At 66.9% G+C, this 115,343-nt stretch carries 84 protein-coding genes, 1 tRNA gene and 1 pseudogene (1 of these 86 running past the window's edge); 57 read left to right on the top strand and 29 right to left on the bottom strand.

Features of this window, described 5'->3' with window-relative positions:
- From ACIQF4_RS06750 to ACIQF4_RS06730, 5 genes are all read left to right on the top strand, one after another.
- A protein-coding gene (locus ACIQF4_RS06750; protein ID WP_400515375.1) for a TatD family hydrolase crosses the window boundary here: on the top strand, positions 1-587 show its 3' portion. It extends 319 nt beyond the left edge of the window; 587 of the gene's 906 nt are visible here — the last part of the coding sequence; its start codon lies off the left edge, out of view; its stop codon occupies positions 585-587.
- Positions 588-865: 278 nt separating this feature from the next.
- The gene (locus tag ACIQF4_RS06745) at positions 866-2,053 is read left to right on the top strand and encodes a transglycosylase family protein (RefSeq protein WP_400515377.1); all 1,188 of its coding nucleotides are present in this window, start codon (positions 866-868) and stop codon (positions 2,051-2,053) included.
- A gap of 241 nt (positions 2,054-2,294) precedes the next feature.
- Positions 2,295-3,164: a 16S rRNA (adenine(1518)-N(6)/adenine(1519)-N(6))-dimethyltransferase RsmA gene (gene rsmA / locus ACIQF4_RS06740; RefSeq protein WP_400515379.1), complete on the top strand. Its 870-nt coding sequence runs from the start codon at positions 2,295-2,297 to the stop codon at positions 3,162-3,164.
- A complete protein-coding gene (locus ACIQF4_RS06735; RefSeq protein WP_350003784.1) occupies positions 3,161-4,123 on the top strand; it encodes a 4-(cytidine 5'-diphospho)-2-C-methyl-D-erythritol kinase in 963 nt (320 codons plus the stop codon). The genes rsmA and ACIQF4_RS06735 overlap by 4 nt, the downstream gene beginning before the upstream one ends.
- 39 nt (positions 4,124-4,162) lie before the next feature.
- Positions 4,163-5,992 (top strand): ABC-F family ATP-binding cassette domain-containing protein, encoded by a 1,830-nt coding sequence (locus tag ACIQF4_RS06730; protein ID WP_350003783.1) that lies wholly within the window; start codon positions 4,163-4,165, stop codon positions 5,990-5,992.
- A gap of 609 nt (positions 5,993-6,601) precedes the next feature.
- On the opposite strand, the gene ACIQF4_RS06725 is transcribed toward ACIQF4_RS06730, so the two are convergent.
- The gene (locus ACIQF4_RS06725) at positions 6,602-7,228 is read right to left on the bottom strand and encodes a TetR/AcrR family transcriptional regulator (RefSeq protein WP_400515381.1); all 627 of its coding nucleotides are present in this window, start codon (positions 7,226-7,228) and stop codon (positions 6,602-6,604) included.
- 167 nt (positions 7,229-7,395) lie between these two features.
- Here ACIQF4_RS06725 and ACIQF4_RS06720 point away from each other — a divergent pair.
- The 9 genes from ACIQF4_RS06720 to sufU all read left to right on the top strand — a co-directional run bounded on the left by ACIQF4_RS06720 (position 7,396) and on the right by sufU (position 19,392).
- Positions 7,396-7,467 (top strand) — tRNA-Gln (locus tag ACIQF4_RS06720).
- Between the two features lie 100 nt (positions 7,468-7,567).
- Positions 7,568-9,052: a bifunctional UDP-N-acetylglucosamine diphosphorylase/glucosamine-1-phosphate N-acetyltransferase GlmU gene (gene glmU, locus ACIQF4_RS06715; protein ID WP_400515384.1), complete on the top strand. Its 1,485-nt coding sequence runs from the start codon at positions 7,568-7,570 to the stop codon at positions 9,050-9,052.
- The gene (locus ACIQF4_RS06710) at positions 9,049-10,029 is read left to right on the top strand and encodes a ribose-phosphate diphosphokinase (protein WP_104185336.1); all 981 of its coding nucleotides are present in this window, start codon (positions 9,049-9,051) and stop codon (positions 10,027-10,029) included. Before glmU ends, ACIQF4_RS06710 begins: the two co-directional genes overlap by 4 nt.
- Before the next feature lie 261 nt (positions 10,030-10,290).
- Entirely contained in the window at positions 10,291-10,914 is a 624-nt protein-coding gene (locus tag ACIQF4_RS06705; protein WP_400515387.1) for a 50S ribosomal protein L25/general stress protein Ctc, read from the top strand.
- Positions 10,915-11,025: 111 nt separating this feature from the next.
- Positions 11,026-11,616, top strand: coding sequence for an aminoacyl-tRNA hydrolase (pth, locus tag ACIQF4_RS06700; protein WP_400515389.1), 591 nt, complete (start codon positions 11,026-11,028; stop codon positions 11,614-11,616).
- A 123-nt stretch (positions 11,617-11,739) separates the two neighbouring features.
- Positions 11,740-14,475: a LuxR C-terminal-related transcriptional regulator gene (locus ACIQF4_RS06695; protein ID WP_400515390.1), complete on the top strand. Its 2,736-nt coding sequence runs from the start codon at positions 11,740-11,742 to the stop codon at positions 14,473-14,475.
- A gap of 70 nt (positions 14,476-14,545) precedes the next feature.
- On the top strand, positions 14,546-17,122 hold the full coding sequence (locus ACIQF4_RS06690) for a LuxR C-terminal-related transcriptional regulator (protein WP_400515391.1): 2,577 nt from the start codon (positions 14,546-14,548) through the stop codon (positions 17,120-17,122).
- Between the two features lie 471 nt (positions 17,123-17,593).
- On the top strand, positions 17,594-18,919 hold the full coding sequence (locus ACIQF4_RS06685; protein ID WP_350003776.1) for a SufS family cysteine desulfurase: 1,326 nt from the start codon (positions 17,594-17,596) through the stop codon (positions 18,917-18,919).
- A gap of 23 nt (positions 18,920-18,942) precedes the next feature.
- Entirely contained in the window at positions 18,943-19,392 is a 450-nt protein-coding gene (sufU, locus tag ACIQF4_RS06680; RefSeq protein ID WP_350003775.1) for a Fe-S cluster assembly sulfur transfer protein SufU, read from the top strand.
- 121 nt (positions 19,393-19,513) lie between these two features.
- On the opposite strand, the gene ACIQF4_RS06675 is transcribed toward sufU, so the two are convergent.
- From ACIQF4_RS06675 to ACIQF4_RS06665, 3 genes are read right to left on the bottom strand one after another with little or no spacing between them, the layout of a single operon-like run.
- Positions 19,514-19,735, bottom strand: coding sequence for an SCO4848 family membrane protein (locus tag ACIQF4_RS06675; RefSeq protein ID WP_400515393.1), 222 nt, complete (start codon positions 19,733-19,735; stop codon positions 19,514-19,516).
- A 3-nt stretch (positions 19,736-19,738) separates the two neighbouring features.
- Complete coding sequence (locus ACIQF4_RS06670) at positions 19,739-20,236, bottom strand: DUF2505 domain-containing protein (RefSeq protein WP_400515394.1); 498 nt, start codon at positions 20,234-20,236, stop codon at positions 19,739-19,741.
- A 43-nt stretch (positions 20,237-20,279) separates the two neighbouring features.
- Positions 20,280-21,788: an SDR family oxidoreductase gene (locus ACIQF4_RS06665; RefSeq protein ID WP_400515397.1), complete on the bottom strand. Its 1,509-nt coding sequence runs from the start codon at positions 21,786-21,788 to the stop codon at positions 20,280-20,282.
- 269 nt (positions 21,789-22,057) lie between these two features.
- On the opposite strand from ACIQF4_RS06665, the gene mfd reads away from it, so the two are divergent.
- Both mfd and ACIQF4_RS06655 read left to right on the top strand, forming a co-directional pair.
- A complete protein-coding gene (mfd, locus tag ACIQF4_RS06660) occupies positions 22,058-25,729 on the top strand; it encodes a transcription-repair coupling factor (protein WP_400515398.1) in 3,672 nt (1,223 codons plus the stop codon).
- A gap of 6 nt (positions 25,730-25,735) precedes the next feature.
- Entirely contained in the window at positions 25,736-26,548 is an 813-nt protein-coding gene (locus ACIQF4_RS06655) for a metal-dependent hydrolase (RefSeq protein ID WP_400515399.1), read from the top strand.
- A 121-nt stretch (positions 26,549-26,669) separates the two neighbouring features.
- On the opposite strand, the gene ACIQF4_RS06650 is transcribed toward ACIQF4_RS06655, so the two are convergent.
- From ACIQF4_RS06650 to nirB, 6 genes are all read right to left on the bottom strand, one after another.
- Positions 26,670-26,933, bottom strand: coding sequence for a hypothetical protein (locus ACIQF4_RS06650; protein ID WP_400515401.1), 264 nt, complete (start codon positions 26,931-26,933; stop codon positions 26,670-26,672).
- Positions 26,934-26,983: 50 nt separating this feature from the next.
- Positions 26,984-27,709, bottom strand: a complete 726-nt coding sequence (gene deoC, locus ACIQF4_RS06645; protein WP_400515402.1) for a deoxyribose-phosphate aldolase — start codon at positions 27,707-27,709, stop codon at positions 26,984-26,986.
- Positions 27,710-27,853: 144 nt separating this feature from the next.
- The gene (locus tag ACIQF4_RS06640; RefSeq protein WP_400515404.1) at positions 27,854-28,714 is read right to left on the bottom strand and encodes an FAD-dependent oxidoreductase; all 861 of its coding nucleotides are present in this window, start codon (positions 28,712-28,714) and stop codon (positions 27,854-27,856) included.
- Positions 28,715-28,928: 214 nt separating this feature from the next.
- On the bottom strand, positions 28,929-30,089 hold the full coding sequence (locus tag ACIQF4_RS06635; protein ID WP_350003766.1) for a uroporphyrinogen-III synthase: 1,161 nt from the start codon (positions 30,087-30,089) through the stop codon (positions 28,929-28,931).
- A gap of 14 nt (positions 30,090-30,103) precedes the next feature.
- Positions 30,104-31,138 carry a uroporphyrinogen-III C-methyltransferase gene (cobA, locus tag ACIQF4_RS06630; RefSeq protein ID WP_350003765.1) on the bottom strand — a complete coding sequence of 345 codons (1,035 nt, stop codon included), beginning with the start codon at positions 31,136-31,138 and terminating at the stop codon, positions 30,104-30,106.
- Between the two features lie 2 nt (positions 31,139-31,140).
- Positions 31,141-33,783: a nitrite reductase large subunit NirB gene (gene nirB / locus ACIQF4_RS06625; RefSeq protein WP_400515407.1), complete on the bottom strand. Its 2,643-nt coding sequence runs from the start codon at positions 33,781-33,783 to the stop codon at positions 31,141-31,143.
- A 269-nt stretch (positions 33,784-34,052) separates the two neighbouring features.
- On the opposite strand from nirB, the gene nirD reads away from it, so the two are divergent.
- Positions 34,053-34,439 (top strand): nitrite reductase small subunit NirD, encoded by a 387-nt coding sequence (gene nirD, locus ACIQF4_RS06620; RefSeq protein WP_400515410.1) that lies wholly within the window; start codon positions 34,053-34,055, stop codon positions 34,437-34,439.
- Positions 34,440-34,445: 6 nt separating this feature from the next.
- Here nirD and ACIQF4_RS06615 read toward each other — a convergent pair whose 3' ends face one another.
- Positions 34,446-36,206 (bottom strand): phospho-sugar mutase, encoded by a 1,761-nt coding sequence (locus ACIQF4_RS06615; protein ID WP_400515412.1) that lies wholly within the window; start codon positions 36,204-36,206, stop codon positions 34,446-34,448.
- A gap of 93 nt (positions 36,207-36,299) precedes the next feature.
- Positions 36,300-37,118 carry a purine-nucleoside phosphorylase gene (locus ACIQF4_RS06610; protein WP_400515415.1) on the bottom strand — a complete coding sequence of 273 codons (819 nt, stop codon included), beginning with the start codon at positions 37,116-37,118 and terminating at the stop codon, positions 36,300-36,302.
- A gap of 106 nt (positions 37,119-37,224) precedes the next feature.
- Here ACIQF4_RS06610 and ACIQF4_RS06605 point away from each other — a divergent pair, with 106 nt between their 5' ends.
- From ACIQF4_RS06605 to ACIQF4_RS06595, 3 genes are all read left to right on the top strand, one after another.
- Positions 37,225-38,640 (top strand): NAD(P)H-quinone dehydrogenase, encoded by a 1,416-nt coding sequence (locus tag ACIQF4_RS06605; RefSeq protein WP_400515418.1) that lies wholly within the window; start codon positions 37,225-37,227, stop codon positions 38,638-38,640.
- Between the two features lie 134 nt (positions 38,641-38,774).
- On the top strand, positions 38,775-39,035 hold the full coding sequence (locus ACIQF4_RS06600; protein ID WP_231454381.1) for a hypothetical protein: 261 nt from the start codon (positions 38,775-38,777) through the stop codon (positions 39,033-39,035).
- Positions 39,036-39,044: 9 nt separating this feature from the next.
- A complete protein-coding gene (locus ACIQF4_RS06595) occupies positions 39,045-39,230 on the top strand; it encodes a PspC domain-containing protein (protein WP_231454382.1) in 186 nt (61 codons plus the stop codon).
- Positions 39,231-39,282: 52 nt separating this feature from the next.
- Here ACIQF4_RS06595 and ACIQF4_RS06590 read toward each other — a convergent pair whose 3' ends face one another.
- Positions 39,283-39,576 (bottom strand): hypothetical protein, encoded by a 294-nt coding sequence (locus ACIQF4_RS06590; protein ID WP_350003759.1) that lies wholly within the window; start codon positions 39,574-39,576, stop codon positions 39,283-39,285.
- A 193-nt stretch (positions 39,577-39,769) separates the two neighbouring features.
- Between ACIQF4_RS06590 and ACIQF4_RS06585 the strand changes: the two genes are divergently transcribed.
- From ACIQF4_RS06585 to ACIQF4_RS06575, 3 genes are all read left to right on the top strand, one after another.
- Positions 39,770-40,177 (top strand): flavodoxin domain-containing protein, encoded by a 408-nt coding sequence (locus ACIQF4_RS06585; protein WP_400515421.1) that lies wholly within the window; start codon positions 39,770-39,772, stop codon positions 40,175-40,177.
- The gene (locus tag ACIQF4_RS06580) at positions 40,123-40,371 is read left to right on the top strand and encodes a hypothetical protein (protein WP_400515423.1); all 249 of its coding nucleotides are present in this window, start codon (positions 40,123-40,125) and stop codon (positions 40,369-40,371) included. Before ACIQF4_RS06585 ends, ACIQF4_RS06580 begins: the two co-directional genes overlap by 55 nt.
- Before the next feature lie 245 nt (positions 40,372-40,616).
- A complete protein-coding gene (locus tag ACIQF4_RS06575) occupies positions 40,617-40,979 on the top strand; it encodes a hypothetical protein (RefSeq protein ID WP_400579866.1) in 363 nt (120 codons plus the stop codon).
- Here the strand turns inward: ACIQF4_RS06575 and ACIQF4_RS06570 are convergent, their stop codons facing one another.
- From ACIQF4_RS06570 to ACIQF4_RS06560, 3 genes are read right to left on the bottom strand one after another with little or no spacing between them, the layout of a single operon-like run.
- Positions 40,980-42,536 (bottom strand): FAD-dependent oxidoreductase, encoded by a 1,557-nt coding sequence (locus ACIQF4_RS06570; RefSeq protein ID WP_400515427.1) that lies wholly within the window; start codon positions 42,534-42,536, stop codon positions 40,980-40,982.
- A complete protein-coding gene (locus tag ACIQF4_RS06565; RefSeq protein ID WP_400515429.1) occupies positions 42,533-44,755 on the bottom strand; it encodes a molybdopterin oxidoreductase family protein in 2,223 nt (740 codons plus the stop codon). Before ACIQF4_RS06565 ends, ACIQF4_RS06570 begins: the two co-directional genes overlap by 4 nt.
- A 1-nt stretch (position 44,756) precedes the next feature.
- Entirely contained in the window at positions 44,757-46,229 is a 1,473-nt protein-coding gene (locus ACIQF4_RS06560) for an MFS transporter (protein ID WP_400515431.1), read from the bottom strand.
- 276 nt (positions 46,230-46,505) lie between these two features.
- Between ACIQF4_RS06560 and ACIQF4_RS06555 the strand changes: the two genes are divergently transcribed.
- Positions 46,506-47,915: an MFS transporter gene (locus ACIQF4_RS06555; RefSeq protein ID WP_400515432.1), complete on the top strand. Its 1,410-nt coding sequence runs from the start codon at positions 46,506-46,508 to the stop codon at positions 47,913-47,915.
- A 150-nt stretch (positions 47,916-48,065) separates the two neighbouring features.
- Here the strand turns inward: ACIQF4_RS06555 and ACIQF4_RS06550 are convergent, their stop codons facing one another.
- The 6 genes from ACIQF4_RS06550 to ACIQF4_RS06525 all read right to left on the bottom strand — a co-directional run bounded on the left by ACIQF4_RS06550 (position 48,066) and on the right by ACIQF4_RS06525 (position 55,165).
- Positions 48,066-48,797 carry a glutamine amidotransferase gene (locus ACIQF4_RS06550; RefSeq protein WP_400515433.1) on the bottom strand — a complete coding sequence of 244 codons (732 nt, stop codon included), beginning with the start codon at positions 48,795-48,797 and terminating at the stop codon, positions 48,066-48,068.
- Between the two features lie 35 nt (positions 48,798-48,832).
- On the bottom strand, positions 48,833-49,267 hold the full coding sequence (locus ACIQF4_RS06545; RefSeq protein WP_400515436.1) for a YybH family protein: 435 nt from the start codon (positions 49,265-49,267) through the stop codon (positions 48,833-48,835).
- Positions 49,268-49,282: 15 nt separating this feature from the next.
- Positions 49,283-51,097, bottom strand: a complete 1,815-nt coding sequence (locus tag ACIQF4_RS06540) for a biotin carboxylase N-terminal domain-containing protein (RefSeq protein ID WP_350003750.1) — start codon at positions 51,095-51,097, stop codon at positions 49,283-49,285.
- A gap of 153 nt (positions 51,098-51,250) precedes the next feature.
- A complete protein-coding gene (locus tag ACIQF4_RS06535) occupies positions 51,251-51,892 on the bottom strand; it encodes a Maf family protein (protein WP_400515440.1) in 642 nt (213 codons plus the stop codon).
- Positions 51,893-51,901: 9 nt separating this feature from the next.
- Positions 51,902-54,442 (bottom strand): MMPL family transporter, encoded by a 2,541-nt coding sequence (locus tag ACIQF4_RS06530; protein ID WP_400515441.1) that lies wholly within the window; start codon positions 54,440-54,442, stop codon positions 51,902-51,904.
- Positions 54,443-54,460: 18 nt separating this feature from the next.
- Entirely contained in the window at positions 54,461-55,165 is a 705-nt protein-coding gene (locus ACIQF4_RS06525) for a TetR/AcrR family transcriptional regulator (protein WP_400515443.1), read from the bottom strand.
- A gap of 163 nt (positions 55,166-55,328) precedes the next feature.
- On the opposite strand from ACIQF4_RS06525, the gene ACIQF4_RS06520 reads away from it, so the two are divergent.
- Positions 55,329-55,892, top strand: coding sequence for a hypothetical protein (locus ACIQF4_RS06520; RefSeq protein WP_350003746.1), 564 nt, complete (start codon positions 55,329-55,331; stop codon positions 55,890-55,892).
- A gap of 171 nt (positions 55,893-56,063) precedes the next feature.
- On the opposite strand, the gene ACIQF4_RS06515 is transcribed toward ACIQF4_RS06520, so the two are convergent.
- The 4 genes from ACIQF4_RS06515 to ACIQF4_RS06500 all read right to left on the bottom strand — a co-directional run bounded on the left by ACIQF4_RS06515 (position 56,064) and on the right by ACIQF4_RS06500 (position 61,309).
- Entirely contained in the window at positions 56,064-57,521 is a 1,458-nt protein-coding gene (locus tag ACIQF4_RS06515) for a dicarboxylate/amino acid:cation symporter (protein ID WP_400515445.1), read from the bottom strand.
- A 247-nt stretch (positions 57,522-57,768) separates the two neighbouring features.
- Positions 57,769-59,460: a DUF885 domain-containing protein gene (locus ACIQF4_RS06510; RefSeq protein ID WP_400515447.1), complete on the bottom strand. Its 1,692-nt coding sequence runs from the start codon at positions 59,458-59,460 to the stop codon at positions 57,769-57,771.
- 32 nt (positions 59,461-59,492) lie between these two features.
- Positions 59,493-59,729 (bottom strand): acyl-CoA carboxylase subunit epsilon, encoded by a 237-nt coding sequence (locus ACIQF4_RS06505; protein WP_400515449.1) that lies wholly within the window; start codon positions 59,727-59,729, stop codon positions 59,493-59,495.
- Positions 59,726-61,309, bottom strand: a complete 1,584-nt coding sequence (locus ACIQF4_RS06500) for an acyl-CoA carboxylase subunit beta (RefSeq protein ID WP_400515451.1) — start codon at positions 61,307-61,309, stop codon at positions 59,726-59,728. The genes ACIQF4_RS06505 and ACIQF4_RS06500 overlap by 4 nt, the downstream gene beginning before the upstream one ends.
- Positions 61,310-61,531: 222 nt before the next feature.
- Here ACIQF4_RS06500 and ACIQF4_RS06495 point away from each other — a divergent pair, with 222 nt between their 5' ends.
- The 21 genes and pseudogenes from ACIQF4_RS06495 (at position 61,532) to ACIQF4_RS06395 (ending at position 99,224) form a co-directional block, all read left to right on the top strand.
- A complete protein-coding gene (locus tag ACIQF4_RS06495) occupies positions 61,532-62,419 on the top strand; it encodes an NAD(P)-dependent oxidoreductase (RefSeq protein ID WP_350003741.1) in 888 nt (295 codons plus the stop codon).
- 75 nt (positions 62,420-62,494) lie between these two features.
- Entirely contained in the window at positions 62,495-63,403 is a 909-nt protein-coding gene (locus ACIQF4_RS06490; protein ID WP_350003740.1) for a biotin--[acetyl-CoA-carboxylase] ligase, read from the top strand.
- The gene (locus ACIQF4_RS06485; protein ID WP_350003739.1) at positions 63,396-63,995 is read left to right on the top strand and encodes a PH domain-containing protein; all 600 of its coding nucleotides are present in this window, start codon (positions 63,396-63,398) and stop codon (positions 63,993-63,995) included. The genes ACIQF4_RS06490 and ACIQF4_RS06485 overlap by 8 nt, the downstream gene beginning before the upstream one ends.
- Positions 63,985-65,109: an adenylate/guanylate cyclase domain-containing protein gene (locus tag ACIQF4_RS06480; RefSeq protein ID WP_104185299.1), complete on the top strand. Its 1,125-nt coding sequence runs from the start codon at positions 63,985-63,987 to the stop codon at positions 65,107-65,109. The genes ACIQF4_RS06485 and ACIQF4_RS06480 overlap by 11 nt, the downstream gene beginning before the upstream one ends.
- Before the next feature lie 117 nt (positions 65,110-65,226).
- Positions 65,227-71,394, top strand: a complete 6,168-nt coding sequence (locus ACIQF4_RS06475; protein ID WP_400515454.1) for an Ig-like domain-containing protein — start codon at positions 65,227-65,229, stop codon at positions 71,392-71,394.
- A 157-nt stretch (positions 71,395-71,551) separates the two neighbouring features.
- Positions 71,552-77,665 (top strand): Ig-like domain-containing protein, encoded by a 6,114-nt coding sequence (locus ACIQF4_RS06470; protein WP_400515456.1) that lies wholly within the window; start codon positions 71,552-71,554, stop codon positions 77,663-77,665.
- 88 nt (positions 77,666-77,753) lie between these two features.
- The gene (locus tag ACIQF4_RS06465) at positions 77,754-78,725 is read left to right on the top strand and encodes a MoxR family ATPase (RefSeq protein WP_350003736.1); all 972 of its coding nucleotides are present in this window, start codon (positions 77,754-77,756) and stop codon (positions 78,723-78,725) included.
- A 50-nt stretch (positions 78,726-78,775) separates the two neighbouring features.
- Positions 78,776-80,107, top strand: a complete 1,332-nt coding sequence (locus ACIQF4_RS06460; protein WP_350003735.1) for a DUF58 domain-containing protein — start codon at positions 78,776-78,778, stop codon at positions 80,105-80,107.
- Positions 80,104-82,782: a transglutaminase domain-containing protein gene (locus ACIQF4_RS06455; protein ID WP_400515459.1), complete on the top strand. Its 2,679-nt coding sequence runs from the start codon at positions 80,104-80,106 to the stop codon at positions 82,780-82,782. The genes ACIQF4_RS06460 and ACIQF4_RS06455 overlap by 4 nt, the downstream gene beginning before the upstream one ends.
- Positions 82,779-82,859: pseudogene (locus ACIQF4_RS06450) on the top strand (zinc-ribbon domain-containing protein); the annotation flags it as partial. The gene ACIQF4_RS06455 and the pseudogene ACIQF4_RS06450, both read left to right, overlap by 4 nt.
- Before the next feature lie 237 nt (positions 82,860-83,096).
- Positions 83,097-84,311 (top strand): RDD family protein, encoded by a 1,215-nt coding sequence (locus ACIQF4_RS06445; RefSeq protein WP_400515511.1) that lies wholly within the window; start codon positions 83,097-83,099, stop codon positions 84,309-84,311.
- Positions 84,308-85,294, top strand: a complete 987-nt coding sequence (locus tag ACIQF4_RS06440; RefSeq protein ID WP_350003733.1) for a protein phosphatase 2C domain-containing protein — start codon at positions 84,308-84,310, stop codon at positions 85,292-85,294. The genes ACIQF4_RS06445 and ACIQF4_RS06440 overlap by 4 nt, the downstream gene beginning before the upstream one ends.
- Positions 85,281-87,218, top strand: coding sequence for an FHA domain-containing protein (locus tag ACIQF4_RS06435; RefSeq protein ID WP_400515462.1), 1,938 nt, complete (start codon positions 85,281-85,283; stop codon positions 87,216-87,218). Before ACIQF4_RS06440 ends, ACIQF4_RS06435 begins: the two co-directional genes overlap by 14 nt.
- Positions 87,215-88,966, top strand: a complete 1,752-nt coding sequence (locus tag ACIQF4_RS06430; RefSeq protein ID WP_400515464.1) for a serine/threonine-protein kinase — start codon at positions 87,215-87,217, stop codon at positions 88,964-88,966. Before ACIQF4_RS06435 ends, ACIQF4_RS06430 begins: the two co-directional genes overlap by 4 nt.
- 146 nt (positions 88,967-89,112) lie before the next feature.
- A complete protein-coding gene (locus ACIQF4_RS06425) occupies positions 89,113-89,817 on the top strand; it encodes a hypothetical protein (protein ID WP_400515467.1) in 705 nt (234 codons plus the stop codon).
- A complete protein-coding gene (locus tag ACIQF4_RS06420; protein ID WP_400515470.1) occupies positions 89,814-94,259 on the top strand; it encodes an FtsK/SpoIIIE domain-containing protein in 4,446 nt (1,481 codons plus the stop codon). The genes ACIQF4_RS06425 and ACIQF4_RS06420 overlap by 4 nt, the downstream gene beginning before the upstream one ends.
- Before the next feature lie 132 nt (positions 94,260-94,391).
- On the top strand, positions 94,392-94,991 hold the full coding sequence (locus tag ACIQF4_RS06415; protein WP_400515473.1) for a hypothetical protein: 600 nt from the start codon (positions 94,392-94,394) through the stop codon (positions 94,989-94,991).
- A 24-nt stretch (positions 94,992-95,015) separates the two neighbouring features.
- A complete protein-coding gene (gene ligA, locus ACIQF4_RS06410; protein ID WP_400515475.1) occupies positions 95,016-97,364 on the top strand; it encodes an NAD-dependent DNA ligase LigA in 2,349 nt (782 codons plus the stop codon).
- Positions 97,361-98,170, top strand: a complete 810-nt coding sequence (locus ACIQF4_RS06405) for an inositol monophosphatase family protein (protein ID WP_400515477.1) — start codon at positions 97,361-97,363, stop codon at positions 98,168-98,170. The genes ligA and ACIQF4_RS06405 overlap by 4 nt, the downstream gene beginning before the upstream one ends.
- Positions 98,171-98,290: 120 nt before the next feature.
- Entirely contained in the window at positions 98,291-98,794 is a 504-nt protein-coding gene (locus ACIQF4_RS06400; RefSeq protein WP_400515478.1) for a GNAT family N-acetyltransferase, read from the top strand.
- A gap of 46 nt (positions 98,795-98,840) precedes the next feature.
- The gene (locus ACIQF4_RS06395; protein ID WP_400515480.1) at positions 98,841-99,224 is read left to right on the top strand and encodes a RidA family protein; all 384 of its coding nucleotides are present in this window, start codon (positions 98,841-98,843) and stop codon (positions 99,222-99,224) included.
- Positions 99,225-99,244: 20 nt separating this feature from the next.
- Here the strand turns inward: ACIQF4_RS06395 and ACIQF4_RS06390 are convergent, their stop codons facing one another.
- Together ACIQF4_RS06390 and ACIQF4_RS06385 are read right to left on the bottom strand one after the other, a co-directional pair.
- On the bottom strand, positions 99,245-99,910 hold the full coding sequence (locus ACIQF4_RS06390; protein WP_231454422.1) for a response regulator: 666 nt from the start codon (positions 99,908-99,910) through the stop codon (positions 99,245-99,247).
- Entirely contained in the window at positions 99,903-101,624 is a 1,722-nt protein-coding gene (locus tag ACIQF4_RS06385) for an ATP-binding protein (RefSeq protein ID WP_400515482.1), read from the bottom strand. Before ACIQF4_RS06385 ends, ACIQF4_RS06390 begins: the two co-directional genes overlap by 8 nt.
- Before the next feature lie 183 nt (positions 101,625-101,807).
- Here ACIQF4_RS06385 and ACIQF4_RS06380 point away from each other — a divergent pair, with 183 nt between their 5' ends.
- From ACIQF4_RS06380 to ACIQF4_RS06360, 5 genes are all read left to right on the top strand, one after another.
- Positions 101,808-103,319 carry a CitMHS family transporter gene (locus ACIQF4_RS06380; protein ID WP_400515512.1) on the top strand — a complete coding sequence of 504 codons (1,512 nt, stop codon included), beginning with the start codon at positions 101,808-101,810 and terminating at the stop codon, positions 103,317-103,319.
- Between the two features lie 146 nt (positions 103,320-103,465).
- Positions 103,466-103,762 (top strand): Asp-tRNA(Asn)/Glu-tRNA(Gln) amidotransferase subunit GatC, encoded by a 297-nt coding sequence (gene gatC, locus ACIQF4_RS06375; protein ID WP_059319419.1) that lies wholly within the window; start codon positions 103,466-103,468, stop codon positions 103,760-103,762.
- Positions 103,763-103,765: 3 nt separating this feature from the next.
- Positions 103,766-105,346, top strand: coding sequence for an Asp-tRNA(Asn)/Glu-tRNA(Gln) amidotransferase subunit GatA (gatA, locus tag ACIQF4_RS06370; RefSeq protein WP_400515484.1), 1,581 nt, complete (start codon positions 103,766-103,768; stop codon positions 105,344-105,346).
- A complete protein-coding gene (gene gatB, locus ACIQF4_RS06365; protein ID WP_350003721.1) occupies positions 105,346-106,854 on the top strand; it encodes an Asp-tRNA(Asn)/Glu-tRNA(Gln) amidotransferase subunit GatB in 1,509 nt (502 codons plus the stop codon). The genes gatA and gatB overlap by 1 nt, the downstream gene beginning before the upstream one ends.
- A gap of 203 nt (positions 106,855-107,057) precedes the next feature.
- Positions 107,058-107,681 (top strand): hypothetical protein, encoded by a 624-nt coding sequence (locus ACIQF4_RS06360; protein ID WP_400515487.1) that lies wholly within the window; start codon positions 107,058-107,060, stop codon positions 107,679-107,681.
- A gap of 57 nt (positions 107,682-107,738) precedes the next feature.
- Here the strand turns inward: ACIQF4_RS06360 and ACIQF4_RS06355 are convergent, their stop codons facing one another.
- A complete protein-coding gene (locus ACIQF4_RS06355; protein WP_350003719.1) occupies positions 107,739-108,650 on the bottom strand; it encodes a LysR family transcriptional regulator in 912 nt (303 codons plus the stop codon).
- Positions 108,651-108,779: 129 nt separating this feature from the next.
- On the opposite strand from ACIQF4_RS06355, the gene tdh reads away from it, so the two are divergent.
- The 6 genes from tdh to ACIQF4_RS06325 all read left to right on the top strand — a co-directional run bounded on the left by tdh (position 108,780) and on the right by ACIQF4_RS06325 (position 115,188).
- A complete protein-coding gene (gene tdh, locus ACIQF4_RS06350; protein WP_350003813.1) occupies positions 108,780-109,826 on the top strand; it encodes an L-threonine 3-dehydrogenase in 1,047 nt (348 codons plus the stop codon).
- A gap of 8 nt (positions 109,827-109,834) precedes the next feature.
- The gene (locus ACIQF4_RS06345) at positions 109,835-111,040 is read left to right on the top strand and encodes a glycine C-acetyltransferase (protein ID WP_400515490.1); all 1,206 of its coding nucleotides are present in this window, start codon (positions 109,835-109,837) and stop codon (positions 111,038-111,040) included.
- A 31-nt stretch (positions 111,041-111,071) separates the two neighbouring features.
- Positions 111,072-112,196, top strand: coding sequence for an NAD(P)/FAD-dependent oxidoreductase (locus ACIQF4_RS06340; RefSeq protein ID WP_400515492.1), 1,125 nt, complete (start codon positions 111,072-111,074; stop codon positions 112,194-112,196).
- A gap of 11 nt (positions 112,197-112,207) precedes the next feature.
- Complete coding sequence (gene hutI, locus ACIQF4_RS06335) at positions 112,208-113,419, top strand: imidazolonepropionase (RefSeq protein ID WP_400515494.1); 1,212 nt, start codon at positions 112,208-112,210, stop codon at positions 113,417-113,419.
- Between the two features lie 95 nt (positions 113,420-113,514).
- Positions 113,515-114,303: a DeoR/GlpR family DNA-binding transcription regulator gene (locus tag ACIQF4_RS06330; protein ID WP_350003715.1), complete on the top strand. Its 789-nt coding sequence runs from the start codon at positions 113,515-113,517 to the stop codon at positions 114,301-114,303.
- A gap of 105 nt (positions 114,304-114,408) precedes the next feature.
- Positions 114,409-115,188, top strand: a complete 780-nt coding sequence (locus ACIQF4_RS06325; RefSeq protein WP_400515496.1) for a CPBP family intramembrane glutamic endopeptidase — start codon at positions 114,409-114,411, stop codon at positions 115,186-115,188.
- Positions 115,189-115,343 lie beyond the last annotated feature (155 nt).

The following is a 115,343-nucleotide window of genomic DNA, read 5'->3' as shown; positions in this document are numbered from 1 at the left end:
CTCCCCGCTACGCCGCCCGCGGCCAGCTGGAGGAGGCGCTCGCGGAAATTGAACAGCTGGCCGCCCATCCGCGGATCAGGGCCATCGGAGAGACCGGCCTGGACTTCTACCGCACCGAGGGGGACGGCCTGGCGCACCAGCGCCATTCCTTCCGCAGGCACATCGACATCGCCAAAAGGCTGGACCTGACGCTCCAGATCCACGACAGGGACGCACACGACGACGTCGTCCAGGTGCTCCGCGAAGAAGGCGCGCCCGAACGGGTGGTCTTCCACTGCTTCTCCGGTGACGAGGAACTGGCAAAGACCTGCAACCAGGAGGGCTGGTGGATGTCTTTTGCCGGAACCCTGACCTTCCGTAATGCCAGCAACCTGCGCGCTGCGCTCGCGGTGGCGGACCCTGGGCTGGTCCTGGTGGAAACCGATGCGCCGTTCCTTACCCCGCATCCGCACCGGGGCCGGCCCAACGCCAGCTACATGGTCCCTTACACGGTCCGGGCGATGGCCGAATTGACAGGGGCGGACCTGGCCGGGCTCTGTGCAGGAATTGCCGCGAATACCGTGCAGGCATACGGAAGCTGGGACTAGCCAGCCGTTTTGCGGGCGTTATAATTTAGATACCCGGTATGCATATTTCTTGGTCCCTTTATAACGCTACGGTTACAGTGGACATTTATTAGCCGGGGTCGGGGAAGGCCAACGGGTAATTACACTTCTTTCTGCAGCAGGATTGCTGGGCGCTGTCCCGGCTTGCCCGTTGCGCGGAGTGGGCGGCGCAACGGTGCCCGGACTGCCATTGCTGGCGGTGCCGGGCCTTTTACTGCGCGATTCCCCGTGCCCGGACAGACCTAAAGTTACGGGCAAACGTGAGCAAGTTTTTCACATCGGACGGCAAGTTCAGTTTAGTCAAGGTTGGTGCCCAGCTTCTGGTGCTCTGTGCGCTCGTCGTGGGCCTCGTAGCCTTCGTGGGCAATAACAAAACCATCACACTCAACGTTGATGGAAAGGTCTCGTCCGTGCAGACGTTCGGCGGAACCGTGGGGCAGGTGGTCAAGAGCGCCAACCTGGAGCTGAACCCTGCAGACCGTGTGTCTCCGTCGGTTGATGCCTCGGTGCAGGACGGCACCGTTATCAACGTCAACAAGGCCAAGGAAGTCAAGGTCAGCCTTGACGGTTCCGAGAAGACGGTCAACACCACCGCGCAGGACGTTGCCGGCCTGGTCACCGAACTCGGCGTTGCCAGCGCGTCCTCGGTGTCCGTGCCCAAGGATGCCCAGCTTTCCATCGCCGGATCCTACGTCGCCATCTCCACCCCTAAGACCGTCAGCCTCGTTGCGGACGGCAAGGTGGATACCGCCACCACAACGGCCGCCACGGTGGGCAAGGTGCTCGAAGATGCCGGCTTGGTTCTGGGAGCCAACGACCGCTCCTCGCAGCCCGTCAACGCCCACGTGGTAAACAACATGGTCATCAAGGTCTCACGCGTTGACACCGGCCAGACCACAGTCAGCACCGAGGACGTTCCGTTCGAGACCGTGACGAGTGAGAGCAGCGAACTGCTCAAGGGTGAGAAGGAAATTACCCAGAAGGGCGCCGCAGGCAAGCTGGAGAAGACCTTCAAGCTGGTGCTGGTGGACGGCCGTGAAGCCTCGCGCAGCCTTGTGTCGGAGACGGTTACAGTGCAGCCCGTGGCCGAGAAAGTCTCCGTGGGAACCAAGCCGAAGCCCGTTGCCCAGGCTGCCCCCGCAGCAAGTGCCGCAGTCCCCGCAGGTACAGGCACCAACACCGGTGCTGCCGCTCCGGCCATGATGAACGAAGCCATGTGGGACAAGATCGCCCAGTGCGAGTCCACCGGAAACTGGAGCATCAACACCGGCAACGGCTACTACGGCGGCCTCCAGTTCGACATCCGGACCTGGATCGGCGCCGGCGGCGGGGCCTACGCTCCCAACGCCAGCCTTGCCACCAAGGCCCAGCAGATCGACATTGCCAACCGGGTCTACGCACAGCGCGGCCTTCAGCCGTGGGGTTGCGGCTGGGCTGCCACCAGCTGACCATAGCGATTGCGTGCCCGTCAGGGCGCTGCGGCCGGGTACGGACTTCCGTGCCCGGCCGCAGCCTTTAACGGGTCCGTCTGTCCCGGCCTTCCAAATCACCTGGGTCGCTGGCCGTTTACCGACCGATTTTCCCTCCTGCCGCTCCCTGGTCCGTCCCCGGCCTTTCCCGGGTTTTTACTCGTTTCGCACTCGTTTTCGCCTGTGGGGCGCCGTGCGCGGCGCGGGATAGGATACCTAGGTGACTGAACCAATCCCCGCGCCCGCACCGCTGTTTGGTGCATCCGACATTCGCCGGCTCGCGGAGGAGATCGGGATCCGCCCCACCAAGACCCTCGGCCAGAACTTTGTGATTGACGGAAACACCATCCGCCGGATCGTGGCCGCCGCAAGTGTTGGACCGGACGAGACGGTGCTGGAGGTGGGCCCGGGGCTGGGATCCCTGACCCTCGGACTGCTCGATGCCGCCGCGTCCGTGGTGGCAGTGGAAATAGACCCCGTGCTGGCCGCCAAACTCCCGGCAACGGTCAAGGAGTGGAGGCCATCGGCTGCAGCCCGCTTCCACCTGGTACACGCCGATGCCATGAAAGTCACGGAGCTCCCGGTGCAGCCCACCGCCCTGGTGGCCAACCTGCCCTACAACGTGGCGGTCCCGGTGGTGCTGCACCTGCTGCAGCATTTCCCCAGCCTGCAGCACGGGCTGGTGATGGTCCAGGATGAGGTGGCTGACCGGCTGGCCGCAGGCCCCGGATCCAAAACCTACGGCGTACCGTCAGTCAAAGCCGCCTGGTACAGCAAGATGCGCAAGGCCGGAGTCATCGGAATGAATGTTTTCTGGCCTGCGCCGAAAATCCACTCCGGGCTGGTCTCCTTTACGCGCCGCGAGCCTCCCGCAACCACGGCCACCCGGGAACAGGTCTTCGCCGTGGTGGACGCCGCCTTCGCCCAGCGCCGCAAAACCCTCAGGGCGGCCCTCGCCGGGTGGGCGGGAGGGGCGCCGGAAGCGGAACGCTGCCTGGTTGCTGCCGGCGTCGACCCCACGGCCAGGGGCGAGGTCATAGACATCCAGGCCTTCGCCAGGATCGCAGAAGCCAAGCAGGCGCCGGCATGAACGCCCTGCCAGGCCGGTTTGCCGCCAGGACAGTCCGGGTCAAAGCCCCCGGCAAAGTCAACGTCTCCCTCGAGGTAGGACCGCTCCGCCCCGATGGCTACCACTCGGTCGCGAGTGTCTACCTCGCCGTATCCCTCTACGAGGAAGTTGCGGCCACCAGCACCGAATCGCCGGGGATCACCCTCAGCCTCAGCCGGGCGAGCACCGTTGACCTGGACGCCGCCGACATTCCCCTGGACGGGAACAACCTGGCCTACAAGGCCGCAGCCATCATGGCCGACGTCTCAGAACGCCCCACCGGGGTCCACCTGGAGATCACCAAGCGGGTCCCCGTGGCCGGCGGCATGGGCGGCGGATCGGCTGATGCTGCCGCAACCCTCCTGGCATGCGACGCCCTGTGGAACAGCGGGCTTTCCCGCGAGGAACTTGCACACCTGGCCGCGGAACTGGGCGCCGACGTCCCCTTCTCCCTCCTGGGCGGCACGGCCGTGGGCCTGGGCGTGGGCGATGAGCTCTCCCCGGCGCTGGCGAAGGCCCAGACCCACTGGGTTCTCGTCACGGCGGACTACGGCCTTCCCACCCCCGAGGTGTACCGGACCCTGGACCGCATCAGGGACGCCGGCGGCATCCAGGCCGCCGAACCCACCGGAGTCGACCCCAAGATCCTCACCGCCCTCCGTGGCGGAGACGCCGAAGCGCTGGGCCGGGTCCTGGTCAACGACCTCCAGCGGGCATCCATTGAACTGGCACCGGCCCTGCGCGATACGCTGGGTATCGGGGAGTCGCACGGAGCCATTGCGGGCATCGTCTCCGGGTCCGGGCCCACTGTGGCCCTGTTGGCCGACGACCCGGTGGCGGCGGAAGGCCTGGCCGCCGACCTGCGGCATTACGGCCTCACGGCCCTCGCCGTCCACGGCCCGGTACCGGGCGCGCGCATCATCTCCGACACGCACCTCTAAGTCTTCAAATCCTCCCTCAGCGGCAGAAAGCAGTTCCTTGTGGCACACCTTCTTGGCGGCGAGAACCTGACGGTCTCCTACGCAACACGCACCGTCCTGGACGGCATCACCCTGGGGCTGGAGGAAGGTGACAGGATCGGCATGGTGGGCCGCAACGGTGACGGCAAGTCCACGTTGATGCGGCTGCTTGCCCTGCGTTCAACCCCCGATTCGGGCCGGGTCACCAAACGCGGCGACGTCAACGTGGGTTACCTGGACCAAAGCGACGTGCTCGACGGCGACCTGACGGTGGGTGCGGCGATCGTGGGGGACCAGGCGGACTACGAATGGGCCCGCAACCCCCAGATCCGTGAAGTTATGGGCGGGCTTGTTTCCGACGTCGACTGGCACGCCAACGTCCACGCACTGTCCGGCGGACAGAAGCGGCGCGTGGCCCTGGCCAAGCTCCTGATCGAGGACCACGACGTCATCATGCTCGACGAACCGACCAACCACCTCGACGTCGAGGGCGTGGCGTGGCTGTCCCGGCACCTAAAGACCCGGTGGCGCGCCAACCAGGGCGCATTCCTGGTGGTCACCCACGACCGCTGGTTCCTCGATGAAGTCTGCAACAAGACGTGGGAAGTCCACGACGGCATCGTTGATCCTTTCGAAGGCGGATACGCGGCTTACGTGCTCGCCCGCGCCGAGCGTGACCGCTCCGCCTCCGTTATGGAAGGCAAGCGGCAGCAGCTGGTTAAGAAGGAGCTGGCCTGGCTCCGCCGCGGCGCTCCTGCCCGGACCGCAAAGCCGAAGTTCCGCATCGAGGCCGCCAACGCCCTCATCGCCGACGTGCCCGCCCCCCGCGACTCGATGGCCCTCAGCAAGATGGCCACCGCACGCCAGGGCAAGGACGTGCTGGACCTGGAAAATGTCTCCCTGGACTTCCAAGGTGGAGAGGACGGACGGAAGCTCTTCGATAACATCACCCTGCGGTTGGCCCCCGGCGAACGCCTGGGACTGGTAGGCGTCAACGGCGCCGGCAAGACCACCCTGCTGAAACTCCTTAACGGGGAAATCACCCCCGACGCCGGAAAGGTTAAGCGGGGCAAGACAGTGGTCACCGCGGTCCTCAGCCAGGAGGTCAAGGAGCTCGACGACGTCTCGGACCTGCGCGTCATCGAAGTCATTGAACGCGAAAAGCGTTCCTTCAACGTTGGCGGCAAGGAGTTCAGCGCCGGCCAGCTGGTTGAACAGCTTGGCTTCACCAACGAGAAGCAGTGGACCCCGGTCAAGGACCTCTCCGGCGGCGAGCGGCGCCGCCTGCAGCTCCTGCGGCTGCTGGTGGGGGAGCCCAACGTCCTGATGCTCGACGAGCCCACGAACGACCTGGACACGGATACCCTCGCGGCCGTGGAGGATGTGCTGGACGGCTGGCCGGGAACCCTTGTGGTTGTCAGCCACGACCGGTACCTCCTGGAGCGCGTCACCGACCACCAGATGGCGCTCCTCGGCGACGGAAAGCTCCGCGGCCTTCCCGGCGGTGTTGACCAGTACCTCGAGCTGCGCGAGTCCGCACTGGCAGGGTCCACGGTGACCGGCGGCGGCAACCCCGTCACCAGCGCCGGATCCGCGCCGGCATCTGCGGCTGCCTCCGGCGCCTCGGAAGCCGAAAAGCGCGACGCCCGGAAAGCCAAGAACCGCATCGAGCGCCAGCTGGGCAAGCTCGAACAGCAGGAGAAGAAAGTCCACGACCAGATGGTCAAAAGCACCGAGCAGTCGGACTTCGATGCCCTGGCCGAACAGAACAAAAAGCTTAAGGACCTGGCGGGAGAACGCGAAGCCCTCGAGCTCGAATGGTTGGAAGCACTCGAGGTCCTCGGCGAGTAGCCACTTTATGGTCGACGGCGCGGTGCCCCGGGTTGGGTGCCGCAGCCGGCCCTTCGACGTCGGCCCGCCTTGGGTGCCGCAGCTGGCCCTTCCGCGTCGCTTAGACACGTCGCAAAGGGGGCATTCCGGTCGCTGGGCGACCTCCATGCCCCGATGCGCCGCGATGCGCTCCTTTCGGAAGAACCAGCTCCGGCGCACGGAAGTCACCTTCCCGAAGAATCACCTCCCGACAACGAACGCCACCTCATGCCGAGGAGCAGCAGGCAACCCCCTCATCCACCTTCGGCAGGTGGATGAGGGGGTGGGTGCGGGGCGACTCCCCAACGGAACCTTCGCCAGGTGGGGCGGGAGACAGCTCGGGACGAAACTCAAACACTCGTGCCGTGGGGACCCTTCGCCCGACGGAACTTCCGCACGAGCGGTGCGGGGGGCCTTCGTGTAGTCGCGCATCGCGGCGCATCGTGGCGTGAAGGTCGCCCAGCGACCGGTGGGCCCTTTTGGCCCGTGTCTAAGCGACGGCGAAGGTCTCCTGCGCCGCGAACCTGGCCACGGACGCCGGCGAAAGTCTCCTGCACCGCGAAGGTGACCGAAGGCCACGAAAGGTGAGGCTCAGCCCTCGGACATCAGTTCCGGGTCTTTTTTGAGGCCGGTGAGGCCGTTCCAGGCGAGGTTGACCAGGTGCGCGGCGACGGTGTGCTTGTCCGGCTGGCGGCTGTCCTGCCACCATTGGCCGGTCATCGCCACCATGCCCACGAGCATCTGGGCGTACATGGCCCCGTCCTCGCCGCTGAGGCCGCGGCGCGAGAATTCGTCGGAGAGGATGTGTTCCACGCGGGCGGTGACGTGGGAGAGCAGCGTGGAGAAGGCGCCCTCGGGCTGCGACGGCGGTGCGTCCCGCATCAGGATCCGGAACCCTTCCGTGCGGTCCTCGATGTAGGTCAACAGTGCCAGGGCCGCCCGTTCCACGAGGACCCTGGGCTTCGCCTCTTCGGTCAGGGCGGCGCTGATGGCGTCGAGGAGGAGCCGGAACTCGTGGTCCACCACCTGGGTGTACAGGCCTTCCTTGGAACCGAAGTGCTCGTAGATCACCGGCTTGGACACCCCGGCGCACGCCGCAATCTCCTCGATAGTGGTCCCGTCCAGGCCCCTTGCGGCGAAAAGTCCGCGTCCGACGTCGATCAGCTGGCTCCGCCGCTGCAGGCCGGTCATGCGTGTCCGCGGAGGGTTGTTGCTCACATTTCCATCATGCACCACCGGTCACGGGCAGGACTGCAGCGGGACGGCAGGCGTACCGCGGTCCGCGAAACCTGAGTCGCGGAACCGGTGGGACTGTCCCGTGTCGCGCAGCGCCCCGAACCCGTGGCAAAATAACTACTTGTGCCCGGCCGCGCGCCACGGCACGGTCCGCTCTGGTGTAATGGCAGCACCCCGGCCTTTGGAGCCGTGGAGTATAGGTTCGAATCCTATGGGCGGAACTGCTGCGCATGGAGCGTTCAGTAGCATGACATACGGTGCGGCCCGCAATGCGGCCGGACACCGTCAGCGCGAGCATAACCAAGCAAGGAGAGCCCGTACGTGATCCCCGAGAACACCGGCCCGGCCGCAGTCATCGTCCTGGCGGCAGGCGCCGGTACCCGGATGAAGTCGCGTACCCCCAAGATCCTGCATGAGATCGGCGGCAGGTCCATGGTGGCCCATGCTCTGCTGGCCGCCCGCAGCGTCAACCCCCGGCAACTGGCCATCGTGGTCCGCCATGAACGCGACCTGGTGGCGCGCCACCTCGCGGACGTCGACCCGGCGGCAGTGATCGTGGACCAGGATGACATCCCGGGCACCGGCCGTGCCGTGGAAGTCGCCCTCCAGGCCCTCGACGCCAGCGGGCCCCTGGCGGGAACCGTGGTGGTGACGTACGGCGACGTGCCCCTGCTCACCGGCGCCCTGCTTGCTGAACTCGTGGCCACCCACGAGCGCGAGGCCAACGCCGTGACCGTGCTGACGGCCGTCCTGGACGACGCCACAGGCTACGGCAGGATCCTCCGCGGTGAGGATGGAACGGTCACCGGCATCCGTGAGCACAAGGACTCCTCTGAAACGGAGCGGCTCATCCGGGAAGTCAATTCAGGCATTTACGCCTTCGACGCAGCTGTTCTCCGCGATGCCCTGGCCCACGTGACCACTGACAATTCACAGGGCGAAAAGTACCTGACGGATGTGCTGGGCCTGGCCCGTGAGTCAGGCGGCCGCGTGGCCGCCGTCGTCACTGCGGACCGCTGGCAGGTGGAAGGCGCCAATGACCGCGTCCAGCTCTCGGCCCTCGGCGCCGAGCTGAACCGCCGCACGGTGGAGGCCTGGATGCGCGCCGGCGTGACGGTAGTGGACCCCGCAACCACCTGGATCGACTCGTCGGTGACCCTTGACGAGGATGTCCGCATCCTCCCCAACACGCAGCTTCACGGCACCACCACTGTGGCCCGGGACGCCGTCGTCGGCCCCGATACCACCCTGACGGACGTCACCGTCGGCGAGGGCGCCACCGTGACCCGCACCCATGGTTCCGGGGCTGTCATCGGCGCCCGCGCCGCCGTCGGGCCCTTCACCTACCTCCGCCCGGGCACGGTGCTGGGGGAGACCGGCAAGATCGGCGCCTTCTACGAAACCAAGAATGTGACCATCGGGCGCGGCTCCAAGCTCTCGCACCTCGGCTATGCCGGTGACGCCGAAATCGGCGAGGACACCAACATTGGCTGCGGAAACATCACCGCAAATTACGACGGCGAGAAGAAGCACCGCACGGTGATCGGCTCAGGCGTCCGCACGGGTTCCAACACCGTCTTTGTTGCCCCGGTCACCGTGGGGGACGGCGCCTACAGCGGCGCCGGCGCGGTGATCCGCAAGGACGTGCCCGCGGGAGCGCTCGTGCTGACAGTCGCAGCGCAGCGCAACACGGAGGGCTGGGTGGCGGCGAACCGCCCCGGAACCCGCTCCGCTGAACTGGCCCAGGCAGCCACCAAAGATTCCTCAAGTACCCCGGCATCTACAGAAGAGGGCAACCAACCATGAGCGAAATTACGGCGCGCGGCGAAAAGAAGCTGGTGCTCGCCACCGGACGGGCCCACCCCGAGCTGGCCCGGGAAATCGCCAAGGAACTGGGTACCGAACTGCTGCCCGTGGACGCCTACGACTTCGCCAATGGCGAGATCTACGTCCGCGCCGGCGAGAGTGTCCGCGGCACCGATGCGTTCGTCATCCAGGCGCACCCGGCACCGCTGAACAACTGGCTGATGGAACAGCTGATCATGATCGATTCCCTGAAGCGCGCCTCCGCCAAGCGCATCACGGTGGTCTCGCCGTTCTACCCCTACGCCCGCCAGGACAAGAAGGGACGCGGCCGCGAACCCATCTCGGCCCGGCTGGTAGCGGACCTGTATAAGACGGCAGGCGCAGACCGCATCATGAGCGTGGACCTGCACACCTCGCAGATCCAGGGCTTCTTCGACGGTCCGGTGGACCACCTCATGGCCATCCCGCTCCTGGCTGACTACATCCGCACCCGGGTGGACGCCGAGAACGTTACCGTTGTCTCCCCGGACACCGGACGCGTGCGGGTGGCGGAGCAGTGGGCAGAGCGCCTGGGCGGCGCGCCGCTCGCGTTCGTGCACAAGATGCGCGACCTGACGGTGCCCAACCAGGCTGTTTCCAAGACTGTGGTGGGCCAGATCGAGGGGCGCACCTGCGTCCTGATCGACGACATGATCGACACCGGCGGAACCATTTCCGGTGCCGTCCAGGTGCTGAAGAACGCCGGGGCGAAAGACGTCATCATCGCGGCCACCCACGCGGTCTTCTCCGATCCCGCCGCCAAGCGGCTCTCGGAGTCCGGCGCGCGCGAGGTAGTGGTGACCAACACCCTTCCGCTCACCGGATCCCAGCGCTTCCCCCAGCTGACGGTGCTCTCCATCGCACCGCTGATCGCCCGCGCCGTTCGTGAGGTCTTCGACGACGGCTCGGTCACCAGCCTCTTCGACGGCAACGCGTAGGTTCGACGGCAACGCTTAGGCAGGCCCGCGGCGCCGGTCCCGTTTTCAGTAAACAGGACCGGCGCTGGTAAGCTTGTCAGCGATACCTTGGCGAGGGAGAGCGCCGGTCACCGTTCACTCGGTCACCGGAGTGCAGGTCTCCGTTATCGACTGGGTCTGAATCTCCCTTCGAAGATGGGCATGGCTCCGGCCGCCTGGCGTTGAAGGTCGCGACAGACCTCCGCCCTTGCTGAACACCGTTTAGTTTTCAAGGAGATTTCCATGTCTGAGCAGAAGCTCGCAGCAGAAGTACGCACCGAATTCGGCAAGGGCTACGCCCGCCGCGCACGGATGGCCAACCTCATCCCCGCCGTCATCTACGGCCACGGCGCAGACCCCATCCACATCACCCTGCCGGCAAAGGCAACTACCCTGGCCGTCCGCACCGCCAACGCCCTGCTGTCCCTGGACATCAACGGTGAAGGCCACCTGGCCCTGGTGAAGGATGTCCAGCGCGATCCCATCAAGCAGATCATCGAGCACATCGACCTCCTGACCGTCCGCCAGGGCGAAAAGGTGACCGTTGACGTTCCCGTCCACGTTTCGGGCGAAACCGCCCCCGGCACCGTGCACAACCTCGAGCTCACCGTGGTGTCCCTCGAAGCCGAGGCTACCCACCTGCCCGAGTCCGTTGAGGTCAGCATCGAAGGCCGCGCAGCCGGCGAGCACATCCACGCTTCCGACCTGGTGCTGCCGAAGGGCTCTGTCCTGCTCACCGACGCCGAGGCGCTCGTGGTGAACATCTCGGAAGCTGTCGAGATCGCCGAAGAAGAAGAAGCCGGCGAGGGCACCGAAGCCGCTGCCGAAGAGGCTCCCGAAGCCACCGAGGAAGCAGCAGCCGAGTAATCAGCCGCATTTCCCGCCAGTGGCCGGACTCCAGTGGGGGTCCGGCCACTGGCATGTCTACTGCCCTTAACCGGCGCCGGGCGCGGCAAACCCCCACCCTAGGATTGATTCATGACTGATACCTGGCTCATCATTGGCCTCGGAAACCCGGGGGCACAGTACCAAGGCAACAGGCACAACGTAGGCCAGATGGTGCTCGACGAACTCGCCGCCCGGATGGGTGCCGGTTTTAAAAGCCACAAGGCCCGCGCCCAGGTCCTCGAAGGACGCCTGGGCATTGGCGGACCCCGCGTGGTGCTGGCCAAGCCGATGAGCTACATGAATGTTTCAGGCGGTCCCACCGCGGCACTGGCAAATTTCTACGGCATCACCCCTGACCATGTGGTGGCTGTCCACGACGAGATCGACATTCCGTTCAACACAGTGAAGCTCAAGACCGGAGGGGGAGAGGGCGGCCACAACGGGCTGCGGGACATCTCCAAGGCCTTGGCCACCAAGGACTACCTCCGCGTCAGGGTAGGGGTGGGACGGCCGCCCGGCCGCATGGAAACGGCCGACTATGTCCTGCGCGACTTCGGCACTGCCGAACTCAAGGAACTCCCCTTCCTGCTGGACGAAGCAGCGGACGCAGTGGAGGTCCTGCTCCGTGATGGCCTGACCGCAGCGCAACAGAAGTTCCACCCCGCGAAGTCCGAACGTTAGCAACATGAAAACTTAATGGCCCTTGGCCCTGTCTCGTTGTCTGTGCCCCGGGGTAGTCTTCTTCCTATGCGGGGGAGCAATGGGGCTACATCCCGCTATCGCGGGGATGTAGGGGAAAAGTTCATGTCAATCGAGCCACTCAGCTGGGGACGTGGGTCAACGCCCCACGACGTCGGGCTGAACAGGGATACCTCCGGCAAGCGGGAGGGTCAGCCCTGGTCTGCCCCTGCCCGAGGCGCAAACCTCGAATCTGTCCGTACCGCCCTCACCAGCGCCGATTCCCTTGGGGTGGTCATCACCGGGGGACGCGGCGTGGGAAAGTCCTCGCTGGCCCGGGCAGCGGTCACGGAGCTGGGCCCGGACGTGTGGTCACTTCAGCTCCGCAGCGGCCCAGCCGGTTCCAGCACGCCCTACGGCTGCCTCTCTTTCCTCCTGGCCCGGCTCCCGCAGGCCTACATGGGATCCCCCACGGCCATACTCCGCGGCATTACATCCCTGATCCGCAGCGATGCCGCCGGCAGGCCCTGCGTGATCACCCTGGACACCTCCGGCTGCATCGACGAGATGAGCGCGGGGGTACTGCTGAACGTACTCCTGACCGGCACAGCGAAGATCATTGCCGTGGCGCCCAAGATCAGTGATCTCCCGGCGGACTTCCACTGGCTGCTGACGGACCGCCGCCTCGCTGAAGTCCGGCTCAGCAACCTTAACGAGCTGCAGACCCGCCAGGTTCTGCTGTCGCTCCTGGGCCACCGCGTGTCCGCATCGCTGGTGAGTACCTACCACCACATGGTGGGCGGTAATCCGCTGCTGCTGAAGGCTCTCGTTACCGAACAGCAGCTGTCCGGGAACCTCGTCCTGTCCGATTCCGTCTGGACGCTGCGGGACAAAGTGGTGCTCGACGGCGCTGCCAGCCTTGACGACATTGTCCGGTCCCGCTGGTCCAGGGAGAGTCCCCAAACCCGGGAAGTCATCGAGATGCTGTCCTGCGCACGCCGTGTGGAACTTTCCAGGCTTACCGCCATCTACAGCGCCGAAGTGGTAGCGGACATGGAGGACGGCGGGCTGCTGGAGATCGATGCCTCGGACCACCGCTGGGTGTCGCTGCGCGAAAAATACATTGGGGATGTGGTTCGCACCTGGCTGAGCATTGCCCGGCGCCGGGAGCTGCGGAGCGTGCTCCTGGGCGGCACGGAACCCGATCCAGCCGGGATGACGGTTGAGGAACTGATGGCTTTCGCGGCCTGGACCCACGAGTGCGAGGCGGACCTGAGTCCAGCCCTTGCACTCGCGGCCGCCGACGCCGCCGTCCAGCTGTTCGATCCACGGTTTGCCCTGACCTACGCGGAGATGCTTCGCCGGACGGACCGGGAGTGGGTGGCCGGGCAGCGCCAGAAAGCCGCCGCATACCTCCAGCTGGACATGCCCGTCCAGGCCATGGCCGCCCTTGATGACATCTCCCAGCCGGAGCTGGACGGCCTCGACGCAGGGGAGTACGCCCACGTCATAGCGGCCAAGTCGCAGGTCATGATGTGGCTGCCGGAGGCAGCAGCCAGGGTGCCGGACCTGCTGGCTGAAGCCAGGCAACGGCTTGAACAGGCGCCGAACCGCACTGCGTGGCCGGAGCCTGGTGCTGCGGCTGTTCACCGGGTGGAATTGAGCGAGTTCGAGTACCGGGCCTTCGTGGGCGACTACGCCTCCATCATTCCCGCCCTCGAAAAGGCCTCTGATCCAGCGCTGAACCCGGATACCGAGAACCGTATGAATTCAGCCATCCTGCTGATGACCGCGCTGGCCCTGACGGGGCGCGAAATGGATGCGCTCAGCGTCATGCGGCAGCTGGGAGGCCAGATCAGTGACGCCTCCCATATCGTCGGCCTTCGCGAGCGGTACACCAAGGAGGCCTACCTGGTGCTGCTGATCGCGGGCCAGTGGCGGCGGTGCATCGACCTCCTGGGCCCGCAGGCCACTGACGAACCGCACAGCCTTCCCTTCCGGAGCGCTGCTACGGAGCTGGCTGCCGGCATCGCCTACGTCTACTCGGGCCGTGGAGCCGCTGCCCTGGACCCCCTGATCTCCGCGGCAGCACAGCTGGAGCTCCAGCCCGTCCAGGCCGCCCTCCGCTGCGCGTACGCAGCCATCGCACTGGCCCATGCCCAGACCGGCAATGCTGCGCAGGCACGCAAATACCTGGCCAAAGTCCAGAGGACATCCGGGACGTCCAGCTTCATCGCCGAGAGCATTGCTGAGTTCTGCGCGCTCGTGGCGGGCCGGTGGCTGGGCGATCCTGACGCCGTTGCCGGGCTGAAGCAGTCCGCCCGGCAGCACATGGAGGCAGGGCGTTTCACCCTGGCCGGAATCAGCCTGCTCGCCGCCACCGTGAACGGCAGCGACGCGGATTTCCGCCAGCTGGAGGAGATTGCGGGGCACCGCCAAGGGCCGCTGGCCGAGATTTCCCGCCTGGTCGCCATAGGCACCAGGACCAAGGATGCGAAGACCCTCCTCGCGGGCGGCGAACTGGCCGCCACCCTGGAACTCGATGCCGTGGAAGCCCGGTGCATGGCACTTGCAGTGGATTTCGCACGCCAGGACGGCGACTCCCTCACAGCCCGGACGGCACAGGCCCGGCTCGATATCCTGGCAGCCACCGTGGCCAACCTTCCCATCGTACCCAGCAGCGGAAGCCCCCTGCTGACCAGCAGGGAGCGCCAGATTGCCCGGCTGGCAGGACGCGGCGCTTCCAACCGGGACATCGCCCTGGAGATGGGCGTCTCAGTCCGTACCGTTGAAGGCCACCTCTACCAGGTCTTCACCAAACTCGGCGTAACTTCCAGGGGTGATCTGACTGGACTCGTCTAACGGGCACAAGCCCAACACTGCGCAGCGTTTCCTCACCGGGCGGAAAGAACCCCTGGACCGGATCTGCAACATGGTCCGGAACCGCGCCAGCCAGGCGGTCTTCATCATGGCGGGCCCCGGCATCGGAAAGTCCTCCCTCACGGAGGCCATAGCGGAGCGCCTGGCCGCGGACATGAATGTGCTGCAGATGCACGGCAGTTCCGCCCTCGCCGCGGTGCCGTTCGGTGTCCTGACGCCGTATACGGGTGACCTGACTGCCGAGGAATCGGTCTCTCCTGTTGCCGTCCTGCGGTCCATGTGGAGCTATTTCGAGGAAGTGAAGGCCGGCAACGGCGCGCCCGTCCTGCTCATGGTGGACGATGCGCATTACCTGGACGAGGATTCCGCCGGCGTGGTGGCGGAGCTGATTTCGGCCGGCTGGGCAACAGTGGTGGCGGCGGCGAGGCCGCGTCCGGGCCTGCCCCAACCGCTGGACCAGCTCTGGTACGACGGCCTGGCCGAACGCGTGGACCTGCGCCCGCTGAACCGGGAACAGATCGAGGAAGTCCTGGCCCACGTCCTGGACGGCACCGTCCCTGACGCCACTGTGGACGCCGTCTGGAGCGCCTCGGGAGGAAATCCGCGCGTTCTGGATGCGCTGCTGCATGACGCCGCGGAGTCCGGGACCCTGGCCAAACGGAACGGAATCTGGGTCTTGCTGGGCTCTTTGCCGACCGATGGGGTCCGCCTTACTGCCGTGGTCACCAAGGACCATCTCCGGCGTCGGGCCGAGGAACAGGAGGCCATGAAGTTCATTGCGCTCGCCGGACCTGTGGGCCGGAAAGTGATCGAGGAAATTTGCGGGGCGGCGATTGTCCGTTCCCTGCTTGACCAGCAGATGGTTGTTGAAAACTCCGGCGTCCCCTCCGAACTCACCATTTGGAACGGGCTGTTCGCAAAGGCCATCCGGAACACCATCTCGGTTTCCCGGAGCCTGCAGCTGCTGGAAAAAATCCGGGAGCACCAGGACCCAGCCGCCCTTCGCGGGGAAAGCCGGCTGCGGTTCGTGGAGTGGTCGCTTGAGTGCGGCCTCCGTGTGTCCGACGCCGACATGCTGGACGCCGCGCGCGAAGCACTGGCCCGCTTCCGGAACCACAGCGCGCGATCCATCGCTGCCAAGGTGCAGGACGGCGATCTTGTGCACCTTGCGCACGCCGTGCAGGCGCGCGCCCTTTACAACGAGGGCGCCTACGCCGAAGCCGCCGCGCTGCTTGACGACAGCTGGCTGCAGCTGGTGGGAGGCCCCCAGGGCCCTTCGGTCCTGCTGCTGCGGGCGTCGGCCCACCAGGCAACAGGCCGTCCCCTGGCTGCCCTGGCCGAGGACGTGCGGGAGCACAACCAGGGGTTGCCGGAGGCAGTACGTGAAGCGCAGGAAGATCTGCTGCAGCTGCTGCAGTCCGGCGCGGACGTCAACGTGCCGGCCCTTTCCAGCCGGGTGGCGGACCTCAGGAGCCACAGCTCCACGGGAAAAACCGGCGAGCCTTTGAAAGCCATCGGCGAGGCGCTCCTGGCGCATGCCCTTGCCGCGGCCGGCCGGCCCGCGGAAGGGCTCGACGCTGCGCTGCTTGCAGCTTCCGAGCTGCCGACGCTGGAGGACGACCTGTTCTTCTACTCCGAGTTCGTCCTGGGGCGGCTGGTCATTGGCTACCTTGCCATGGGGGAGTGGGAATCCGCGGAGCGTGAACTCGAAAGCTATGCGGCAGGACATGCCGCCGGGACCGGGACGTTCAACGGCAGCCTGCAGGTGCTGCGCGGCTACTCAATGCTGCGGCAGGGCCGGATGGAGCGGGCCTACCAGCTGCTGCTGCCAGCAGTGGAAGCGCTCAGGCTCAGCGATCCACTGCAGTTGTTCCGCTTCGGTTCGGCCCTCGGCTTTTACGTTGCCGCACGGCTCGGTGACACTGCCCAGGCAAAGCGGCTGGAACAGGACTGCAAGGACGCGGTGGCAGGAGGCCCCGCCCATGACCTTCTGGCGGGCGCCTACGGTGCGGCCGCTTCAGAGTACCTGGCCCGCGACGGCAAGGGCCTCGCCGCCCTCCATACCCTGGCGACCACCACGGAGGCCTCGTCAAGGGCCGGCACCCTGCTGGAGCTCCTGTCGCTGCTCTGGGACCTGGGGGATGCATCGGTGATCCCCATGGTGCAAAACGCGGCCCGCGGCGTAGAGGGCCGCTGGGCCGCGGCAATGCTGAAGCTGGCTGCCGATTGGGAGGCAGCGGATGGCGATGCCCTGATGGGAACGGCCGCCGCCCTGGAGGAATCCGGCTTCGTAAACCTTGCCCGCGAGGCCTATGCCCGTGCCAGCACGGTGCTGGAGCAGGCTGGGGAGCGGCGGCGCTCCCGGCAGGCCGTTGCCCAGCGCGAAAAGTGTGACCACGAACTCGGCGAGCGTTTCCGGGAGGGCCGGTTCATCGCCGCGGCCCCCGCAGTCCATCTCACCCGCAGAGAACAGGACATCGTTGAGCTCGCAGTGCAGGGGCTCACGGACCGCGAGATCGCCCAGCGGCTCATGGTTTCCGTCCGGACGGTTGAGGGACACCTTTACCGCACCTACGTAAAGCTCGGCGTGCGCAGCCGGGACGAGCTGGACTCGGCGCTTCCCAAGTAGCAGGACGAGGGCTTCGCTAACTCCAGACTGCTCCAGCGGACTCAGCCACCTTCCTCCTGCCCTTTCCGAGCTGCTGATCACAGCCTGCCCGCGGTTCGTGAGAAAGCCCCACCGGGTATCAGCCCCCGGTCCCGGTAGTACCCCGCCATGGAATTCGAGTACTCCCTACTCGTGTATGTCCGGACCCCGCGGGCTTTACTTAAGGAAGTGAAAAAAGCGGCCGTAAAGAGGCCGCAAACCACGCCTGAGAAGTTCAAGGTCTCGCAAGCTTCCGGTCAAGGTGACCGGGCCAGACGGGGCCGGCGACGTCAGAGTCTTCTGAGACCGAGACTCTCCCCCCAGCCGTCGCCGGCCCTCCAATCCGCGGGGCTGAAGCCCGGAGCGGACGTGGCGGCTGCCCCTCCCGGGCGGCCGCCACAGCCGTGCTGTGGGACAATTGAGTGTCATGGTTGGCATCTCAAGGAGTACGTCTTGGCCGTAGTATCAACGCCGCCCACGCTGGAGCGCGCCCTGCCGGTCATGGATAACGCCGAGGTGCTCCGCATCCGCAACGATTTCCCGGTCCTGGACCAGCTGGTCAATGGCCAGCCGCTGGTCTACCTCGATTCCGGAGCTACCTCCCAGAACCCCCTGAGCGTCATTGAAGCCGAGCAGGAGTTCTATGAGCAGCGCAATGCGGCGGTGCACCGGGGCGCACACCATCTTGCCGTGGAGGCCACCGAGGTGTTCGAGGATGCCCGGCAGACCGTCGCGGACTTTATCGGCGCTGACTACGCGGAAACGATTTGGACCTCAAACGCCACTGAGGGCCTGAACCTGATCAGCTATGCGTTGTCCAACGCCGGCCTGTGGGCTGCCCAGGGCAGGGGGGATGCCCGGCTGAAGGAGCTTGCCCTGAACCCGGGCGATGAAATTGTGGTGACGGAGATGGAGCACCACGCCAACCTGATTCCCTGGCAGGAACTGGCGTTCCGTACCGGTGCCATCCTGCGCTACATCCCTGTGGACGACGCCGGGTCACTCCGCATGGACCAGGCCGGGGACATCATCGGGAGCCGGACGCGTGTGCTGGCGTTCACCCACGCTTCAAACGTGCTGGGGACAATCAACCCCGTAGCGGAGCTCGTGGGACTGGCCCGGAAAGCCGGCGCGCTGGTGGTCCTGGACGCGTGCCAGTCAGCCCCGCACCTTCCCCTGGACGTGAAGGGACTCGGCGTCGACTTTGCTGTGTTTTCCGGCCACAAGATGCTTGCCCCCACGGGCATCGGGGTCTTGTACGGTAAGCAGGAACTGCTGGACATCCTGCCGCCCTTCCTCACCGGCGGCTCCATGATCACCACGGTCACCATGGAACGCGCTGAGTATCTTCCCGCGCCCCAGCGCTTCGAAGCAGGTACGCAGCGGATTTCCCAGGCTGTGGCGCTGGCTGCAGCGGCGAACTACCTGACGGAGACGGGCCTGGACCGTATCCACCAGTGGGAGTCAGGGCTCGGCCAGCGCATGGTTGCGGGGCTGGAGTCGATTCCGGGAATCCGGGTCCTGGGGCCCGCCGCCGGCCAGGAGCGGATCGGGCTTGCCGCCTTCGACGTCGAGGGTGTTCATGCCCACGACGTGGGCCAGTTCCTTGACTCGCGGGGCATCGCCGTGCGCGTGGGCCACCACTGCGCCCAGCCGCTGCACCGCAGGCTGGGGCTGACCGCCACTACCAGAGCTAGCGCCTACCTGTACAACACCACGGACGACATCGACCAGTTCCTGGATGCCGTCGCCGGCGTGCGGGCTTATTTCCGCGCCTAGCAGGGAAGACCGAAGGTAACACTATGAGCCTTGACCAGCTGTACCAGCAGATCATCCTGGACCACTCCAAGGCCCGGCACGGCAGCGGCCTTGCGGGGACAGAGGCGCCTGAGGGCGCGAACACCGGCCAGTCGCACCAGCTCAACCCTGTGTGCGGGGACGAAGTCACGCTGAGGGTCGCGGTTGAGAACGGAAAAGTGGCCCAGGTGGCGTGGGACGGGGCGGGATGCTCCATCTCCATGGCGTCCGCCTCGGTGCTCAGTGAAATGGCCGAGGGGATGACGGTGGCGGAGCTGCACAAGGCCATTGACAGCTTCCGTGAAGTCCTGCGCTCACGCGGGAAGGTCTCCGCGGATCCTGACCTGCTGGGGGATGCGGCGGCATTTGAAGGGGTGGCCCGCTATGCGGCCCGCGTGAAGTGCGCCATGATTTCCTGGGTTGCCGCGGAGGACGCGCTCAACCAGGCTGCCTGACCCCTGAGGGCATTCCTCCCGGGGGTGATAAGAACCAATGAAGGCCCTCCTCCCGGCGGGACGAGGGCCTTCATCTTGCACCTAATTCGTACAGCGCTTTCCTGCTGGCAGTGCAGGCCGCTTAGCCGGCCAGCGCCATAACGCCAATGACGGCCGTGGCGGCGCCCAGCACCATGGAGATGCTGACCAGCACCATATGGACGGTCAGGAACCTGGTGGCCTTTCCCGCGGAGTCCCGGGCACGCGGATCCTTCATGACCCTGCGCAGGAACTGCGGCCAGACCACCAGGGACCAGACTCCCGCGATGATCAGGACCAGTGAAGCGAAAACGGGCAGTTCCACGGGTTAGTGGCTTTCCAGCCAGGCCTGTGCCTGCTTGGCCTGGAGGTTCAGGGCCTTGGCAACCATCGGCTCTGCGGCATCAGCGATCTTCCCGCCAAGGAACGGCACCGAGGACTTTACGGCGCCCTCAAGCTCGACGCGGGTGCCGCCGTCGGCAGCCACGAGCCGCTGCACGGCGGTGACATCAACGGGGGCGCCGGCAATCTTCAGCGAGATGCTGCTCTGGCGGGAGCCGTCCGCAGCCGGAGCGTCCCAGTTTTCCACCTGGGTCACCTTGAGCTGCTCACCCACGAACTTCCGGGCAATCTCGGGAAGGCGGGTGGTGGGCAGGGTCCGCACCGAAGTGGCGCTGAAAGCTCCGGCAACGTCTCCAACCACGGTGAACGATTCCAGCGAGCCGCCCACGAGCTGGCTGACGTGGCGCTGGAAATCCTCGTTCACCAGGACAGCTGCGACGTTGTCGACGGAGTGCGGAAGGGTGGTGGTTGCGCTCAGGGCCATGTGTCCTCCTGGGACGTGCGGAACGGTTTTAACTCCACACATCCTACGGGCTTTGTTCTTCGTGCTCCGCATCCACGATCTTTTGGGCGGCGCTGGTGATGTTCCGGGCCATGGCGGGGAAGATCAGGCTGTGGAAGGGCAGCACGGCGAGCCAGTACAGCCTTCCGCTGAGCCCTTTGGGGAAGAAGATTGCACGCTGGCGGTACCGGCTCCCGGTTCCGTCGGGCTCTACGGAGAGCTCCAGCCAGGCACGCCCCGGAGCGCGCATTTCTGCCCGCAGCCTCAGCAGCTTCCCGCGGTCTATCCGTTCCACACGCCACCAGTCAACAACCTCCCCGGTGGCCAGGGTGTGGGGATGCCGCCGTCCGCGGAGCAGCCCGGCTCCGCCGGTCAGCTTGTCCAGCCAGCCGCGGACCTGCCACGCCAGGGGAAGGGAGTACCACCCGTTCCGCCCGCCGATGCCCTCGATCACCGTCCACACATGGGCCGGGTCCACATCTCCGTGGAAAGTCCGTTCGTCGATGTAGACCTTGTGCCCGGCCCACTCGGGGTCGCTGGGCAGGGGATCCGAAGCCGCCCCGGCATTGGCCCACGTCGTTTGCACCTGGCCGTCGCGTTCCTTGCCGAGGGCCAGGGCCACCGCCGTGCGGTAGGTGGTCAGTCCGCCGTCGGGCTGTGGGATGTACTGGTCGATGTCGTGCTCGTCGGACACGGCATCGTGCTGGAGGGACTGAACCAGCGGTACGGCCATGGATAAGGGGATGGGGGTGGTCAGCGCCACCCACATGCCGGCAAGCTTGGGCGCCGGGACGGGAAGCGCCAGCACCACGCGGTAGGGGAGCCCGGCTTCGGCGGCGTACTCCTTCATCATCCCTGCATAGGTGAGGACCTGCCGGCAGCCGATATCGAACGTGCGGTTGATCGGTCCTTCCAGGGACGCCGCCGAGACCAGGTAGTAGAGGACGTCCCGCACAGCGATGGCTTCGATCCGGTTGCGGACCCAGCTGGGTGCCGGCATGAGCGGCAGCGTCTCGGAAAGGTGGCGGATCATTTCGAAGGACGCAGAGCCTGAGCCGATCACCACGCCGGCCTGGAACACGATGGCATCCACCGGGCTGTCCAGGAAGACTTTCCCCACCGCTTCCCGGGAACGCATATGGGTGGACAGCTCGACGCCCGTGGGGTGCAGCCCCCCGAGGTAGACAATCCTGCCGACCCCCGCAGCAGCAGCGGCTTCCGCCGCCGTCCGGGCCATGGCCTGCTCCTTGGCTTCAAATCCGGACCCGGCCGCCATGGAATGCACCAGGTAGTAAAAAACGTCAACGCCGTCCAGCGCCTCCCGCAGGGCACCGCCGTCGTCAAGGCTGCTTTCCACAACCTCCACATTGTCCCGCCACGGCACCCCGGCGATCTTGTCCGGGGAGCGCACCAGGACTTTGACCGTGTGGCCCGCCTCCAGGAGCTTGGGCACAAGCCTGCCCCCAATGTAGCCGGTGGCTCCGGTGACCAGGACAGTCCTGGATTTCCGCGGGGTGCTGCTGGTTTCAGTCATGGTGGCTCCTTATCGTCCACAGGCCATTCGGAGCGGCCCGCAGTCTGGACGGCTGCTGCTTGCGCAGACTGCCGCCGGCTTCAGCTGCCTGTCTTGTCCGTCACTGCCAGCCTAGCCCCGCGCCATAGTGCCAGCCCTGTGCGAGAGTGCCAGTCTTGAGCCAGCACGCTTTGTCGGAGCCGCGCGGTAGGCTGGGTTTACCCGGGATTCGCAGCGAATTTCGGGTTTTCGCGTTGCCTGCTTTCCGTAACACCACAGGAGCTTCTGCCATGAGCCTTCCCGGCCAGTCCAATCACGGCCCCTCGCTGGACGGTCTGCGCCGCGCACTTGCCGCGGACCAGACCTTCGCGCGCGTCCGCGCCGAGGCTGCCCGCGGGTTCGCGGTCCGCGGCCAGGATTACCAGATCAGCGCGCCCGCCGGGCTGCGGGCGGTGCTTCTTGCTGAGATGGCGGACGGCATTGCCGCCTCCGGCGCCGGGGACGACGCCGGCGGGTCGGGTGTGGTCCTTGCCGTCACCGCCACGGGCCGGGAGGCTGAGGACCTGACGGCCGCGCTGCGGGCGTACCTTCCGGCCGACTGCGTGGCCGAGTTTCCCAGCTGGGAGACGCTGCCCCACGAGCGCCTCTCGCCCCGTTCGGACACCGTAGGCCGGCGCCTGTCGGTGCTCCGCCGCCTGGCGCATCCTGAAACCTCGACGGCGGGCCCGCTCCGGATTGTGGTGGCTCCCGTCCGCGCCGTGGTCCAGCCGGTGGTTGCAGGCCTCGGTGAGCTTGTCCCGGTCACCTTGAAGGTGGGCCAGGAACGGCCCTTCACCGAGGTTGTGCGGAGCCTGTCCGACGCAGCCTACGCCCGGGTGGACATGGTGACGCACCGCGGTGAATTTGCCGTCCGCGGCGGGATCATCGACGTCTTTCCGCCCACCGAGGACCACCCCATCCGGGTGGAGTTCTTTGGTGACGAAGTGGACCAGATGCGCTGGTTCGCCGTGGCAGACCAGCGCTCGCTGTCCTCGCCCGGGCTGCACCACCCCACCGAGCTGCACGCGCCGCCCTGCCGCGAGATCCTCATCACCCCGTCCGTGATGTCCCGGGCAGCCACTCTCAAGGCGCAGCTCCCGGCCGCGGCCGACATGCTGGAAAAGATTGCCGGCGGGATCGCCGTGGAGGGCATGGAATCCCTGGCGCCGGTGCTGGTGGACTCCATGGTCCCGTTCGTGGAGCAGCTGCCGGCAGGCTCCATCTCGGTGGTTGTTGAACCGGAAAAGGTCCGCACCCGTGCCCACGACCTCGCCGCCACCAACGAGGAATTCCTGGAGGCGGCGTGGTCCACGGCGTCCGACGGCGGGACGGCACCTTTGGACCTGAGCTCCCAAGCCAGTGCCGCGCTCCATTCCGCCAGCTTCCGGTCCCTGACGGAAACGCGCAGCTCCTCCCTGGAGCACGGGGTGTCCTGGTGGTCCATCACCTCCCTGGCGCAGGACGAGGAACTGCTGCCGGACATCGACGTCCTCAACCTGCATGCGCGGGAACCGAGGGGCTACCAGGGCGATGTGGCCGAGATGATGGACTTCATCGGCTCCCATGTCCGGGACCAGTGGCGGATCGTCGTCGCCACGGAAGGTCCCGGTCCGGCCCAGCGCCTGGCAGAGCTGTTCCACGAGAACGACATCCCCTGCGCCCGGGTGGACAGCCTGGACCACGAGCCCCAGGCGGGCATCATCGAGGTGACTACTGCCGCCGTCGGACGCGGTTTTGTCCTGGACGGGCTCAAGCTGGGCCTCCTCACCGAAGCCGACCTGCTGGGCCGGACCTCTGCCGGTTCCACGAAGGACATGCGGCGGATGCCGTCCAAGCGGCGCAACGCCGTGGACCCGCTGCAGCTCGTGACCGGAGACCACGTGGTGCATGAGCAGCATGGCATCGGCAAGTTCGTGGAGCTGATCCAGAGGAAGGTCGCCGGTGGCGGCGACGGGGTGCGCGAGTACCTGGTGCTGGAGTATGCACCGTCCAAGCGCGGAGCGCCGGGGGACAGGCTGTTCGTTCCCACGGACCAGCTGGACCAGGTGACCCGCTACGTGGGCGGGGACACGCCCGTCCTGAGCAAAATGGGCGGCGCGGACTGGGCCAGCACCAAGTCCAAGGCACGCAAGGCCGTCAAGGAGATCGCCGGCGAGCTCATCCGGCTATACTCTGCCCGGATGGCGTCCCGCGGCCACGCGTTCGGCCCTGACACCCCCTGGCAGCGCGAACTGGAGGAAGCCTTCCCTTATGTGGAGACGCCTGACCAGCTGACCACCATCAACGAGGTCAAGGCGGACATGGAGCGTGAGATCCCCATGGACCGGCTGGTTTCCGGCGACGTGGGCTATGGCAAGACGGAGATTGCCGTGCGGGCCGCGTTCAAGGCAGTCCAGGACGGCAAGCAGGTGGCCGTGCTGGTGCCCACCACCCTGCTGGCCCAACAGCACTACGAAACGTTCACCGAGCGGTTCTCCGGCTTCCCCCTGCGCGTGAAGCCGCTGTCCCGGTTCCAGGCGTCCAAGGAGGCAAAGGAGACAGCGGAAGGCGTCAAGAACGGCACCGTGGACGTGGTGATCGGAACGCATCGGCTGCTGTCCAAGGATTTCGAGTTCAAGGACCTGGGCCTGGTGATCGTGGACGAGGAACAGCGCTTCGGGGTGGAGCACAAGGAAGCGCTCAAGAAGATGCGCACCAACGTGGACGTGCTTGCCATGAGCGCAACTCCCATCCCGCGCACGCTGGAGATGTCGCTGACGGGCATCCGGGAGACCTCCACCCTGGCCACGCCGCCGGAGGAACGGCACCCGGTCCTTACCTATGTTGGCCCCTACACTGACAAGCAGACCTCCGCCGCGATCCGGCGCGAGCTGATGCGCGAAGGCCAGGTCTTCTTCGTCCACAACAGGGTATCCACCATTGAACGGACGGCTGCGAAAATCCGCGAACTGGTGCCGGAGGCCCGCGTGGAGGTGGCACACGGCAAGATGTCCGAGAGCCGCCTGGAACAGATCATCGTGGACTTCTGGGAGAAGCGCTTTGACGTCCTGGTGTGCACCACCATCATCGAAACCGGGCTGGACATCTCCAACGCCAACACCCTGATCGTGGACGGCGCGGACAAGTACGGCCTGTCACAGCTGCACCAGCTGCGCGGGCGCGTGGGCCGCGGGCGTGAACGCGCCTACGCCTACTTCCTCTACCCCTCGGAGAAGCCGCTGGGTGAGGTGGCACTGGAACGGCTCAAGGCCGTGGCCACGCACAATGAGCTGGGCGCGGGCATGCAGCTGGCCATGAAGGACCTGGAGATCCGTGGTGCCGGCAACCTGCTGGGCGGCGAACAGTCCGGCCACATCCAGGGCGTCGGATTCGATCTGTACATACGGCTGGTGGGCGAGGCCGTGGCGGACTTCCGCGGCGAGGCCGAGGAAAAGGCAGCGGAGATGAAGATCGAACTGCCGGTCAATGCGCACCTTCCGCACGACTACGTGCCGGGGGAGCGGCTGCGCCTGGAGGCCTACCGGAAGCTCGCGGCTGCGCTCACCAACGAGGCCATCGACGAAGTCCTCGCCGAACTGGTGGACCGGTACGGAGAGCCGCCGCTGCCGGCCCAGAACCTTGTGTCCGTTGCCCGCTTCCGTGTGGGCGCCCGTGAGGCCGGCCTGTCCGATGTGGCCCTGCAGGGCAACTTCATCAAGTTCTCGCCGGCCACCCTGCCGGAATCGAAGGTCATGCGGCTTAACAGGATGTACCCGGGGTCCCAGTCCAAGCCGGCGCTCGATGCCGTGCTGATCCCCAAGCCCAAGACGGCAAGGATCGGCGGGCGGGACCTGCAGGACGCGGAAATCCTGGAGTGGGCCAACGGCGTGATCCGGAACATCTTCGCTGATGCTCCGCTCGCTGCTCCCGCAGTCAGCAGCTAGGGGGTGATGGGGGGACACCACGCCGCGTCGGGAGCCGCGGCGTGGGTAGCTATTGCCTCGACGGGCCCGTACACGCTGGGCTGGTACCCGCTGGACGCCACCGGGATCCTGATTGGTGGAATGGCAACGGCGGGAACAGCCCTGGTCTGCGACTGGGACCACCGGTACAGTACGGTTGCAAACTCCCTGCCGCCGCTGTCCAACATGATTGCCGTGGGGATCGAAAATGCCAGCGGCGGGCACCGCCAGGGCACGCACTCCGTCCTCGGGGCGGCGTTCTTTGTCCTGCTGGCCACCCTGGCTGGCCAGGTCCAGCTTGAGACGGAGTGGGGGCTGCTGTCTGTGGGGGCAGGGCTGCTGTGCATGTTCATGATCAACATCGCGGCGAAGGCCCTGAAGCTTTTTCCCAAGGCGGGCTTCATCAGCAACTGGATCTTCGCGCTGACCATGGCGGGGCTGGTCACCTGGTTCGCGCCGGACCAATGGACCTGGCTTCCGGTCTCCATGCTGACCGGTGTGGTGGTCCATATTGTGGGTGACCTGGTCACCACAGGCGGCGTGCCCCTGCTGTGGCCGCTGGTGGTCCGGCCGCCGAAACCCCTGCGGCGGGTGCCGCTGCTGCGCCAGGTGTGGCGGCCCAACGGGGCGCTGTCCCTTCCGCTGCTGGGACGGGCCGGGTCCAAACGCGAGTGGCTTGTCCTGATTCCGGTGAGTGCCTACGCCATGGTGGGCCTGAGCATGGCCGCCTGGTCCGTAGCGCATGCGCACTGGGGCAGCGCCGCCGATGCCGCCGTGGCGTGGGCCCGCGTCTGGTTCTGAAAGCAGAAAAGAACCCTTGGACTGAACAGTCCAAGGGTTCTTTGTGGTTCACCATCCCAACTGGTTACCACCAAGTGTCGTTGTGGCCTTCATAACGACACTTGGCGCTACGTGGTTGGGCCTAGTGTTCGCCGGCGGAGTCCGAGCGGCCCAGGATGCTCTGCGGAATCCAGAAAGCAAGGGCGAACAGGCCGATGCAGACTGCCATGGGCCAGGGGTTGTCCAGCGTCAGGAAGGAGAGGGAGTACACGGCTCCCAGGAACAGCGCGATCATGACCACAAAAAGGAGGATGCTCGTGCCGAGCTTGTTCTCGTTCTGCGGGGTCTGGATGGTGCCTTCCTGGGCAGATGAGCCCTGGCTGGACGCCGCGATCTTGCTGGACATAGTTCCTCCTCGGCCCCGCGGGGCTCAATCTGTGGCGGCTTCCGGTGCCGTCAGTACGACGATGAACCCTGTTCACCTTTGACAATGGCAATTCCGGAGCTGGCACCAATACGTGTTGCACCTGCTGCAATCATAGCCTGCGCGTCAGCCAGGGACCGTACCCCGCCGGAGGCCTTGACGCCCAGGCCCGGGCCCACCGTGGAGCGCATCAGGGCGATGTCCTCCGCCGTTGCACCCCCGCCGTTGAACCCGGTGGAGGTCTTCACGAAGTCCGCTCCGGCCTCCACGGCTGCCTCGCAGGCCATGACCTTCTGGCTGTCTGTGAGCAGCGCGGTTTCAATGATGACCTTCAGGATCGCGCCGCTGGCGTGCACCGCCTCGGCCACGGCGGAGATGTCCTCGACAAGCGCGCCTTTGTCCCCCGCCCGGGCAGCGGCGATGTTGATGACCATGTCCACTTCGTCGGCCCCGTCCAGGACCGCGCCGCGGGCTTCGAAGGTCTTGACGTCCGTGGGGGTGGCACCCAGGGGGAACCCCACTACCGAGCAGGTGAGGACGCCGGTGCCCCTCAGTGCGGTCTTGACGGTTTTGACCCAGATGGGGTTGACGCAGACGGACTTGAAACCGTATTCCGCCGCTTCGGCGCAGACCTTGAGGACGTCCGCTTCCCCGGCCTCAGGCTTCAGCAGCGTGTGGTCGATGTAGGACGCTATGGCGCTGGAACCTGCGGTGCCGGTGGTTGCAGTCTGAACGGAAGGGGTGGCTTCGTTGCTCATGGTGGTCCTCTCCAGGGGACTGTGGGCCGGGCGTTGTAACGCCCATGACTCGTTTCGGAACCATCTTGCCACAGCAGGGCCTTCGACCCCGGCCCGCGACCGGAGCCGCCCCGGGCGGTAAGTGGCCGCCGCGTTGCGGCGGGCTCAGGCGGCAGCCTGCAGGGGGACGGCAGCGGAGGCGGCGGTCAGCAGCTGCGTGGCGCAGGCGCCCGCAGCTGAAGCCGCGGCAACCAGCAGGCCCAGCCGCACGCCGTCGAACGCTGCGGCGTCACCGAGGGCCCAGATGCCGGGGACTGACGTCCGGAAGTCCTGGGTGATGACGATCCCTCCGCTGGGTGCCGTCCGCAGGCCGGCGCTGGCGGCCAGTCCGTCCCGCGAGACCCGCTCCTCGGCCAGGACCACCAAGTCACCGTTCATGCTGCTGCCGTCCTCGAAGATCACAGCGGACGCAGCAAAGCCGGATCCGGACGTGCCGGGAACGACTGCCGCGGGGCGGGCCGTGGTGCGGACCGGGCGGACACCCTGGGCGCGGAGCACGGCCTCGGCCTGGCCTGCCGCCGTGCCGTTGCCCACCAGGATTCCCAGGGGGCGGCGGCCGAGCTCCCTGGCTACCTCGCTGACGGCCTCCCCGATGCGGGCGGCGTCATCGATGGTGGAGTAGCTCAGGCACGCGCCCGCGCCCTCCACCGGACTGGCCACGGGTGCCGATCCGGTGGCAATGACCAGCTGGTCGTAGGCGAATTCCATGCCGTCCGCAGTGGCCACGGTGCGGTTGACGGCGTCGATGTGGCTGGCGGGCTGGCCGAACCGGACCGAGACCTGCGGCAGCAGCGCCAGCTCCAGCAGTTCCTCAGGGGTGTCGTCCCGGTTGCTCAGCACAGTGATGGTGCCGGTGAAACGGGCCCGGTCCAGCTGGCTGACAAGCGCCTGGGCAGCAGGACCCGCCCCTGCAATGACGATGCGGGTGGCGGAGGAGGTGGACGTGGAGGGTGCCGGAGCGGACATGTGCTGGCCCTTTCGCTGGCGGCCGGGAGCGGCCGGAACTTCGTGATGGAACCCAGCGTAGGCCCGCGCTTTTTCCGGCGTGTTTCCCGGCAGTTGCTGTTTCGAGGCCCCGTGTTCGCCAGTGTTTACCGGCCGGTAACAGAACCCGTGACTTGGCTCTCATCCGCCAGCCGGCCGACACATTTGCGCTGTGGTGCCGCCTGTTCCGGGACCGCTAGACGCGGATACGGTATCCGCGCTTCACCACAGTCTCCACCAGGCGGCCATCAGGCAGGGAGGAGCGGAGACGGCTGACGGTCATGTCCAGGGCGTGGACGGACCCCCGCAGTTCCAACAGGTCGGACAGCGATTCGCGGGACAGGACTGCGCCGCCGGCGCCCAGCAGGGCACGAAGCAGCAGCAGCGGTGCAGGGGCCAGTTCCACGGCCTGCCCGTTGATGCGCAGGCTGCGGCCGCGCAGCTCAATGCTGCCGGAACGGGTGTCCAGCCGGCGCACGTGGTTGAGGGCGAGGTGCTCACACACCAGCCGGATCAGCGCACCCATCCGGAAGCGTTCAGGGATCAGCGGCGTCACGCCTGCGTCCAGCAGGGGCTGCGCCGTGACCGGACCCACCACTGCCGTGGTGACGTTGGTCTTCAGGCTCTCGATCAGCTGCTTGTAGACGCCCATTTCGTGGGCGGTGCTCCACATGGCATCCACCGCAGGGGCGCTGGTGAAGGTGAGGACGTCCAGGTTCCCGCTGCAGGCCGCCTCGATCAGCCGGGGGAGCCGGTCCTCGCCGTCGGGCTTTACCCAGCGGTACGGCGTGACGGTCAGGACGGTGGCACCGGACATGCGCAGGCGCTCCAGCTGACGGACGTCGGTGTAGCCGTGCAGCTGGACGGCAACGGTTTTGCCGCGCACGCCCTCGGCCAGCAGCATGTCCACCAGTGTCGCGGTGGTTTCGTCGCTGCTGATTCCGACGTCGGCGAGGCCGGCGGCGCGCACCGCACCGCGTGCCTTGGGCCCGCGGACGAACATCCGGCAGGCGCCCAGGGTCTCGAGGAGCTGCTCCCCGATACCGAATGAATCCGCGGCCTCGCACCAGCGCCGCATCCCGTACGCTGTGGTGGCAATACAGAGGTCCGGCCTGGCCGCGATGATGGCCCTGGTGTCCTCGATGAGCCGCATGTCCTCCTGCACGGGCGCAATCTTCAGGGCGGGCGCGTGCAGCACTTCCGCTCCGCGGCGTTCCAGCGCCTCGATCAGGTCCTGGGAGCGCCGGTGCGAGGTGACACCAATGCGGAAACCCTCCAGTGGAGCCTCTGCGGCCTCAGGTGCTTCCTCAGGCGTTTGTACGACCTGCGGTGGTTCGGCCGGTGCAAGTGCAGTCATGGGGGTCAATCCTTTCACGAACCCAGCAGCGAGGCCGCCAGCCTGTCCAGGTCGGCTGCGGCCTCGGCATGCCCGCGGTTGGCTTCAGCCACCCGGACCACCTCGCCGATTACCAGCACGGCGGGGTTGCTGCACCCGGCAGCGGCGGAGGCGATGGTGCCAAGATCCGCGATGGTGGTGCGCTGGCCGGGACGGTAGCCCCGCTCCACTACGGCCATGGGCATGTCAGCCCGCATTCCGGCCCGGCGGAGACCGGCGGCGAGCTGGTGAAGCGTTCCGATGCCCATCAGCACCACGATGGTTCCGCCCAGGCCGGCAAGGTGCTGGTGCTCCTTTTCGGTCAGCGGGGCGTGGCCGGACACCACGGTGAACATGTGGCTGACTTCCCGGTGGGTGACGGGGATGCCTGCGGCGGCGGGGACGGAAATGGCGCTGGTGACGCCGGAGATGACACGGACCTTGACGCCGGCGGCCACGCAGGCGGCAACTTCCTCTCCGCCGCGGCCGAAGACGTAGGGGTCCCCGCCCTTGAGCCGGACCACGTTGTTGCCGGCCAGGGCGCTTTCGACCATCAGCTTCTCGATGTCGCCCTGGCTTACCTTGTGGTGGCCGGGCTTCTTGCCTACGTCCACCAGTTCACCTGAGGTGAGCGACGGAAGTTCCTGGTACGGGGCGAGCCGGTCATAGAACACCACGTCGGCGTCGCGGAGTGCCTTGACGGCGGCCACGGTCAGGAGCTCGGTGGTGCCGGGGCCGCCGCCTACCAGGGTGACGTGCCCCGGGGCGCCGGCGGCGGGCTCCGCAGCCACCGGAATTCCGGTATCCCTGCACCGGCCAAGGAGGGAATCCCAGCCGGGCTGTCCGTCCTCCACCGCGGCAACCAGGAAGGGGCGTTCGGGCAGGGGACCGTCGTGGGCTGCGCCCTGCGGAGTGCTGAGGCGGTAGACGACGGCGCCCGCGGCTTCGTAGCGGCGGACCGCCTGGCGGGCGGCATGGTCCGAGCCCGTCACCAGTACTTCACGGCCTGTGAGATCAATGCTGAGCTGCATGCCTATACCTCGTTCCTGACGGGTTCCGGCGTGCCGGGGCGGACCGGGATGGAAGCTCCGATGAGGACTTTCCCCTTCTCTTCGGGCGTTGCCGGGCGCATCTGGCCGCGCTCGTCGGGGACGAAGGTGATGGAATCGTCCTTCTGGTCGGGCGCGTTGACGAAGGAACGGAAGCGGCGCAGCCGCTCGGGGTCCTTCAAGGTGTCTGCCCATTCGTCGATGTAGGTATCCACGTGTTTGGCCATGGCAGCCTCAAGGTCCGCGGCGATGCCCAGGGTGTCCTTGACCACCACGTCCTCGACGTGCTTGATGCCGCCGTCGAGCTCTTCCTGCCACCGTGCGGTGCGCTGCAGCCGGTCGGCGGTGCGGATGTAGTACATGAAGTAGCGGTCGATGTACTTGATCAGCGTTTCGTCGTCGAGGTCCTTGGCGAGCAGCTGGGCGTGGGCCGGCGTGGCGCCGCCGTTGCCGCCGACGTACAGGTTCCAGCCGTCCGCGGTGGCAATGACGCCCACGTCCTTGCCGCGGGCTTCCGCGCATTCGCGGGCACAGCCGGAAACGCCCATCTTGAGCTTGTGCGGGCTGCGCAGGCCGCGGTAGCGCAGTTCCAGCTGGATGGCCATGGCCACCGAATCCTGGACGCCGAACCGGCACCAGGTGGAGCCGACGCAGGACTTCACCGTGCGCAGGCTCTTGCCGTAGGCCTGGCCGGATTCGAAACCGGCATCCACCAGCTCCTTCCAGATCTCGGGCAGCTGCTCCAGCCGGGCACCGAACATGTCGATCCGCTGGCCGCCGGTGATCTTGGTGTACAGGTTGTACTTTTCGGCGACGGCGGCGATCACGCCGAGCTTCTTGGGGGTGATTTCGCCGCCGGCGATGCGGGGGACCACCGAGTAGGTGCCGTCCTTCTGCATGTTGGCCAGGGCGCGGTCGTTGGTGTCCTGCAGGGTGCCGCGGCCGGCATCCAGGACGTAGGCGCTGTTCTGGCTGGCCAGGATGTTGGCGATGGTCGGCTTGCAGATGTCGCAGCCGGCGCCGGTGCCGTACTTGGCCATGATCTCTTCGAAGGAGGTCAGTTCCAGGACGCGGATGGCGTCGAAGAGTTCCTGGCGGGACAGTTCGATGTGCTCACAGAGGGCCTTGGAAACCTCGACGCCGGACTTGGTCAGCTCGGTTTCGAGCAGCTTCTTGAGCATGGGCACGCAGGAACCGCACTGGGTCCCGGCGCGGGTGCAGCCCTTCAGTTCGCCCAGTTCCTGGACGGGCGCATTGCCCTCGCAAGCGCCGCAGCCGTTGATGGCGTCGCGGATGCTGCCGGCGGTGACGTTGTTGCAGGAACAGAGCGTTGCGTCGTCCGGCAGTTCGGTTTCGGGGGCTTCGCCGCCGCCGGCCGCACTGAGGAAGGCACCCGGCTCGGCGGGAAGTTCGCGGCCCAGCAGGGGGCGCAGGCTCATGTACGGTGAAGCGTCGCCCACGAAGATGCCGCCCAGGAGGGTCTTGGCGTCGTCGGTGGTGACGATCTTCTGGTACACGCCGCGGGCGGGGTCGGCGTAGACGATTTCGAGGGCATGCTCCGTTTTGGCGAAGGCGTCACCGAAGCTGGCGACGTCCACTCCGGACAGCTTGAGCTTGGTGGCGGTGTCGAAGCCGGGGAAGGTGGCGTCGCCGCCGTGGAGGCGGTCGGCAACGATTTCGGCCATGGTGTTGGCCGGGGCAACCAGGCCCAGGCACATGCCGCCGAAGTTGGCCACTTCACCGATGGCCCAGATACCGTCCACCTCGGTGGCGCAGTAGTCGTTGATGACCACACCGCCGCGCTGGCCCAGCGAGAAGACCTGCTCTTCGCCTTCCGCGGCGCGGAAGAGTTCATCCCGGGGCCGGACGCCGATGGCCACGATGACCATGTCCGCTTCGATGATGCGGCCGTCTGCCATGAGGACGCCGGTGACCTGGCCGTCGTCGTCGGAGAGCACCTCGGACGGGAAGACGCCGCCGTGGACTTCAAAGCCCTTGGCCTTGATGAGCCGGCCCATCGCTTGGCCTGCGCCCTCGTCGAGCTGGGTGGCCATGAGCCACTGCGAACCGTCGATGACGATCGGGTTGGCACCAAGCTGTTCCGTGCCGGCGGCCGATTCAAGGCCGAGCAGGCCGCCGCCGATGGTGACGGCGTTGACCTTGCGGCCCAGCTTCTCTTTCAGCCCTGCGATGGCCTGGTTAATGGCCCAGACGTCTTCGAGTGTGCGGTAGACGTGCGTGTGCTCGGCGCCGGGGATGGGGAGGCGGGCGGCGTTCGACCCGGTGGCCACCACCAGTTCGTCATACTCGAAGGTGTTGCCGGCGGCGGTCTCCACGGTTTTGGCTTCGGCGTTGATCCTGATCACCCGCTCGCCGGTCTTGAGCTCCAGGGAAGGGTGGTCCCACATGGACGCACTGCCCAGCGTAAGGTCCACGTCCTTGTCCGTGAGCGCCTTGGACAGGGCAACACGGTCGTAGGGAAGGTGGACTTCCTCAGTGAGGACCGTGACATGCCAGCCGTCGAGGCCACGGGCATGCATTGCGTCCGCAAAACGGTGGGCCGCGGGGCCGCCGCCGGCGACGACGATGCGGCGCGGAGTCTCTGTGCTTGAAGTCTGTTCGGTCACTGATGGCCTTTCGCATGGGCCGCAGTGAACTGCAGCCTTCTCTGTCGAGCTGTCCATCCAGACTAGGGAGACGCAGTTTCGCTTCAGTTTCCCAATTGTTTCGTCAACTTAACTTCTGCATCACGAACGCATTTCCGGCCGTGTGAGGTGTCTTTTACGCGCCGGACACATTCGCTGCACGCCGCTGAAACACCCGGAGCCTAGCGTGGTTCACGGCTGCAAAGGCGGCCCACTGCGAAGGATTACACGCACAGGGAGAGGAGCCGGACATGACGGCAACACTGGAACTTGGGGCACTCGAAGCCGGCCTTGACGAGGCGGTATCCGGGATCACGGGCGGCTGGCACAGCGTTTGCCCGGTGGAGGACCTGGAAATCGCTTGGGGCGAGGCAGCCCTGGTTGCGGGGCGCCAGATTGCCCTCTTCCGCACCGGTTCCACCGAAGTTTTCGCGGTTGCGCACGAGGACCCTGCCACCGGAGCCCATGTCATGGCGCGCGGAATCCTCGGCTCCCGGGGCGAGCGCCCCACTATCGCGTCGCCGCTGCACAAAGAGGTCTACGACCTTGAAACCGGTGAATGCTTCAGCACCCCGGGCCTGGCCATTGCAACGTTCCGCACCCGCATCAGCGGCGGCGTGGTGGAGATTGAGCTGTAGCGGCGGCTAAAGCCCCAGCGCTTCACTGACGTCGCGGAGCACCTCATCCAGCGCTGCCCGCGCCGCCTGCCGGGCGGCGGGCAGCTCCGCGGCAGAACCCACGTGCTGGATCACCTCGAGGTAGCACTTGAGCTTCGGCTCGGTGCCGCTCGGACGGATGATCACGCGCGTCAGGTCCCGGGTGACGTACAGCAGCCCGTCCGTGGGCGGCAGCTGGCCAGTGCCCTCGGCCAGGTCCGTATAAACCTCGACGGCGGATGATCCGAAGGTTTCCGGCGGGGAGACCCTGAGCCGGTTCATCATCGCGTCCAGGAGCCCCAGGTCCGCAACCCTGATGCTGAGCTGGTCGCTGGCGTGCAGGCCGTGCTGCAGGTAAAGCTCGTCCAAGGTGTCAAAGACAGTCTTGCCATCAGCTTTGGCCGCCGCCGCCAGTTCCGCGATCAGCAGGGCAGCTGAGATGCCGTCCTTGTCCCGCACCACATCCGGCGCCACACAGTAGCCCAGGGCTTCCTCGTAGCCGTACACCAGTCCGGGAACCCGCGAAATCCACTTGAACCCGGTCAGTGTCTCCTGGTGGGTATAGCCGGCTGCCGTGGCGATGCGGGCAAGCAGCCGGGAGGACACGATCGAATTCGCGAACACTCCGTGCGCACCCTCTTCCGTGCCGCCGTCGTCCGTCGCCTTCCCCGCGGCAATCCGGGCGGCGATGTGCGCTCCCAGGAGGGCACCCACCTCGTCGCCGCGGAGCATCCGCCAGGCGCCGGTGTCAGGGTCCTTCGCCGCAACAGCCGCCCTGTCGGCGTCGGGATCATTGGCGATCACGATGTCTGCACCGCGCCGCTCAGCGGACTCCAGGGCCAGGTCCAGGGCGCCGGGTTCTTCCGGGTTGGGGAAGCTGACGGTGGGAAAATCCGGGTCCGGTTCGGCCTGCTCCGCCACCAGGGTGATGTCTTTGAAACCTGCGGCATTCAAAACCGCCAGCGCGGTCCCGCCGCCCACACCGTGCAGGGGAGTCAGGACGATACTCAGGTCACGGGCCGGGAACCCGGCGGGCATGGCCAGCGCAGCCGTGGCACGTTCGTAGCCGGCTGCAATGGACGCGTCCAGGACAGTCCAGCCGGAGGGAGCCAGGGTGATCGATTCCAGCGGCCCCACCGCATTGATCCGGGCGGCGATGGCGGTGTCGTAGGGGGCTACGATCTGTGCGCCGTTGCCGTTCTCCGGCACGGCGTGGCGGCCCAGGTACACCTTGTAGCCGTTGTCCTGCGGCGGGTTGTGGCTGGCTGTCACCATGACCCCGCCGTCGCATTCGAGCGCCCTGACGGCGAAGGCGAGCAGGGGAGTGGGCAGCGCAGCCGGCATCAGGAACGTTTCTATCCCCGCTGCCGTGAAAATCGCTGCGGTTTCCTCGGCAAAGATGTCCGAGTTGTGCCGGGCGTCGTAGCCGACGACGGCGCGCGGCCGGGTTCCCGGCGAGGTCTCGCCTACCGCGGACAGGAGGAAGTCCGCCAGGCCGGCGGCGGCCCGCCGCACCACGATCCTGTTCATCCGGTTCGGGCCCGGCCCCAGCGCCGCGCGAAGCCCCGCTGTGCCGAACTGCAGCGTGCCCCGGAAGCTGTCTTCGAGTTCCTGGCGGGCTGCCGGGACGCCGTTTTCCACCTGCCCGATGAGCTCGAGGAGGGAGGCCGAGGTCACCGGATCCGGATCTTGGGCAGCCCACGCGCGGGCATCATCGAGCAGGCGGATTTCGGCATCGGAAGACGTCATGGGCATAACGCTATCGTCATTGGCCTGCCACTTCTTCCAACCGGGGCTCCTGAATGCTTGCTGGTGGCGCCCCGCAAGCGGCCGGTTGCCCCGTCAGAGCCGGGCGATGATCCCGGCCAGCAGCTTCGAAATCCGCGGGCCGGCAGCCTGCCCGGACTCGATGACTTCCTGGTGGCTCAAGGGCTGCGGGCTGATGCCTGCGGCGAGGTTGGTGACCAGCGAAATGCCGAACACCTCCATGCCGGCGTGGCGTCCGGCGATGGCTTCCAGCGCCGTCGACATGCCCACCAGGTCCGCACCGATGCGCTTGGCGTACTGCACCTCGGCGGGCGTCTCATAGTGCGGGCCGGGGAACTGGGCGTAGACGCCTTCTTCCAGGGTGGAATCGACTTCCCGCGCCAGGCCACGGATCCGGGCAGAGTAGAGATCGGTCAGGTCCACGAACGTGGCCCCCTCCAGCGGCGAGGCGGCGGTGAGGTTGATGTGGTCGCTGATCAGCACGGGGGTGCCCGGGGTCCAGTTTTCGTTCAGCCCTCCGCAGCCGTTCGTCAGCACCAGGGTCTTGCAGCCGGCGGCTGCGGCTGCGCGGATGCCGTGCACCACTGAACGCACGCCTTTGCCTTCGTAGTAATGCGTCCTTGCACCCAGGACCAACGCCCGCTTACCGTCGGTGGTAAGGACCGAGCGGATGGTGCCCACGTGTCCTTCCACCGCCGGGGCGTGGAAGCCGGGGACCTCGTCGGCGGACAGGGTGGCAGTGGTCTCGCCAATCAGGTCGGCTGCTTCGCCCCAGCCGGAGCCAAGCACCAGGGCGACGTCGTGGCTGTCCACGCCGGTTTCCTCGGCGATGTAGTCGGCGGCGGCCCGCGCGGCAGCGAAAGGATCGGTGTTCAGGAAGTCAGTTGTACTCACAGGTACAAGCTATCCTGCCGCCCGTGATGCCGCCCACCCGGGACCGGTTCTCCTGAGAGACCGTTTTCTTTGGCGGTGCGGGGGAGTTGCAGGAGAATGATTGTTTGTGACTACGCATCCAGATTTCAGTTCCCCCCGGATCGCAATCCTGGGAGGTGGTCCCGGCGGGTACGAAGCCGCCATGGTGGCCGCCTCGCTGGGGGCGCAGGTCACCATCATCGAGCGTGCCGGACTGGGCGGATCGGCTGTGCTAACCGACGTCGTCCCCTCCAAAACCCTGATCGCCACCGCGGACCTCATGACGCGCGTAGGGGAGGCGGGCGAGCTGGGTGTGAAGTTCGACGTCGACGGCGGAGACTTTGTGCCCGTGATGCGCGCCGACCTCAAACACATCAACGACCGCCTGCTGAACCTTGCCCGCAGCCAGTCCAAGGATATCCACGATGGGCTGGAAAACCTGGGAGTGCGGATCATCACCGGATCCGGCCGCCTGCTGGATGACCGCACCATCGAGGTCCTCACGGCCGATGGCACGGAAACCGTTGAGGCGGACACGATCCTGCTGGCCGTGGGCGCCCATCCCCGCGAGCTTCCCACAGCCCGGCCGGACGGTGAACGCATCCTCAACTGGACGCAGATTTACGACCTCGACGAGCTGCCCGAAGACCTGATCGTTGTGGGTTCCGGTGTCACCGGGGCCGAGTTCGCCTCCGCGTACAACGGACTGGGATCCAAGGTCACGCTGATCTCCAGCCGTGACAGGGTGCTGCCCGGGTCCGATGTGGATGCGGCAGTAGTCCTGGAGGAAGTGTTCGAGCGCCGCGGCGTCCGGGTCCTGTCCCGTTCCCGCGCCGAGACGGTGGAACGGACGGACGACGGCGTTGTGGTCACGCTCAGCGACGGGTCCAAGGTCACCGGCAGCCACTGCCTGCTGTGCCTGGGCTCCATTCCCAACACCGCCGGGATCGGCCTCGAAGAGGCCGGCGTGGCGGTCAGCGAGAGCGGCCACATCAAGGTGGACGGCGTCTCCCGCACCTCAGCCCCCAACATCTACGCCGCCGGTGACTGCACCGGCGTGCTGCCGCTCGCCTCCGTGGCGGCCATGCAGGGCCGCATCGCGGTGGCGCACTTCATGGGTGACACCGTCACCCCGCTCAAGCTGCACCAGGTGGCATCGAACATCTTCACCTCCCCGGAAATTGCGAACGTGGGCGTCTCCGAAGCCGAGATTGATTCGGGCAAGTACCAGGGCGACATCATCAAGCTCTCGCTGCGCAGCAACGCCCGCGCCAAGATGCGGAACCACAAGGACGGTTTCGTAAAGATCTTCGCCCGCAAGGGTTCCGGCACCGTCATCGGCGGCGTGGTGGTGGGACCGAACGCCTCGGAGCTGATCTTCCCCATCTCCATCGCGGTGAAGCAAAAGCTGCACGTGGACGACGTCGCCAGCACCTTTACCGTCTACCCATCCCTGAGCGGATCGATTTCCGAAGCGGCGCGGCGCCTGCACGTCCACCTGTGAGGCGTTTATAGGGGCTCCTGAGTCTGGACCCCTCCCACGCCACGTGCATAGACTCCTCAAAGGAACGGCCGGGAACTCCGTCAGCGGACTTTCCCGGCCGTCCCTGGCCCAGCCACCAACGCAAGGAGCAGCCCGTGGAACTGAATGACGTCAAGTGGAACGAACAGGCGCGCGAAAAGATCCTCCTGGACGCTGACCGGGCCCTGCAGGAAGCGGTCCGTGAAGCAAGCTCGTCCTTGGCGGACGCTGATAAGGACGAAGTGTACAAGTTCCTGTTTGAGCAGCTGAAGGACCAGTTCGTCGACTTCCAGCCCGGCCCGGACCTCACCCGCTACGCGGAGGCCGTAGCAAACGGTGACTTTGGCTCCAACGGTTCAACCGGCACGGAAAGCTAGGTGGGGGCAGTGACAACAGCTCTCGTCAGGCCCCGCAGCGGCAAGATCATTGGCGGGGTGTGCGCGGCCCTCGCCGCCCGATTTGGGCTCCCGAAGTTCCTGGTCCGGCTGGGCTTCATCATCTTTGGCCTGGTAGGTGTCGGCGAACTGGCCTACATCGTGCTCTGGATCCTCATTCCCAAGGCCCCTGCCTGACCGGGCCGTGTCGAAGGGTTGGCCCCCCAAGGCGGGGGCCAACCCTCTGGCGTTAGTGCTCCTCCATCGGGGGAGTGTTCGGGTTGCAGGCCAGGCCTGGATTCGGGAATTCGGCTTTGACACCCCTCTTAACCAGTTGGCCGTACGACTGGACCAGTCCGTCGAACGGGAAGGCCTCCTCGGGATCATCATTGAGCCCCGAGTAGGCACAAATGGACTTTGCCGTGTCCACGCCCTGTTCCACCTGCCCGGGGACGTCGTGTCCTGCGGCTGACGCCGGGCCCGCGCCCAGGCCCACGAGGGCGAGCGCACAGACAGCAGCGCCGAGTAAAGACTTTTTGTGCATGGCATTCCTCAATCTCTAGGAGTTCTCCACCGAACCGGGACGAGGCCCGTGCCGGGAAGCCTACGGGGGCCCGGCCGCAAGGGGTATGAGGCGTGAGCCGCCCTGTGGAAAGCCGCAGAAAGTGTGCGGCCTGCCGTCCCTGCCAGGCCGTTGGTCCCTGTTGCCCGCAGGCACCCCAAGGGCACAGTTGAGTATGGCCACAATCTATATTGCGTACGGCAGCGTTGAAGGGCAGACAGCCCATATCGCCGAGTACATCGCCGAGGTGATCCGGGCGCACGGGCACCAGGCCGAAACCGCGGACCTCAAGCATTCCGCGGACACCATTCCGGCCGGACAGGACGGCGTCATCGTGGCGGCGTCGGTGCATGTGGGCAAGCACGAGGGCTATGTGGCGGATTTTGTCCGCAAGAACCGCGGCGACCTCGAAACTCTATCTTCCGCCCTGGTGTCCGTCAGTCTTGCCGCCCACGGCGATGAGGCCAGTGCGGAGGGCTACGTGGAAAGTTCGAGGAGGAGACCGGCTGGCATCCCCGCCAGGTCGCGATGTTTTCCGGTGCGCTCCAGTACACCCAGTACAACTTCCTCAAGCGCCAGCTGATGAAAAAGATCGCCAAGGACAAAGGCTCCCAGGACCTGGACACCTCCCGCGACTACATCTACACCGAGTGGGACGGCGTAAAACACTTCACGGAGGAATTCCTGGCCGGAGTGACCGCTCCCGGAGGCCAGGGCCAGGATACCGGGATAACTCCAAAAGAAACCCCAGGGTCCCCGGCAGGTTCCACCCCGTGAGAAGCCCCGCAGCCGTTCCTGTCATGGCCCTTGCTGCGTCCGCTGTTCTGGGCGGGTGTTCAAAGCCAGGGAACCAGAGTGAGCCGGCGCCCGGCCCCTCCACCGGTGCAACCAGCCCTGCCTGCGACCTCATCACTCCCGAAATTGCGGCGAAGGTCGTACCCGGGATTATGCCCGCGGGCCAGAACAGCAGTGACAGTCCGCCCGGAAGCAAGGCCTATCTCTGCACCTATTCGAGTAAGTCCATGGAGGGAGGCCTAACAGCATTGTCGGTGGCCCTCATCTCGCCCGCTTCCCCGCAGGACATCTCTGAAGCCGAGTCGGCGTCCGACTGCTCACCCCTCACCGGAATCGGTGACTTCGCCTGCCTGCAGTGGACCGGCTACTTCCGCGGTGAGGCCGGGGGCGCGTCCGCGAACGTTGTCCTCACGGCTGTCCGGGGCGACGAGACGCTCGAAATGCCCTATGTAACCTCCGCGCCCATGAACGGCGCGCCTGCGCCCGACGGCGACGCGATGGCCCGCGCTCTTGCACAGGCAGCAGTGGACGCGGGTTGGGGCAACGGCACCCCGCTCGGAGTTCCCGCTGCCCCAGCCGCTGCTTCCTAGTCAGGCGGCCTGGACCGCCCGGAAGTGTTTTTCGATGAGCCCCTTGATGTCCTCATGGCAGCCGCCGCAGCCGGTTCCGGCGCGCGTTGCCTTGGAGACCTCGGCCACGGTTGAGCAGCCCTCTTCCACGGCGCCCTGAATGGAGGATCCGCTGACTCCGGCGCACCGGCACACGGTGCCGGCGGGATCAGCGGCACCCGTACCCGGCAGCTGGTCCGGCCCGTCAAGCCGCAACAGCAGGGACCTGTCTGCGGGGAGTTCGGCACCGCGTTCGAACAACCCCACAAGCTCGGCTGCCGTGCGGGGCATGCCCACCGCCACCAGGCCCTCCAGCACCCCGCCACGGGTGGTCATTTTGACGTAGCGTCCGTGCTCCGGGTCTGCCCATTGCGAAACCTGGAGGCGCGGGCGCCCGTTCACCGCGCCTGCAGCGAGGGCGTCCTCGTCCCAGGGCTCCGCCGAATTGTCACCGGCCACGGCCATGTTCATGCCACGTGCCTTCAGGACAATGACACCCGGCTGTTCCGCCGGCAGCGCCGGCAGCAGGGCGGAGTCCCCGCCGTCAGCCAGCAGGGTCAGGTATTCGGCGAGCCACTCGGCCTGGCGCCAGCCCGGCCCCACCAGGCCAGAGGGTCCCTTCGCGTAGCGGCAGGGCGCGCACTCCGGATCCGGGCAGCGCACCTCCGCGCAGTCGCCAATGGCAAAAATGTGCGGCTCGTGGTGGGCGCGGAGCTTGTGGTCCACCAGGATGCCCGCCCCCGTGGAGAGCCCGCAGCCCTCGGCGAGCTCAGTGCGGGGACGGACACCGCAGGAGAGCACCAGGAGGTCGCCGTCAATCGCGGACCCGTCGTCGAGCAGCAGCGCCGAGAAACCGCCGTCGGGCGCGTTGTGCTCCACGCCCGTGGAGCGCGCGTTGCCGGCCATCCGGACGCCGCAGCGGCGCAGGCTCGCCGCCAGCACTGAACCGCCGCCGCGGTCGATGTTGCGGCCCAGCGGATGCGGGCCGTTGTGCACCACCGTGACGGTGGCTCCTTCTTCGGCCGCGGCCAGCGCTGTCTCCAGGCCCAGGACGCCGCCGCCCAGCACCACCACCCGCTTGCCGCCATCCACGGCCTGGCGCAGCACCCCGGCGTCGCGAAGGTCGCGGAGCGCGGTGACGCCGGCGGGGAGGACCGGGTGGGTGGGGTCGGGGTTGATGCCCGTGAGGTTGGGAATGACCGGGCGCGAGCCCGTGGCAAAGACCAGCCGGTCGTAGTGGACGGCGCCGCCGTCGGACAGCAGGACCTGTTGCCGGGCCCGGTCCACGCGCTTCACCCGCACACCCAGGCGGATGTCCACGCCGTCCCCGGCCAACTCCGCGGCGTCGGAGAGCGCCAGCGCCTCGGCGGTGGTGCGGCCCACGCCGAGATCGGCCACGAGCACGCGGTTGTAGGCGGCTTCGGCTTCCTCGCCCACCACTGTCATGCCCACCTTGCCGCTGCGGACGGCAGGCAGGAGTTCGTCGACCAGCCGGGCCGCCACTGGGCCGAATCCCACAATGACAATCTGCTCGCTCATGAGGCCTCCGTCGTTTGAAGCACGTTGGTGGAAAGGGGCGCGGCCACGGGCCGGACCCACACAGTGTTGAATTTGAACTCCGGCATCCCGGAGATGGGGTCCGTGGCCGCTTCCGTGAGGCGGTTCGCGCTCTCGAGCTCGGGGAAATGGAACGGCAGGAAGACAGTCTCGGGGCGGATGGTGGTGCTGAGCTGCGCCCGGCACTCCACCTCGCCGCGCTCGTTGGCCACGGACACGAGCGCCCCTTCGGTGATGCCCATGGACGCCGCGGCTGCCGGATGGATCTGCACCCTTGCTTCCGGCTGCGCCGCCAGCAGTTCCGACACCCGCCGGGTCTGCGCGCCGGACTGGTAGTGCTCCAGGAGGCGGCCGGTGATGAGGGTCATGGTTTTGGCGGCGGCTGTGCCGTCTCCTGCAGGTGGCCCGGCAGGAGTACGACGGCGGCGGGGCGTCACCGGGGTCATCACGGCTTTGCCGTCCGGGTGCGCGAAGTTGTCCTGGAACAGCCGGGGCGTTCCGGTGCTGCCGGTGGGGTAGGGCCAGTAGGCAGCCTCCCCGCGGTCAAGCATGGCGTAGTCGATTCCGGAGTAGTCCGCCAGGCCTCCGGCGGAAGCGAGGCGGAGTTCCTCGAACACGGTCTCGGGGTCCTCGCTGTACGTGGACGGGGCGTTAAGGGCCTCGGCCAGCCGCGCCATGATCCACAGCTCACTGCGGGCGCCGGCCGGCGGCGTCAGGGCCCGGCGGCGGCGCAGCACACGGCCCTCGAGGTTGGTCAGGGTTCCCTCCTCCTCAGCCCACTGGAGAACAGGAAGGATGAGGTCCGCCTCTGCGGCGGTCTCGGAAATGAAGAAGTCACAGACCATCAGGAAGTCCAGGCTCCGGAGTCCTTCGATCACGGCGTTGGCGTCGGGGGAAGCCACCGCGATGTTGGAGGCGTGGACAAAAAGGCAACGGACGCCGTCGGCCTTTCCCAGCGACTGAAGCAGCTGGACGGCAGGCAGTCCGGGGCCGGGAATGAGGTCCTCGGCCACGCCCCAGACCTTCGCCACATGGGCGCGGGCGGCGGGGTCGGTGATTTTGCGGTAGCCGGGGAGCTGGTCGGCCTTCTGGCCGTGCTCACGCCCGCCCTGCCCGTTGCCCTGGCCGGTGAGGGTTCCGTAGCCGCTCCGGGCCGAGCCGGGCAGGCCCAGCAGGAGGCTGAGGTTGATCGCTGCCGTGGCGGTGTCGGTGCCGTCCACGTGCTGTTCCACACCGCGGCCCGTGAGGATGTAGCTGCCGCCTTCACGTGCGCCCCGGGCCAGTCGGCGTGCTGTTTCGCGGATGAGTTCGGCCGGGACGCCGGTGAGGGACTGGACCCGTTCTGGCCAGAAGGAGTTCACGCTGCGGGCTACGGCGCTGTAGCCGGAGGTGCGTTCAGCAAGGTACGCGGCATCCACCAGGTTCTCGTGGATGACCACGTGCGAGATGCCCAGGAGGAGGGTGAGGTCGGTGCCCGGAAGGGGCTGAAGGTGCAGGCCGCCGCCGTCGGCCGTGAAGGCGGCTGTGGCGGAACGGCGCGGATCCACCACGATCAGCCCGCCAGCGTCGCGCGATCCCTTAAGGTGCTGCACGAACGGCGGCATGGTTTCGGCAACGTTGGAGCCGAGCATCAGGATGGTGCTGGCCGTGTCCAGCGCTTCGAGGGGGAAAGGGAGCCCGCGGTCAACGCCGAAGGCCCGCATCCCTGCCGCTGCGGCCGAGGACATGCAGAACCGGCCGTTGTAGTCGATGCGGGAGGTGCCAAGGGCAAGCCGGGCGAACTTGCCCAGCATGTAGGCCTTTTCGTTGGTGAGCCCGCCGCCGCCGAAAACGCCCACCGCGTCAGCACAGTAGCGGGCCCGGGCGTCCTTCACCGCGGACACGGCGAGGTCTAGGGCCTGGTCCCAGCTGATGGGCCGGTGGACGCCGTCGGGGCCCTTCAGGAGCGGCTCGGTGATCCGGCCGGGATGGTTCAGGAGACTGGGGGACGTCCAGCCCTTGCGGCAGAGGCCGCCGCGGTTGGTGGGGAAGTCCCGGCCGCTTACTTCGAGGGGTGCCGCCAGGGGGATTCCGGGGGCGGCAGCTCCCGGCACGGGCACTGACCCCGGCTGTGAAGCCGGGGTCAGTGCCGTGGGAGACGTGAGCGTCATGGCGCACTGCAGGGCGCAGTAAGGGCAGTGCGTGTCGGCGCTTTTGGTCATGTTAGACGTGTCCCATCGCATTTCGGTTGGCGTTGCGGATGTAGCAGGCCCAGCACACCACCAGCATCAGGACGTAGGCCCCGACGAAGCCGTAGAAGGCGGGGGTGTAGGAGCCGCTGGCGGAGTTGGAGGCGTTCAGCACCTGCGGGATCACGAAGCCGCCGTAGGCGCCGATGGCGGAGATGAGGCCCAGGGCGGAGGAGGCGAGGCGCTGGGTGGCCACCGAGCTGGCACCGTTCCGGGCAGCGCGGCTGTTGGTGGCAAAGATGATGGGGATCATCCGGTAGGTGGCGCCGTTTCCGAAGCCGCTGGCGGTAAAGAGCATCAGGAAGAGGACCAGGAAGAGCCAGAAGTTCTTCAGCGGGAGGGTCCAGACCATGGTGAGCGTGATGACGGCCATGGCGGCGAAGGCGGCCACGGTCATGCGGGCGCCGCCCATCCGGTCAGCCATGCGTCCGCCGTACGGGCGGGCCAGGGAGCCTACCAGCGGGCCGAGGAAGGCCAGGGACAGCGCCACGGTGCCCACTCCGATGGAGGAGAACGCCGGGAAGTAGTCCTTGATCAGCTTGGGGAAGACACCGGCGAAGCCGATGAAGGAGCCGAACGTGCCGATGTAGAGCAGTGCCATGATCCACAGGTGCGGTTCTTTCAGCGCTGCGATCGAGCCTGCCACATCGCCCTTGGCACTGGTGAGGTTGTCCATGAACTTCCAGGCACCGAAGGCGGCGACCAGGATGAACGGGACCCACATCCAGCCGGCCAGGGGCAGGTTGACGGTGCCCACGGCGAGGAGGGTGATGGCGATCGGTACGGCCAGCTGTGCCACGGCGGCACCCATGTTTCCGCCGGCGGCATTCAGGCCCAGGGCCCAGCCCTTTTCGCGGGCGGGGTAGAAGAAGGTGATGTTGGCCATGGAGCTGGCGAAGTTGCCGCCGCCGAAGCCTGCCAGGGCGGCCACCAGGAGCATGACGCCGAACGGGGTTTCCGGGTTGGAGACGCACAGGGCCAGGCCGATGGAGGGGATCAGGAGCAGCAGGGCGGAAACGATGGTCCAGTTGCGGCCGCCGAAGCGGGGGACCATGAAGGTGTAGGGGATGCGCAGGGTGGCACCCACCAGGCTGGGCATGGAGATCAGCCAGAAGATCTCGGAAGTGGAGAAGGTAAAGCCTGCTGCGGGGAGCTGGACCACCACGATGGACCAGAGCTGCCATACGACAAAGCCGAGGAACTCGGCGAAGATTGACCAGTTGAGATTGCGGCGTGCAATGGAGCGGCCTGCGGTTTCCCACTGTTCCTTGTTCTCGGCATCCCAGTTGGCGATCCAGCGGCCGGGGCGGAATTCAAGGGCGGGGGCGTCTGTGGTGCGGGTAGGGCCGGGCTGTGCGCTGGCGGATGCGGCGGTTCCGGGCATGGCGGAATCTTCGAGATCAAGGGAACTTCCGGTGCCGGCATCGGCGGTGCGGTCAACAGTCACGGGGTACCTCCTTCTGGGGGATGTTGTTCCTCCAAGGTAGGGAAGCCGCGTTTCATGGACCGACGCCGCGTGTTAACGCGCTGTGACATTTGCCTATCGGCGGGCGTTGGGGGACGTGAGGCGGGCAGGTTGGACCAGTAAGTGAGACGCACCGCACAGGTCCGCATACTGGACCTTTCGTCCATTGACTGGACTGGGGGAACTAATATTGAACTCTGACTATTTCGAGCCGTTCCCTTGCCCGGGTCCGGCCTGTCCTCACGAAAGCGTTTACCTATGTCATCCACCCATACCTCCACGGTGCCCGGGTCCCAGCCGGTGAACTCACGCGGACGCGTGATTGTTGCCAGCCTCATCGGCACCACGGTCGAGTTCTACGACTTCTACGTCTACGCCACCGCTGCGGTGCTTGTTTTCCCGCAGCTGTTCTTCCCCAACCAGAACGAAACAACCCAGCTCCTGAGCTCGTTCGCAGTCTTCGGCGTGGCCTTCGTCGCCCGCCCGCTCGGCTCGATCGTCTTTGGCCACTTCGGCGACAAGTTCGGCCGCAAGGGCACCCTGGTGGCATCCCTCCTGACAATGGGTATTGCGACGTTCCTTATCGGCTGCCTGCCCACCGCCCTTGTGCCCGGTTGGGAGTTCTGGGCTCCGGCCCTGCTGGTGGTCATGCGTTTCGCCCAGGGCCTGGCCCTGGGTGGCGAATGGAGCGGCGCCGCGCTGCTGGCCACGGAGAACGCCCCCGCCAACAAACGCGCCATCTACGGAACCTTCCCGCAGCTGGGCGCCCCCATCGGCTTCATCATCGCCAACGTGATCTTCCTGGTGTTCAGCTACGCGCTCTCTCCGGCAGACTTCCAGGCCTGGGGCTGGCGCGTGCCGTTCCTGCTCAGCGCCGTCATGGTGATCATCGGCCTGTACGTCCGCCTGAAGCTGATCGAAACGCCCGCCTTCACCAAGGTGATCGAGTCCAACGAGGTAGCCAAGCTTCCGCTGGGCCGGGTATTCAAGACCAGCTGGCGCCAGCTCATCCTGGGCACGTTCATCATGCTCGCCACCTACGTGCTCTTCTACCTGATGACCACCTTCACCCTCACCTACGGCACCCGGCCCGCCACGCTGGACGCAGCCCGGGCGGCGGCGGAAAAGGGCGGAAAGCCGATGTCGGAAGCGGCTGCTGCCGCGTTCGTCCCCGGCCTGGGCTACACCCGCAACGACTTCCTGTGGATGCTCATTGCCGGCGTCGTGTTCTTCGGCATCTTCACCCTCGTCTCCGGGCCGCTGGCCGAGAAGTACGGCCGCCGCAAGATGCTCCTGGCCGTCACGGGCGGAATCTTCGTCTTCGGCCTGCTCTTCGTCCCGCTGTTCAGCGGCGGATTCGTGGGCACCATGGCGCTCCTGGTGATCGGCTTCTCCCTGATGGGCCTGACGTTCGGGCCCATGGGTGCGCTCCTGCCGGAACTGTTCCCCACCAACGTCCGGTACACCGGGTCCGCCGTGAGCTACAACTTCTCCAGCATCCTCGGCGCAGCGGTGGCACCGTTCATCGCCGTCGCGCTGTGGGAACTCGCGGACGGCAGCCCCGTCCTGGTGGGCATCTACCTGACCTCGATGGCAGTGCTGACGCTCATTGCCCTGTTCGTGAGCAAGGAAACCCGCGACCTGGACTACGAAAACAACGTGGCCTAGCTTCACAGGCTGTACGTTCCCGCCCGGTTCGTGGCTGAGGTGCCCGGTGCGTTTCCCGTCAAAAGGGGAGTGCGCCGGGCACTTTTGTGTCCGGGAGCGGAGCAAGCGGGCGGAAACGCACGACGGCGGCGCTCGGGGCCGTCCGCGAGGTTACCGGGCGTAGCGGTCCACGAAGTTCCGCAGCACCTTCATGGGTTCGGTAACAGTAAACTGCCGGGCATTCTCCATCAGGTCTTCAGCCGACTCCGGTGGGAAGTAGCCGGCGTTGCGGTAGATGTCGATGCGGGTGACCAGGCCGTCCACGTCCAGCTCGGGGTGGAACTGGGTGGCATAGAGATTCGTCCGGATCCGGAACATGTGCACCGGGCAGGCCTCGGAGCGGGCGAGCAGCACGGCGTGCGGCGGCAGGGCGGTGCAGGCCTCCTTGTGTCCCGTGAAGGCGGTGAAACTGCCCGGCATCCCCTTCAGGACCGGGTCCTCGAGCCCTGCCTCCGTGAGCTCAATTTCCACTCCGCCCAGGGGCTCGCCGTAGGTCCTGTCGATGACGGCGCCCTGGTGCGTTCCCAGGGTGCCCACGCCGTAGCAGGCGCCCAGGAACGGGAAGTCCCGGGCCACCAGCACGTCCAGCAGCCCGGACAGCTCACGCTCCACCCGATGCTGGACGGGGGACTTCTGTTCCGGCGGATCGCTGGAGGTGAAGGGGCTCCCGCCCACAATCACGCCCGAGTACTGCGCAAGGTCCAGGTCCGGCAGCGGGGCAGCCTCCAGCCGGACGCGGCGCATCTCCCGCTCTTCCAGCCCGCCATACCGCAGGTAGGCGGCGTACTCGTCGTCGGCGGCGGCGTCCTCCGCCCGGGAGGCGAGGAGCAGGAAAGGCAGCATCTGCTAAGTGTGCCGGTTCGGGCCGGACCTGTCAGCTAGGCCGGGGGCTGGGTGAGGGAGCGGCGGGACTGTGGCCGCGCGGCAGGACCAGCGTGCCGGTGGACGAGCTTCCAGTAGCCTTCCTCGCGCCGGAAGATGCTGGTGACCCGGAGCGCAAACTCCTCCACGGCACTCCCGTCCAGGCGGGCACGGAAGTGTTCGGTCTCCACCAGGTAGGCGGTATCCCGTGCAGTGTAGGACGTGATGGTGTCGAACCCCAGCATCTCGCCGTCCTGGAACTGCCGGGCAGCCTGGTCCAGCCTTGCCTCCACCTGCGCCCAGCCGCGCGCGATGCCGCCAAAAGGATTGGCCAGCGTGACGTCGTCAAGCCTGGAATAAAGCTCCTTGACGGGCTCGGGATTGCCCCGGGTAATTTCGGGGACGGCCAGGTGGTAGCGGCCCACTTCTTCCTGGAAACTGGGTGCGAGCATGGGTGCCTCCGGCGCTTACTGGTCTTCGATGATGGCGATGATGGCGCCGGCGGACACTGTTTCGCCGGATGACGCCTCAAGCCCGATGACGATTCCGGAGCGGTGCGCCGTCAATGGCTGCTCCATCTTCATCGCCTCGAGGACCACCACCAGGTCGCCCTCGGAGACGACGTCGCCGTTGGATACGGCAACCTTGACGATGGTTCCCTGCATGGGGGACGTCAGGGCATTGCCGGTGGCCGCTGCAGGACCGCCGGAGCGGGAGCGCTTCTTCGACTTTGCCGGCTTCGCAGCCGCCGCCCCTCCCGTTCCCAGGGAACCCAGGGATGCGGGCAGGACCACTTCCAGGCGCTTGCCGCCCACTTCGACCACCACGCGCTGGCGGTCTTCTGCCACAGCGTCGGCATCGGCGGAGCCGTCCGGAGTCCAGGCCGGAAGGTTGTTGACGAATTCTGTTTCAATCCACCGGGTGTGAACCGTGAACGGGCCCTCGGCCGGGGCGAACGCAGGATCGGACACCACCGCGAGGTCGAACGGGATGACGGTGGGGATGCCCTCCACCACCATTTCCTCAAGCGCGCGGCGGGCACGCTGCAGGGCCTGGGGGCGGTTGGCCCCGGTGACGATCAGCTTGGAAAGCATGGAGTCGAAGTTGCCGCTGATCTCGTCACCCTGTTCGACGCCGGAGTCGATGCGGACTCCAGGGCCGGTGGGGTTCTTCAGCACGCGAATGGTACCGGGGGCAGGCATGAAGTTCCGGCCCGGGTCCTCGCCGGTGATGCGGAATTCGAAGGAGTGCCCGCGCACCTCGGGATCGCCGTAACCGAGCTCTTCGCCGCGGGCCAGCCGGAACTGCTCGCGCACCAGGTCGATCCCGGTCACTTCCTCGGAGACGCAGTGCTCCACCTGGAGGCGGGTGTTCACTTCGAGGAAGGAGATGGTGCCGTCCTGGCCCACCAGGAATTCACAGGTGCCGGCGCCCAGGTAGCCTGCCTCCTTGAGGATCGCCTTGGAGGACTCGTAGAGCCGGCGGTTCTGCTCTTCGGTGAGGAACGGCGCCGGGGCTTCCTCGACGAGCTTCTGGTTGCGGCGCTGGAGCGAGCAGTCACGCGTGGAAACAACCACCACGTTGCCATGGGCGTCCGCCAGGCACTGGGTCTCGACGTGCCGGGGAGCGTCAAGGAAGCGCTCGATGAAGCACTCGCCACGGCCGAACGCGGCGATGGCCTCCCGCACGGCGGATTCAAACAGTTCGGGGATTTCCTCGCGGGTGCGCGCCACCTTGATGCCGCGTCCGCCGCCGCCAAAGGCAGCCTTGATGGCCACGGGCAGGCCGTGCCGGTCCACGAATTCCAGGATTTCCTCGGCGGACTCCACGGGGTCAGCGGTGCCGGGAACCTGCGGGGCGCCGACCTTCTCTGCAATGTGGCGGGCCTGGACCTTGTCGCCGAGGGCGGAGATGGCTTCGGGGGAGGGGCCGATCCAGGTGATGCCCGCGGCGATCACCTTCGCGGCGAACTCGGCGTTTTCCGCCAGGAAGCCGTAGCCGGGGTGGATGGCGTCGGCACCGGACTGGCGTGCGGCGTCGATGATCTTGTCCATGACCAGGTAGGACTCCGCGGCGGTGTTGCCGCCCAGGGCGTAGGCCTCGTCAGCGAGGCGGACGTGCAGGGCGTCACGGTCCGGGTCTGCGTAGACGGCCACTGAGGCGATGCCTTCGTCGCGGGCGGCCCGGATGATGCGGACGGCAATTTCACCGCGGTTGGCGATCAGCACCTTTGTGAGGGTCGACTGCGTGGTTCGTGCGGACTGCTCCAAATTTGCTGACAAGGCGTCTCCTTCTTTCCTTCAGGGAGCCTAGCGCGGTTTTGAGGGTTCCGCCGATATTACTTGCGGAATCCGCGTGTAAACCGGCCAAGCTTTGTAGGGAAGCTACAAGAGCCCGCCAATTGCGGCGTTTTTGTTGCAGGCGGTGCAGGAGCGTCAGCCGTGCCACAGGTCCGTGATGCGCACGTTCGCGGCGGCAAGCAGGCCACGGAGCGTGGAGACGGAAAGTCCGACGACGGTGTGCGGGTCGCCGTCGACCTTACGGATGAACGCCCCGCCCAGGCCGTCGATGGTGAAGGAACCCGCACAGTGCAGCGGCTCGCCCGTGGCGATGTAGGCGTCAATTTCGGCCGGATCCATCTCCAGGAAGGTGACCTCGGCTGAGGCCACCGTCCCGAGGGTGGCGCCGGTGCCTGCACCGTCGTCGTCGTCCGTATCCGTGTCCCGGCAGTCCACCAGCCAGTGGCCGGTATGCAGCACCCCGGCATTGCCGCTCATCCGCAGCATCCGCTCGCGGGCGACGGCGGCGGTGTAGGGCTTGCCGTGCGCCTCGCCGTCGAACTCGAACACGGAGTCGCAGCCCAGGACAAGCGCCCCTTCAGCTTCAGGCAGCGCCGCCACGGCCTCGGCCTTGGCCCGGGCCAGCAGCAGCGCGGTGTCGTGCGGATCAGTGACGCCGTAATGGGCCTGGACGGCGTCCTCGTCCACGTCGGACACCAGGATGGAGTGCCGGATGCCGGCCTCGGCCAGGAGCTTGGTGCGGGCGGGGGACTGGGATGCGAGAATCAGGCGGACCACAAATCCAGCCTAATTGACCGGTCCGGCCTGGTGGACACGTTCCCCGGGCATCGGTGCCGCCTCGGTGCGGTTGAGCTTGGCGCCCTCCACATCGACGTCAGGCAGGATCCGGTCCAGCCACCGCGGCAGCCACCAGGACTTTTCAGCCAGCAGGTACATCACGGCCGGGACGATGGTCATGCGCACCACGAAGGCATCCAGGAGCACACCGAACGCCATCGCAAAGCCCAGCGGCCGGACCATGGTGAGGTGGCTGAAGATGAAGCCGGCGAACACGCTGACCATGATGATCGCGGCAGCGGTGACCACAGCGGCCGCGTGGCGGAAGCCCACCCGGACGGCCTCCTTGGCGGTGGAACCGTGCATGTACGCCTCGCGCATGCCGGAGGCGATGAACACCTGGTAGTCCATGGCCAGGCCGAACAGCACGCCGATCAGGATGATCGGCAGGAAACTCAGCACCGCGCCGGGATTGGCGACATCGAACACGCCGCCGAGCCAGCCCCACTGGTACACGGCAACCACGGCGCCGAAGGCTGCGGCGAGCGAAAGCAGGAATCCGCCCGTTGCCAGCAGCGGCACCACGATGGAGCGGAACACCAGCAGCAGCAGGATCAGGGAAAGTCCGACGACGATCGCCAGGTAGGGCGGAAGGGCGTCGCCCAGCTTGGTGGAGACGTCGATGTTGCCGGCCGTCTGCCCCGTCAGGCCCATTGCCACCCCGTGCTCGGACTGGATTTCATCATTGAGGCCGCGGAGTTCGGACACCACGTTGACGGTGCTGGCGCTGGCCGGGCCTTCCTTGGGGATGACCTGGAAGACGGCTGTCCGGCGGTCCTCGCTGAGGGCGACCGGTACGGCAGCAACCACATTGTCCACGGCGCGGAGCTTGTCGGCGACGTCGTACTGCAGGGTCTGTGCCTGGGCCTCATCGAGGCCGGCCGGGAACTCGCCTACCGCGACGATGGGGCCGGTGACGCCTTCGCCGAAGCTCCGGGCCGTCAGGTCGTACGCCTGGTAGGCCTCGGAGTCCACAGGTTCGGATCCGCCGTCGGGCAGTGCGAGCTGCAGCTGGGTGGCCGGCAGCGCAAGGGTGCCCAGGAGGAGCACGCCGGCCAGGAGCGCCAGGATGGGGTGCCGGGTGACCAGGCCGCCCCAGCCGCGGGTGCTGCGCTCGCGGTCCTTGGCTTCATCGGCTGCTTCATGGCCGGGCTCCGCGTTGTGGGCATTGGCCTTGGCCCAGGCACGCCGGGAAATGATGCGGCGGCCGATCAGGGACAGCATGGCGGGCGTCAGAGTGATGGCCACCAGGACGGCCACGGCAACGGTGCCGGCCGCGGCCAGGCCCATGACGGTGAGGAACGGCAGGCCGGGGACCACCAGTGCGGCGAGCGCGATGATGACGGTCAGGCCGGCGAAAACCACGGCGTTGCCTGAGGTGCCGGTGGCCCGCGCCACGGATTCCTCCGGGTCCATTCCGGCAAGGAGCTGGGTCCGGTGGCGGTTGACGATGAAGAGGGAGTAGTCGATGCCCACGGCCAGGCCCAGCATGAGGGCCAGCATGGGGGAGATGGAGCTCATGTCGAAGAGGCCGGACAGCGCGAACGTGATGCCGACACCCACGCCGACGCCCACCACGGCCATCAGCAGCGGCAGCCCGGCGGCAACCAGCGTGCCCAGCATCAGGATCAGGACCAGGGCCGCGACGGCAATGCCGATGACCTCGGCAGCGCCGAAGAGTTCCGAGATGTCCTCAGTGATTTCCTTGCTGGCGTAGGCGGTGACGCCGGCAGCGGACGTCTCGTGGGCGATGTCCTGGACCTGCTGGCGGACCTCGGGGCTGAGGCCGTTGATGGAGGTGTTGAACTGCACCTGGGCCACTGCCGCCTGTCCGTCTTCTGATACGAACCTGATGGCGGAGGACGCTTCGGCCTGGCGCTTGCCGAGTTCGAGCTTTGCCTTGCTGGACTCCAGCTCCTGGACGCCTGCCTCGAGCCTGGCCTGGCCTTCGGCCAGTGCGGCCTTTTGCTGGCCCAGCTGGGCCTCGATCAAGGCGGCCGGGGCGCCCGCCGCAGTGAGCTGCTGTTCTGCCGCGGCCAGCTGTGCCTGGCCGGCTTCAAGCTGGCCGCGGGAGGAGTCCAGCTGGGCCTGGCCCGCGGCAAGCTGCTGCTCGCCGTCGGCAATGGCCTGTCCGGCCTGGTCCACCTGGGCCTGCGTGGCGAAGGGATCCACGGTGCCGCGGACGTCCGGAATGGCCCCAAGATCCTTGAGGGAGTCGGTGACTGCGGCCCGGCTCTCGGCGGTAAAGCCGCCGTCGGGAGCTTCAAAGACGATGGTGGCGGTGCCTCCTGAAGCTGAGGGGAGCTCTTCCTTCAGCTTGTCCGCGATCCGCTGCGTCTCCGTGCCGGGAATCTGGAAATTGTTGGACAGCGTCCCATGGAAGGCTGCGGCGGCACCGCCCACGGCCAGCAGGGCGGCAAGCCAGAGCGAAATGACCAACCAGCGCCGGCGGTAGGAAAACTTGCCCAGGCGGTAAAGGAACAGTGCCATGTGAGGTGACCGATCTGATCAGGAGGGACGGGAAGCTGGGGATGAGGGGGCGGGCGTGGTGCCCGTGGTGAAGCCGGAGCCGAGCAGGGCCATGGCGTCGATCAGGAGGTGCCGGAGCTCGGCGAGGGATGCAGGGGAAAGGTCCGCGCCGCGGCGGGAGAACCAGACCTCCATGGCGGCCTTGCCGCAGGAAATCACGGATCCCGCCAGGGCGCGGAGGTAGAGCTCGTCCACTGCGCCAGGTGTTGCGGCCGCACGCTCGCGGGCTACTTCGGTGATCTGTTCCCGGCAGTGGTCCCAGGCTTCCAGTTCGGAATGGGACATCAGGCTGCTCTGCTGGGTCAAAGTAAACAGTTCAGCCAGCGGGGCCACCGTCATCGGATCCGCAAGCGCCATCAGTGCCTCCTGTGCGGACTGGAGGATGGGTTCGTCCGCGGGCCGGAGTTTAAACTGCTGGATGGCGTTGTCCAGAAAACCGTGGGTGACCGAGGCCAGCGCGGCATCGGTGCTGCCGAAGTAGTTAAAGAAGGTTCGGCGCGAAATGCCGGCGGCGTCTGCGATGTCCTCGACCGTGAAGTTCCCTGGCCCCTTGCTGCGCAGGAGGGCTAAAGCGGCGTCAGTGATGGCCTGGCGGGTGGCGGCTTTGTTCAGCTCGCGGCGTGAGAGCGGCACGGATTCGTGCGCGGAGGCACCGGCCGAGGCCTCGTGTGCGGAAACAGTCACGCTTTTACACTACGTGCAACTTTGCACTCTGGGCAACTTGCTTTCACAGGAGAATGAAAGGTTCCGGACAGCTCTCCCATGACTTGCCCGCGGATGCTGGAAATGTCCCGAAAAGGACTAACGATCAGCAGCCGTCCCGGACGGCAGTACCAGGAGACAAGAAATGTCACGCACAAAGAAAATGACCCTCGGCCTGTCAGCTACGGCGCTGGCCCTTGCTTCCGGAATCGGCCTCGCCGGCATGGCCTCCGCTACAACACCGGCTCCCGCCCCGAGCGCGAGCTCCAGCGCCTCGGCTGACGGGAGCACCAGCACCATGCCCGGGGGCGGCATGGGCAAGCACGGCGGCCGGGGCGGTGAGCGGGGAATCGCCCAGGCGTCCGCACTGGCGGAGAAGCTGGGCGTTGAGGAAGCAAAGGTGACGGAGGCCCTGCAGGCCTTCCGCGAGGCCAACAAGCCCGCCGGTCCTCCGGCGGAGGGGGAGAAGCCTGATGCAGCGACCCGCGAGGCTGCCCTTGCAAAGTCGCTGGCCGAATCGCTTGGGATCGAGGAGTCAGCGGTCACTACGGCGCTGGAGGAACTCCGCAGCGAACGGCAGGCAGAGAAGGCGGCGGGGCTGAAAACCCGGCTGGACCAGGCCGTCGCGGACGGGAAGCTGACCCAGGCCGAGGCGGATGCCGTCACCAAGGCGGTGGAGAACGGCGTGATCGGCGGAGGCGGGCACTGACCGCACTCCCTGCTGGATAGCCCGGGCACAGAACCCAGTGCCTGGCACGGAACCCAGCGCCGGGCACGGAGCCTAGCCCCCTGTACGGAAAATAGCGCCCACACAGAAAGAAGTCCCCGGGGAACGGTCCAGTTCCCGGGGACTTCTTTCGTGATGGGTGAGCAGGGACCCTTAGGCCTTCGCGTCCTCCAGATGGCGCGGAGCGGTGTCCGTGGTGGTCCCGTCCGACGGTGCGGCGGCCGGCGTACCGGAGTCGGCAGCGTCGAAGCTGTCGTCAACAAACGGCGTGCCGTTGCGGGGAGCGTTGTACAACTGCTCGTCCAGGATGCCCTGGCGCTTGGCCACAATGGTGGGGACCAGGGCCTGGCCGGCCACGTTGACCGCGGTGCGGCCCATGTCAAGGATCGGATCGATGGCCAGGAGGAGACCGACGCCGGCCAGCGGCAGTCCCAGCGTGGACAGCGTCAGCGTAAGCATCACCACGGCGCCGGTGGTGCCGGCCGTGGCAGCGGAACCCAGCACGGAGACCAGGGCGATCAGGAGGTACTGGGTGAAGTCCAGCTGGATGCCGAAGAACTGGGCCACGAAGATGGCGGAGATCGCGGGGTAGATCGCGGCGCAGCCGTCCATCTTGGTGGTGGCGCCCAGCGGCACGGCGAAGGACGCGTAAGCGCGGGGGACGCCCAGGCTGCGTTCGGTGACGCGCTGGGTCAGGGGCAGGGTGCCCACGGAGGAGCGGGAGACGAAGGCGAGCTGGACGGCGGGCCACACGCCGGAGAAGTACTGCTTGACGGAGAGGCCGTGGGCACGGATCAGGATGGGGTACACCGCGAAGATGACCAGGGCCAGGCCCACGTAGATGGCGAAGGTGAACTTGCCCAGGGAACCGATGGTGTCCCAGCCGTAGACGGCAACGGCGTTGCCGATGAGGCCCACGGTGCCGAGCGGCGCGATGCGGATGATCCACCACAGCACCTTCTGGATGACGGCCAGCGCAGAAGCGTTCAGGTTCAGGAAGGGTTCGGCAGCCTTGCCCACCTTGAGCGCGGCAACGCCCACGGCTATGGCGATCACGAGGATCTGGAGCACGTTGAAGCTGACGGAGGTGGTGACGGCGCCGGATTCGGCAACGGTGGAGCTGGCGCCCAGCCCAAGGAAGTTCTTGGGGAACAGGCCCACCAGGAAGGCCCACCAGTCACCGGACTTGCCTGAGTACTTGGCTTCCTCGGAGATGCCGGTATTGGCGCCGGGCTGCAGCAGGACGCCCAGGCCGATACCGATCAGCACGGCGATCAGGGACGTGATGGCGAACCACAGCAGGGTGTTCCAGGCGAGCTTGGCGGCGTTGGACACCTGGCGCAGGTTCGAGATGGAGCTGACAACTGCGGTGAAGATCAGGGGTACGACGGCGGTCTGCAGCAGTGACACATAGCTGGAGCCGATGGTCTGCAGGGTGGCGCCGAGGGCATTGGGGCTGGCCTTGGTGCTGCCGGTGTACTTGGCCAGCAGGCCGAGGCCAAGCCCCACGATGAGGGCGGCAATGATCTGGAAGCCGAACGAGCCAGCCCACTTGGGCAGCTGGAAGCCGGTCTTTCCTGCGGGGGAAGGGGTGCTTGTCTGAGTGCTCACCCGAATACGCTAGGGCCACGGCGCATATCACGGCGAACGAACATTGAGAAATATTACGCGCCTTGAGTTTCCGCCCTGACCTAATTTCCCCGTGAGGACAAGGGTTTCAGCCAGCTATGTTAAGTATTCCCGCCCCGGGTGTGCTTAACATCTCCCGCAGCAGCGGCAACGAGGGGCCCGTCCGGCAGTGCGCGTCAGAGCGACGAAGGAGCAGCGCGCCGAGGACGGGCCCCTGGGGGCCGCGGAGTCAGGACTCGGAAAGCAGCGCCCGCCGGAGCGTGTCCAGTCCGACCGAACCTACGTTCAAAGCCTTCGTGTGGAACTCTTTCAGGTCGAAACCGGGGCGGGCCTCGAGTTCGGAGCGGATCTGTTCCCAGAGCCGCTGCCCGACTTTGTAGGAGGGCGCCTGGCCCGGCCAGCCCAGGTAGCGGGTGAACTCGAAGTTGAGTTGTCCTTCGCTGATGGGCAGGTTCTCCTTCAGGAATTGGTAGCCCTTGTCCGGGGTCCAGGTGCCGGAGCCCCAGCGTTCCGGGACTTCGAGTTCAAGGTGGACGCCGATGTCGAACACCACGCGGGCGGCCCGCATCCGTTGCATGTCCAGCATGCCCATGTGGTCGCCGGGATCGTTCAGGTAGCCCAGTTCCTGCATGAGCTTTTCGGCGTAGAGCGCCCAGCCTTCGCCGTGGCCGGAAGTCCAGCAGACGTTGCGCCGCCACTTGTTCAGCAGTTCCCGGCGGTAGGTGGCGGTGGCCACCTGGAGGTGGTGGCCCGGCACGCCCTCGTGGTACACCGTGGTGGTTTCGGCCCAGGTGGTGAAGGTGTCCTCGCCGGCGGGCACGGACCACCACATGCGGCCGGGGCGGCTGAAATCATCGGAGGGGCCCGTGTAGTAGATGCCGCCCTCGTCGGTGGGGGCAATCAGGCATTCCAGCTTCTTCATGACGTCCGGGATGTCGAAGTGGACGCCGGCGAGTTCGGCCACGGCTTTGTCCGACAGCTCCTGCATCCACTCCCGCAGCGCCTCTTTCCCTTGCAGCTGGCGGGCGGGATCGCTGTTAAGGATCTCCTTGGCCTCGGCGATGGTGGCGCCGGCCTTGATGGTGTCCGCCACCTGCTCCTGCTGGGCGATCAGCCGGTCCAGTTCCTCCACGCCCCAGGCGTAGGTCTCCTCCAGGTCAACTGTCGCGCCAAGAAACGAACGGGAGGCAAGGGCGTAGCGGGCCCTGCCAACGGCGTCCTTCGCCGGCGCGGCGGGCAGCAGCTCGGTGCGGAGGAACTCCGCGAACCCGGCGTAGGCTGCCCGGGCGGCGGCAGCCCCGGCGTCGAGCCCTTCCTGGACGCCCGCAGGCAGCGGCCCGGCGTCCGTAGCCGCCCCTGCCGCCAGCTTGGCAAAGAAGCCGTCCCCGGCGGCGTACCTGGTGACCTGCTCAATGACGATCTTCACCTGGCGCGCCGCGGCGACCCGGCCGGCATCCTTCGCCTGGCGCAGGGATTCGGTGTACCCGGCGATGGCTGCCGGAACATTGGAGGCGCGCCCGGCGATGTGCTGCCAGTCCTGCACGGTGGCCGTCGGCATGAGGTCGAAGATGGCGCGGATGTCCTGCGCCGGGGAGGCGATGTTGTTGAGGTCTGCGTAATCCCAGCCGGAGGCGTGGATCAGCAGCTGCAGGCCCAGCCGTTCCTGCATGGCGTCCAGCGTGACCACGTCAACATCGTCCTCCGGCTCAAGGCCTTCGAGGTCAGCCAGCGCCTTGCGCGCGGCCTCGGCGAACTCCGCGATGCCCGCGGGGGAGAAGTCCTGGTATTCGGTTTCGTGCCCGGGAATGCCCAAGGTGGTGGCAAACGACGGATTGAGCCTGATCAGGGTGTCGGTGTAGTCATCTGCGACGGCGTCGATGCGGGTGTGCGGGCGGGCGGCAGGGGAGGTGTCTGTAGTCACACTCCGAGACTAGCGCCTCGGGATGTGGGGATTCAGCCGCGGCTCCGCTTCCACGCGCCGGGACCCGGGGTGGGGCCCAGCCTCAGCTGCTGGCGGCGGACCCAGTGCCGCACCGGCGGCTTGTCCGTCCCGGTCTGCTGGACTCCGCCAAGGGACAGTACGACGGCGGTGAGCGCCGCCAGCTCCTCGGCTGTCGGCTGCCCCTTCACCACCGAGAGAAGGGGCGCGGCGGGTGCGTTGCTTTCGTCAGCAGGCTCGGTGGGGGTCACAGCGGAATGTTCCCATGCTTCTTGGTGGGGAGGCTTGCGCGCTTGTCGCGCAGCGCGCGCAGGCCCCTGATGATCTGCAGCCGGGTCTCGGAGGGGGCGATCACAGCGTCAACGTACCCGAGCTCCGCCGCCTGGTAGGGGTTGAGGAGCTCTTCCTCGTACTGCCGGATAACCTCGGCGCGCCGTGCCTCGACGTCGCCGCCGGCTTCTGCCACTGCCGCGAGGTCGCGGCGGTACAGGATGTTGACGGCGCCCTGTGCGCCCATGACGCCGATCTGGGCGGTGGGCCAGGCCAGGTTCAGGTCCGCGCCGAGCTTCTTGGAGCCCATCACAATGTAGGCGCCGCCGTAGGCCTTGCGGGTGATCACGGTGAGCTTGGGAACCGTGGCCTCGGCGTAGGCGTACAGGAGCTTGGCCCCGCGCCGGATGATGCCCTGGAATTCCTGGTCCTTGCCGGGCAGGAAGCCGGGCACGTCCACCAGGGTGATGATGGGAATGTTGAACGCGTCGCAGTGCCGGACGAACCGGGCCGCCTTTTCCGAGGCTGCGATATCCAGGGTGCCGGCGAACTGCAGGGGCTGGTTGGCAACGATGCCCACCGTGTGGCCCTCCACCCGGCCGTAGCCGATCATGACGTTCGGTGCGTACAGCGCCTGCATTTCCAGGAAGTGGCCGTCGTCCACGATCTGCTCAACCACCGTGCGCATGTCGTAGGGCTGGTTGGCGGAGTCGGGGATGAGCGCGTCCAGGGCGAGGTCGTCGTCGCCAAGTTCCATTTCCTGGGTGTGCTCCAGGACGGGCGCCTCGGACAGGTTGTTGGAGGGCAGGAAGTCCAGCAGTTCGCGGACGAACTCGATGGCGTCGCCTTCATCGGAGGCAAGGTAGGTGGACGTTCCTGTGGTGGCGTTGTGCTGCCGGGCGCCGCCGAGGGTTTCCATGTCCACGTCCTCGCCGGTCACCGTTTTGATGACGTCCGGGCCGGTGATGAACATGTGGGAGGTCTTGTCCACCATCACCACGTAGTCGGTGAGGGCGGGGGAGTAGGCGGCACCGCCGGCCGAGGGGCCCATGATGAGGGAGATCTGCGGGACGACGCCGGAGGCGTGGACGTTGTTGCGGAAGATGTCCGCGAACATCGCCAGGGAGGCCACGCCTTCCTGGATGCGGGCTCCGCCGCCGTCAAGGATACCGACGACGGGGCAGCCGTTGCGCAGCGCAAACTCCTGGACCTTGACGATCTTTTCGCCGTTGACCTGGCTGAGCGAGCCGCCATAGACGGAGAAGTCCTGGCTGTACACGGCCACCAGGCGGCCGTCCACGGTGCCGTAGCCGGAAACCACGCCGTCGCCCAGGGGCTTTTTCTTCTCCATGCCGAACGCGGTGGAGCGGTGCACGGCCAGGGCGTCGAACTCCACGAAGGAGTCTTCATCCAGCAGGAGGCCGATGCGCTCGCGGGCGGTGTTCTTGCCGCGCGCGTGCTGCTTTTCGATTGCTTCGGGGCCGGAGGGCTGTTCGGCACGCGCCTGGCGGTCGCGGAAATCGGCGATCTTTCCCGCTGTCGTTGTCAGATCGTGGCTCATCAAGTGTCTCCGGCTCTGTAGCAGATTGATTCTGTGGTGCTAAGTTTGCTGGCCGGCTGTTGTGCGGGGGTTAAGTAGCTTCCACACAAAAGACGAACCCTGCTGGCAAGTCTAGTGACGCTTCAGGCCGCCGCAGCTGTAGGGAACCTACAATTTTCTGCGCCGTCATCGCCAGCAATGTCATGTTACTCATCAGTAACTTAGCTGGGTTAGAGTGGTGCCATGACTTCGAGCAATGACGCTTCCCACGCTCCCGCGGGCCCGTACCAGGCTGCCGGCTCCCTTTCCGGGCGGACCCTCCTTGTCTCCGGCGGAAGCCGCGGAATCGGCCTCGCCATTGCCCTTCGGGCAGCCCGCGACGGCGCCAACATCGTCCTGATGGCCAAGACGGGGGAGCCCCATCCCAAGCTCGCCGGGACCGTCTATACAGCGGCCCGGGAGATCGAGGCTGCCGGCGGACAGGCCCTTCCCCTGGTGGGCGACGTCCGCGACGACGGCGATGTGGCCCGCGCGGTCTCCTCCGCCGTCGAGCGCTTCGGCGGCATCGACGCAGTCATTAACAACGCATCCGCCATCGACCTTTCCAACACAGACGACGTGGACATGAAAAAGTACGACCTCATGCAGGACATCAACGTGCGCGGCACGTTCCTGATGTCCAAACTCGCGCTGCCGGCGCTGCGGGCCTCGGATGACGCCCATATCCTCACGCTCTCGCCTCCCCTGAACCTCAGCCCGCACTGGGCGGGGAAACACCTGGCGTACACCATGGCCAAGTACGGCATGAGCCTGACCACCCTGGGGCTCGCCGAGGAATTGAAGGCGGATGGCATCAAAGTGAATTCGCTGTGGCCGTGCACCCTGATTGATACAGCGGCCATCCGGAACATGCCTCATGGGGAGCGCATTGCCCAGGCGGCGCGCGGCCCGGAGATCATGGCTGACGCGGCACATGCAGTGCTCACCGGCAGCAACCTGGAAAGCGGCGGCCGGCCCAGTGGAAACTTCTACACGGACGAAGCCGTGCTCACGGCCGCTGGAGTCACTGATTTCCAGCCGTACAGCCTGGGGGCTCCGGAAGACCGCCTGGCGCCGGACATCTTCCTCTAGCCCGGTCCTGGGCCCGTCCCGCAGGTCCACCCACGGCAGGCAGCCGGGACCGGGCCGGGTCGGTACAGTTTAGGTATGGACGACGCACATGCCCCCGGTACCCCGCTGGACCGGAGCGATCTCGCGGACCAGGACTTCCTGTCCGCCACCGGCATCGCACGGCTCGACGTGGTGGACTCCACCGGATCCACCAATGCGGACCTGCTCCGGTGGGTGACCGTGGATCCGTCGGCCTGGCCGGACATGTCTGTGCTGACTGCGGAATACCAAACGGCGGCCCGGGGGCGCCTGGACAGGCATTGGGAAGCGCCGCCCCTGAGTTCGGTCTCCGTTTCGGTGGTCCTGAGGCCCGCGAACGCCGAAGGCAGGCCGCTCCCCACCCAGAGCTACTCCTGGCTGTCCCTCATCGGGGCCCTGGCGCTGCGCGAAACCCTGCTGGAAACGGCCGGTCTGCCCGCGGAGCTGAAATGGCCCAACGACGTCCTGGTCCGCGGCAAGAAGATTGCCGGAATCCTGGCCCAGCTGGGTCCCATGGTGGATGGCTCGGTGCCGCCCGTCATCCTCGGAACCGGCCTGAACGTCACCCTCCGGCAGGAGGAGCTCCCGGTGCCCACCGCCACGTCCGTGGTCCTGGAGGCGCCGCGGACGGCGGACCGGACCGAACTGCTCAAGAGCTACCTTTCGCACTTTGCCGTGCTCTACCGCAGCTTCTGCAACGCCGACGGCGATCCTGCAGCGGGCCTGGCCGGCGGACCGTCGCTGCATAAGCGGATTGAGGCCGTCATGACAACACTGGGCAAGCAGGTGCGGGCCCAGCTTCCCGGCGACCACGAAATTATTGGCCACGCTTCCCGGCTGGACGAGTACGGCTCACTGCTGGTGGTTGACCGCGAGTCCCGCGAGCACGTGGTGACCGCCGGCGATGTTGTGCACCTGCGTCCGTGGACCTCACCGGATGCCTCCGGCCAGGGCGGTTATGCGTAAAGACCTCGTCCCGGGCGAGCAAGTGATTGTCACCACCCGCCCGCAGCCGAGGAAGCTGGCCGGGGCAGCAGCGGCCTTCATACTGTCTCCGGCACTTGCCGCGTTCGCTTCCGCATGGGTGGTCCGCGGGGAAGCCGTAAGGGTCATCCCGGGCCTCGAAGCCCGGTGGACACCGGCGCTGGTGGCAGGATGCATCCTTGCTGCCGCCGGCGTTTGGCTGGGTTACTGCCTTCCGCGGCTCCTCCGGTGGCAGGGTACCCGGTACACGCTCACCAGCCGCAGGATCATTTCCCGGTCCGGCCTGGTGCGGCGGCAGGACCAGCAGGTGAACCTGGCCTCGGTGCGGCACCTGACTGTCCACGAGTCGGTACTTCAGCGCCTGTTGCGCTCCGGGAATATATCCTTGGAAACCGGGTACCAGGGTGTCGTGACTTTCCGGGATGTGCCGGAGGTTGCCAGGTTCCGGGATTTCATCCTTGATGCCCTGGAGGACCTGCCCGACGAACGCGACGGCCAGTCCGGCGGGGAAAAGGACTACCCGGCCGGAGCATTGCCATGGGAACTGAGAGAAGGTGGACGGGATGAACGATGAGGACCAGCAGGAACGCGTGGACTCCATCACGCCCCCGCCCGCGATGGATGCCCATCCCGCCACGGGCACCATGTCAGCCGAAAGGCTCGCCATGAAGGCGCTGGAAGCGCGCCTGCTCGGCGGGGAACGCAAGCTCCGCCGTCGTGAAGTCGCCGCCGGCGCGGGTCTCTCCCTGTTGTCCGCACGCAAGCTGTGGCGTGCCCTGGGCTTTCCCAACTTCGGCGATGAGGACGTCGCCTTTACCGAACGCGACCAGGCCGCCCTCTCCACCGTGGTGGACCTGGTGCGCTCCGGCAAGCTGACGGAGGAGGCCGCCATCTCCGTCACCCGCTCCATCGGGCAGATGACGGACCGGATGGTGGTGTGGCAGATCGAAGCCCTGGTGGAGGACATGGTCCACGAGCAGGGGGTCACGGACGCCGTGGCTCGCAAGCGGCTGGTCAACGAACTGCCCGCGCTGGTGGACGCCCTCGAGGAAGTGCTGGTGTATTCCTGGCGGCGCCAGCTGAACGCCGGCGTTCAACGGCTCGCCGTCCGCGCGGAGGCCGGGCTCCAGGCCAGCGAGGAAGGCCGGGAGGGCGATGAGGACGACGCGCCGCTGCCGCTGGCACGCGCCGTAGGTTTCGCGGACCTGGTCTCCTATACCAGCCTGTCCCGGCGCATGAACGAAAAGACCCTCGCCCGGCTGGTCCAGCGCTTCGAGAACAAGTGCGCGGAAATCATCTCCGTAGGCGGCGGCAGGCTGGTGAAAACCGTGGGGGACGAAGTCCTCTACATAGCTGAAACCCCCGCTGCCGGCGCCGAGATCTCCCTTGCCCTGGCCCAGGCCTTCACGGAGGACGAAATCCTTCCCGAAGCGCGGGTGGCCATGGTGTGGGGAAGGATCCTGTCCAGGCTCGGGGACATCTACGGTCCCACCGTGAACCTGGCAGCCCGGCTTACCACGCTTGCCGACCCCGGGACTGTGCTGGTGGATTCAATGACGGCCTCGGCGCTCGAGCATGACGAACGCTTCGTGCTGGAGCCGCAGCCGCCCGAAAACGTCCGCGGCTTCGGCGAGATCCGCCCGGTGCGCCTGGAGCGCGGGCTTGGCAAGGGGCTCGTCCTGGACTAGGACACCGGGAAGCCGGGAGTTTATCCATTTGTTGGCCAATCACGCTATATTTGTTGTGCCCGGCTTTCGCAAGCCGGAAGCCGGCCATCGCCGGGATCTACCTGGGGGAACCGATCAATGAATTTTCGCGGACGAACACGCGCGCAGGGCGCCGCATCCGCAACGGCGTTCCGCGGCCGAATCCTTCGCTCCCGGCTCTTCAGCGGCACAGTATATGGGCTGGTGCTCACTGTCGTGGTGACCGGCGCCGTGCTCTATCCGGGGTTCAAGACCACCGAGGTGGAGCTGAACGACGGCGGCGTGTGGGTGGTGTCGAAGTCCAAGAACGCGGTGGGGCGGCTGAATTATCCTTCGCGTGTCCTTGATGGGGCGGTGACGCCGGCGTCGACGACGTTCGACATCCTGCAGGACGCGGGTGATGTCTTTGTCGACGATGAGACGGGCTCGACGCTGAACCAGGTTTCGCCGGCGAACATGCGGTTGGGCGGGGACAAGCAGCTGCCGGGGTCGGCGGACGTCAGTTTCGGCTCCGAGGTGATCTCGGTGACGGACGCGGCATCGGGCAAGGTGTGGGCGGTGTCGCCGTCCACGGTGAACGGTTTTGACGAGGAATCGTCCGAGCCTGTCATGGTGGGTTCGGAGGGCATCGTCTCGGCGGTGGGCGATGATGACCGGATTTATTCGGCGGATCCCAAATCCGGTGTTGTGACGGTGACGGCTGTTGAGGCCAACGGTGAAGTGACGTCTTCGGAGTCTGAGACCTGGGCGGAGCTTAAGGGTTCTGGGGACCTGCAGATCACGGTGGTGGGGGACAGCCCGGTTCTCCTCGATGCGGCCGCCGGAAAGCTGTTCCTGCCGGGCGGCAAGCGCCTGCAGCTGGACAATGCGCGCGAGGCCAAACTGCAGCAGGGCGGCCCCGCCAGCGGCTTTGTTGCCATTTCCACGCAGAAGGCGTTGCTGAAGCAGCCGCTGGACGGGTCCACGGCAAAAACGGTGACGTTCGACGGCGAGGGTGTGCCGGCTGCGCCTGTCCAGTTGGGCGGGTGTGTTCATGCGGCGTGGTCCGGGGCGAACAAGTATGTCCGGGACTGTGTGAACGATGCCGATGACAAGAACGTCGACGTGCCCAAGGCGAGTGCTTCGCCGTCGTATGTGTTCCGGGTGAACCGTGACCTGGTGGTCCTGAACGATGTGAATTCCGGCAACGTGTGGCTGGTCAACCGGAACATGCAGCTGGTCAACAACTGGGACGACGTCATTCCGCCCAAGGAAACCTCCGACGACGCCGACAAGGACTCCGCGGATGAGGTCCAACAGACGGTCCTGCCGGACCGCACGAAGCCCAACACCCCTCCGGTGGCCAACCCGGACACGTTCGGCATCCGTGCCGGAAGGACGGTCATCCTGCCCGTCCTGGATAACGACACAGACGCCGACGGCGACATCCTGACGGTCCGTGCCGACCCCATCGAGTCCGGAGTGCTTGCCCCGATCTACGGCTCCACGGGTTTCCAGGTCACCGTGCCGGCGGACAGGTCCGGTTCCGAGACTTTCCCATACACAGTGGACGACGGGCGCGGTCTCTCCGCCTCTTCCAGCGTCACCCTCAACATCATTCCTCCGGGGGAAAACTCCGCCCCGCGGCAGAAGCCGAACCGCAACACCACCCTGGTGCTGCAGGCCGGGAAAAGCCTCTCGCAGAACATCCTTTCCGACTGGAGCGATCCGGACGGCGATGACCTCTATGTCGTGGGCGCCACGGGCAGCGACCCCCGCGACCAGGTCAAGGTGCGGCCGGACGGGCTCCTGAGCTTCCAGGACTCAGGTTCGGAGCCGGGCCGCAAGACCATCACCGTGACAGTTTCCGACGGCCAGTCGACAACGGACGGCCAGGTCACCGTTGACATCCGTCCGGCCGGGGCACTTCCACCCGTCGCCAACGCGGATCACGTGGTGGCAGTCGCGGGTGTAGACACCGTCGTTGCACCGCTCAAGAACGACCTTGACCCCCAGGGCGGCGGGCTTCGCCTGGCCCAGGTGACACCGGACGGGAATTCCACGGTGTCCATGGGGGCGGACCAGCAGACGTTTACTTTCAACTCCACGGGCCAGGGAGCGCACTATGTGTCCTACCTCGTGACCAACGGCCCCGCCAGCGCCCAGCAGCTGGTCCGCGTGGATGTGGTGCCCGGCAACGGCAGCGGCGCTCCGGTTGCGGTGCGGGATACGGCGCTGCTGCCCAGCGGTGGAAGCGTTTTGGTGGACGTCCTCGGCAACGATTCGGACCCTTCCGGCGGCGTCCTGGTGGTCCAGTCCGTTACCGCCGCGGACGGACTGCCCGTCAGCGTCTCCGTGCTTGACCATTCAGTGGTCCGAATCACCGATGTCCGCGCCCAGGGCACGCTCAACGTCAACTACACCATTTCGAACGGAACAGCGTCGGCGAGCGGCGACATCGCAATACTGGTGGTTCCCGCACCGGCCAAGCTCCAGGCCCCGCAGGCCAAACCGGATGAGGTCTCGGTGCGTGCAGGTGACGTTGTCACCATCCCGGTACTTGCCAACGACACGGACCCCAACGGCGGCAAGCTCACCCTTGAGCCCGAACTGGCGCAGAAACCTGATGAAACCGCCGGGCGGATCTTCCAGTCAGGCAGCACGCTGCGCTTTCTTGCCGGCGGGACGCCCACAACGGTTTACGCCATCTACAAGGTCACCAACGAGTCGGGCCAGTCGGACTCCCAGCAGGTCGCCATCCGCATCCGTGCCCGGGATGACGAACGGAACACCCGGCCCGAGCCGGGGAACCTGACCGCCCGGGTCATCGCCGGAATGGCAGTGCGCATCCCGGTCCCGCTGGACGGCATCGATGCCGACGGCGACTCGGTCCAACTGGTCGGTATAGACAAAGCCCCCGCCATGGGCACCGCAGTGGTCAAGGACGGGTACCTGGAGTTCACTGCCACCGGAACCGCCGCCGGCACGGATACCTTCACCTACCGTGTCCGTGACCGGATCGGTGCCGAGAACACAGGCACCGTGATCGTCGGCATTGCACCAGCGGCGGCCAACAACCAAAAGCCCATCGCCGTGGACGACGCCGTGGATGTCCGCCCCGGCCGCAAAATTGCAGTGGAGGCGCTGGTTAACGACACCGACCCCGACGGGGATCCGATCGGGCTGGTGGCTGACGCCTTCGAGGCCAGGCCCGAACTAGGGGTTGAGACGGCGGATGGGGGCAAAGTACTGCTCACGGCGCCGGGTGCCGCAGCCAACGAAAGCGTCAGCTACAAGATCCAGGACGACAAAAAAGCCCAGGGCAGCGCAGTGATCCGCGTCCTGGTAAGCCCTGACGCCGCACTCAAAGCTCCGGCTGCCAAGGACGACGTCGTCACCCAGGCCGAGACGCTCGGTAAGTCGGCCGTCGACGTCCCTGTCCTCAAGAACGACTCCGACCCAGACGGTGTGGCTGCAGACCTCAAAATCAGCCTCCCGGACGGCAACCCCAATGCACGCGTCGGAACCGACGGAAACGTGGTGGCCGCCCTCACGCCGGCAGACCAGTTGATTCCCTACACCGTGACTGATCTTGACGGCCAAGGCGCAACGGCCGTGATCTGGGTGCCCGGCCAGGGCGAACAGCACCCCACCCTGGCCCGGACCGACGTCATCGAGGTCATGGCCGGCCGGGAAGAGACCATAGATCTCCGCGAATATGTCCGGGTGCGGGAGGGCCGGACGCCACGCATCACACAGGCTGACAAGGTCCGTGTGCAGGGCGCGGACGCCGGCAACGTCATCGCAGGCAATGGCGATGTGCTGCGGTACTCGGCCTTGCCGGACTATGTGGGCCCCGGCTCCCTCACCTTCGAGGTCACCGACGGCTCCGGCCCCGAGGATCCCCAGGGCCTGAAATCCACCCTGACCCTTATCACCAGGGTTGTGCCGGACCCCGACGCGAACCATGCGCCCACGTTTAGCGGCTCCGGGCTTGAAGTTCCGGTGGCGGAAGCTGCCAGCCTGGAGCTTGGCAACCTCGCAAGGGACGTGGATGCCGGTGACCAGGAGAAACTTGAGTTCGCCATCGATGGTGCCCTCCCTGAGGGGTTCGCGGCCTCGATTGAAGGACAGAAACTCACGGTCAGGCCGGCGCCCGGGTTGTCGGCAGGCCGCAAGGGAACCATTCCGCTGAAGGTCACGGACAACCGGTCGGATCCGGTAAGGGCAGCCGTAGAGGTTACCGTCGTGGCCTCCACCCGTCCGCTCCCCACGGCCAACGAAGATGTTGTGGAGAAGGCCAACGCGGGCCGGAGCGAAACCGTCAACGTGCTGGCCAACGATTTCAACCCTTTCAGCGAGACCCCGCTGAAGATCGTTTCAGCGGCCGTGGAAACAGGTTCGTCCGCCGCGCCGCCGGCCATCGGCGGGGATTCCATCACCTTTACACCTGCAGACGGGTTCAAGGGTGTGATGGTGATCCGGTACACCGTTGCAGACAAGACTGACGATCCGTCCCGCCAGGTCAACGGCAGGGTTCGTGTCACGGTGCGGGACAAACCGGACGCGCCCTCAGCCCCGGCGGCCACCGATGTGCGCAGCAGGACCGCAGTACTGAAGTGGTCGCCGCCCTCGGACAACGGGGCACGGATCACCAAGTACACGGTGCGCTCCAACGGTTTCAGCCAGGAATGCCCCACCACCACTTGCACGCTCACCGGCCTGACCAATGACGTCAAGTACGTCTTTACCGTCACCGCCACCAACGAGGTCAACGAGTCCGAGCCCTCGCCTCCCTCTAACGAGATCCGGCCCGACGAAAAGCCGTCACCGCCGGAGGCCCCCGCGGTCAAGGCCGGCGATAAAACCATGGAGATCACCTGGGCGCCGGCCCGGACTGAAGGGTCGGCCGTCAAAAGCTACAACCTGGAGATCTCTCCGCCTCCTGCCGGCGGGATAGCGGCGAAAAACGACGTGACCGGCCTTAACTACACATGGCCGGGACTCACCAACGGTGTCCGGTACAAGGTGCGGGTCCAGGCTGTCAATGAGCTCGGACCATCCGAGTGGGGACTGTTTTCAAGCGAGGACAACCCCGCCGGCGTCCCAGCTGCTCCTGCCGCCCCGACGTCTTCAGTGGCCTCCTCCGTGGGAACCACCAACCAGCTGCGGGTGAACTGGTCCGAGCCCGACACCAACGGTGACGCCATCAGGAGTTACTTTGTGACGATGAACGGAGGCGGCGCAGCTCCGCAGACGCAGGTGGTTGCCGGTACGGTGCGCACAGCCAACTTCACGGCAAATAACTCCGAAACGGGCTACACCTTTACGGTCCAGGCGGAAAACAAAGCCGGAAAGGGAGCCGTCAGCCAGCCGTCCGCGCCGCGGCGCGCCACGGGCAAGCTGGGCCAGGTTTCTGGAGTCACTGCAACACCGGCCGACACTGGGGGAGCCGGGCGGCAGGTGACCATCAGCTTCAAGGAACTGACCGCGGCGGAGCGCAACGGCTCCGCCCAAAGTGAGGTTACATACAGCTACAACTCCAGCACCGGCCAAAGCGGTCCCATCAGGCCGGGCCAGACCGTTGGCGGGTTCACCAACGGGGCAGCCACCACCATCACGGTGATCGCGCATTCAACCGCGGCCCCGAGCTCCGATGCCAGTGCCGGGGCGCCGGCAACACCTTATGGGTCCCCCGGTATACCGTCCGCCTCCGGACAAGACGGCGCAAGGAACCAGAAATCCCTCACCTTGAGCTGGGCCTCACCTTCCACCGCCACCAACGACGTCGCTGCCACGCTGATCAGGATCGACAACGGCGGATGGGAACGTGTTGCCGCGTCCGGGAGCAGGGTCATCAACACTGGCGGCTTCAGTGAGACCCACCGCATCGAGGTCAAAACGGTCAACTCGCTGGGGTCGGAAAGCGGCGTCGTCTCAGCATCAGCCGCGTCGGGTGCGCAGGGAGAGTGGATCACCACCGTCGTCAAGGGCACCGACCTGGTGCGGACCTGCACGTTCGAGTACGGGAAGGCCAGCTACCGGCCGGCACCCTACTTCGATTGCCAGGGAGTCAACAACGGGGATACCCCGCCCTGGTACTACGTCAACACCGGCGAGCGGATCGTTGTCCATTGCTACGTCATGATGAACGACCACTGGACGAACACTCCGGACCAGCCGTTTTATCGGATCGAACCGGGGTCCAACCGAAACGTCGGCTATTACATGGTTGCCGGACACTCGCAGCTCGGCCAGCCCTACTCCCACGGGATCCCGCGATGCTGATTACGGGAATGAACGCATGTGCAGGCGGTGGGGAGCTCTGCCCATCGCAGCCCCGAGGCGCGTTGGGTAAGCTGGCCCGGGGAACGGAGAGCCTTGTACCGGCTTTTCAGGGGTGCGGGCCTGGGGGCCATCGCAACAAATCGAGGGAAGCTACGCTGTGACAAGTCTGCTGGGGAAACTTGGGCTCAAACGGCGCCACAAGAAGATCGTCAACGGCACCGCGTTCGGTGTAGCCGTGGCTGTCGTGGTGACCGGCGCCGTGCTCTATCCGGGGTTCAAGACCACCGAGGTGGAGCTGAACGACGGCGGCGTGTGGGTGGTCTCGAAGTCCAAGAACGCGGTGGGGCGGCTGAATTATCCTTCGCGTGTCCTTGATGGGGCGGTGACGCCGGCGTCGACGACGTTCGACATCCTGCAGGACGCGGGTGATGTCTTTGTCGACGATGAGACGGGCTCGACGCTGAACCAGGTTTCGCCGGCGAACATGCGGTTGGGCGGGGACAAGCAGCTGCCGGGGTCGGCGGACGTCAGTTTCGGCTCCGAGGTGATCTCGGTGACGGACGCGGCATCGGGCAAGGTGTGGGCGGTGTCGCCGTCCACGGTGAACGGTTTTGACGAGGAATCGTCCGAGCCCGTCATGGTGGGTTCGGAGGGCATCGTCTCGGCGGTGGGCGATGATGACCGGATTTATTCGGCGGATCCCAAATCCGGTGTTGTGACGGTGACGGCTGTTGAGGCCAACGGTGAAGTGACGTCTTCGGAGTCTGAGACCTGGGCGGAGCTTAAGGGTTCTGGGGACCTGCAGATCACGGTGGTGGGGGACAGCCCGGTTCTCCTCGATGCGGCCGCCGGAAAGCTGTTCCTGCCGGGCGGCAAGCGCCTGCAGCTGGACAACGCGCGCGAGGCCAAACTGCAGCAGGGCGGCCCCGCCAGCGGCTTTGTTGCCATTTCCACGCAGAAGGCGTTGCTGAAGCAGCCCTTGGACGGGTCCACGGCGAAGACGGTGACGTTCGACGGCGAGGGTGTTCCGGCTGCGCCCGTCCAGTTGGGCGGGTGTGTTCATGCGGCGTGGTCGGGGGCGAACAAGTATGTCCGGGACTGTGTGAACGATGCCGATGACAAGAATGTGGACGTGCCCAAGGCGAGTGCTTCGCCGTCGTATGTGTTCCGGGTGAACCGTGACCTGGTGGTCCTGAACGATGTGAATTCCGGCAACGTGTGGCTGGTCAACCAGAACATGCAGCTGGTCAACAACTGGGACGACGTCGTCCCGCCGAAGAACGAGTCCGACGAGCAGGACCAGGAGTCCGCGGACAACAACACCATCAACGTCCTGCCGGACCGCACCAAACCCAACCGTCCGCCGGAAACCAAGCCCGACGCCGTCGGCGTGCGCCCAGGACGCACCACCATCCTCAGCGTCCTGGACAACGATTCGGACCCCGACGGCGACGTGCTCACCGCGGCCGTGGGAACCTCAGGACCCCAGGCGGGGAGCCTCCAAAACATCTACGGCGGCACCGCCTTCCAGGTCTCGGTGCCCGCTGACGCGAAACCCGGAACTGAAACATTCAGCTACAGCGCCTCCGACGGGCGCGGCCTCTCCGCAACCGGCCAGGTCACGCTCAGCGTGGTTGGTGCCGACGAAAACAAGCCGCCGCAGTTCAAGCGCGGCGACAACGCCACCACCATGCTGGTTGAGCAGGGCAAGACAGTCAGCCAGAACATCCTCACGGACTGGATCGATCCCGACGGCGACGACCTGGTGCTGCTCGACGCAAAGGCAGACAACGACCAGGACCAGGTGAAGGTCCGCCGTGACGGCCTGCTCACCTTCCAGGACTCCGGCGCGACAGCCGGCAAGAAGACCGTGGAAGTCACCATCTGGGACGGCCGGGACACCGTCACCGGAAAAGTCGTGGTCAACGTCCAGCCGCCCGGAGCCCTTGCGCCCGTTGTCAACGCCGATCACGTCACGGCGGTGGTGGGCCAGGACCTGGTCATCTCTCCGCTGAAGAACGATGTGGACCCCAACGGCGGCGCGCTCCGCCTGGCACAGGTCGAAGCCAACGGCCCCGCGGAACTGGGACCTGTGACCGACGGCGGCACGTTCACTTTCCGCAGCACCACCCCCGGTCCGGTCTACCTGACGTACATCGCCAGCAACGGCCCGCAAAGCAGCCAGGGGCTCATCCGGGTTGACGTGGAATCCGGAGACGAGGCCGGCGACCCCGTCGCCGTCCACGACGTGGCCCTGATGCCCACCGGCGGCAGCGTGCTGCTGGACCCGCTGGCCAACGACTCAGACCCCTCCGGCGGCGTCCTGGTGCTGCAGTCCGTGAAACTGCCCGAAAACTCGACCGCGTCCGTCAGCGTGATCAACCACGGTGTCCTGCGCATCACCGACATCCTGGGAACCAAGGACCCGATCCTCTTCGAATACACCATGTCCAACGGGAAGAAGTCGGCCACGGGCAGCGTCTCCGTGGTCCCCGTCCCGGCCCCCGCCGTCGTGGAAGCACCCCAGCCGAAACCTGACGAGGTCAACGTACGGGTCAACGACGTCGTCACCATCCCCGTACTCGAAAACGACACCCACCCGCAGGGCCAGGAGCTCACGGTGGATCCTGTCCTGCCACAAGGCGTGGACCCCGTGGACGGAAAGAGCTTCGTCTCCGAGAACACCCTGAGGTTCATCGCCGGCCCGCAGCCCAAGACGGTCCGTGCCATTTATAACGCCGTGGACCCGCAAGGCCAGAAGAGCGCCGCCGCGGTGACCATCCACATCCTTCCGCTCGAAGGCGCCGAAAACTCCCGCCCGCAGCCGCGCAACCTGACCGCCCGTGTGGTGGCCGCCGGCACAGTGCGCATTCCCGTCCCCCTGGATGGCATCGATCCGGACGGCGACTCGGTCCAGCTGACCGGCATCGACAGCACGCCGTCGATGGGAACGGCTTCCGTGGGCAGCAACTTCATCGACTTCACGGCTGCCGGTGACGGCGCCGGAACCGACACGTTCCGCTACAAGGTGGTGGACCGGCAGGGCGCCGTTAACACCGGCACCGTCACCGTGGGCATCGCGCCCCGCGGCGAGGTCAACCAGAAACCCACCCCCGTGGACGACGAGGTAAGGGTCCGCCCGGGCCGCCAGATCGCCGTCGACGCCACCGGCAACGATACCGACCCCGACGGCGACCTCATCCGCATCCTCAGCGACGGCATCGAAGCCGACCCCGCGCTGCAGGCCACCGTGAGCAAAACCAGTGGCCGGATCATCCTGCTGGCGCCGGAAGAAGCCGGAACCGTCAACGTCCGCTACACCATCGCCGACGACCGGGACGCCACCGCGCAGGCCACCATCCGCGTGGTGGTGGATAACGAGGTGCCCCTCAAGGCGCCGGTCGCCCGTGATGACAGGGTGACCTCCGCCCAGACCATGGGGAAGACCGCCGTGGATGTCCCCGTCCTGAAGAACGACGAGGACCCCGACGGCGTCGGTGAAAACCTGAAGATCAGCACCGAGGCCGCCACCGCCAGGCCCGGGCCGGACGGCACCATGATCGTTGACCTCACCGAGCAGCCGCAGCTCATCCCGTACAACGTGGAGGATGTTGACGGCCAGCAGTCCACGGCCGTGATCTGGGTGCCGGGCCTCGGCCAGCAGGTGCCCACCCTGGCCAAGGACGAAGTCATCGAGGTCGTCGCCGGGCAATCTGCGGACGTTGACCTCGACGAGTGGGTCAAGGTGCGTGAAGGCCGCTCGCCGCGGCTCACCCAGACCGACCGCATCAAGCTCATCGGTGCAGACGGCGGCGATCCTGTCATCGCTGACGGCACGGGCCTGAAGTACACGGCCGGCACCGACTATGTGGGTCCCGGCTCGCTCACCTTCGAGGTCACGGACGGTACCGGCCCGGACGACCCCGAAGGCCTCAAATCCACCCTCAGCATCCGCACCAAGGTCCTGCCCGACCCCAACAAGAACAATCCGCCTGAGCTGCTGGGCGCAAACGTGGACGTGCCCAAGGGGGACTCCGCCAGCGCCGACCTGGGCAAGCTGACCTCGGACCCGGACGCGGACGACGTCGAAAAGATGAAGTACGAACTGGTGGGCGGAGCGCCTGCCGGGTTCAACGCCAGCATCGACGGCAGGACCCTCAAGGTCTCCGCGGCCGATTCAAGCGGCTCCGGAACCACCGCCGCCGTCCAGGTCAAGGCCAGGGATCCCCGCGGGCTTGAAGCCACTGCCACCTTCCAGCTGAAGGTGACTGCCTCCAACCGGCCGAAACCGGTGGCGAACGACGACGTGCAGGACAACGTTGCCGCGGGCAAACCCGTGACAGTCAACGTGCTTGCCAACGACGCCAACCCGTTCCCGGAGACGCCGCTGAAAATCATTGCGGCCGCCGCGGAAACCGGCAGCGGCAACGTGGACGTGAACGGCGATTCCATTACGGTCACGCCCGCGCCGGGCTTCACCGGAACCATGGTGGTCTCCTACACCGTGGCGGACAAGACGGACGACCCCTCCCGCCAGGCAACAGCCCGCGTCCGCCTTACGGTCAAGGACAAGCCGCAGGCCCCCGCCACCCCGCAGGCCCAGAGCGTGGGGGACCAGACGGCCCTCCTGAACTGGACGGCGCCCGCGGACCGTGGCTCGCCCATCACCACGTACACCGTGTACGGCGAGAACGGGTTCGAGCAGGATTGCCCGGCCAACACGTGCACGCTCAACGGGCTGGTCAACAACACCAAGTACCACTTCCAGGTCACGGCAACCAACGAGTTTGGCGAGTCGGACAGGTCGCCGGCTTCTGCCGAAGTGCGTCCCGACGTGAAGCCCGACACCCCGCTGGCGCCGTCCATGAAGTTCGGCGACAAGGAGCTGTCCATCAACTGGTCTGCCCCTGCCAGCAAGGGCTCACCGGTGAAGTCCTATGACCTGGAGATCTCACCCCCTCCCGCCGGGCAGAACGCCCAGATCCAGAACCTGACAGCGGTCAGCTACGTCTGGAAGGGACTGCAGAACGGCGTCTCCTACAAAGTCCGGGTCCTGGCGCGCAATGATGCCAAGGAACCGTCCGAGTGGAGCCCGTACTCTGCAGCCGAGGTTCCTGCCGGCGCGCCGGCCACACCTGCTGCGCCGTCTGCGGCGCAGGCGGGTTCAGTGGGGTCGCAGAGCCAGCTGAAGGTGAGCTGGGCGGCGCCGAACAACAACGGCGACGCCGTCTCCGCCTACACCCTGACCACCCTCCGGGGCGGCGCGGTGGTGGCCAGCCAGCAGGTCACCGGTACATCGCAGAACGTGACGGTGGACAACTCCGAAACGAACTACACCTTTACCGTGTCCGCCACGAACAAGGCGGGAACCAGCGGCACAAGCGCCCAATCGGCAGCCATCAGGGCTTCCGGGAAGCCCGGCCAGGTCAGCGGCGGTACCGTCGCCGACACCGGGAACAGCGGTCAGCTTCAGGTCACCTTCACGCCGCTGGCCGAGGCCCAGCGCAACGGGTCCACCGCCAGTGAAATTGCCTACTCCTACCGCGCATCCACGGGACAGTCCGGGCCGATCAACGCGCCTGGTGGCAACATCAACGGCCTGCCCAACGGACAGAACATCACCATCAACATCATTGCCACATCCACGAGGAACAACATCTCAGGTGACGCCCAGGCTATAGGCGCCGGCAATCCCTACGGACCTGCGAACGCGCCCAACATCGACGGCGGCAGCTCAGCGAAGGGCGACGGCGACGTCCACTGGACCTGGAACAACCCCAATACCAACGGCCGGCCCCTGAGCCACTACGAGGTCAGTTACGAGGGCGGTGGCTGGATCAACGTGGGCAAGGCCAACCGTTACGATCGTTCCGCGGGCGGCTGGGACCAGCCCCGCCAGCTTCGCGTGCGTGCCGTGACGGCGGTCAACGGTGCCATCGGCGGACCTGTAACGTCCAGGTCCGGTGCCGACCCGACTCCGCCGCCGCCCACTTCGTGGAGCGTTACGGCCCCCGTCCGGACGTGCACAGAGCCGCGGTACGGTACGGACAGCTACAGGAATACGAACCCTGACCAGTGCGTCAGCCCAGGCATCTGGTTCAACGCCGGCACGGTGGCCCAGACCGACTTCTATGTGGTCTGGTACAAGACGTCCAACAACCCCAGCGGAATCTGGTACCACCTGACCAGCGGGGGCGCGGCAGGCAACTACGCCCGGTGTGACACCGTCTCGCTCGGCTGTAACCCGCCGGACAGAATGCCCCGCAAGTAGATATCCCTCGTCGGGATCCAGCGTCAGGAGCGGTGGATCCCGGCAGCCCGTCCAAGAGACACAGAACTGAGAAGAGAAGAGCCACACCATGACCATGACCCCCGAGCAGGCCGCCTGGTTTGCAGACACCTTCGAGAAGCTCGTTGCCAACGTGGGCCAGGCCGTGTTGGGCAAGGAGCACGTCATCCGGCTCACCTTCACGGCCATGCTGGCCGAGGGCCACGTGCTGTTCGAGGACGCTCCCGGCACCGGCAAGACCTCCCTGGCCCGGGCACTGGCCGCCACCGTGCAGGGCTCCAACAACCGCATCCAGTTCACCCCGGACCTGCTCCCTTCGGACGTCACCGGTGTGACCATCTACGACCAAAAGACGCAGAAGTTCGAGTTCCACAAGGGCCCGATCTTCAACAACATCGTCCTCGCGGACGAAATCAACCGCGCCTCGCCGAAGACCCAGTCGGCGCTGCTGGAAGTCATGGAAGAGTCCCGGGTCACGGTGGACGGCGTCACCTATGAGGCAGGGCGGCCGTTCATGGTGATGGCCACGCAGAACCCCATCGAGCAGGCCGGCACCTACCGTTTGCCGGAGGCGCAGCTGGACCGCTTCCTGATCAAGACCTCCATTGGCTACCCGGACCACGCCTCCACCGTCCGGCTGCTGGGCGGCTCCAACCTCAAGGACCGGTCCCAGGAACTCTCCGCCGTCATCACCACCCAGGCGGTGGCCGACATGGCAGACCTCGCTGCCACCGTTCATGTGGATACCGCTGTGCTGGAGTACATCTCCAGGCTCTGCGAAGAGACCCGCAACGCTCCCGAAACCCGGCTTGGCGTCTCCGTGCGTGGCGCCCTGGCCATGGTCCGGGCAGCAAAGGTCTGGGCAGCCGGGCAGGGCAGGAACTTCGTCCTCCCGGACGACATCAAGGAACTGGCTCCCGTGGTGTGGACCCACCGCTTTGTCATGGATCCCGAAGCGGAGTTCTCCGGAGCCACCGCCGATGCGGTGCTGGCGCGGATCCTGGCGGACATCGCAGCTCCCCAGCAGCGCACCAACGCCTGACCCCCGGCCCGGACCCCCACCACTTTCCACGCAACAACGAAGGCACACATATGTCCAGCGGCACCCCGTTGACCCGGCTCACGGAGCGTCTGAAGCAACCTTTCGCCAGGAACGGCAGTCCCGGCGCCCTGCACCCCTCAGCCGTCTGGGCCGAGGCCAGGAACACCGCAGCCATGGCGTCGGCGCCCGCCTGGCGTGCCGTCCGGACCGTGTGGCTGACGTATGCCTGGCCCGTGCTGTCAGTGGTCAGCGTCCTGGGCTGGTCGGTCCTCGCGGCCGCAATCCTGCTCTGGGGAACAGGGCAGGCGTTCGGCTGGCAGGAGGCCAAGGCAGCTGCCATCGCGGCGTTCGTGATGTTCGTGATTGCGGTGGCGTTCGTCCTGGGCCGCTCGTCCTACGGCGTAGTCCTTGACCTGGCTCGCACCCGGGTGGCCGTGGGCGACAGCGCTGTGGGCAGTATCGCGGTGTCCAACACTTCCGCCCGGCCGCTGCTGCCGGCAGCCCTGGAACTGCCTGTGGGCAGTGCCACCGCCGTGTTCCACCTCCCGCGGATGAAACCGCAGCAGGTCCACGAGGACCTCTTCACCATTCCCACCGCGCGGCGTGCCGTGATCGTCGTGGGCCCCGTGAGGTCGGTCCGGGCAGATCCGCTGCACCTTTTGCGCCGCCAGGTCCTCTGGACCGAACCCGAGGACCTGTTCGTCCACCCGCGCACAGTGGCACTTGCCGGATCGGCTGCTGGATTCATCCGGGACCTCGAAGGCATGCCCACCACGGACCTCTCCAGCGCCGACGTATCCTTCCACGCGCTGCGCGACTACGTGCCGGGGGATGACCGGCGGCACATCCACTGGAAAACAACGGCACGGACCAACAAACTCATGGTGCGCCAGTTCGAGGAAACCCGCCGCGCCCACCTGGCCATCTCACTGTCCATCAACACCGACGAATACGCGTCGGAAACCGAGTTTGAGATGGCCATCTCCGCCGCTGCCTCCATCGGCAGGCAGGCCATCCGTGAGCAGCGCGAGCTGGACGTCCTCACCCAGAAAGGCCCGCTGCGCTGCGAAACCGGGCGGAATCTGCTGGACGACATGACCCGGATCGTCGGCGCTCCCATGCGCCGGACCGCCGTCGACCTGGCCAGGACCCTGGCCGACACCGTCCCCAACGCCTCCGTGGTGTTTTTTGTGGTGGGCAGCAATGTGACCGCCACGCAGCTGCGTTCCGCAGCAGCCTCCGTGCCGCCGGGGGTCCGCAGCCTCGCGGTCCGGGTAGAGGCCGGCGCCTCGCCCACGCGGGCAAACATCGCAGACCTCACCGTGCTGACGCTCGGCGACCTGACTGACCTGGCCATTGTGCTAAGAAAGGCCGCAGCATGAGCTCCACAGAAGGCATGCGCCCGCGCAGCACGCGCCCCCGCACTAAACAAACCCGCACCAAACAAGCCGGCTCCGCGCAGCCACGCACCATCCGCACCGCACCCCGGGACCAGGCGGACTCCGCCTTTGCCAACGGGCAGCCGTTGTGGCACTTCATGCTCGACGCCGGCGCGCTGACGGTGCTGCTCGGGCTGGGCCTGCTCGGGTTTGGGCTCAGCTTCGGAGGGGACCCCTATTACCTGCTGTCCGGCTTCGGCGGGATTATCCTGGGGCTGGCACTGGGCGCCCTGAACGCGCACCTGCGTCTGGGGCTGCTTATCACCACGGCCCTGGCCCTGGGCGCCTACCTGGTCTTCGGCACGCTGCTGGCGGTTCCAGATTCCGCCATCGCCGGTTTCGTCCCCAGCCTGGACTCGCTCCGCATCCTCCTGTTGGGCATCGTGTTCGCCTGGAAGGACATGCTGACGGTCGGTGTCCCTGTCGGTACGGCGGGCGGTGTGCTGATCGTTCCGTTCCTGAGCTCCATGATCACCGCGCTGGTGGCCGCCGTCCTGACCTGGCGGCTTCGAAGCCCGTACTTCCCGCTCCTTCCGGTGCTGGTCCTGTTCGTCACCGGCATCGCTTTCAGCACCAACGCCGCCTTCCTCACTGTGGAACGCGGCATCGGCCTCACCGTGCTGGGGATCGCCTGGGCCACCTTCCGCAGGGACGCGCTCCGGAAGAACTCCACCCGAAGGGTGTCCGTCAACAACCCGCAGACGGACACCGCCACCGCGCAGCGTGCCAGGCTCCGCCGGCTGGGAATGGCAGCAGGCGTGATCGCCGTCAGCGTGGCCGTGACGGCGCTCGCCGCACCCCTGGTCACGGCGGGCAATGACCGGAAAGTCCTCCGGAATGTCGTGGTCCCGCCGTTCGATCCCAAGGACTACATCACACCCCTCGCCAGCTTCCGGACCTTCGTCAAGGACAAGAAGGACGACACCCTGTTCGTGGTCAAGGGTCTGCCCCGCGACGGCCGTGTCCGGCTGGGGGCTCTGGATGCCTTCAACGGCACCAATTACACGATGGACCCGAACGGTTCGGGAAACTTCAGCAAAGTGGGGGACACCGAATCGATCAACACCCTTGCCGATACCTCGGGTGTGGTTCCCACCAACGATTACGCCATCAACATCACTGTTGAGGACTACCAGGGTTTCTTTGTTCCCGGCGGCCGCAAGACCACCGGGCTGAGCTTCGACGACTCCGCTTCCGCCGCGGCGTCGGGCCTCTACTTCAACTCCGGCACTGACACCGCCGTCACCACCAACGGGCTCTCCCGCGGCGATTCCTACAGGGTCCAGGTCTCGGACCCCGTGAAGCTGGAACACGGGCAGCTGGCGCAGTACGACTTCGCTAAACTGTCCCTTCCCGATGCCGTGGAAGTGCCACCGGTGGTGGGGTCGCAGGCCAACGACCTCTCCTCCGATGCGCCCACGCCCATTGACCGGGTGCGCCAGGTTGAGGCCCATTTCCAGAAGACCGGGGCTTTCAGCAACGGGCTGGTCAGCGAAGGCCAGCTTCCCAGCGTCTCCGGGCACGGTTCTGCCCGGATCAGGAACCTCCTCACGGCCAAGCAGATGCTCGGCGACGACGAGCAGTACGCCGTGGCCATGTCCCTGATGCTGCGCCACCTCGGCATCCCGTCCCGCGTGGTGATGGGCTTCTACCCCGAACCCACCAGCCCCGAAAACGGTGCGGGCGAGGTCAGGATTACCGGCAAGGACGTCCACGCCTGGGTTGAAGTGGCGTTCGAACGGGTTGGCTGGGTGAGCTTCGATCCCACCCCGCCCAAGGACAACATCCCCATCCCGCCGGACCCGGAAAACAAGTCCAAGCCCAAACCGCAGGTGCTGCAGCCACCGCCCCCGCCGCAGGAACCGGCGGACCTCCCGCCGGACTCGTCACCGGACGCGCTGGACGCCGATGAGAAGAAAAACAACCCCTGGCTCTTCTGGGGCGCCCTGCTGGGCGCGCTGGGCATCGTCCTGATCCCGCTGGCCGTCCTTGCGCTGCCGCTGCTGCTGATCGCACTGCTGAAATCCCGGCGGCGGAAGTCGCGGTTCACCGAGGGCCACCCTGCGCAGCGCGTGGGCGGAGGCTGGAGCGAGGTAGTGAGTTTGGCCACGGACATGGGTGCCGCGGTTGATTCCCGTGCCACCCGCCGCGAAAGCGCCGCAGTCCTTGCCGAAGCTTTTCCCGCAGCGGGCAGCACCACCACCGTGCTGGCCAGGCGTGCGGACGCGTCCATCTTTGGCGCAGGCCAGCCGAGCGAGGACGAGGTCCGCGAGTACTGGACCATCGTGGACAGCTCGCTGAAAGAGATGACGTCGACGGCCGGCTTCTGGCGCCGGCAGCAGGCGAGGTTCTCGCCGCGCTCGCTCCTGGCGGATGCGCGTAACGCCCTGGCCCTGCGAGGTCCGCTGGCACTTCCGTCCCTTAAGGCTCTCAACCCGGAGTCCCGGCGTCGTAAGGGCACGGCGGCCCCAGGACCGCAGGGGACTGCGCCGCAGGCGACCGGACCGCAGGGGACCGGACCGCAGGGGAACGCGCCGCAGGGGACTGCGGAACAGGAACGCACGACGCCGGAACCTCCCATGCAGGGACCTCCCACGCAGGGACCCACGGCCCAGTGACGGCGGAGCTTCAGACATGCCCCCGCTGCCGGCAGTCCATCCGCGCGGGGGCGGCGTTCTGCACCTCCTGCGGAGCGCCCCTGCCCAACCGTGCGGCGCGCAGCAACCGAACCCTGCACCCTGGCGGGAACGCCGGCGGTGAACCCCTGCCGGGGGCTCCGGCTGCCCATGGAACAGGGATTCCCGGTACTATCCCGGTAGTACAAAGATCCCCGGCGTCCCAGGCTGCGGATCCAGCACATGCAGGCACCGGGCGGGGGAGCGCCGGCGGTTTCACCGCGCAGTCGGTTGCCGTCCCAGGGGGAGGAACGGGAATGGGAGTGAACCTTCAGCTTGTTCCGGCAACGGCCGGCAAGCGGCTTGGCGCTGCCGTCATTGACTGGCTGCCGCCGCTGGCTGTCCTGGTGGTGACGTTCGCCATCGGCTTTGCCGGGATCACCCGTACCCGCAGCGGCCAGTTCATCACCTATGACACGGCGTCACTGGTCTTGTCCGGCGGCATCGGCCTGGGACTGACAGTTGTGTACCTCTTTGCTGTCATGGGAATCGAGGCCCGGACAGGCAAGACGCCCGGGAACCTGCTGATGGGGATCCGCAGCGCGGACAACGACGGCTATGCGCCGGGCGCCGGCACCGTGTTCCTCCGCGGACTCATTACCGGTGCCGGGATCATCCTTTCGCTGCTGGCCGCTATCCTTGTAGTGGTTTTCAGGTGGTTCGAACCCGCCCTGTTCATCCTTGCGCCCCTGGTGTTAGCCGGCGCTGCCTGGGCTGTGCTGGTGGTGGTGTCCAACCACTGGGACAAAAACAGCGGCCTGCGCGGCTGGCACGACAAAGCAGCCAAGGCCCTCGTCTTCGATGTGAAGGCCGGCCGCGATCCCATCACCACCGGCGGCATCCAGGGCCCGTACAGCTTCGCCCCGCTGGACCTTCCTCCTGTGCAGCAGGTGCTGTCCCCGGTGGCTGGTCCCCAGTCCGCTTCGGGGCAGGCAGCGCCGCCAGCAGTCCCTTCCGTGCACCCCTCGCCTGCCCGGACACCGTCGCAGACCATGCCGTACGCCGCGCCGGCGTCCTTCGCGCCGCCGGGGACTGACGCGCCCGCCGGCCCGCCTGTTCCCGTCCAGGGCGGGCAGCACCACGTGGACGACGACGTCGAACGCACCCAGGTGCGTCCGGGCTCCGGCGGCCCGGCGCCTGTAGCTGTGCTGCGCATCCGCCTGGACGACGGCCGCGACTTCCAGCTGGACCGGAGCGTCCTGGTGGGCCGCAACCCCGTGGGCCAGTCCGGCGAGCAGCACGCCCAGCTCCTCGCCGTCGACGACCCCGGCCGCTCCATTTCCAAAACCCACCTCCACCTGCTGACAGACGGCGCGGGGATCTGGGTGACGGACAGGAATTCCACCAACGGCAGCGCCGTAACCACCCCCAACGGCGCCAGGACACCCCTTGCCCCGGGGGTCCCCACTTTCGTTACGCCGGGATCCAGTGTCCACTTCGGAGACCGGACCTTTTACCTAGGACAGGCATGAACCAACAGCCCGCCAGCGTTCCCTCCACCTTCCAGCCGGGCCTCAGCCTGAGCTACGGCTACGGGACAGACCGGGGACTCCGCCGGGAGCTGAACGAGGACTCCTACATCGCTTCCGATCCTGTGTTTGCCGTAGCGGACGGAATGGGAGGCCATGAGGCCGGCGAAGTGGCCTCCGGCATGTGCGTCCGGGCCCTCGCTGCGATACCGCAGCTCGCCACCGGTGAACGGAGCGTCACCGCAGCCATCCTGCAGCAGTACCTGCTCCAGGCGGACACCTCCATCCGCGAGGCCACCGGTGCACGCGCCGGAACCACCCTGGCCGGAGCCGTGGTGGTGGAACAGATGGGCATGCCGTATTGGCTGGTCATGAACATCGGCGATTCCCGCACCTACCGCCTCAGCCAGGGCCGGTTTGAGCAGATCAGCGTGGACCACTCCGAGGTGCAGGAACTTGTGGACGCAGGCGAGATCACCGCGAAACAGGCCACCGTGCACCCGCGCCGCCACGTTGTGACCCGCGCGCTTGGCACGGGAGACGAGACCGAGGCCGATTACTGGCTGCTCCCCGTGGAGGAAGGCGACCGGGTCCTGGTCTGCTCCGACGGCCTCACCGGCGAGCTGACGGACGAGCACATCCTCCGCATCCTCAGCACGGTGGGAGACCCGCAGGACGCCGCCGACGCCCTGATCCAGGCCGCGCTCCGGAGCGGGGGCAGCGACAACATCACGGTGATCGTGGTTGACGCCAGGAATGTCCTGAACGACGCCGGTGCAGCCACCACCGCACCCCGTCGCGACCCCGACGTGGTGGATGAAGATACGCTGCCCCGGGCGCAGGCGGGACAGAAGGCGCAGGCGGAGCAGGGACAAAAGGCACAGGCGGAGCAGGGACAGAGGGCGCAGGCGGCGCAGGCTGAGCCCCTACACGGCAGTGACGATGCCGCGGACCAGGACGGGGAGCCCTCCGATGACCGGCACTAGTTACGTTCCGGGCACCTGGCTGGGAATAGTCCGTGGACGCACAGCCGTCCTCCTCGGCCCCGACACTCCGCCGGCCCTCGCGGGTGCGGTGTGGGACCTGCTGGGCACCGATCCCGAAGTCCATGAGGTACTCCACGCCGTCACCAGCAGTTCAGGGGGCTCGCTGGCGCAGATGCCGTCCTTTGGCATCCTCGATGCCACCGGACCCTTGCGCGTGTTCCTCCGCGGCGACCTCGACCTTGCAGTGGACCTGCCGGACGGCAGCGTGGAGCTCGACGGGCGGGACGTCACCACCTGGAACGAGCGCCGTTTTGCCCTCCCGGGGTCATGCCGGCTTGCCATTCCGGCTGCCGGCCCCGCAGGGCAGCCGGAACTGCCGCTGGGGGAGGGTGTTGTCCTGCTGCAGTCGCTGGCGCTGGTCCTGGCCCCGCGCCAGCCGGAACTCGCACCGCCCTCAGCACCCCCGGCCTCTGTTGTGGTGGACTCCGCAGGCATCGCCAACGTCAGGGATGCGGATACCGATGCCGACGGCTCGGCGGAGCTGACCATTGCGCCGGATCACGAGGCATCGGCGGAGACCGTTGCGCCAGAACACGGAGCCTCAGCTGAGACTGTTGTCGGCGTGCTCGACGACGACGACCTGCCAGCCGGCGACGGTCAACTGGAAGCGGAGGAAAGCGGCGCACAGGCGGAAAATGTCGGTGCGACCGTTGACCCGGCGAACTCCGGCGCAAAGAACGAACGTGGTCATGAGCCTTCATCCGGCTCCCCGGCGGCAGACCCACTTCCGGCAGAAGCCTTGGCGGAGGTCCATCAGGCAGAATTCCAGCAGGCGGGATCCGTTCCCGTGGAGCCGGCAGTTCCCGCAGAGGCGGCGACCCCCGCCAGCGACCACACCAGTTCCTACGACCACCTGTGGGAACGGACTGTCGTGCGGAGCATCGAGGACGCTGCGGTGCGGGACGACGCCGATTCGGAAATCGACGGAACACCCGACGCAGGTGCGGAGGCCGGGGAACAGGCCGCAGCCCCCGTCCCCGGGCAGCCCGAGGAACAGGAACTTCCGATGCCGGCAGCTGCGGCGGGTGCGGATGCGCCGGCTGCCCCTCCTGTACCTCCCGGCACTTCCGCCTTTGCGGCGCCTCGCCCCGCTGCCGGGGTGCTCATCGACTCCGTTCCGTGGAAGAAGGCTGGGGGCAACGCCGAGGGCAGCGCCCCGCAAGTAAACGTCCCGCACGCCAGCGCCGAGCCCCGGCCCGCCCCGGCACCAGCTGGCGTCCTGCCTTCCGCAGCGGGTGCCCCGGCGTCCACGGCTGGCGGTGCTGCGCCGGCCGCTGCCGTACAACACCCCCATCCTGGCGGCGCCGCCTTCGACGCTGACCACGACGGCCAGACGGTCATGAAGAGCAGCCTCGCCTCCTCGGCCGGACAGCCCGCCAGGCCGGTGGCGGAGGATTCGGCTGCCGGGCCCACCGTCCTTGCCAGGGTCTGCAGCCAGGGACATGCAAACCCGCCCACCCGGGCGCAGTGCGCCGCGTGCGGCGCCGCGCTGCTCCCGGACGCCGTCCAGGTGCCCCGCCCCCGGCTGGGACGGGTGCGGATGTCCACCGGGGAACTTCTGGACCTCGACCAGTCGCTGGTCATCGGACGGCAGCCCTCCGTGTCCCGGGTCCAGGGCGGAGTTATGCCCCGGCTGGTCCAGGTTCCAAGCCCCGAAGGCGATATCTCCCGGTCCCATGTGGAGGTCCGGCTGGAGGGCTGGCACGTCATGCTGTGCGACCTCAAGGCCACGAACGGCACGGTCCTGGTACGTGAAGGCCAGTCTCCCCGCCGCCTGGCACAGAACGAGATGGCCATCCTGCTCGATGGTGACATCGCTGAACTGGGCGACAACATCTCGCTGCGTTTTGAGGAGATTCCTTGAGTTCCAAACGGCCCGTCGCGCCGCCTCCCCGCATCCAGGGGTTCACATACATCAGCCTGCTCGGCTCCGGCGGGTTCTCCGACGTCTACCTGTACGAACAGGACCGGCCGCGCCGCAAGGTCGCAGTCAAGGTGCTGCTCTCGGACCTGAAGACGGAAGGTGCCCGGCGCAGGTTCGAGTCCGAGGCGAACCTGATGGCCCAGCTGTCCTCGCATCCGTACATTGTCACCATCTTTGAAGCGGAAGTGACCGACGACGGACACTCGTACCTGGCAATGGAGTACTGCTCCCGGCCCAGCCTGGACGTCCGGTACCGCAGGCAGCGCTTCAGCGTGGATGAAGTCCTGGCCGTCGGCATCCAGGTGGCCTCCGCCGTCGAAACCGCCCACCGCGCCGGCATCGCCCACCGCGACATCAAACCCGCCAACATCCTGGTCACGGACTACAACCGCCCTGCCCTCACGGACTTCGGCATCTCCGGCACCCTGGCGGGGGACACCGACGAAGATTCAGGGATGTCCATCCCATGGTCCCCGCCCGAGCAGTTCACCGACGGTGCGGTGGACGGGGTCATGGTGGATGTGTGGGCCCTCGGCGCCACGCTCTACACCCTGTTGGCAGGGCGGTCGCCGTTTGTGATGCCGGGAGCGGACAACTCGCAGCGGGAACTGATCAACCGCATCAGCAACACGCCCGTGCCGCGCCTGGGCCGCGCGGACGTCCCTGAGTCCCTGGAGCTTGCCCTCTCCACCGCAATGGCAAAGTCGCCGCAGTCCCGCTACTCCTCTGCGCACGCCTTCGCCCTTGCCCTGCAGCGCATCCAGGCGGAACTCAACCTCTCCGTCACCCCCTTTGAAGTGTTGGAAGAGCCGCACCACGAGGACAGCCAGCTGGACGACGGCGTCGAGGAGACCCGGGTCCGGAGCATCGCGGCGATTGATCCGGAACGGACCGGCAGCGCCCCCACCTTCCCTGCGCGCACCTGGCCCCAGGCCGGTAGCGGCCCAAGCGGTGGCGCGCAGGACCGGGGCCGGCAGGACCGGATCGGGCAGGGCACCGCAGCCGGGGTCCCGCCGTCGGGCTCTACCCCCACGCCCGCGCCGGCCCCGTTCCAGCCCCCGGCCGCCCCGGCCCCGCAGCCGCAGGAATGGGCCAACGCAACGGTCCTGCGCGGTTCCGGCGGCAACGCCGGTGCAGGCAGGGATGAGGGCACGCTGCCCGGAAGCCGTCCCGTCGCTGGCGCCGACGCCGCGGACACTACCGTCCACCGGCCAGCCAGGGTGGAGGAGCCCGCAGCTGCGGGTCCCACCACGGACCACAGCAAGCGCAACCTCTGGCTGGCAATCTCCGGCGGCACGCTGCTGGCTGTCTCTGCGGTGGTGGGCCTGGTGGTAGCCAACGCCTCGCCCGAAAAGCCTGTGGCAGTGGAGACCCAACAGGCCAGCAGGCCGCCGGCCGATGCGCTGGACAACGGGACCGTGCCGGACGTCGAAGGCCTCACGGGGACAGCGGCAGGGGACGGCAATGCCTCCTTCACCTGGGTAAACCCGCAGCCCAAAGAGGGAGACACCTACAAGTGGCGGGTCTACACCATTGGCGGCGGCGGCGAATACCAGTCCATCGACCAGCCGCCGGTCAAGGTCACGGCCAATCCGTCGGGGGAGACCTGCATCCAGGTCATGATCGTGCGGTCGGACGGGGCATTCTCCCCGCTGGAGGAAGGCTCCATTGCCTGCACCGGCACATGAGCCGAAGCTCCCATCCCAGCAGCAATACGACGACGAAACGCACCATATGGCCGAACGGCAGGTCGCCGGCCGGCAGCATGTCCAGGAAATTTTTGCACGGTGAAACTTTGCACGGTGAAGTTTTGCCCAACGAGGAGGCACAGAAAATGGGGGATCTAGCAATAGATTTCTGTGGTGAGTGGTATGAGCCATCGGACGAGGACGTCTTCAACATCGGGCGCGAGGGCGACCTCGAAGTTGACGACAACCCGTACCTGCACCGGCAGTTCCTGCAGGTGGCCCGCTACGACGGGATCTGGTGGCTCAGCAACGTGGGCAGCATGCTTTCGGCCACGGTGGCGGACGCCTCCGGCGGAATGCAGGCCTGGCTTTCACCGGGCGCCCGGATCCCGCTTGTCTTCAGCCACACCAACATCATCTTCACAGCGGGGCCTACTACCTACGAGTTCGCGGTGCACCTGAAAACGCCGGCCTTCCGGCAGGAGTCACGCGAGGGCGACAGCAACGGTGACACCACCATCGGCCCGGTGGTGTTCACGGACTCCCAGAAAGCCCTCATCGTGGCGCTCGCCGAACCCATGCTCCGGAGGGAAGGAACCGGCTTCAGCGCCATTCCCTCCTCGGCCTCGGCCGCCAAGACCCTGGGATGGGCCCTGACCCGCTTCAACCGGAAGCTGGACAACGTGTGCGACAAACTCGACCGCGTGGGTGTGGTGGGACTGCGGGGAGGCGGCGGCAAACTGGCCACCAACCGGCGCGCCCGGCTGGTGGAGCACGCCGTGACGTCGCACCTGGTGACCCCTGACGACCTGTACCTGCTGGAAAAGATGAGGGGCGTGGACGAAGGATGAGGATACGCCTGACCCTTCGCAGGGATCCTGCTGAAACCAAGGACCTGGCCGTCACCGTGGACGGCCTGGCCACAGTGGCCGATACCGCTGCCGTGCTCTGGGCCGCGGACCCGGGGCGAAAGGGCACCCCGGCCCCGGACAACCTCTCCCTGCGGATCGAGGAAGCCTTCGTGGGCGCGGGCCTGAGCGGGAACCTGCTCACCAGGACCGACAACCTCCTGGAGTCCGGCCTGCGCCCCGGCTCCGTGGTGTCGCTGGCACAGGTGAGCACGCAGTTCGACGTGCCCGGTGCCGGCCGTGGTCCGGCCGCGGCCACCCTCCGGGTCCTCTCCGGCCCTGACGCCGGCCGCGAGTTCTCCCTGCCCACCGGCACCAGCTACATCGGCCGCGACCGGGGCGTGGATATCCGTCTCTCGGACCCCCTAACGTCCAAGCGGCATGCCCGGATCACGGTGGGCGACGGCGTGGAAATCGTGGACACCAACTCCGCCAACGGGCTTTTGATGGACGGGCTCCCGGTCACCCGTGCCACCCTGAATTCCTCGGACACGGTCACCCTGGGCGACACCACCGTGACCGTGGTGCCGCTGGGGCACAGCCACGCGGCAGCACCGACGTCGCCCCTGGTCAGCTTCAACAGGTCACCCCGGGTGGTTCCCCGCTTCGAGGAGCCAAAGCGCGTGGTTCCGTCCGGGCCCAAGCCGCCCGAGGACAACCCGTTCCCGTACATCATGATGATCGCTCCGCTGCTAATGGGCGCCGTGATCTTCGCCGTGACCGGCAACCCGCTCTCGGTGCTGTTCATGCTTATGATGCCGCTGTTCATCCTGGGCCATTACGTGGACCAGAAGATGCGGACCAGGCGCCAGCAGAAGGAACAGCTCAAGCAGTTCCGGGCCTCCATGGCCGCCTTCCGGCAGGACCTCACTGAAGTGCAGCAGGTGGAACGCGCCGTCCGGCTGCAGGAGGCACCTTCTGTCAGTGACACCGTTGACGCCATCTACAAACTGGGGCCCCTGCTGTGGACCCACCGCCCGGAACACCGGGGGTTCCTGGGCCTTCGGTTCGGCCTGGGCACGGCACCTTCCCGGGTCCTCCTGGAGGAGCCGCAGAACAACGACACAGAGGTCCAGTACGCCAGGGAAATCCAGGACTGCCTGAAGCAGTTCCGCGACATTGAGGGCGTTCCCGTGGTCTCGCAGCTGCGGACCTCCGGTTCCCTGGGCGTTGCCGGTGCCCGCGGACTGGTGGATGACGTGGCCCGCGGCATGGTGCTGCAGCTCGTGGGGCTCCACTCGCCCGCGGAAGTGGTCCTCACGGCCATCACCTCAGCCCAGTCGCGGGAACGGTGGAACTGGCTGCAGTGGCTGCCGCACGTCGGCTCAGGCCACAGCCCCCTCACCGGCGACCACCTGGCAGCCGGCTCGGCCGGCGGGGCATCCCTGCTGGCCCGGCTTGAGGACCTCCTCGACGCCAGGGAAGCGGCGGCCAAACGGTCAGGCGCCGACCTCCGGCCGGAACTTGACCCCTCTAAGCATGATGTGGCGGAACCGGTGCTGCCGGCCGTTCTGGTGATCGTGGAGGACGACGCCCCGGTGGACCGCGGCCGGCTCACCCGGCTTGCAGAGCGCGGCCCTGACTCCGGCGTCCACGTGATCTGGGTGGCCACCGACATCCAGTCGTTGCCCGCAGCCTGCCGCGACTTCATGGTGGTGGACGGCGACCACGGCACCACCACCGGGCAGGTCCGCCTGGGCAGGCATACGTACCCCGTCAGCTGCGAAAGCGTTGACGCGGACCTGGCTGCCCAGCTGGCCAGGATGCTGGCGCCCGTCATGGATGTGGGCAAGCCCGTGAACGACGACTCCGACCTTCCGCGGGCTGTTTCCTATGCCACCCTGATTGGCAAGGACTTCCTGGACAACCCCCAGTCCGTCGCCGAACGCTGGACGGAAAACAACTCCGTGCACGCCAGCGCCGTGGCCAACCGCAAGGACAACGGAACACTGCGTGCTTTGGTGGGCTCCAAAGGCGTCGAACCGCTGTACCTGGACCTGAAGAACGAGGGGCCGCACGCGCTGGTGGGCGGCACCACCGGTGCGGGCAAGTCCGAATTCCTGCAGTCCTGGGTCATGGGAATGGCCGCCGCCTACAGTCCGGACCGGGTCAGTTTCCTGTTCGTGGACTACAAGGGCGGCGCCGCGTTCGCCGACTGCATCAACCTGCCCCACACCGTGGGCCTGGTGACCGACCTTTCGCCGCACCTGGTCCGGCGTGCCCTGACCTCGCTGCGCGCCGAACTGCACTACCGCGAGCACCTGCTGAACCGGAAGAAGGCCAAGGACCTGCTGGCCCTGCAGCGCGAGGCCGACCCCGACGCGCCGCCCTACCTGGTGATCGTCGTCGATGAGTTCGCGGCGCTGGCCAACGAGGTGCCTGAATTCGTTGACGGCGTTGTGGACGTCGCAGCCCGCGGGCGGTCCCTGGGGCTGCACCTCATCCTTGCAACCCAGCGCCCGGCGGGCGTCATCAAGGACAGCCTGCGGGCCAACACCAACCTGCGGGTGGCCCTGCGGATGGCTGATGAGGACGACGCCACGGACATCCTGGGCGTGCCGGACGCCGCCTATTTCGATCCGTCCATTCCCGGCCGCGGCGCCGCGAAGACCGGGCCGGGCCGGATCCAGGGCTTCCAGACCGGCTACGCGGGCGGCTGGACCACGGAGAAGCCGCAGCGGCCGCAGATCGACGTTGTTGAGATGGCCTTCGGCTCGGGACCCAGCTGGGAGGCGCCGGCTCCGGAGAAACCCGAGGCGGCAGGGCCCACCGGCCCCAACGACATTGCCAGGATGACCGCAACCATCGTCCGCGCCGCCGACAATCTCGCCATCAACGCCCCGCGCAAGCCCTGGCTGGATGAACTGGCCAAGACCTACGACTTTTCCAGGCTGCCGAACCCCCGCACGGACGAACAGCTCCTCCTCGGCGTTGCGGACGACCCCGCCCGCCAGTCACAGCCCACCGTGTTCTACGAACCCGACAAGGACGGGAACATGGCCATCTACGGCACCGGCGGGTCGGGAAAGTCCGCCGCGCTGCGCGGCATCGCCATTGCCGCGGCCATCACGCCGCGCGGCGGGCCGGTGCACGTCTACGGCATCGACTGCGGCTCCTCCGGGCTGGGGATGCTGGAAGAGCTTCCCCACGTGGGCGGCATCATCAACGGCGACGACGTCGAACGCGTCGGGCGCCTCCTGCGCCTGCTGCGGGACATCGCGGAGCAGCGCTCTGCCCGGTTCGCCGAGGTCCGCGCCGCCACGATCGTCGAATACCGCAAGCTCGCCAACAGGCCCGACGAAAAGCGCATCTTCGTGCTGGTGGACGGCATGTCCGCGTTCCGCGAGGCCTACGAACACAGCAGGCTCTCCGCGCTGTGGGACATCTTCCTCCAGCTGGCAACTGACGGCCGTGCCGTCGGCATCCACCTGGTGGTCACCGGGGACAGGCCGAACGCCGTGCCGGCGTCGCTGCTCGCCTCCATCCAGCGCCGCCTGGTGCTGCGGCTGTCCTCCGAGGACGACTACATGTCCCTGGATGTGCCCCGGGACGTCCTCAACGCCGCCTCGCCCCCCGGACGCGGACTGCTGGACGGGCTCGAAGTCCAGCTGGCAGTCCTCGGCGGGAACTCCAACCTTGCGCTGCAGGCCCGCGAGGTGCACAAGCTCAGTGAGGCCATGCAGCGTCAAGGACTGGATGCCGCCCCCGTCATCGAGAGGCTGCCGGAACAGGTGGACCTGGAGGTCCTGCCCGCAGGCAGCCAGGGCCTTCCGGTCATTGGCGTCGACGACGAAACGCTGCAGCCTGCCGAGATCCTGGCCCGGGGACCGCTGCTCCTGGCAGGCCCTCCGGGCGCGGGGCGTACGGTGGCCCTGGTGACCCTCGCCTACGCGCTGCGGCGGTCCAGCCCGGACACGGAGCTGATCTACGTCGGATCGCGGCGCTCCGCCGTCGCCTCCCTGCCCATCTGGAACCGTTCCATAGTGGGCGCGGACGACCTCGCGGAGGTGGTGGAGGACCTGGTTGAACACTCCTCCGGGAATCCGGGCGCCCTGGGCATCTTCATCGAAGGCCTCACCGAGTTCACTGACACCCTGGCGGAATCGGGCATCGCACAGCTGGTGACCGCCTCCATCAAGGCGGACCAGTGGGTGGTGGGGGAATCCGAAACCTCCACCTGGTCCTCTGCCTGGTCCCTGGCACAGCCGTTCAAATCCGGCCGCCGCGGGCTGCTGCTGAACCCCGGCGACATCGAAGGCGACAGCCTGCTCAACACCTCGCTGGGCCGTGTCAGCCCGGACTTCATTCCGGGCCGCGGCTACGTGGTGGGGCGCGGCAAGGCCCGGAAAATCCAGGTGGCGCTGCCCCCTGAAAACCGGGACTGACGCAGCTCTTGGTCCCCGGCATCAGGGAAGGCCGCAGGTCCGGCGGATTTGCGGCCCTCCCTGAAGGTATAGAAAACTACCGGGGACACCAGAAAGCCGCAGTGGGGGACTGCGCGCATCGAAAGGTAGCAAATGTCCCCGTCCTTCCCAGTACTCCGCGCTGTTCCGGCGGCGGCATCGGCAGCCGTCCTGGCGCTCGCAGTGGGCCTGTCCGCGGCCGGGGCCGGAGCGGCTGACTCTCCCGATCCCACCGCCACAACGAGCCCCACCTGCGGTGAATCCTGCGCGGCGGAGCCCACCGAAACGAAACCCGGCGAAGGCCGGACGGACAAGCCAAAGGGACCCGACGAGCCGCCTGGACAGCCCGGCGGACCCGCGCCGGCGCCCCCGGCGGTGTCCCAGCCTCCTGCAATCTCCTCCGAGACGCCCCCGCCCGCCGCGACGGCTCCCGCGGCTCCTGACCCCGCGGAGGCGTTGCCCGAGGAGACCACCACCCCGGAGCCGATGGCTGCCGCACCCGGCACCACGCCGTCGGCCTCTCCCTCCACGGAATCAAACTGGACCAAGCCCGTCACCAGGCCGGCCAGAACCCAGGCCGCAGCCGTTTCCCCCGCCGGCGGTCCGGGACCGGGAGGACCGGATCCCCTGACCATCACGGCCGGTGTCCTGCTGGTGGGAGCCGCGGGACTTGCGTTCGCCTGGTGGGGCAGGACCCGCTTCCGGGCACACTGACGGACGGTGAGGCAAGATAGGTCTGTGACTACAGGACCTGGCCCCGCAGAAAAGACCGCCTCGATGTCCCCGCACCGGACACCCGGTGCAGGAACAGCCACCGGCCGGACACCAAAGGAACCTGAAGCCGTCCCCACCGAAGCGGTCCGCGAGGAATACGAGAACCTCGTGGACCTGGTCAGGAAGTACCGGTTCGCGTACTACCAGGAAGACGCACCGCTGGTTTCCGATGCGGAATTCGATAACCTCTTCCGCCGGCTCGAGGAGATCGAGGCCCTCCACCCCGAACTCGTGGCGAACGACTCGCCAACCCAGGAGGTGGGCGGGGAAGTCTCCGCCGCCTTCGCCGCCGTGGAGCACCTGCAGCGGATGTACAGCCTTGAGGATGTGTTTTCCCTTGAGGAACTGGAAGCGTGGCTCGCGAAGGCGGAGGCCGGCATCGGCAAGCTGGGCGACGGGACCCCTGCCGCAGCTTGGCTGACGGAGCTCAAGATCGACGGCCTGGCCGTGAATCTCCTGTACCGCGACGGGAAGCTGGTCCGGGCAGCCACCCGGGGCGACGGCACCACCGGTGAGGACATCACCCACAACGTCCTCACCATCAAGGAAATCCCGCAGCAGCTCCAGGGCGGGGATTTTCCGGCCGAAATGGAAATCCGTGGGGAAGTGTTCATCCCGTCCCAGGCCTTCGCCGAATTCAACGAAGCCTTGATTGAAGCCGGCAAAGCGCCCCTGGCCAACCCCCGCAACGCCGCCGCGGGTTCGCTCCGGCAGAAGGACCCCGCCGAGACAGCCAAGCGTCCGCTCAAAATGTTCGTCCACGGCATCGGCGCCCGCGAAGGGCTCCAGGCGCGCAGCCAGTCGGAGACCTACAGCCTGCTCAAGGAGTGGGGCCTTCCCGTCAGCCCCTATTCGGAGGTGCTGGGAAGCCGCGGGGAAGTCCTGGATTTCATCAAGCGGTACGGCGAGCAGCGCCACAAGCTGCTGCATGAAATCGACGGCATCGTCATCAAGGTGGACGACTTCGCCACGCAGCGGGCACTGGGCTACACCACCAGGGTTCCGCGCTGGGCTGTGGCCTACAAATATCCGCCGGAGGAAGTGCACACCAAGCTGCTCGACATTTTGGTCAACGTGGGCCGGACCGGCCGTGTAACGCCCTTCGGGATGATGGAACCGGTCAAGGTGGCCGGCTCCACGGTGGAAATGGCCACCCTCCACAACCAGGACGTGGTCAAGGCCAAGGGCGTGAAGATCGGCGACATCGTGATCCTGCGCAAGGCGGGGGACGTCATTCCCGAGATCGTGGGCCCAGTCCTGGCGCTGCGCGACCAGCAGGATCCGCCGGTGCGGGACTTCGTTATGCCCACCGAATGCCCCTCCTGCGGCACGCCGCTGGCTCCGGCCAAGGAGGGCGACGTGGACATCCGCTGCCCCAACGCGAAATCCTGCCCGTCCCAGCTGCGTGAGCGGGTGTTCCACCTTGCCGGCCGGGGAGCCTTCGACATCGAGGCCCTCGGCTGGGAAGCCGCCATAGCGCTGACCCAGCCTGCAGAGCCGGAGGTTCCGCCGCTCACTTCCGAAGCCGCGCTGTTCGACCTCACCCGCGAGGACCTGGCGGCCGTCCGCATCCGGCGGGAGAAGCGGTCCAAGGGCGTCCCCACCGGCGAATACGAACTGGTGCCCTACTTCTACAGCAAGGGCACGGCCAAGGCACCGTCCAAGCCGACCGCCACCACCGAAAAACTCTTCAAGGAACTGGAGAAGGCCAAAACCCAGCCGCTGTGGCGGGTGCTGGTTGCGCTGTCCATCCGGCACGTGGGTCCGCGGGCCTCCCGTGCCCTGGCGACGGCCTTCGGCACCATGGACGCCATCCGCCAGGCGTCGGAGGAGGACCTGGCGCACGTTGACGGGGTGGGCCCCACCATCGCTGCGGCCCTGAAGGAGTGGTTCGCGGAGGACTGGCACCAGGAGATCGTGGACCGCTGGGCCGCCGCGGGGGTCCGGATGGCTGACGAACGCGACGAGTCCATGCCGCGCACGCTCGAAGGGCTGACGGTGGTTGTCACCGGCTCACTGCCGAACTTCAGCCGGGATGAGGCCAAGGAAGCCATCCTGGTCCGGGGCGGTAAGGCGGCGGGTTCCGTTTCCAAGAACACCAGCTACCTGGTGGCCGGCGAGAGCGCCGGAACCAAGCTGGACAAGGCTGAGCAGCTGGGTGTCCCCGTGCTGGACGAGGACGGCTTCCGCCAGCTCCTGGCCGGCGGGCCGGCAGCACTGGAGGCCGGCGCTGAGCCGGAGGCCGGGGTTGAAGGAGAGGGGCCTGAATCTGCGGCCCCTTCAGAACACACTGACGCGGAGGTAACAGCATGACCAGTCCTGCAGCCCTGTTGGAGGTGGCGAAAGCGGCAGCGGCGGCCGGCGCCGCGGTGCTGGCCGGCCGCAACACCGAGGCCCTCCAGGCCAGCAACAAGGGCGACGCCGGCGACTGGGTCACGGCGTTCGACGTCGCGGCAGAGCACGCAGTCCGGGACGTCATCGTGGCCGCCCGCCCCGGGGATGCCATCACCGGCGAGGAACACGGCACCACCAGGCCTGCCGAGCCCACCGGCTACCGCTGGTCCATCGACCCCCTGGACGGCACCACCAACTTCATCCGCAACATCGTCTACTACGCCACCTCCGTGGCTGTCGCCGATGCCGACGGCGCCTGGCTGGCCGGCGTCGTCAACGCCCCTGCGCTGGGCCGCGTCTATTACGCCGCGCGCGGCCAGGGAGCCTGGCTGGAAGAAGCAGGCAGGGTGACCAGGCTTGAGGGGCCCGTCCCGGGCCGGAAGGGCCAGATCCTGGCCACCGGATTCAGCTACGATCCCGGGGTCCGGGCCGAGCAGGCCGCCTTCCTGGCCGGACTGATGGACGGCTTCGCCGACGTCCGGCGGCTGGGATCTGCCGCCCTGGACTTGTGCCTCGTGGCAGACGGGACCCATGATGCCTACGGTGAACGCGGCCTGAACGAGCACGATTTCTCGGCCGGCGCCCTCATCGCGGAAGAAGCCGGCTGCTGGGTCCGGCGGCCGCGCCTGGCCAGTCCGCTGGAAGGCGGGCCCACCGACGCCGACCGCCTGGAGGCCTGGACGTGCGCCGGCGGCCTGGAACTGTCGGGCAAATTCCCGCTGTGAGGCCCGGTACTGTCCTGGAAGTCCGGACTTGGTGGGCGCCTGCCCCACCACACTGATAGTTCGCTCACGAAAAGCGCAGGTTTGCCAGGTGTTACCGGCGGGTACCACTACCATTGACGGGTGCAGCCGCAGATAAGAGTCCGTCCCGCCGTCGAAGCAGATTACGACGCCGTTGCCCGCATCACGCGCGATTCCTACCTCGCCGCGGGCTACTTCGAGGACGCCGACCACCCCTACATGCGCAAAGTCCAGGACGTTGCTCTGCGGGCCGGGCATGCCACCATCTGGGTAGCCGAGCGGGACGGAGTAGTGGTGGGCTCGGTGACGCTGGCCCGCGCCGGGGAGCCGTACGCGGACATCGCCCTTGAGGATGAGCTGGAGTTCCGCATGCTGGTGGTGGATCCTGCCGTGCAGCGGAGCGGCGCAGGCAAGGCCATGGTGGAAGCCATCCTGGACTACGCCAGGCGGCTCGAGGGCGTTAAGGCCGTTGCGCTCACCACCGGCCAAACCTGGGAAAGCGCCCACGGCCTGTACCGCAAAACAGGCTTCCTCCGAGTGCCCGAGCGTGACTGGCTGGTCCCCGGAACTGACATAAAGCTGCTGGTTTACCGCCTCGACGTGTAGCCGCCCTACAGTGGTGCCGACCCAATCCAGCAGTGAAAGGCCCACCATGCGCAAAACCTTCGGCACCGGTTCCGTCTGGGAACAGACCCTCGGCTACTCCCGGGCCGTCCAGGTGGACAGCACCCTCTTCATCTCCGCCACCGCTGCAAGCGGCGAGGACGGAATCGTGGGGGAGGACTTCTATACCCAGACGCAGTACATCCTGCAGAAACTCGGCAAGGTCCTGGCTGACGCCGGCTTCGGCTTCGAGGACGTCGTCCAGTCAAAGCTCTACCTCACGGACATCAGCAAGTGGGAAGACGCCGGCCGGGCCCATGGCGAGGTCTTCGGTGACATCCGCCCAACCCTTTCCCTGGTGCACGTCCTGCCGTTCCTTGACCCGAAGATGCTCGTCGAGATCGAGCTTGTGGCGCAGAAGAGCACCAGCTAGGAGATCTTCCCTGGGCCCACCTAGGGCGTGGCGGGGAGCCCGTAGCGGTGCTCCGGCCTCCCCGTCGTTCCGTAACGCAGCTGGATGTCCACGGCGCCGTCGTCCGCCAGGGAGGACAGGTACCGCTGCGCGGTGGCGCGGGAAACCCCCACCCGCCCGGCCACCTCGGCGGCCGAGTACTGCTCGCCGGGTACCAGGGATTCCAGCACTGCCGCCTCGGTGGCCGAGCGCGGCCTTGACGACGGCGTGACGTCCCCGGGGATCAGGGCGCGCTTGGCGCGCTCCACCGCCTCCTGGTCCAGGGCGCCGGGCTGCCCCAGCAGGCGCCGGTACCGCGCATACGACCGCAGCTGCTGGGACAGGGCGTCGGAGGTGAAGGGCTTCAGCAGGTAACCCAGCGCGCCCCGGCGGAAGGCCACCCGGACGGAAACGGCGTCGGAGGCTGCGGTCAGCATGATGGTGTCCACATCTAGCTGCTGGAGCAGGTCCAGCCCGGACGCGTCCGGCAGGTAGACGTCCAGCAGCACCAGGTCCGGCCTCAGGCTGTGGATGGACTGCAGCGCCAGCGACGCGGTGCCCACCGGTGCCAGCGCCATGAACCCCGCCACGGAATCCACGTAGGCGGCATGAAGCTTGGCGACGTGGAAGTCGTCGTCCACGATCAGCACCCGAAAATCTTCAGGCATGGGTGTCCTTTCCGGCTCTGTTTGTCCTGCCAGGCGTTCCTGCCGTGGTTCCCGGCAGGGTGGCCATGAATACTGCGCCTGGTCCGCCCGGGCAGCCGGGCTCCAGGACTCTGACGTCCCCGCCGCGCCGCCGGGCCAGCTGGCGCGCCAACGCCAGCCCGAACCCCTGGCCGCCGCTGCCGTTCCGGGCAAGCGGTCCTGACGCGGTGCTGAAACCTTCCGCGAAGATAGCCTCCGGGTCCGTTCCCTGTGCCAGCCCATCACCCGAGTCGGCGACGACGATGTGGAGCGTGCCGCCGTCGTCGTCCGGCTCGTCCAGTACCTCGAGCTCCACCCAGCGGTCCGTCGAGGAGCCAGCCACCGCGGCGTTGACCGCGTTGTCGATCAGGTTGCCGAGCACTGTGGTGACGTCCTGGGCCTCAGCCACCTGGCCCCGGACCAGGGTTTCCGGGCCGATCCGCAGCGCCACGCCGCGCTCGTCCGCCTCCACGCCCTTCGCACCCACGAAGGCCTGCAGGTACGGGTCCTGGAGCAGCTCGGCCTGGTCCACCGGGAATTTCAGCGGCCCGGTGGCTGCCAGCCGTGCAAGGTACTCGCGTGCCTGCTGGTGCTGGCCGATGCTCATGAACCCGGCAATGGTGTGCAGCTGGTTGGCGAACTCGTGGCGCTGGGCCCGCAGCGCCGTGGACATGGTTCCCACGGCATCCAGCTGCCGGGTGAGCTGCTGAAGCTCCGTGCGGTCGCGGAGCATCACCACCCAGCCGAGGTCCTCCGTCCGGTGCAGGGCCTTGCGCGCGTTGGCCACCAGCACGCGCCCGCCCGCCACCAGCTCAAACGCGCCAGGGCTGGCGGAGCCTGCCCGGGTGAGGGACTTCAGCTGGTAAGGCACCTGAGCGTCCTCCCAGCGGCTGCCGGCCAGGTCCGGCAGTTCCAGCAGCCGTTGGGCGGCGGCGTTGAACACCGTGATCCGGCCGTCGGCGGAGACGCCGATGACGCCGTCGTCCACGCCCTGGAGGACTGCCACCTGGTCGTGGACCAGGGTGCTGATCTCCTCAGGTTCCAGCCCCAGGGTGAGCCGCTGCAGCCGGCGGCGCAACAGGAAGGAACCCAGCACGCCCGCCAGCAGCGCCCCGGTTGCGGTGAGGGCAACGGGGCCGATATCCCGTGCCACGCTCTGGCCCACCGTTTCCATGGAGTAACCCACGCTGACCTCGCCCACCACAGTGCTGCTGTCCGGCGCGTAGACGGGAACCTTCGCCCCGGCAGAGGGCCCCAGCGTTCCCGTGTTCCGCGTGGTGACCTCCCGGCCGGCCAGGGCCTCGGACGGATCGGTACTGACCTTTTCGCCCAGGCGTTCCGGGTCCGGGTGGGCCAGGCGCAGGCCTGTCTCGTCCGTGATCACCACGAACAGGGCGCCGGTCCGGATCCGTGCCGCTTCAGCCGCTTCCATCAGGGGGCCGGCCGCGAGTTCGGCAGGCGGGGGAGTGCCGGGCTGCTGGCTGATCGCCAGCACGTCCGCCCGCACCGAGGCATCGGAGGCCACCGTCCGCGCCAGTGTCAGAGCCTGGTTTTCCGCTTCGCTGCCCACCCTGTCGTAGGTGAGCCAGGCGTGCACGGCGGCGCTGAAAAGCACAACCAGCAGCACCACGGACAACTGGAGCAGGAGGGTCTGGGTGGAGAACCGCAACGGCCGGCGGGGCGCGGAACGCTGCATGATCCTCCTTGATCCGGGATTTTTATGCACCGGGCGGCGGGACCGGCGGCAGCGGCAATGGACAGAGTGGCGGCGGTGAGCACAATGAGCAAAATGCTCCCAATAAGCAGTATGCCAATCAATTGAGCCAAAGGCACGGCCGTGACGGCCGCCACCCTACAGTCTGTAGCACGCGTCACACCGCTGTGCCGCTGTTCACATAGTAAGGAGCCGGCCGTGCTGGTATTACTTGGATTCGCAATGATCGCGGTATTCATGGTGCTGATCATGACGAAGAAGTTGACGCCAGTGCTGGCGTTGATCATCGTCCCCACTGTTTTTGGCCTCTTCGCCGGGGCCGGCCTGGGCATAGGCGACATGGTCATGGAGTCCATGAAGTCCATGACCTCAACCGCAGCCCTGCTGATGTTCGCCATCATCTACTTCGGCCTGATGATCGACGTCGGGCTGTTCGACCCCCTGGTCCGGTTCATCCTCCGCAAGCTCGGCAACGACCCCGCCAAGGTGGTCCTGGGAACCGCCATCCTCGCAGCCGCCGTCTCCCTCGACGGCGACGGCTCCACCACCTTCATCCTCACCACCGCAGCCATGCTGCCCATCTACCTCCGGCTGAAGATGAGCCCCGTGGTTCTCACCTGCGTGGCCGGCCTGGCCAACGGCACCATGAACATCGTGCCGTGGGGCGGCCCCACCGCCCGCGCCGCCAGCGCCCTGAACATCGACGTCAACGACGTCTTCGTCCCAATGATCCCGTCCCTCCTGGCCGGCATCGTCGTCGTCTTCGCCTTCGCCTGGCTGCTCGGCCTGCAGGAGCGCAACCGCCTCCGGGCCACCCAGCCGGAAATCTGGGGAACGCCGTCTACGGCAGAGCCCTTCACTGCCGAGGCTTTCGACGGCGGCACACACGCTTCCGGCGGCGCAGGTACCGGCCGCGGACGCAAGGTGACCAACCCCGGCGGAGCAGCCCCCGCCGTCGGAAGTTCTTCCGTTGCCGTCCTGGAACGCACCGAGGACCTGGTGGACGAACACGACACCGCCATGGCGGACACCGCCCTGGACCCCAACCGCAAGACCCTGCGTCCCAAGCTGCAGTGGTTCAACCTGGGCCTCACTGTCGCCGTCATGGGCATGCTGATCGCCGACCTCGTGCCGCTGCCGTACGTCTTCATGGTGGGTTCCGCGATCGCCCTGCTGGTCAACTTCCCCAACGTCAAGGACCAGGCCGCGCAGATCGTGGCCCACGCACCGTCTGTTGTCGCCGTGGTGAGCATGGTCATGGCCGCGGCAGTCCTCACCGGCGTCCTCACCGGTACCGGCATGGTGGAAGCGATGTCCGCGTGGCTGGTCCAGATCATCCCCTCCAGCATGGGCCCGCTCATGGCCGTCATCACCGGCGTCCTGAGCATCCCCATGACGTTCTTCATGAGCAACGACGCCTTCTACTTCGGTGTGCTGCCCGTCCTCAGCGAGACGGCCGGCCACTACGGAATCAGCGCCGCCGAGATGGCCCGCGCCTCCATCACGGGCCAGCCGTTCCACATGCAGAGCCCGCTGGTTCCCGCCATCCTGCTGCTGGTATCACTGGCCAAGGTTGACCTGGGCGACCACCACAAGAAGGTCCTGTGGCGCAGCGCCGTGGTGTCCCTGGTCATGCTGGGAATTGGCATGCTGACCGGAGCCATCGGAATCGGTTAGTCTATAGCTGCCGTGCTGACGCCATTCGTTGGCGGATCCCGGCATAAAGGTGCCCGTCTGACGCCCGCTGGGGGATGTCAGACGGGCATCATTGTTTCCCCACTAGAATGGATCGGAAATCAATTCGAACTTTGCAGGGGAGATCCATGGCTGCGATCAACCGTGACGACGTCGCGCATCTCGCGCGGCTCGCTCACATTGAGATGAGTGACCAAGAGCTGGACAGGATGGCCGGAGAACTCGCCGTCATCGTCGATTCGGTCAAATCCGTCAGTCAGGCCGCCGGAGACGATGTCCCGGCCACCTCACATCCCATCCCGCTGAGCAACGTGTTCCGCGAAGACGTTGTGGGCCACACCTTCACCGCGGAACAGGCGCTCTCAGGAGCCCCGGATTCCGATGACAACCGTTTCAAGGTCCCGGCAATCCTGGATGAGGCATAACCCATGACTGAAACCCACGAACTGATCCGCCTCTCTGCAGCGGAGCTTGCGGAAAAGCTGGCAGCCGGCGAGGTCACCTCCGTCGAGGTTACCCAGGCCTACCTGGACCGGATTGCGGAGGTCGACGGCGGCGAACGCGGCGTCAACGCCTTCCTGCACGTCAACGCCGAGGAGGCGCTCGCCGTCGCCGCCGAGGTGGACGCCATCCGCGCCGCCGGCGGCGCCGGGGCCGAGACGCTGCATGTCCTGGCCGGCGTCCCCATCGCCGTCAAGGACCTCATCGTCACCATCGGACAGCCCACCACCGCGGGCTCCAAGATCCTCGAGGGCTGGCACAGCCCGTACGACGCCACCGTGGTGGAACGCCTGCGCGCGGCGAAGATGCCCATCCTGGGCAAGACCAACCTGGACGAATTCGCCATGGGCTCCTCCACCGAGCACTCCGCCTTCGGACCCACCCGCAACCCGTGGGACCTGGACCGCATTCCGGGCGGCTCCGGCGGCGGGTCCGCGGCAGCCGTCGCCGCCTTCGAGGCACCCCTCGCACTGGGGACGGACACCGGCGGCTCCATCCGCCAGCCCGGCGCCGTCACCGGCACCGTGGGCGTAAAGCCCACGTACGGAAGCGTGTCCCGGTACGGCGCCATCGCCATGGCGTCCTCCCTGGACCAGATCGGCCCTGTATCGCGGACCGTACTGGACTCCGCGCTCCTGCACCAGGTCATCGGCGGGCACGATCCCCGCGATTCCACCTCGCTCCCGGACCCGCTGGCCGACCTCGTGGCCGCAGCGAAGACCGGCAACGTTGAGGGCATGCGGATTGGCATCATCAAGGAACTGCACGGCGAGGGCTACCAGGCCGGCGTCGAAAACCGCTTCAATGACTCCCTGGAGCTCCTCAAGGAGGCCGGCGCGGAAATCGTTGAGGTCTCCTGCCCCAACTTCCAGTACGCCCTGGGCGCCTACTACCTGATCATGCCCTCCGAGGCTTCCTCCAACCTCGCCAAGTTCGACGGCGTCCGGTACGGCCTGCGCGTCCTCCCCGAGGACGGCCCCATGACCATCGAACGCGTCATGGGCGCCACCCGCGCCGCCGGCTTCGGCGACGAAGTCAAACGCCGCATCATCCTGGGCACCTATGCGCTGAGCGCCGGCTACTACGACGCCTACTACGGCTCGGCCCAGAAGGTACGCACGCTGGTGCAGCGCGACTTTGATGCCGCCTTCACCGTGGCGGACGTGCTGATTTCGCCCACCGCCCCCACCACGGCCTTCCGCCTCGGCGAAAAGCTGGACGACCCCCTGGCCATGTACCTCAACGACGTCGCCACCATCCCGGCGAACCTCGCCGGCGTGCCAGGCCTGTCCCTGCCCGGCGGCCTTGCAGACGAGGACGGCCTGCCCGTGGGCATCCAGTTGTTGGCCCCCGCCCGCGAGGACGCCCGCCTGTACCGCGTGGGCGCCGTGCTCGAGTCGCTGCTTGAAGCCAAGTGGGGCGGACCGCTGCTGGCGCAGGCACCCGAGCTTGCCGCCGCCGCGGCCGGGCCCGTCGACACCCTTGTTGGAAGCCAGGAGGCAAAGTAATGAACACAGAGGCAATCCTGAGCTTCGAAGAAGCCATGGAGAAGTACGATCCCGTCCTGGGGTTCGAGGTCCACGTGGAGCTCAACACCAAGACCAAGATGTTCTCTTCCGCGCCCAACGTCTTCGGTGACGAGCCCAACACCAACGTCAACGAGGTGGACCTGGGCATGCCCGGCGTCCTGCCCGTGGTGAACAAGACGGCGGTGGAGTCCTCCATCAAGATCGGCCTGGCGCTCAACTGCAAGATCGCCGAGAACTGCCGGTTTGCCCGGAAGAACTACTTCTACCCGGACACCCCCAAGAACTTCCAGACGTCCCAGTACGACGAACCCATCGCGTACGACGGCTACCTGGACATCGAACTCTCCGACGGCACCGTGTTCCGGGTGGAGATCGAGCGCGCCCACATGGAGGAGGACGCCGGAAAGCTGACCCACATGGGCGGCGCCACCGGCCGCATCCACGGCGCAGACTTCTCCCTGGTGGACTACAACCGCGCTGGCGTCCCGCTCGTGGAAATCGTCACCAAGCCCATTGAGGGAGCAGGCTCCCGGGCGCCCGAACTGGCCAAGGCCTACGTGGCGGCGGTCCGGGAGATCGTCAAGAACCTCGGCGTCTCCGATGCCCGGATGGAACGCGGAAACGTGCGCTGCGACGCCAACGTTTCGCTGCGCCCGCACGGCCGTGAAAGGTTCGGCATCCGGTCCGAAACCAAGAACGTGAACTCGCTGCGCGCCGTCGAACATGCCGTCCGCTACGAGATCCAGCGCCACGCCGCCGTCCTGGACGCCGGCAACCCGGTAGTGCAGGAAACCCGCCACTGGCATGAGGACACCCGGACCACCACGTCCGGCCGGCCCAAGTCCGACGCCGACGACTACCGCTACTTCCCGGAACCGGACCTGGTTCCCGTGGTGGCCTCGCGCGAATGGGTTGAGGAACTGCGCGCCACCCTGCCCGAGCCGCCGGCCGCCCGCCGGAAGCGCCTGCAGGCCGACTGGGGCTACTCGGACCTCGAATTCCGCGACGTGGTGAACGCCGGCGTCATGGACGAGATTGAGGAAACCATTGCCGCCGGGGCCTCGGCCTCCGTGGCACGCAAGTGGTGGATGGGCGAGATCGTGGGCCGTGCGAAGAACGCCGACGTCGACCCCGGCCAGCTCGGCGTCCAGCCCGCCACCATCGTGGAGCTCGCACGCATGGTGGAAGAGGGCAAGATCAACAACAAGATGGCCACGGAGGTCCTGGACGGCGTCCTGGCCGGCGAAGGCACCCCCGCTGAGATCGTGGAGAAGCGCGGCCTGGCCGTGGTCTCCGACGACGGGCCCCTGCTCGAAGCCATCGACGCCGCGCTGGCCGCCCAGCCCGGCGTCGCGGACAAGATCCGCGGCGGCAAGGTCCAGGCCGTTGGCGCCATCGTGGGCGGAGTCATGAAAGCCACCCGCGGCCAGGCCGACGCTGCCCGCGTCCGGGAGCTTATCCTGGAGAAGCTGGGCGTCACCGCCTAGCCCCTCCTGCCCAACCGGGTAGCAGCAGACGTCGTTTGAGCCTTCATAGCGACACCTGCTGCTACCCGGTTTTGTTTAATTAGTACTCGCATCCCACTGCCCGCGCACTACTCGTGTGCGGCGGTGCAGCGCGGCCCTAAACTGAACCACCAGGGCGCAGGGCCAAGGGAAAATGCCCTGCCGTTGTTGTGGGAGGTATGGGTATGCCGGTAAGGAAGCCGCTGGGATTCCGCAAGGCTGCGCTCGGTGGAGCGGTGGCACTCGCGCTGACCGGGACGGGGGTGGTGTTCGCCTGGGCCGCGAACGAGCCTCCGTCGCCTGCACCGCCGTCGTCCTCGCCGCCGGGAAAGTCAGGCAATGCCCCTGGACAGAACAAAGCGCCGGACCAGGGCAAGGCGCCGGGGCGGGACAAACCGGACAAGGCCCCGCGCCCGCAGCACCTGCACAGTGAGAGCGTGGTCAAACAGGCTGACGGGACTTTCGAAACCGAGGTGAGCCAGCGCGGGACGGTGGAGTCAGTCAGCGACACCTCCATCACTGTCAGGAGTGAGGACGGCCATACCCAGGCTTACGCCGTCAACGCCGAGACGAAGGTGGCACAGATGCCACCTGCCCCGGCGGACGGCGCGGCTGCAAAGGACGACGGCGGCAAACGGCTGAAGCCTTCAGCCGGTACCATCGCGGACATCGCCACGGGCGACGTTGTCCGGATCTCCGGAGCGAAGAACGGCGAAACCGTGACGGCGCAGCGGATCATCGAAGGTGCAGGCGGGGGTCCCGGATTGGGACTGGGCCGCGGCCAAGGACACGGCAGGGGCCCCAAGTAGGTAGCAGCAAATATCGTATTCAGCCTCATAACGACATCAACTGCTACCCGGTATGGGTCAGCCCTGTTCCACCAGCTCCGCCATGATGCCCTGCAGCGCCTCGCACACCATGGTTACGGACCGCCGCTTCAGGTTTTCCGGCCTGGCCAGCAGGTCGATCCGGCGCCGCGTGCTGATTCCTTCGAGCGGCCGCAGCACGATGCCGGGGTTCAGTACCGGCCCCGCCGTGTATCTGGGGAGCAGACCCACCACGCCGCCGGCGGCAACCAGGGCTGCCACCGTGGAGTAATCGTTGATCCGGTGGACAATGTTCAGTTCGCGGCTGGAAACGGCGGCGACGGCGGTCAGCACATCGGCGGGGGAGTAGCCGGCGTGGCTGGTCACCCAGGCCTCACCGCCGACGTCGTCCGCTGTCACGGCGGCCTTGGCGGCGAGGGGGTGCCCGGCAGCCAAAGCCACATCCAGGGGTTCGTGGGCCAGCGGGATCACTGTCACCCGCTCAGCAGGCCAGCGGGGGCTGTGGTCCATGCGGTGCGCGAGCACCAGGTCATAGCGTGCGGTGAGGGCGGGAAAGTCCTGCTGGGCCACGTCCTCGTCCGAGAGTCCTATCCGTGGCTGTCCCGGGGCGGCGAGGATCCGGGCAAGCGGGGCGAAGAGTGCCTGCCCGGCGCTGTGGAATCCGCAGAGGCTCACTTTGCCGGCAGCGGAACCGTGGTAGTTCCCGATCGCATCCTTGGCGTCTGCCATGGCGCTGACGACGGCGGCCCCCGCGTCGGCGAGCACCTGGCCTGCCTCCGTGAGCACCAGGGTGCGGCCCTCCTTGCGGGTGAGGGGCACCTCGACTTTCCGCTGCAGCAGGGCCAGCTGCTGGGAAACCGCAGAGGGGGTCACCATGAGGGTGTCGGCCACTGCCTTCACGCTTCCGAGGGCGCCCAGTTCCCGAAGGATTTCAAGCTGGTGGATCTCCATTCCAGCATTTTACGCATTAGGAACAGCTACATCGTCGATTGAGTATTTTGCTGTTGTGCTAAAGCTTCTTCCTCGCTGTAATGAGGGAGGCAGGACCTGCCAATGATCAGACAAAGAGTGAGGAAGCCGATGAAGGCTTTGTACAAGCCCGGACCGCAGGCCGGCTTCGAGCTGGTGGACCGCCCCGAGCCCGTGGCTGGGCCGGCTGATGTGAAGATCCGGGTCATGACCACGGGCATCTGCGGCACCGACCTCCACATCCAGTCGTGGGACTCCTGGGCGCAGGGGATCATTGAAGCTCCCCTCATCCCGGGCCACGAGTTCTACGGCGAAGTGGTGGAAATCGGCGAGGACGTCCGGGACGTCAAAGTAGGCGACCGTGTGTCCGGCGAAGGCCACGTGGTGTGCGGGATCTGCCGGAACTGCCGCGCCGGCAGGCGGCAGATGTGCATCCACACCGTCAGCGTGGGCGTCCAGCGTGACGGTGCGTTCGCGGAATACGTGGTGATCCCCGAAACCAATGCCTGGGTCCACCATGATCCCTCGGTCACTCCCGAGCTCGGTGCCATCTTCGATCCCTTTGGCAATGCCGTGCACACCGCACTGAGCTTTCCCCTGGTTGGCGAGGACGTGCTCATCACCGGTGCCGGACCCATCGGGCTGATGGCCATCGCCGTCGCCCGCCACGCAGGCGCCCGCAAAATCGCTATCACCGATGTCTCGCGTCCGCGCCTTGAGCTTGCCCGCCAGCTGGGAGCGGACCTAGCCATCGACGTTTCCACCACCCGCGTGCGGGATGCCCAGCGGGACCTGGGCATGCGTGAGGGCTTTGACATCGGCATGGAAATGTCCGGCCACCCGGGGGCGCTGCCGGAGATGATCGACAACATGAACCACGGCGGCCGGATCGCCATGCTGGGACTTCCCAGCCAGGACATCATCATCGACTGGGGCAAGGTGGTCACCCACATGCTCACGCTCAAGGGCATCTACGGCCGTGAAATGTACGAAACCTGGTACGCCATGAGCGCCATGCTCTCGTCCAACCCCGTGCTGCACGCAGGAATTTCCGCCGTCGTCACTGACACGCTTCCTGCCGGCCAGTGGGAAAAAGGCTTCGACCTTGCCCGCAGCGGCGCAGGTGGCAAAGTTGTCCTTGACTGGACCCAACTCTAAGGAACACCATGTACACCTCGATCAAGGACCAGCTGCGCACCGAGCTGGACGACATCCGCAGCGCGGGCCTCTTCAAGACCGAACGCCGCATCAGTTCCCCGCAGTCCAGCCACATCACGGCCGGACAGATCGGGCAGCCGGGCGCTGACGTGCTGAACTTCTGCGCCAACAACTACCTGGGCCTGGCGGACCATCCGGACATCATCCACGCGGCCAAGGACGCCATGGACGAGCGTGGCTTCGGCATGGCCAGCGTGCGGTTCATCTGCGGCACCCAGGACCTGCACCTGGACCTCGAATCCCGGGTCTCCCGGTTCTTGGGCACCGAGGACACCATCCTGTTCTCCAGCTGCTTCGACGCCAACGGTGGGGTCTTCGAATCGCTCTTCGGGCCTGAGGATGCCATCATCTCGGATGCGTTGAACCACGCGTCCATCATCGACGGGATCCGCCTCTGCAAGGCACAGCGGTACCGGTACGCCAACCAGGACATGGCGGACCTCGAGGCGAAGCTCGTTGAGGCGAAGGATGCCCGCCGCAAGATCATTGTCACGGACGGCGTCTTTTCCATGGACGGTTACCTGGCCCCGCTGCAGGCCATCTGCGATCTCGCCGAGAAGCACGACGCACTGGTCATGGTGGATGACTCCCACGCCGTCGGCTTCATGGGTGCCACCGGCGCCGGCACGCCCGAACACGCAGGCGTGTCCCACCGGGTGGACATCTACACCGGCACGTTCGGCAAAGCGCTGGGCGGAGCGTCCGGAGGCTACGTGTCCGGCCGCGGGGAAGTGGTGGCCATGCTCCGGCAGCGGGCCCGCCCCTACCTCTTCTCCAACTCGGTTGCTCCGGCCATTGTCGCGGCCACCATCAAAGCCCTGGACCTGGTGGAGAACTCGGCGGGACTGCGGCGCACGCTTTTCGAGAACGCGGCCCTGTTCCGGCGCCGGATGACCGACGAGGGCTTCGACCTCCTGCCCGGCGAACACGCCATTGTGCCGGTGATGTTCGGCGACGCCGTGCTGGCCGCGAAGGTGGCTGACCGGATGCTGCAGCACGGCGTCTTCGTCACAGCCTTCAGCTTTCCCGTGGTTCCGCGGGGTGCCGCGCGGATCCGTGTGCAGCTATCGGCCGCGCACTCAGCGGACGACGTCGAAACCTGCGTGCGTGCTTTCGTCGCCAGCCGTGCCGAGGCGGCAGGCCAGGAACAGTAGCGCTGGAAGCCAAGTCTGCGAGGATGGAGAAATGGCAGCACATTACGATGTCCTGATTGTCGGCGGCGGCATTGCCGGACTGTCCCTGGCGTCCGCGCTGGCTGGCAGGTGCAGCGTGGCGCTGGTGGAGGCGGAGCAGGAACTGGCGTACCACACGTCGTCCCGCTCGGCCCGGCAGTTCATTCCCAGCTACGGCCCGCCCGTGGTCCAGGAACTCACTGTCCGGACCCTTGAGCTGCTCGCCGCGCGTGATGCTGAACTGCCCGAACCCATCCTGACGCCCCGCAGCTTCATGCTGATCGGCACGGAGGACGGGGTGGCCGCGGAAGGCAGCGGACTGATGCGTTCCATTACCCCCGCTGAGGCGTTGGAGCTGTGCCCGGCGCTGGTCCCCGGAACGTTCCAGGCCGCAGGACTGGATGAGGGGTCCTTTGGCTGCGATGCGCCGCTCCTGCTGGCAGACCACCGGCAGCGCGCTGAGGCTGCCGGGGTGGACATCATTACCGGCGCCAGGGTGCACACCGCCCAACGTCTTGGTTCCGGTTGGCAGGTGGGTGCCGGCACCGAGGGCTTCCAGGCAGGTGTCATGGTCAACGCTGCCGGAGCCTGGGCGGACGAGCTTGCCGTCATCAGCGGCGTGGAAAAGCTTGGACTCCAGCCGTACCGGCGCACGGCGGCGATTGCCGCCGTCGACCATCCCCTGCCTGAACACAGCCCGATGGTGGCGGCGGCGGACAAATCATTCTATTTCCGGCGCGACGGGGACGACGTGCTCATTTCGCCCTCCGAATCGGAGCCCAGCGGGCCTGAGGATGCCCGGCCCCGGCCCGGCGACATTGAGCGGCTGGTGGACAAGTTGAACGAAATCACCACGCTGGGAATCACGGAAGTCCGCAGGGCATGGACGGGGCTGCGCACGGAGGCGGCCGATGGTGTACCGGTGGCGGGGTTCGACGCCGAAGCGCCGGGCTTCTACTGGCTCGCCGGCCAGGGCGGCTACGGCTTCCAAACGTCCTCCGCCATGGCTGAGCTCGCGGCCGCCCAGATTCTGGCGGGCCAGGGCACTGCGGGACAGGGGACTGCAGCCGTGACGGCGGGTCCGGAATCCCGGACAGCGCAGGCACTGGCAGCCACCCGCTGGTCCGTGCGGCGCTGAAGAATGGCTTTATGAGTACCTTGATCACCAATATCGCCGAGTTGATGACGCAGGACCTGGAACACCGGGTCCTGAAGGACGCTGCGGTGGTGATTGAGGGCGAGCGGATTTCATGGATCGGCGCCGCTGCCAGTGCCCCGGCCGCCGATGACGCCGTGGATGCGGGCGGCCGGGCCGTGCTGCCCGGCTGGGTGGACTCCCACACGCACCTGCTGTTCGCAGGGGACCGGACTGCCGAGTTCGAGGCGCGGATGGCGGGGGAGTCCTATGCGGCCGGCGGCATCGCGGTCACTATGGGCGCTACCCGGGGCACCTCGGATTTTGACCTGACCCGCCTGGCGCTTGGCCGTGTTGACGAGGCCGTGTCGCAGGGGACCACCTATGTTGAGACGAAGACCGGCTACGGCCTGGACGTTGAGCACGAAACCCGGAGTGCACGGATTGCCTCCACCGTGGCGGACCAGGTCACGTTCCTGGGGGCCCACCTGGTTCCCGCCGGGCAGGACCCGGAGGAATATACCGACCTGGTCTGCGGTCCCATGCTGGCGGCTGTCCGGCCTTTTGTGCAGTGGGCAGACGTCTTTTGCGAGGAAGGCGCCTTCACGGCGGAACAGTCCCGGCGGGTCCTGCTGGCCTGCCGTGACGCCGGCCTGGGGCTCCGGGTCCATGGAAACCAGCTGGGTGAAGGCCCGGGCGTGCAGCTCGCGGTAGAGCTCGAAGCCGCCAGCGTGGACCACGTGAACTACCTCAACGCCAGGGATGTTGCCGCTTTGGCCGGGACCTGGACCGGCTGGGATGCGGCAACCGGCAGTGGCAGCCGCGGCACGGTTGCCACCTGCCTGCCGGCCTGCGACCTTTCCACCCGCCAGCCGCTGGCTCCTGCCCGGGCGCTCCTGGATGCCGGCGTCCAGGTTGCGCTGGCGTCCAACTGCAATCCCGGCACGTCCTACACAAGTTCCATGGCGTTTTGTGTGGCCACAGCCGTGCTGCAGATGCGCCTCAGCGTCCATGAAGCTGTTCGGGCGGCCACGTACGGGGGCGCCCTGGCGTTGCACAAGGACAAAGGGAACGACGCCGACGGCGAGCGGGCGGTGGGGTCCCTCGCCGTCGGCCATCGGGCGGATCTGCATGTCCTCAATGCGCCGTCGGCCACGCACCTGGCTTACCGGCCGGGCATGCCACTGGCATACGCTGTATGGCGGGCAGGGAAACAGGCGCGGTAAGCACCAGACTCGTATGACGTTAGGTGATCGTTTGAGGTCTGTTATGATCAGAAAACGTCATCGAGATGGGTGGCGGGAGTATCTGGAGGCCCTGCATGACCCGCACCGACCGATTGACGGCAATCCTCGACCTCCTCGCGCGGACCGGCCAGGTGGAAGTCGAAGAGATCGTTACCACCCTGAATGTCTCGCCGGCCACCGCCCGGCGCGATCTGGACAGCCTTGCCAAACGCCGGCTGCTCACCCGGACCCGGGGCGGTGCCACCACCGGAGCCCTTGCCTACGACCTGCCTGGCCGCTACAACCGTGAGGATCACGCCGAGGCCAAGGAACAGATTGCCCAGGCTGCTTCAGCGCTGATAGCCCCAGGCGCCGTCATCGGATTGTGCGGCGGGACTACCAGCACCGCACTGGCGCAGATCCTGGCAACCCGGGAAGACCTTAACGCACCTTCCAACCAGCCCACGCTGACAGTTGTTACGAACGCCATCAACATCGCGTCGCAGTTGGCGGTCCGGCCCAGCATCAAAGTGATGGTTACAGGCGGGATCCTCAATCCACGGTCCTATGAGCTGGTGGGTCCGTACACGGACATCATCATGCAGAAGGTGGTGCTGGACATCGCCTTTATCGGCGTGAACGGCATTGATCCCGAAGTGGGGCCAACCAACACGGGAGAGGGTGAGGCCTCAGTTAACGCCCTCCTTGCAAGCAGGGCACGGGTGTCCTATGTCCTGGCGGATTCGTCCAAGGTGGGCGTGCGCGCCTTCGCCACTATGGACGGGTACAACTTCACCCGGCTGATTACGGATTCCGGAATCTCGGCGCAGGACAAGGCTGCCTTCGAAGCCAACGGCACGGAAGTGATCGTCGCCGCCGGCTAACCGGCACCCGGCCCTGCGGTTCCCCTGGTGGCATACAGGCCTGTGCCTGCGTGACACTGGAAGGGCAATCAGCCCTGATCCAGAAACTGAAGGCAAGATGGGAACATGCTGGTTCCCTCCCGCCGTCGCCTGCGGCTTGAAGTCTGGATTGTCCTGGGCCTGTCTTTGGGGCAGTCTGCTGTGTACTCCGTGGTGCAGCTCCTGGACAAGATGACCCGTGCGCCGCTGGCTGAAGGCACCTCTACGCTTAACCGCTCGCAGAGCACCCGCGAATATTTTGACCTGACGTACCAGTTGCTGGACATCCTCTTCGCGCTGGTTCCCGTGCTGCTGGTGCTCTACTTCCTCACCGACCAGCGGCAGGCGCCGTCCGGCCATGGCAGCAACCCGGGTTCAGCCTTCCAGAAGCTGGGCTTCAACTTCGCCCGCCCCGGCCGGGACCTGCTCCAGGGCCTGGGTCTGGCGGCCCTGATCGGCGTTCCTTCACTGGGCCTGTACGCCGCGGGCAGGGCCTTGGGGATTACGACGGCCATCATTCCCAGCGCACTGGACGCGTACTGGTGGACGGTGCCGGTGCTGATCCTGTCGGCGCTCCGCCATGCCGTGGTGGAGGAGGTCATCGTGGTGGGTTACCTGATGAACCGCTTCGGAAAGTTTGGCTGGAGCATTCCGCTGTCAATCATGGCAAGCTCGCTGCTTCGCGGTACGTACCATCTGTATCAGGGCTTTGGCCCCTTCATCGGCAACGTGGTGATGGGCATCGTCTTCGCGCGGCTGTACACCCGCACGCGGCGCGTGATGCCGCTTGTTATAGCCCACGCGTTGCTCGACATCGTGGCCTTCGTGGGCTTCAGCCTGTTCGGCAAGGCTGTCGGGCTGGGCTAAGCCTTCGCGGCAGCGTCAGGCCCTGTTACCAGCACGACGGCGGGCGGGAAGTGCCGGCTAAGCCTCGATCCACCGATGAGCCTTCGGCTGGCCGTCCTGGCGTGACCGGTGCGAGATGATGCGCCGCGGGCAGGGGTGTGTTCCGGGCGTCGCAT

It is taken from the genome of Pseudarthrobacter sp. NPDC092202 (assembly GCF_044755505.1).
GTDB lineage: Bacteria > Actinomycetota > Actinomycetes > Actinomycetales > Micrococcaceae > Arthrobacter.
This window is presented reverse-complemented; position numbering and strand designations above follow the sequence as displayed.

Excerpts from the sequence above, each read along its gene's own strand:
- ACIQF4_RS06735 (WP_350003784.1), top strand. The coding sequence starts at position 3,161 with ATGAACGCCCTGCCAGGCCGGTTTGCCGCCAGGACAGTCCGGGTCAAA.
- ACIQF4_RS06710 (WP_104185336.1), top strand. The coding sequence starts at position 9,049 with ATGAGCGAAATTACGGCGCGCGGCGAAAAGAAGCTGGTGCTCGCCACC.
- ACIQF4_RS06705 (WP_400515387.1), top strand. The coding sequence starts at position 10,291 with ATGTCTGAGCAGAAGCTCGCAGCAGAAGTACGCACCGAATTCGGCAAG.
- pth (WP_400515389.1), top strand. The coding sequence starts at position 11,026 with ATGACTGATACCTGGCTCATCATTGGCCTCGGAAACCCGGGGGCACAG.
- ACIQF4_RS06695 (WP_400515390.1), top strand. The coding sequence starts at position 11,740 with ATGTCAATCGAGCCACTCAGCTGGGGACGTGGGTCAACGCCCCACGAC.
- ACIQF4_RS06690 (WP_400515391.1), top strand. The coding sequence starts at position 14,546 with ATGGTCCGGAACCGCGCCAGCCAGGCGGTCTTCATCATGGCGGGCCCC.
- sufU (WP_350003775.1), top strand. The coding sequence starts at position 18,943 with ATGAGCCTTGACCAGCTGTACCAGCAGATCATCCTGGACCACTCCAAG.
- ACIQF4_RS06670 (WP_400515394.1), bottom strand. The coding sequence starts at position 20,236 with ATGGCCCTGAGCGCAACCACCACCCTTCCGCACTCCGTCGACAACGTC.
- ACIQF4_RS06665 (WP_400515397.1), bottom strand. The coding sequence starts at position 21,788 with ATGACTGAAACCAGCAGCACCCCGCGGAAATCCAGGACTGTCCTGGTC.
- mfd (WP_400515398.1), top strand. The coding sequence starts at position 22,058 with ATGAGCCTTCCCGGCCAGTCCAATCACGGCCCCTCGCTGGACGGTCTG.
- ACIQF4_RS06655 (WP_400515399.1), top strand. The coding sequence starts at position 25,736 with ATGGGGGGACACCACGCCGCGTCGGGAGCCGCGGCGTGGGTAGCTATT.
- ACIQF4_RS06650 (WP_400515401.1), bottom strand. The coding sequence starts at position 26,933 with ATGTCCAGCAAGATCGCGGCGTCCAGCCAGGGCTCATCTGCCCAGGAA.
- deoC (WP_400515402.1), bottom strand. The coding sequence starts at position 27,709 with ATGAGCAACGAAGCCACCCCTTCCGTTCAGACTGCAACCACCGGCACC.
- ACIQF4_RS06640 (WP_400515404.1), bottom strand. The coding sequence starts at position 28,714 with ATGTCCGCTCCGGCACCCTCCACGTCCACCTCCTCCGCCACCCGCATC.
- ACIQF4_RS06635 (WP_350003766.1), bottom strand. The coding sequence starts at position 30,089 with ATGACTGCACTTGCACCGGCCGAACCACCGCAGGTCGTACAAACGCCT.
- cobA (WP_350003765.1), bottom strand. The coding sequence starts at position 31,138 with ATGCAGCTCAGCATTGATCTCACAGGCCGTGAAGTACTGGTGACGGGC.
- nirD (WP_400515410.1), top strand. The coding sequence starts at position 34,053 with ATGACGGCAACACTGGAACTTGGGGCACTCGAAGCCGGCCTTGACGAG.
- ACIQF4_RS06615 (WP_400515412.1), bottom strand. The coding sequence starts at position 36,206 with ATGACGTCTTCCGATGCCGAAATCCGCCTGCTCGATGATGCCCGCGCG.
- ACIQF4_RS06590 (WP_350003759.1), bottom strand. The coding sequence starts at position 39,576 with ATGCACAAAAAGTCTTTACTCGGCGCTGCTGTCTGTGCGCTCGCCCTC.
- ACIQF4_RS06585 (WP_400515421.1), top strand. The coding sequence starts at position 39,770 with ATGGCCACAATCTATATTGCGTACGGCAGCGTTGAAGGGCAGACAGCC.
- ACIQF4_RS06580 (WP_400515423.1), top strand. The coding sequence starts at position 40,123 with ATGTTTTCCGGTGCGCTCCAGTACACCCAGTACAACTTCCTCAAGCGC.
- ACIQF4_RS06575 (WP_400579866.1), top strand. The coding sequence starts at position 40,617 with ATGGAGGGAGGCCTAACAGCATTGTCGGTGGCCCTCATCTCGCCCGCT.
- ACIQF4_RS06570 (WP_400515427.1), bottom strand. The coding sequence starts at position 42,536 with ATGAGCGAGCAGATTGTCATTGTGGGATTCGGCCCAGTGGCGGCCCGG.
- ACIQF4_RS06565 (WP_400515429.1), bottom strand. The coding sequence starts at position 44,755 with ATGACCAAAAGCGCCGACACGCACTGCCCTTACTGCGCCCTGCAGTGC.
- ACIQF4_RS06555 (WP_400515432.1), top strand. The coding sequence starts at position 46,506 with ATGTCATCCACCCATACCTCCACGGTGCCCGGGTCCCAGCCGGTGAAC.
- ACIQF4_RS06550 (WP_400515433.1), bottom strand. The coding sequence starts at position 48,797 with ATGCTGCCTTTCCTGCTCCTCGCCTCCCGGGCGGAGGACGCCGCCGCC.
- ACIQF4_RS06545 (WP_400515436.1), bottom strand. The coding sequence starts at position 49,267 with ATGCTCGCACCCAGTTTCCAGGAAGAAGTGGGCCGCTACCACCTGGCC.
- ACIQF4_RS06530 (WP_400515441.1), bottom strand. The coding sequence starts at position 54,442 with ATGGCACTGTTCCTTTACCGCCTGGGCAAGTTTTCCTACCGCCGGCGC.
- ACIQF4_RS06520 (WP_350003746.1), top strand. The coding sequence starts at position 55,329 with ATGTCACGCACAAAGAAAATGACCCTCGGCCTGTCAGCTACGGCGCTG.
- ACIQF4_RS06500 (WP_400515451.1), bottom strand. The coding sequence starts at position 61,309 with ATGAGCCACGATCTGACAACGACAGCGGGAAAGATCGCCGATTTCCGC.
- ACIQF4_RS06495 (WP_350003741.1), top strand. The coding sequence starts at position 61,532 with ATGACTTCGAGCAATGACGCTTCCCACGCTCCCGCGGGCCCGTACCAG.
- ACIQF4_RS06490 (WP_350003740.1), top strand. The coding sequence starts at position 62,495 with ATGGACGACGCACATGCCCCCGGTACCCCGCTGGACCGGAGCGATCTC.
- ACIQF4_RS06485 (WP_350003739.1), top strand. The coding sequence starts at position 63,396 with ATGCGTAAAGACCTCGTCCCGGGCGAGCAAGTGATTGTCACCACCCGC.
- ACIQF4_RS06480 (WP_104185299.1), top strand. The coding sequence starts at position 63,985 with ATGAACGATGAGGACCAGCAGGAACGCGTGGACTCCATCACGCCCCCG.
- ACIQF4_RS06475 (WP_400515454.1), top strand. The coding sequence starts at position 65,227 with ATGAATTTTCGCGGACGAACACGCGCGCAGGGCGCCGCATCCGCAACG.
- ACIQF4_RS06465 (WP_350003736.1), top strand. The coding sequence starts at position 77,754 with ATGACCATGACCCCCGAGCAGGCCGCCTGGTTTGCAGACACCTTCGAG.
- ACIQF4_RS06460 (WP_350003735.1), top strand. The coding sequence starts at position 78,776 with ATGTCCAGCGGCACCCCGTTGACCCGGCTCACGGAGCGTCTGAAGCAA.
- ACIQF4_RS06455 (WP_400515459.1), top strand. The coding sequence starts at position 80,104 with ATGAGCTCCACAGAAGGCATGCGCCCGCGCAGCACGCGCCCCCGCACT.
- ACIQF4_RS06445 (WP_400515511.1), top strand. The coding sequence starts at position 83,097 with ATGGGAGTGAACCTTCAGCTTGTTCCGGCAACGGCCGGCAAGCGGCTT.
- ACIQF4_RS06440 (WP_350003733.1), top strand. The coding sequence starts at position 84,308 with ATGAACCAACAGCCCGCCAGCGTTCCCTCCACCTTCCAGCCGGGCCTC.
- ACIQF4_RS06435 (WP_400515462.1), top strand. The coding sequence starts at position 85,281 with ATGACCGGCACTAGTTACGTTCCGGGCACCTGGCTGGGAATAGTCCGT.
- ACIQF4_RS06425 (WP_400515467.1), top strand. The coding sequence starts at position 89,113 with ATGGGGGATCTAGCAATAGATTTCTGTGGTGAGTGGTATGAGCCATCG.
- ACIQF4_RS06420 (WP_400515470.1), top strand. The coding sequence starts at position 89,814 with ATGAGGATACGCCTGACCCTTCGCAGGGATCCTGCTGAAACCAAGGAC.
- ACIQF4_RS06415 (WP_400515473.1), top strand. The coding sequence starts at position 94,392 with ATGTCCCCGTCCTTCCCAGTACTCCGCGCTGTTCCGGCGGCGGCATCG.
- ACIQF4_RS06405 (WP_400515477.1), top strand. The coding sequence starts at position 97,361 with ATGACCAGTCCTGCAGCCCTGTTGGAGGTGGCGAAAGCGGCAGCGGCG.
- ACIQF4_RS06395 (WP_400515480.1), top strand. The coding sequence starts at position 98,841 with ATGCGCAAAACCTTCGGCACCGGTTCCGTCTGGGAACAGACCCTCGGC.
- ACIQF4_RS06390 (WP_231454422.1), bottom strand. The coding sequence starts at position 99,910 with ATGCCTGAAGATTTTCGGGTGCTGATCGTGGACGACGACTTCCACGTC.
- ACIQF4_RS06385 (WP_400515482.1), bottom strand. The coding sequence starts at position 101,624 with ATGCAGCGTTCCGCGCCCCGCCGGCCGTTGCGGTTCTCCACCCAGACC.
- gatC (WP_059319419.1), top strand. The coding sequence starts at position 103,466 with ATGGCTGCGATCAACCGTGACGACGTCGCGCATCTCGCGCGGCTCGCT.
- gatA (WP_400515484.1), top strand. The coding sequence starts at position 103,766 with ATGACTGAAACCCACGAACTGATCCGCCTCTCTGCAGCGGAGCTTGCG.
- gatB (WP_350003721.1), top strand. The coding sequence starts at position 105,346 with ATGAACACAGAGGCAATCCTGAGCTTCGAAGAAGCCATGGAGAAGTAC.
- ACIQF4_RS06360 (WP_400515487.1), top strand. The coding sequence starts at position 107,058 with ATGCCGGTAAGGAAGCCGCTGGGATTCCGCAAGGCTGCGCTCGGTGGA.
- ACIQF4_RS06355 (WP_350003719.1), bottom strand. The coding sequence starts at position 108,650 with ATGGAGATCCACCAGCTTGAAATCCTTCGGGAACTGGGCGCCCTCGGA.
- tdh (WP_350003813.1), top strand. The coding sequence starts at position 108,780 with ATGAAGGCTTTGTACAAGCCCGGACCGCAGGCCGGCTTCGAGCTGGTG.
- ACIQF4_RS06345 (WP_400515490.1), top strand. The coding sequence starts at position 109,835 with ATGTACACCTCGATCAAGGACCAGCTGCGCACCGAGCTGGACGACATC.
- ACIQF4_RS06340 (WP_400515492.1), top strand. The coding sequence starts at position 111,072 with ATGGCAGCACATTACGATGTCCTGATTGTCGGCGGCGGCATTGCCGGA.
- hutI (WP_400515494.1), top strand. The coding sequence starts at position 112,208 with ATGAGTACCTTGATCACCAATATCGCCGAGTTGATGACGCAGGACCTG.
- ACIQF4_RS06330 (WP_350003715.1), top strand. The coding sequence starts at position 113,515 with ATGACCCGCACCGACCGATTGACGGCAATCCTCGACCTCCTCGCGCGG.
- ACIQF4_RS06325 (WP_400515496.1), top strand. The coding sequence starts at position 114,409 with ATGCTGGTTCCCTCCCGCCGTCGCCTGCGGCTTGAAGTCTGGATTGTC.